Origin of the sequence: Paenibacillus sp. NPDC058177, from assembly GCF_042883835.1 — a bacterium.
GTDB lineage: Bacteria > Bacillota > Bacilli > Paenibacillales > Paenibacillaceae > Paenibacillus_AQ > Paenibacillus_AQ agri.
This window is the reverse complement of record NZ_JBHVVB010000001.1, coordinates 1,211,103-1,326,445: the sequence shown is the minus strand read 5'-3', so window position 1 is coordinate 1,326,445 and position 115,343 is coordinate 1,211,103. Positions and strand designations below refer to the sequence as shown.

Here is a 115,343-nt window from a genome sequence, read left to right as displayed (position 1 = left end):
AAACACTGCAATCACCAAGAAGCCACTGAAATTTTTAATGGAGACTTTTTCAGCGGCCTCATCACTAACAGTGTGGCTTTTTAGTTCTTTTGACGCGACTCGTTAAACCTTGCAAGTGCAAGCTGTTCCATATCTCTTACAAATCCTTTTTTAGCCGAGCTATATTCGCTTGTGTTTTCATATTTTGTAGCTAATTCTTCTTCCTGCAATGCCCCATTCTCCTGCAACATCATATCCGAGTGAGTTCATCTTATCGTTAAATAAATCGACTTTTTATTTCATCTCCAAATATTGCTTTTAAAAATTCGGCTTCATCTTGAAATTGTCTAACCCAGTTTTCATTATAATCAGCTAGTCTTACTTTCACAGAATGCCCTCCTAAACAGTCTTGAGGATTACGTCGCAGAACGCCGAGAGATAAATGGATTTCCGGCTTGAAAAAAGAGCAGCTCAGAAACTAGTAAATAGTTCTGGACTGCTCTTATGTGTTTGAAGTGTCGCCCCGGTTCACTTCTTCTTGGTGAGTAGTTGACGCTTCATTAAGACCGCTGCGGATGCGGAGGGTTCTTCCGATCCTCCGCTCTAATGGTTCCGTATTTTCAACCTCTGATTTTTAGATAGAGCCATAAAATCATTCCAAAAAAACTATTCCGCAGTAATAAATCTTCTGCCAAGCCACCACATTACACTGCTGATCGCCAGGAAATATAAAGGCATCGTCAGCAATGAACCATTATGGAGAAGACTCATTCCCCATGTAGTCAGACTTACCAGCAAGTAGTATCCCAAGCTGAATATCGCACCTGCGGTGCCAATCACGTCATGAAATTGAACCAGTGCGAGACTCAAGCTATTAGGCAAAGCCATACCGGCACCAATCAACATCACGAACATAGCCATTAACATGCAGATGACGACCAGGATGTCCGGCACCCCGGACAGGCTGCTTCCCACAGTTAAGAGTAACGCCCCACTGGCCATGACTAGACAGCCACGGTGAATGATTTTTTCAGGTGCATACAGGGGTAATAATCTTCTGGAGATCATAGCCCCGACAACGGAGGCCAGAGCTACGATAATGCCCATAAAACCATAGACTCCCGGGGACAGCTTAAAGTGTTCGATGAAAATGAAGGGCGCTTCGGCATAATAACTGAATAATACCCCGTTAATTCCACCGATTATACCTCCGAATACCAGCACACGTGGCATTGCAAGCATTCTTCGAACTACCGGCAGTATCCCTACCTTTGATCTCTGAGAGACGTTAGTTGTCTCTGGCAGTTTCAAAAAGGCATACACAAACAACAACACACTCATCACTACAAGGACAAAGAACACCGCCCTGAAGCCGTAGACCTGGTCAACCCAGCCGCCAATAAGCGGTCCAACTGCCGGGGTAAACGCAATAACCGCTGATATTTGGGCAAACATGACATGTCTTCGCTCTCCTGAGACACTTTCGCGGAGCATCGTTTGGGTGACGACCGAGCCTGTTGCAGCACCAAAAGCCTGGATGAAACGGCTCACCAGAAGCCAATCGATGGAATTCGCATACAAACACATTAAGCTTCCGATGCCATAGACGATGAGACCGCCCAGCATCGCAGGCCTGCGTCCGATCAGGTCAGACAACCAGCCCCAGCAGAAGACGCCCAGAGCAAATCCGATAAAATAGATACTTAATGTAAACTGTACGGAACTATTAGATACACCCAGTGCCGCTGCCAGATCCGGTAGAGATGGGGTATAGATGGTCTCACTGATTTGTGGAAAACCCACAAGAACAATCATTAATAGTAAAGATGGTACTGCATATTTCTTCATTATAGTTTAGCCCTCCTACAAGCTGAGACTCCGTTATGACAACAAGAATATGAGCCTAGCTAGGGAAAGGGGGGCATCATGATGGCGAGACGACTATAAATCATCATTTGTTGAATTACCTTTCATTGTTATAAGTGTAGGAGGGTTTGTAAATCATTGTTAATGCTCGGCCTAGGTTAACATGCTTGATATGGCAAGTCAACCATCCCAGGCCAATATTACTATGAGCCCATGCTGTCTACAATTTCTTTAGTCGTCCGTGTTCGGCCTATACGTGGGAAAATGTAATCGCAAACATGGTTATGTTCAGCTTCACTGAACCCCGTCATGGCGTCCTCTGCGAAAATGAGATTGTAGCCATGCATGAACGCTTCGCGCGCGGTCGTATCAACACCGAGTCCAGTAGCAATTCCGCATAGAACAATGGTATCAATTCCCCGTCGGCGTAATTGGAGATCAAGATCTGTTCCATAGAAAGCTCCCCATTGCTTCTTGGTCACAATATGATCGCTTTCCGTCACACCCAACTCTGGCAGAAGTTCATCCCACCCTGCAGATAAATTCATTGGAGGAGGGCTTTGGTCCAGTGTTGGACGAGGAAGATCCATCATATCTTTGCTGGATACATGTACAAGAACGACAAAGGATTCTTGCTGACGAAATGCCTGGGCTAACGAAGCGGCATTGGCTACAACCTGCTGGGAAGTATAGGGAGCATACTGGTTGCCCAGCCACTGTTGAAGATCAATGACAACCAATGCTGCTGTTGCGGGGTTAAATAAAGAATTCATATCTTATCCACTCCTCGATTAATTTATTGACTTGGTGTTCGTAATTATGTACGATGGGTCAAGAGAAGTCAAGAAGGGGTGTTATATATGGCGGTAACTAAGCAGGAGGTCTTGCGTTCGGCTTGCAGGTTATTTAAGGAACGAGGATTTCTGACTACGTCCATACAAGATATTGCCGACGATTGCCAAATCGCCAAAGGTTCTGTATACAAGTATTTCTCTTCCAAAGAGGACCTATTCAGTGAAGTGTTCGATGCATGCCAGAATGATTATTTTGATATGGTGGAGAATTTACAATCCATTCGAGAACTCTCGCCTAAAGAAAAGCTTCTTCAGCAAATCGTCTTGCGATTTAGATGCTTTATCGAATACAAACGTATCCTTGTAGATTTCACTGAGTTGCCCATCCAGCAAGACCCTACATTTGCTCCGCTTCGGGAACGGGTTCGGGGCCGGCTGATGATGCTGCATCGAGATTGTCTGCTGGCTGTTTACGGTGAGCCAATAACACCTTTCCTAACGGATCTGGTTTTTATCTATAAAGCGATTCTTAAAGAATATTTATACTGGCTGATTGATGGATTTGAAGTTGCATCTATCGAAGAGACAGCCCAGTTTATTGTGCAAAAAGTAGACGTGCTTGCGGATTCCATGCTGAATACCAAAGCAGCACCATTAATGCCGGCTTCTATGCTTCAATCCCATCCTCATTGGGGATTCCAGGGGAAAGAAGAAAATAGGCAAGAGGCCATCCAAGACCTGATTGCACAGATTGGGCTTCTTATTGAGAAGATCCCTGCAGGCAATACGACTCGAAAGGAACTGCAGGAATTGCTGCATTTATTTGGCGAGGAAATGAGCAAAGCCGAGCCTTCCGTAGCTTTAGGAGTGGCCATCTTAACCTATTTAGAGAAAGAGAATGAAATTAAGAGCCGGGCGGTGCAGCTGAAGAATATGATTCAGGGAGCATTTTATTCGTAATAGCCCTCAGTAGATTTACGAAGTTGCTTGAATTGATCCCCATCATGGCCAAACCACACTTGCGAATTCGTACGTGTAGCCAGGGTGCGGATCCTTTCTACTGTCTCCCGGTACCCAAGCAGATCATAAATAATGCCTGGCGGCCGGACGGGTGGTCCGTAGCTTTCTGCTGAATAGATCGCATCCGAAGCCAGAATAATTCCTCCTGTCTCCGGCAGTTCAATGTGCAAGCCAATCATGCCCCAAGCATGTCCGCTGCCAAAATTGAGGATCTTAATGCCCTCAGCAAGCTCCAGATTATCCTCTTGGCGTTTGATGGTTTTCCATTGCAGATGATTCTTGATCCAGGCATCAATGTCGCCCCAGACATAAGCACCGTCCTTGATATTACGGGCATAGCTCTGCAGCGCACCGTTCAACTCATCTTCATGTACGATAATAGTCGCGTTTGTGAACATCTCCAGGCATCCCGCATGATCCAAATGCAAATGGGAAGCAATGACGTACCGAATGTCTTCGGGTCGTACGTTCAGCTGTTCCAGCCGGTTATGCAGATAACATTCCTCACTGGCGACCCATGGAGAGGACAATTGGGTAGATTCAGCCCAACGTCCTTCAGGGCCCATTGAACTCGGATTACATGCAGTATCGAATAAAATCTTTCCCTCAGGGTGGTCAATCAACACGGTATAGATCGGAAATTCAACGAATTGCGTTGCCGCATTAGGGTTATTAATCGTAGCCGGATTATGCATGGCGATGATCCAGTTCTTGTCCATACTCATTACTCCGTTATCCATTACATACAGTTTGGGCCGTGGTTTAATTATATTTGACATACTCATTTCCTCCTGATAAAGAGTTATTTTCATTCCATTGCACACTCCACTCGTAACCGTTACGGTAGTGTGGCGGCAGCTATAGACATACCTTAATCTAAAATCTAAAATTACATAAGGAGGCACTTTAAAGTGCCCAGGTTACTTACAAGTTCATAAGGAGGAGAAGGTATGACATCTTCCAATAGAAAAAAACAACCCGACTTTACGCTGGCAGGCTGTGGCTATAGCAGGGTCCTTGATATTATTTCCAACAAATGGACGGGGCTCGTCATTTATGCATTAGAGAACGGCCAGATCAGGTATGGGGAAATTTCCAGAAAAGTCGATGGCATTTCCAAAAAAATGCTGACAGAAACGCTGCGAAAGCTGGAGCGAGATGGAATCGTAAAACGCCATATCACACCGGTGGTGCCACCAATCGTGGACTATTCGCTAACTGCATTAGGTGAAACCTTACTTGAACCGATGAAGGAGCTAAGGCAGTGGGGCAGAACGAATTATTCAGAAGTCGAAGAGGCAAGGGCCAACTATGATCGGACATTACCAGAACGAGGCTAAGCAAGTAATAGCCTCTTTTTTTGGCGATGCGAGAGTTATGTATGAATTAAGAATTCCTTAAGAATTGTTTCATAACCAGTTTATACTTGGACATTACATTGGTTTAGACGAATTCTTGAATTGAAACGGAGTGAATATTCGTGCACCAATTATTATCCTGGATATCTGAAACAGCCCTGCATCTGGTAAACACAATGGGAGTATGGGGGATATGGATAGGCATGATTCTGGAAAGCGCCTGCATTCCGATTCCAAGCGAGGTAATTATGCTCAGCGGTGGCTGGCTGGTTGCTCAAGGCTCACTTTCATTTGTGGACGTAGCTGTAGCCGGAATCATCGGGAATCTCTTGGGTTCGATCCTTGCATATTATGTAGGCCGGGCCGGGGGACGGCGCCTGCTCCAGAAGTATGGCAAATATATTTTGCTGAATGAGCATCATCTGGAGCAAGCGGAACGCTGGTTCGAGCGTTTTGGGGAGAGTACTGTATTTTTCACCCGTATGCTGCCCTTTGTCCGTACCTTTATCTCTTTACCGGCAGGGATTGCAGGCATGAAGACCTGGAAGTTTGCAGTATTTACCTTGCTCGGCAGTATTCCCTGGAATTTGGCCCTGCTGTATCTAGGGTATCGTTTAGGTGGAAACTGGAGTATTGTGGAACAGTATTTACGCCCGGTTAGTTATGCCATTTGTGGTGTGGTGCTACTGCTTTTGGTATGGTGGTTATTGCGCAGAAGAAAGGATCGAACAGTCTGACTTTACAACAACGGATGTTGTACTTTTAGTTCTCATGTGAAATGACGTATGATAAGTGCATCCTGAAACAAATAGAGGTAGGGTGATTGGCCGATATGTCCATTCGAATGAAATTTCTGCTGTCGTACGCGGCAATGCTTGTGGTACCGCTGCTTCTGATTCTGATAACAGCTATACTGCTAACTATCGTCTATCATGGGGATGTGCAAAGTCTTGAAAGTGCCTATGGGAGTAAATTTGATGGTATGGAAGAGAGAGATACCCGCGATCTGATCAAGCACACCTTTATGCAGAATAAAGAATTACTAACAGACCCTGTTTTTTTGAATGATTTATCCGCAGATATGCTCAAGAAGAACACTTATATTTATATTCGTGCTGACCATAAGGCTTTGTATGCATCAGACGATTTCCTCCTTAAGAAAGGGCTGATCGACAGCCTGCCGGATTTCAAACAAGCTGGAACTCATAATGAGCCCTATCGGGAGAAATATAACAATGACTCGTATCAGATTGCTCAGTTTGATCTATTATCCAAGGATGCAGAACCGGTAAGTATTTTTTTGGTGAGTAAAATCGACCCTTTAGTTCAATTCGTGCGAACGTTTTTTCCGATTTTATTCCTCTCCACCGTCGTAGTCCTCTTGCTGACACATACCTTGCTGACAACCTATATGTCGCGACGAATTATCCGTCCCTTGCTTGAACTGCGTAAAGCTGCGCGAATGGTGACCGACGGTGATCTTGATTTCAAGGTGGAGATCCGCGGCAAGGATGAGCTCGGACAGTTAGGCATGGCCTTTGAAGAGATGAGGTCACGGCTTCAGGAGTCTATTCAAGTCCAGCAGCAATATGAGAACAACCGCAAAGAATTGATTACGAATATTTCCCATGATTTAAAAACGCCGATAACTGCTATAAAAGGCTATGTGGACGGAATCTTGGAAGGTGTTGCAGACTCACCCGAAAAAACTGAAAAGTACATGCGCACCATCGCCGCCAAAGCCGGTGAAATGGATCATCTGATTGATGAATTATTTTTGTACTCCAAGCTGGATATGCAGAAGCTGCCGTTTTCCTTTGAATCCGTACCGATTCTTCCTTTTCTAAATGACTGGGCGGACGAGCTGAAGGTGGAACTGGAAAAACAAAAGGTAGATTTGCAAATTGATATGGGCGGCGGGGAAGCAGCCAAGGTTGCTGTAGACCGTGACTCGTTTAAGAGAGTGCTCGGCAACATCATTCAGAACAGTCTGAAATATATGGATAAGCCGAATAAGAAGATCACCGTTAGCACCCGGATAGAAAATCACGCCCTAACACTGGCTATTGGAGACAATGGTCCTGGTGTTCCTTCGGAAGCCGCTGAGCATATATTCGAACGGTTTTATCGTGCGGAGCAGTCCAGAAATACGAAAACAGGCGGGAGTGGTCTTGGTCTTGCCATCGCTAAGCAGATCATAGTAGAGCATGGGGGAGGCATTTATGCGGACAGCCAGGAAGGTGAGGGAATGGTGATTCGAATTGTATTACCGATAGAAGAGGAGGCGCTGGTCCATGCAGAGAACGATACTGATCGTAGAAGATGAGCCTTCCATTGCTGAGCTTCAGCGGGATTATTTGGAGATGAACGGATATCGAACGGAGATTGCTGTTGATGGAGAACAGGGGCTGGAGCTAAGTCTTAGCGGCAAATTTGAATTAATCGTGCTGGATGTGATGCTGCCCAAGCTGAGTGGCTTTGAGGTGTGCAAAAAAATCCGTGACGTGCTGGATATTCCTATCCTAATGGTCACTGCACGACGGGAGGATATAGATATTGTGCGCGGTCTTGGGCTTGGCGCGGATGACTATATGACCAAGCCCTTCAAGCCTGCTGAACTGGTCGCCAGAGTAAAAGCCCATTTGTCACGTTATGACCGTCTGAAGGGGAGCGGGAGTGGATTTTCCACGACAGAGCTTGAAATCAGGGGGCTGCGTTTGAACCCCGACTCTCGCCGTGCTTTTGTCAGAGATGAGGAGGTCACGCTGACGACCAAGGAATTTGATCTGCTCTATTTTCTTGCCCAGCACCCCAATCATGTATTCAGTAAAGACCAGCTCTTCGAGCGGTTATGGGGCATTGACTCGCTTGGCGATACCCAGACGGTGACCGTGCATATCCGTAAACTGCGGGAGAAAATCGAAGAGGACTCCGCCAATCCAGTGTATATTGAGACGTTATGGGGAGCGGGCTATCGATTCCGTCCTTAAAATGAATATGGCAAAGCCAAAGCTAATCTGCGGATGATGCTTTGGCTTTTTTTGTTGTCAGGGGAGTTAATAATTATTTAAGAGTCTGTTCACAGCCATTTTAGATTTACCCAGTAGTCTAATGTTGCGGGAAAGCTTACGGGAACTAGACATTATTGCTAAGGGGGAGTAGACATGGAGGATATAGCGAAGCTAACAGAAGTAAGCAAGGAATTCCGTAACGGCAGAGGCATTAGCGGTGTGAATCTGTCGCTGCAAAAAGGTGATATCTACGGATTGCTCGGACCTAATGGTGCCGGCAAAACGACCCTTCTAAAAATGCTGACAGGACTCATTTCTCCAAGCTTCGGAAGCATTTCATTGTTCGGACAAGATTTGGAGCATTCCTTCGCATCAGGGATGCGGAAGGTGGGTTGTATGATTGAATCCGCTGATTTTTATGATTATGTCACCGCGATTCAATATTTGAAGCTGAATGCCAGCTTTTATCCGAATATCCGAGTGCAGCGGATTGATGAAGTACTTGAGGCTGTGGGTTTAGCCGCTTTTGGCAAAGAAAAAATAAGACACTTCTCCACCGGCATGAAACAGAAGCTTGCTATGGCCTCGTCGATTCTGCACTCCCCCGAACTTGTCATCTGGGATGAGCCGACGAATGGACTGGATATTGAAGGGGTGATTCACTTCCGCGCGCTAGTACAACAACTATCTGCTGAACAGGGGATTACCTTCCTGATTTCCAGTCATATGATTCATGAATTGGAGCAGCTCTGCAACAGAGTAGGGATCTTGAATCAAGGCGTTCTGATCCGTGAAGGCAACGTTCAGGAGCTGCTGACGGATAATCATTCTCTGGAGCAGTATTATATCGCGGAACTTCAAAAAGGAAAGGAGCTGATGAACCATGGACGGCTTGACAGCAGGATTTAAAAACGAACTCCAGCTCATGATCTATCGTAAAAAGACAATCTTCTTCTTCGCAATATCCGTATTCATTCCGTTGCTGCTGATTGCACTATTTCATTCGCTGCAGCCTGTTCTGGGACTGTTTACAGTCAGTCCAACCTATCCAGTCCAGATGCTGGAGATCTATACAATCTTCTTGATTCCGCTGTTTCTGTTTCTGGAGATTGCTGATTTATTTCCACAGGAAGTCTCCTCTAGGACCTTGAAACTGGCCCTGCTGCGGCCCATTACGAGATTAGGTGCTTATATGGCTAAGTTTCTTGCGCTGGGGGTAGCGATCGGAGCATTGCTGCTTCTTCTTGGAACCGTGAGCACCTTGTGTAATCTAATGTTTGGAACCTCAGGCACCGGAAGTATCGACGCTTTCGGATTACTAAAAGCTTACGTAGCAGCGTTCCTGTCCATGTGGTCCCTTGCAGCCTTGTTTGTATGCATGGCCCAATTTTTCCGGAGTGCTGGCGGCTTTCTTGTGTTTTCAATTCTATTATACGCAGGGACCAAAGCCGCTCCTTACTTTCTGCAAGGCTTCTCCTCCTTCTCCATAACTTCATATACAGGCTGGTATTCCTTATGGCTAGGACATTCCATCTCCGTTACCAAGCTGGCAACGGGTTCGGTATTTGTGTTATCCAGCCTGGTTATGTTTTTGGCCCTAGGCTACATCTTCTTCGAGAGGAAGGAGGTCTAGCCTGGAATTTTGGTGGTAAGCAAATCATTCATGCTGTTATATGGAAGGGGAATGGGTCGATGAATAGCACAAGCACTTTAGTAGAGAGAGAACTCCAATTATGGAACAAGGTTCCGCAGGTCACGATCTTTTTCTGGATGATTAAAATCATGGCTACGACTGTGGGGGAAACGGCAGCAGATTATCTCAATTTCAATTTGAATTGGGGATTAACAATCACCACTCTCGCAATAACGGGTCTGCTGATTGTCGCGCTGTTTTTTCAAATGTCGGCCAATAGATATATTCCTTCGTTGTATTGGCTGGCAGTCGTACTGATTAGCGTTGTAGGGACGCTAATTACTGACAATCTCGTTGACAATCTCGGAGTTCCGCTGGAATCAACCACTCTTTATTTCTCTCTGGCCCTGCTGGTCACCTTTGTGGCTTGGTATGCAAGCGAGAAGACGTTGTCGATCCATTCCATTACCACAAGAAAGCGGGAAGCGTTCTACTGGCTGGCGATTCTCTTCACCTTTGCATTGGGAACAGCAGCCGGTGATCTTGTCGCCGAAAGTATGAACCTGGGGTACCTGGTCTCTGCAGTGATCTTTGCCGCTATTATTGGATTGATTACCTTGGCACACTTCCGCCTAAAGCTGAATGCTGTTGTGGCGTTTTGGCTAGCGTATATTCTGACCCGCCCTATGGGGGCGTCACTGGGAGATTACTTATCACAGCCCCGTAGTGAAGGCGGACTTGAGCTGGGGACGACTGGTACCAGCATTATTTTTATCGTTATTATTCTGGGACTGGTTCTGTATTTGACCAAAACCAAGAAAGATCAGGTTTCTCTGTAGTCTCTTTCATTCTCTGAAATCAATGCTGAACTAGAAGGCAAGCGAAACGAGGAGTTTTTCTATGAAACAGAATCCAGTAGTACTTATTGTAACCTCCAAATTCGGAGACGGTCATGTGAAAGTCGCTGAGGCCATCGAACTCGCTTTTAATAACAGAGGCTTTCGCCGTGTCCACACCATAGACATGCTTGCTGAAGTATACCCTCGTGTGAATGAGTTCTTCCGCAGATTCTATTTGAGTGGCTCCGTCCTTTCACAAGAAATCTACGGATTGGTGTATTCACTGACGAGCAAGATGAATCCGGGACACCCCTTGGGGAGCTGGGTTCATTCCATGGGCAAGCGGCAGGTGCAGGAGATCCTTGATAAGATACGACCGGATATCATTATTCATACCTTTCCGTATTTAGCTGCCGCTCAGCTTATCAAGGAGACGGGGCGTCCCGTCCCGTCATTCACAATCCTGAAGGATTATGTATTGCATGGAAGATGGCTGCATCCCCATACCACCAAGTATTTTCTCGCCGCCGAAAGTGTGAAGCCAGCCTTCCTGGAAGCGGGAATATCGGAAGAAGCACTCATGGTTAGCGGTATTCCCATTCGTTCAGATTTTGAACAGCTTCAGGATCGTGAGGACCTCTTCGATAAATATGGACTAAGCATTAACAGGCGTTATCTTCTTCTAGCGGCAGGTGCATACGGTGTGTTGTCTAATATTAGAGGTTTGATCCAGAGTGTGGTCGATAAATCCGATTTTGATGTCATCGTCGTGTGTGGGAATAATCACAAGCTTCGAACGGCGACTGAGGATTTATTTGGTCAGAACAATCGTGTCCATGTGCTGGGCTATACGGATAAAATGCACGAGTGGATGTCTATCGCATCTTGTCTGCTGACCAAGGCGGGCGGGATCACTTTGACGGAAGCGATTGCTCAATCCCTCCCGGTTCTAGTCTATCGCCCGCTTCCGGGACAGGAAGTAGGCAATGCAGAGTCGTTAGCAAGCCAAGGAATCATTGATGTTGTTAACAATGAAGATCAGTTCATCCGTAAGCTTCAGCAGTTGGAACAAAGAAGCTATAGAGAAGTGAAGCAACAATTAATGAAGAGTTTTTCGCGAAAATCCTCTTCGGAGCTTATTGTCTCGGAAGTGCTGCAAGTGATAGAGGCTCGGCAACCGGTGGCTCGGCACACTAAACCCAGAATCACCGAAGGGCAGGCGACCACCATCCAGGGTCTCTAAAAGAAAGAGTAAGCAGCAGATCTTTACCCGACTGGCCTTGGTTCTCTTCTTTAAAGAATGGATTGCACAATCATGATTTAAGATTTATTTAATAGTCTCTTCACGATGAGTTTAGGATTATCACTTAGGATTAGCATTGTGCAAGATAAAAACTAGCAATGAAGGGAAGGAAGAAACATGAAGAAGAAATGGCTTTTAACCGGAAGTGCAGTTGGAATTAGTGGTGCGCTGATGTTGGCCACTGGCTTTACGGCGTTTGCAGGAACCTCGGGGTATGAAGATTACAAGGCTGCGCTGAAGAATACGGTGCAGAATCTGCAAAGCGTGACTGTTCAGGCAGATGCAGTTCTTAAGGATAACGGTTCCCTGCTTAGTGGGGCACAAAGTACATTGAAGGCTAACCTGAAGAATGAAGCGGTGAGTGGAACCGTTAAGATTAGCGGAAAAGCAGGTTCTCAGAACCTCAATCTTTATAGTCAGCCTGATGGGCAAGTCTGGAAAAGTGATGCCTCCGACACCTACTATGTGAAGCAAGACAAAGCAGAGAAGGATGAGCAGAAACAAGGTAAAGAGCACAAGGATGGAGCTTGGTTCAACAGTCAGGAAGAGACGGTCATTGATGCACTGATCGGTAACTTGAAGAATGAAATCACCTCTACCACGGCAAACGACGGGTCCAAGAATATTTCCCTGCAGCTGGATAGTGCGCAAATTCCGGCGGTTGTTCAAGCGCTCGCACCGGTTGCTTTCAAGCATTTGTCGGATCAATCACAGCGTGAGGACCTGAAGGACAGCGGGGCGAAAGTGCAGCTGAACGATCCGGAGAATCTATTTAAGCACAGTCTGTTTAACGCCAAGGATATCGTGTTGACCGAGGGTGTGCAAATTCAAAGCATCCATCTGAACGCAGTGGTCAATCCTGCCAATGAAATTCAGCGCCAGCAATTCGACATTACATTTACCGGTAAGGATGCACAAGGTGTGTCCCATACATTAACTGCAAGTCTGGATGTTCAATTGTCGGCTTTGAACACTACAACTCCTGATACCATTGATTTGAATGGGAAAAAGGTGCAGCAAGTACAGGATCATCATGAGGGTAGACATCACGACTAAACGGAGCTAGAAATAGCAATTGTACGGAATTTAGAACGGATAAGAACCTTGAGTTCATATCCGTTCTTTTTTGAAGTCACGATAAGGATGAGGAGCGCACGATAATTGTGGAAGGCGTTAAGGCGGCTGAAGCTTTCACCCTTTGCCTATTAACGGTTTAGACGTGCAGCGGTATTTGCAATCTACCTGTGGGTTCGTTAATTCCGCAGAGGACAACTTTAGCTTGATTAAAATGCAAATGAATCCGTATCATAGAGAGGAGCTATACAATGAACGAGAAGTAAAAACAAGGATTTATTAGTCCTACCTTTGGAGGAATCGACGTGAGTGCAATTTTTCAAATTCATAACTTGGCTAAATTGAATTGGTCGACAGATGCCAACGCTCTGAACAAGTATTTATTCTCACAGATCTCTGCGGAGATCGCCGAGCCGACCAGGATTGCATTGATTGGGGCTTCTGGTCAAGGGAAAAGTACGCTGCTGCGAATCATGGCGCTGCTGGACACGCCGGATGAAGGGGAACTGCTGGTCAACGGTAAGTCTTTTCAACATATTCCTGCCCGGCAATGGCGAATGACTGTTACCTATGTGGCTCAGCAAGCGGTCATGCTTCCGGGGAGTATAGAGGATAATTTACGCACGGTAAGCAAGCTGCATGGCCAGCCGTACGATTTTTCCCTTGCCGCCGAGCTGCTAGAGCAGCTTGGACTTGATTATCTGGATCTTACTAAAGTGGCGGAAGATTGTTCAGGCGGAGAGAAGCAGCGGATTTCCCTGATTCGTTCGTTGCTGCTTCGGCCTGAGATTTTTTTGCTGGATGAAATCACAGCTTCGCTGGATATCAACAGCACGCAGAAGGTAGAAGCGTTGCTGCTGAAATGGCACGAGGAGAAAGGCACAACCTTCATCTGGGTCACTCATGATCTGGAGCAAGCTCGTAGAATCAGTAACCGGACATGGATGATGGACAAGGGCGGGTTACAGGAATACAGCAGTGACTCTTTCTTTAATGAACCTGTGGCGGACTTAGCTAGGAGATTTGGGCATACGGAAGGAACCTTACAGTCATGACATTAACCGCACTCAGCTTCACACTGCTCTTTGTGATGGGCACGATGATGGTCTCGATCTGGCAGAAGCTAGGCCTGGAAAAGGACATTGCTGTTGGAACTGTACGGTCCGCGGTTCAGCTTCTGGTCGTTGGTTATGTGCTACAGTTTATTTTTAATGCCGAGCATATCATATACATAATTCTGATTATTCTCTTTATGATTGCTGTTGCCTCTTGGAATGCCGCCAAGCGGGGAAAGGGCTTGCCTGGACTATTTTGGAGGATTGCTCTGGCAATTTCGGCTTCGGAGCTGCTGATGATGGGAATTCTTCTGGGTCTACATATTATCAAGGCTACCCCGCAATATATTATTCCGATCAGCGGAATGACGATTGGGAGTGCTATGATTGTCTCCGGACTGTTCATTAATCATATCAAGCAGGAGGTTCAGTCGAATAAGGGAGAGATCGAGACACTGCTATCTCTTGGCGCAACCGCTCAGCAGGCGATGCAGAAAGTTCGGGCAAGCTCCGTGAAATTCAGTATGATTCCAACGATTGATGGAATGAAGACGGTAGGCCTTGTACAGCTGCCCGGAATGATGACCGGAATGATTATTGCCGGAGCCGATCCTATCATAGCTGTCCGTTATCAGATTCTAATTGTATTTTCCTTTACTGCTTCTGCTGCGATTACGAGCATGCTGCTTAGTGTGCTGATTTATCGGCTCTTTTTTACGGCTGGTTTGCAATTGAAGCACCCGCAATGAATCTAGGTTTCTGATGACGCTAGACAGGCAAGTAGACATTGATTATAATTGATACTGATTATCATTATCTTTGTGAAATATCTATTACACAAACACTGCCCAATTGGGTAGTGTTTTTTTCTAGAGAGATGGGAGGAGGCTGTCCATGCTAACACCGGTCAAGGCAAATCATTTTCTTAAAGGTGTACTCTATGAAATCGTGGAGGCGCGCCAAGATTCTTCAGTACCGGCCTGGGCGAAAAGCGAACCTTTGGCTCATCATATGCTTTTATACATCGCACGCGGTAAAGGACAATTGTACGTTGATGGGCAGCAGCACCAGTTGGAACGGAACACTCTGCACATGCATCGGCCGGGAACCCGATTACAGCTTACGGCCAGCAACGCAGGGGATGAGCTGCAGTTCTACTGGATTGCTTTTGATATCTATCGATTGATGGAAAAGAACTTGAGCCGCAGAGAATATATGCGAGAGCTTGAATTCCCCCTCCAAGGCCAGATCGCAGTTGGTGGCAGCCAGTTCAAGAGACTCTTTTATCTCATGGTGGCCGAAGGTAAGACTGTAAACGACCGAAATCCGTTCATAAGTCAACAGTATCTGCACGATATGCTGGATGGAATATTACGTTATGCTGAGCCTCAAGCTCCCAATGATATGGATATTCGGCTGAAGCTGACGCTCGATTATTTGCAGAATCATTACCGTGAGGATATTCGGATTGATAAGCTGGCAGAGATGGCGGAGCTGCATCCGTCTTATTATTCCCAGGTATTCAAGCAGGCGATGGATAAATCCCCGGTAGTTTTCCTTACGCATCTGCGGATGAATAAAGCCAAAGAAATGCTGCTTCAATCTGACAAGGCGATTAGGGATATCGCTGCGGATGTCGGGTATAAGGATGAATTCTATTTCAGTAGACGATTCAAAGAGTCCAGCGGCTATTCTCCAAGGGTTTTCACGAAGAACAAGGACAAAAAAATCATTTCGCTCTCATCGCCTTATACAGATCATTTATTTACGCTCGGCTTAATTCCTAGTGCAGCTCAATTGCATCGTCACATTCCCTTGATTACGAAAGGTCTCACACTTCCTGAGCATGCCAGAGATCCATGGGGGATTAGCCGGGAAGTCTTTCTGTCTGAACAGCCGGATCTGATTTTGTGCAAGGATAATGTACTCTCCAAAGCCCGTGAGCACATCAATGATGTCGCCCCGATTATAGCCATTCCGTGGGTAAGCCAGGATATGTACGCTCATCTAATGACCATTGCGGAGTTGGTCAACAGGAAGGATGAGGCTGTACGGTGGCTGCATAATCATGAACAGAAGGCTGAAAAAATCCGCAAATCGCTTCGCTCTACTGTCGGTCAGGGCACTGTAGCCATATGCGTATGTCGTGAGTCTGAATTGCGTATGTACGGGGCAAGGAATATCGGACATGTCTTCTACCGCTCATTGCAGCTAGCTCCTCCTGAGAAAATGCAGAAAGAGATGGATAGACATCCGATCGGCACAGTACATAACTGGACGGCGATAACTCCAGATGAGCTGGGGGAGTATGAATCTGATTTTCTATTTTTTGCAGTGGAGACAGAAGGGGACAAGCGCCGGGTCCTTGATTTGCAGAAAAACAACCCTGTCTGGAGACGGCATGCCGCGGTCAGAAATAGACGGGTCTATTTTATCGACTGGGAGAAGTGGATGATCTATGCTCCTTTTGTCATTAACCAGCAGTTGGAGGAAGCCGCTTCATTACTTACCCAATCTGCAAGTCTTGCAGAAATCTAAAAAAAGTCCATGTTCCGATCTTGGATATTGGCATGTACCTATCCGGGAAGTCAGATATAATTAGAAAATGATAATGATTCTCATGATCATTAAGTGAGGGGGAGGCTTTCAAAGCGCAGTTCTATGAGATTAAATCGAAGAATCTGTACGTATCTATGGTTTATCACCGCGATAGCAGGATTATTGCTGACGATTTTCCTGGCGATTTCCTTTGGCGCCAAAGGAATGACGCTGGGCACCGTATGGTTGGCTGTCTTTCAATATGATCCTTCGCTAACCAACCACCAAATTGTGCATGAACTGCGGCTTCCCCGGGTCCTTGGAGCAGCCGTAACAGGAATGGCTTTTGCCGTGGCGGGCGCCATAATGCAGGGCGTGACGCGCAATCCGCTGGCAGACAGCGGCATCCTCGGAGTCAACGCAGGCTCTGCCTTTGCGGTATGTCTATGTTTTGCTTTTATGCCGGGGCTCTCCTATTGGGGACTCATTATCTTTTCATTCATGGGCGCAGCTTTAACGACTTCATTTATCGTGCTGCTCGGTTCCTCCACCCGGGGTGGACTGACTTCCATAAGATTAACTATTGCCGGGGCTGTCGTTGCAGCGATCCTTCATTCACTCAGCACAGGCGTTGCGATTTATTTCGAATTAAGCCAGGATTTAGCCTTTTGGTATGCGGGTGGCGTGGCGGGAGTGAATTGGGAGCATTTGCGGATTCTGACACCGATAGTCCTGATCACGATCCTATGGGCGATTAGTATGGGGCGGCCAATTACCTTTATGTCGCTTGGAGACGAAACCGCCGCTAATCTCGGAATACATACGAACAAAATCCGTATCCTGGGGCTGATTGCAGCAGTAATTCTTGCCGGTTCGTCCGTAGCTGTAGCAGGTTCTATAAGCTTCGTAGGCTTGGTTGTGCCGCATATCGCCCGGCGTGCACTCGGAGTGGATTATCGGCTATTGATTCCGTTCTCCGCCTTACTCGGAGGGACATTGCTTGTCTGGGCTGATTTTGCCTCACGAATGGTCAATCCGCCGCAAGAGTTTGCAATTGGTGCAATGGTAGCGATGGTTGGGGTCCCGTTCTTCCTTTACCTGGCCCGTAAAGAAAGGAGAGATCTCTAACATGAAACCCAATATGGCGTCAGTGGAGGCACAAAGGAACAGACGCGCGCTCATAGTGAGCAGCATCCTGATACTGCTTGCTGTAACCGTAATTATGATTAGTCTCAATACCGGAACTGTTTCTTTAACCCCGCTGACAGTGTGGAAGACGCTGCTAGGGTATGGCACCAGCGATGAACAGATGATTTTATTTGACTACCGCATGCCGCGGATTATCATAACGATGCTGGCCGGAATCGGACTGGGAATAGCGGGTGCGGTATTTCAGGGAACGACACGGAATACGCTTGCCGATCCAGGCATTCTCGGAATTAATACCGGGGCGGCGCTGGGACTTATCATCTTCGTCTCCTTTTTTCGGACAATGGAAGGTCCTGTTGCCCTTCTGATTCCGCTGTTTACCTTTGTTGGGGGGACGCTGAGCGCACTAATTATCTTCATGTTCGCGTATGACCGCCACAGGGGGTTAATGCCGATTCGTTTAATCTTGGTTGGGATTGCCGTTGCTGCCGGGATTAGTGCGGTTACCCTTTTACTATCCTTGAAGTTGGACGAGAAGACCTATGCCTTCACAGCGCGCTGGTTAGCAGGAAGTGTCTGGGGAAGGGATTGGATACATGTAGGTGCGCTTTTGCCATGGATTGTGGTACTTGTTCCATTGATCTATAGCCGCTCTAAAGCGCTGGATCTCTTTGTACTGGGCGATGAGACCGCCTACAGTGTGGGCAGTCATGTTACCCGGGAACGTCTATCTTTACTGGGCATGGCTGTTGCACTCTCTTGCGCCAGTGTGTCGGTTGCAGGCGGGATTGGATTTATTGGTCTGGTCGCACCCCATATCGCCAAACGTCTGGCCGGCCCGCAGCACCGTTATTTTCTACCGGTAGCTGCGCTTATCGGTCTGGTTATTCTGGTCACAGCGGATACAATCGGCCGATCGATCTTTCGCCCCAATGCCATTCCGGCAGGTGTGGTGGTTGCTGCAATTGGCGGTCCTTATTTTCTATATTTATTGTTTAAGACAAAATAAAAGATTGAACATTCTGGAGGAAATGAATCATCATGAAAAAAATCACCTTAGCTATAATCTCAATGATGCTGCTCGCAATATTGGCTGCCTGCGGGAAGTCTAACGAATCGACAAGCTCCACAACAGCAAATTCTGCAGCTGCTTCGGATTCAACGCAATCGGAATCGGCTTCACCGACCCATAGTGCGGACGCCAAAATCGCCTCTATGTCCATTCATATCACCAACAATCTGCTGGCGCTGGGCATTACTCCTGCTGGTTCTGTAATCGGCGGTGATCTGAAAGATTTCCTGCCTCATGTGGCTGACCGATTGGAAGGTGTGACCAAGCTCGGGGTGGTAACAGATCCGGATATGGAAGCGGTTCTAGGGTTAAAGCCGGATGTAATCTATATTGATAAGGTCTATTCCGGCGAGGATTTGCCCAAGTTCGAGAAAATCGCTCCAACCCTGACCATTGATATGGATAGCGGAACCTGGCGCGATCATCTCACACGGATTGCTGAGCATGTCGGACGCGAAAAGGAAGCCCAGGATTTCATTCAGGATTACGATACCAAGGCCGAGCGGGTCAGTGGCTTGATTAAGGAACAGTTGGGTGAGAATGCGAAGGTTATGGCCATCCGAATGACGGCGAAAGAACTTCGTGTAATGGGAACAAAACGCCCGCTGGGACCGATCATGTTCGAGGATTTGAAGCTGAACATGGCTGATGGAGTAGAGAAAATTCCAGCCAGTGATCCATACCAGGTGATTTCCAAGGAAGTACTGCCAGACTTTGATGCTGATGCGATCTTTGTGATCATTAGTAAAGGCAATGAGGCGAAGAGCAATTTTGAAGAGCTGGAGAAGAACCCGGTCTGGAAAAATTTAAAAGCAGTCAAAAACAATCATATCTATATGCTGGATGGGCAAAAGTGGCTGGATTATTCCTCCATCGGCCAAAGTATGGCACTAGATGATGCTGAGCAGCTGTTTCAAAAGTAATTTTTGAAAAAGAAAAGAAGAGACTGTCCTTTCAATTCATTGAAGGGGCAGTTTCTTTTGCATTGAGGAGAAAAGGTATAATTGAGAAAAAATAAATCGTTTTTCGACAGAACTGCGTCTTACTTTTAGAACGAGGGGGAGTGATGGTGGAAAATACAATAGATGAGATCAGACGAACAGATTTTGCACTGTCAGAAGAAGAAGCTTTTTTTAAACGTTTGTATGTTGAACATCGTAAACTTTATGCGATTGCCTACAGCTACCTTGGAAATGAAGCGGATGCGCTCGAAGTCGTACAGGAGGCCTCTTGCCGGGCCTGGATGAAGCGTAAGAAGCTGAAGGATGAGCAGGCTTTTACACCTTGGGTGATTCGGATTACCATCAATTGCTGTATGGACGAGCTCCGGCGTAAGAAACGCGTATTCCCAGCTGAGCAGCTGATAGAGAAGGCAGCGCAGGAAATGCAGAGCAACGAACGAATTGATCTGGAGCGAGCGATGAATCGGATGAAGCCCAAATACCGGCATGCCGTGATCCTGAAATACTACCAGGACATGACTACTGTAGAAATTGCCAAGGTGCTTAAAAAACCCGAAGGTACCATCAAGACCTGGGTACGCGAAGGCCTCAAGCAGCTTCGGAGATATCTTTAGAGATGCAGGAGGTGAATGATAATGATCGATAAAGAGAAAGACATTCTGCTCCGGAATGCTCATGAGGTGAACCAGCATGCCGAAGCGTTCGAGGAAAAGCATCTATACAATGCCATGCGAGGTGGAATCATGACAGGGAGAAAACGAGAGCGAAGACGCAAGTATTCATTGGGTATCGGGATGGCGGCTGCGGCCGTAGCGGTTATACTAATCCTTTCAATCGTGAAAGCCCCGGTGAAAGAGGTTGTTCAGGCTACGGTACGGAGTGAAGTGAACAAGCCCTGGAGCGATTCTGAATTGTTCAGATCATCCAGCGTAAGAGATCAATCCTTTGAAAGCTTGCTGGATCGGAATCTTATAGCCCCTGTATACCATAGCGTAGAAAAAAATGGTTTTCGGGCAGAGGTGATGGGAGCTGTTACGGATGGTCGGAAAGTGTACGTCTTGTACAATGTACAGAATGATTCCGTTCACCCGGTAGTTCATGCCGGTTTTACTCTGGATTATGGTACTGTTAAAGCGCCTTCCATAGGAACTTCACTGGACATAACTAAAGGTACGAGCGAAATTAAGCCGGGCCAAACTAAAAATTTTATATATTCAGCTAATCTATTACCATCAGTGTCCTATCCAAGAGAGGTGAAACTCAGTATTATTCTTACCGAGACTTCAGAGAAGGCCCTTCTATCCAGCAGCAAGAAATATCGAACCGAGCTTGATATCCCGTTCGAGCTTGACTCGGATATGCTCAAAGAGCAATCGCATACAGTCACTGCTAACCGCACTTTGATAGTGGATGGACAAAAAATTAATGTGCAGAAGGTACTCTATACGCCACTCGGGACCTATGTTGATATCGAATACGATAAGAATAATGAGAAGCAAATTTTTCAATTGATAAATCCTGTACTGATGGTTGAAAAAGGTGGAAAAACCGAAAAAACGTATTACCCCTCGCTGATTACATCTTACAACTCTGAAATTTACAAGGATAGTTCCAAGGCTACGCTGGTGTTCAAAAGCAGTGAGTATAATGATCCGGACTCCATCTCGTTGAAGGCTTTTGGGATTTCTGCTGTGGAGAAGGATCAGATGAAGATTGTCGTTGATCTTAATAAGAATCAGATTATTGAAGCCCCGGGAAGTAATCTTGAACTTGTCGAGCCTAAGCCAGAAGATTATGCAGAGCCCGGAGAGATCCTGTTGCGGCATAAGTTTGATAATGCGCATTACCTAAGCACAGATAACGCCTTGTCGGAAACGTTCACTGACGCGGAAGGTCAAGTGCATAAAAAAGTCAGTGTGAATAAAACCACTCCAGGAGGGAGTTGGGCTGGCTCTAGTGTGTCTAGGGATGGTACGGCAGAAGATCAGCTTCGTTATCGGTTCGGAGAGAACGCTAAGGATTATCCGCAACCGCTGACAATAACCATTGAGAGATATAAGAATCCGATTATGGATACACAGGCTGTAGAGTTGTACTCGAAAAAGTAAGAGAGGGCCTGCCTTTGAACGGCCTCTAAAATGCTAACAAGCTGCTACGGAACCAGCAGTTCCGAGCAGCTTTTTAATTTACGCTTATGCTGATCATAGCGGAGCGTAGCTACCTATGGAAGAACTGCAATCAAGCGATTTTACCCCAAGATTTGCCAGTTCTAGACTTGGTATTATGAAATTTAATGAAGCTAGCCATTCGCCAAATGGCAATATAGGTTAGGGTGAATACATTGTTCAGGAAACCAAGTGTCTTCGGATCAATGCCGGAAATGAACAAGAAGTCAAGTAAGCGGAGCGAGAAGATAACAATAATTAAAACATAAAGAGACACGTTTCTTTTATAATACATCTTGCCATCCGATTTCCGCTCAAATTGTGTCACCAGAATTAATGGGATCGACAGAATCGCACCTATAGCAATTGAGCTAATAATTCTGCCAGAAGTAAGCACTAACGTAGGGTCGAATAATTCAAACAAAGATGAAGAGATATAGAGAACCGGGATCAAAAGTCTCCGACCAGATTCGTGCAATGGCTTCTTACTGCCCTGGATAACGCCCCTCAAAATAAGTACGATAATTAGGAATGAGATTGTTAAAGATAATGGATTCATGGTAGCACCTCGTCTGTTTTTTGTGTAACCTAAGTATCGCGGATATTTAAAATTTTTATAAGTGTACAAAGTAATTCGTTAAGGTGACTTTTGTCATCTGTTGGCCTGTTGTATAATCGCATTGACCCGTATTAATTTCCAGGAGGATTGTAATGGAACAATACATAGCTGGTATTGATCTAGGTGGAACCAACATCAAGGCAGGAATATTTGATACTGATTATCATGTAATAAAAGAAATATCGATACCCACCGAAGCAGCTAAAGGCCCGCAGCATGTCTTGAGCCGTATTAGGGATACGCTTACAATTCTAACCAACGATAATGGAGAGAGGATCGATTCAATCCAATGCCTGGGAATAGGCATCCCCGGCCTTTTGGACCCGCAGGAGGGACTCTCGATTTTCTCACCGAATTTTCCGGATTGGGAACAGATTCACATTGTGAATGAACTAAAATCTTTTTATGATTTTCCTATTTATATTGACAACGATGTGCGCATGAATCTTTATGGAGAATGGCGACTAGGCAGTGGAAGAGGGTTTCATAATGTAGTCTTGCTTACACTGGGAACGGGACTTGGCTCGGGAATTGTAAACGACGGAAGGGTTGTGTACGGTACAAGCTATAGCGCAGGAGAGATCGGCCATATGAACATGTACCGGAATGGGCGTCCATGCAAATGCGGAAGCTCCGGTTGCCTAGGCAGATATGTGTCTGCAGTAGGCATGGTAAACACATTCAAAGAGAAGTTGGACAAAGGCGCAACTAGTATCCTTCAGAAATGGGTTCGAAATGAATACGGGAGTCTAACGGCGTTAATGATCTCGGAGGCATATGATCTTGGTGATCCTTTGGCAATAGAAGTGATGCATGAAACCGGAACCTTGCTCGGCTATGGGCTAGCGAATGTTGTGAATTTGTTGAATCCTGAGATTATTATCGTCGGCGGAGGCATGGCAGCTGCTGGAGACCGATTGTTAAATAGCGTTCGAGAGACTGTAAATTCACACGCTCTTAAACTTTCCGGAAGCAGATGCAGGATTGTGCAGGCCGAGCTAGGGGACAGGGCAGGTACGGTTGGTGCAGCGCTCTATGCTCAAGAGAAATTTGCTGCGAACAAGCCATAGGATTATGGAGCACCACGTTCTACCAAAGATAACACTATAATCTATCCGAAAAAGGGCAGATACGGAATAATCCGGATCTGCCCTTTTTAAATAAAATATCGATTACCACACAAAAATGAACAGCAGATTTGCCAGTGAAAAGGTAAAGACGGCATAATCACTGAGCCGGAATCGATAGATACGGATCGGTGTACGGCCTTCGTCACCCTGGTAACAGCGGGATTCCATCGCTACTGCCAGGTCTTTGGCACGGAGAATGGACATCACGAACAATGGCATCAGCATTGGCATTACGCCGCTGAAGCGGGAGGTGATCCCCTTTCGGTGGAAACCGCCTCCGCGAGCCAGCTGTGCCTTGCGAATTTTATCGAATTCCTCCATAAGGATGGGCAGGAAACGCAGAGCGATGGAGAACATCATCACGGCTTCATGTACGGGGAGCCGCCATTTTTTTAAAGGCTTCAGCAAGATCTCCAGCCCCTCTGCGAGCAGAATGGGGGAGGTCGTCCGCACCAGCAGAGAGAGCAGCAGCACGATTCCGGCAATCTGCTCACACATCATGATTCCTTTGATGGCCCCTGGCCTAGAGAAATGAAGCGGTCCCCAGGTGATCATTACATCCCCTGCGCTCGTCACCAGTAAAGCTTGATAAATCATTGTCGAAGCGAAGAAGAGTGACAACGACAAGAGGGTAAAGACCAATACCCGCCAGGATAACTTAGCAACTCCCCACAGTGCAATAAGAATCAGAAGCTGAGCCGTCTTCAGCTCCGGGCTATGGGTCAACAGAAGCGCAGCCCCGAACAACAGCACAGCTAATATTTTCATCCGCGGGTCCCAGCGCTCCAGCCAGGAATTGCGTTTCTGATAAAGTAAGAAGCTTTTTCCGGACATCCTATTCCCTCATTTTCATTAGACTGATATTTGCCGGCTGCTTAGCAGCTTGGTGATGGTATCTGCTGCTTCCTGCGGGGAGAGGATTTCATTGCTGGGAACGGATCCCAGCTCCCGCAGCAACCGCGTTACAGCTAAAGCGGGCGGTTCTTCCCATCCAAAGGCTTCTAGTAATAACGGATCTGACAAAAGGGCTGTGGGGTGCCCGTCGGCCAGGAATTGTCCTTCCTTCAGGGCGATGAGACGTGAGGCATGCTCCAGAATTTCCTCCAGCTGATGGCTGACCCACATCACAGTCATTCCCCGTTGCCGGTTCATGGAATGCAATAGATCGAAGAGGGCGGTCCGGGACTGAAGATCCAGTCCAGCTGTTGGCTCATCAAGGATCAACACTTCTGGCTCTAACACGACTACACCGGCGATGGCGACCCGACGTTTTTCACCACCGCTCAGCTCGAACGGACTGCGGTCCTTGAATTGCTTGTAATCTAGCTGCACGGCCTCCATGGCTGCGCGTACTTTGACTTCTTTCTCTTCCGCTGTGAGCTTAGCGCTCTGGAGGCCAAAGGCGATGTCCTCGAACACGGTGGTAGAGAAGAGTTGATGCTCTGGATATTGAAAAATAAATCCGACCCTGTCAAACACCTCAGGTCGGCGGCTAAGATGCGGATCTGTGGCGTCCAGTTCTACCGTACCCTCTGAAGGAGCCAGGAATCCTTTTAGAAGCTGGAGAAAGGTAGACTTGCCGGATCCGGATTTCCCGGCGATGGCAAGCATCTCGCCGCTTTCCACGCTCAGACCTAGATGCTGCAGTACGAACGGACCGGCCAGAGGTTTATTCCTACGGCGTTTGCTGTACGAAAAGGTAACGTCATTCAGCTTTATCTGCATAATAAATCCCTCAAATTCTGTTCATTCATATCTGCCGGAACAGAGATGCCTTGCTGACGAAGCAGCCCGGCAAGCCTGTGGTAATAAGGCAGCTCCAATCCGCAATTCTCCAGTAACACGGTATCCTGTTCCAGTTGGGCAGGGGTACCTTCGGCTACGATCTCGCCGCTGCGGAACAGCACCCAACGGTCCGCACCAGTAACCTCTTCCAGATGGTGTGTAATGTAAATAAGGGTGAAGGGCACCTGTTTCCTGACTTCGTGCAGAGTCTCAACGAACTGCCGGCGGGCTACAGGATCAAGCATAGAAGTGGCTTCATCCAGGATGAGGCAACATGGGGCCAGAGCGAGAACCGAGGCTAGAGCCAGTTTCTGCTTTTCGCCACCAGACAAGTTGCTGACAGGACGTTCTTCATCTGCTTCCAGCCCAACCAATTGAATGGCCCAGGCGATACGGCTTGCGATTTCCTCCTGTGGCCAGCCGATATTAGAGAGCCCAAAGGCGATGTCTTCTCCGACAGTGATGCCCACCTGCTGGTTCTCAGGATTCTGGAACACGATCTGGACGGCCCGGCGGATCGCTGGAAGGGAGGAACGCTCAGACGTATTATGTCCCTCTACCAGAACCGTTCCTTCGGTTGGTAACTCTATGCCATTTAACAGCCGGGACAAGGAAGATTTGCCGGAGCCATTGCGCCCCAGAAACGCAACAAATTCACCGAAGGGAATGTTAAGGGATACATGAGATAATGCCGGCTTGTGACCGGCATCCTCATCTTCTTCATCAGGTTCATTGTAATAGAAGGTGGCGTTCCGGATATCAATCATTGATGGTCGCCGCCTTCCCTTCGGGTTTGTCTTGATTTACTGGGCCGAAGACGCTTTTGGCATCATCAGGATTGAAGGTGCCGTCAGCCGTATTGGGGATTTGCCAGAAGAAATCAATATCCACACCGCCCTCGGCGGCTAGCTCCAGAAAGTCGCGCATGAACACGCCTTTTCCGGGATCGCAGGAAGGACTGCCTGAAATACCAAGGCCGCCTACAATCGTATATCCGTGATCCTGATAAGTCTTGAGCTGCTCGACCACAGGCAGCAGAATTTTGCGGTTGTGTGCGCGAAACTCCGGTGTATCATATTCTTCTACGGTCATTGGAGGCCGTTCAGGCCCCAGAAATGTGAATTCGGGACAAGGCAATTGGAACATCCCGTATCCTTGCTCGTAGGTCCAGTCGACTGCCGCTTTCATGACGCCTGGACTCCGGGCTTCGCCTTCCACAACGGCATTTTGGTTAATGACGCAGTGGGAGGCGACAACGATACGTTTACTACGCTGCACGGGAAGCCTTCTTTTTCAGGGATGGACGTTTGATCAGGGATTGCGGCAGATTTTTAACTACATAGTAGACAAGAAGTGCAGACAGAATTTTATCGATCAGATTCTCGCCAAGCCGTGGCAGGAAAGCAGCCGCGAAGAGACTAGAACCCGCTTGTTTCAACCAAAGTACAGCAACATCCTGCACGCCTCCGGTCAAACCGCCGAACAAACCAATGGCGATCACGGAGCCGACTGCAGGGCAGAGAACGCCAAGTAAGATACCGGAAATTAATGCGGAAGAGAAACGGAAGCCGTTCTTACGCGCCGCGTAACCAACGACAAGTCCCACAATTACGTTAACTAGTGCAAACGGGATAGCGGTGTAGCCGGAGGTTACACCGAGTACAAGGTTGGTCAGCAGACCGACCAGCGCACCCCATAATGGTCCGAATACAGCAGCAATAAAGATGGTACCAACAGTGTCGAGGAAAAGAAAAGGGATTTTCAGATTACTGACGACGGTGCCTGCGATGACGTTGATCGCAATCGCGAGCGCGCCCAGTGTGATTACAAGTGTCTTTTGATTCATGTACTTGTTCCTCCTAGGGATTCATAATTTGTCTTATGACTTTACAAATAGATGTGCAATGTAAATATGAACCCTACTCCCCCTTTGTACATAGCGAGCTGTTGAAGGAAAGACCTCTAAGCAGAAACAACAGCTACAGACGAATCAATAAATCCAAGTGTATATATAGGATTAATAAATTATATTCTAAGTCGAATTCCCTAGATGTCAATGGTATTTTTATTCATTTTTAAGAGAGAAATCGTTTTATTCGCATATAATCCGATAATAATACTAGTTGTTAATATTAGGGTGTCATGATATTATCGTGAAAAAATAAAGACTTCTCTAATAATGAGAACAAAGGAGATGAATCTTTTTAAACAGATCGAACTGTAATTTTTCCGGAAAATAGGCTAAAATCACAATATTACAAGTCTTCTATTGGATAAAAGAGGAGTCGTTGGCTAGTGCAAAAAATGAACGGAACGCAGACGTTAAGCCGTGCGCTGGATATCTTATTCGCTTTGTCGGAAGAGAGCGGGACGCTGACGGTGAGTGAAATCGCGCAGAAAGTGTCCATTCCGGAGAGTACGACCTATCGTTTTCTGCAGACCTTAGAACAGAATGGAATTATCGAAAGGAGGGGGAAGAACCAGATTGGCCTTGGCCTGCGCATTCTTGATTTGGCGCGTAGTCTGAACATGCAGTTCCAACGTGATTTACTGCCGCTGGCCCTCCCCATTATGGAAGAATTGACGGAGAAGGTACAGGAAACTTCAATTCTGTTTGTCCGAACGGGCAACAATGCGGTATGCATTCAGAATGTGAAGAGCCGTGGCCTGATTCAATTCTCCATCGACAATGGACGGATTCTGCCACTACATATGGGGGCTTCGGGCAAATGCATTCTTGCTTTCGAAAGCGCCAAGGTAACGGAGAGAATCTTGCAGCTGCTTAGCAGTGACAAGGAGAGGGAAGGGCTCATAGCTGAACTTGCGACCATTCGTGAGCAGAACTACAGCATTACCAAGGGTGAGGTTGACCCTGATGTGTATGCCATAGCGGCACCAATCACGGACGGTCAAGGTCCTGTAATTGCAAGCCTCGCCGTGGCTGGACCCAGCTTCCGCTGCAGCAACGAGCAGGACAAGACAAACATTGAAGCAGTAACCAAAGCGGCAGCGGAGCTGTCACGACGGATGGGTGGCGGGAATTAGTTTTTAATTCCGATTAGAATAGTTTAATTTATGATTGACAAAAGTGTATCTCACCAATATTATTGTCTTACGGTATCTAATTATCACATGACAATAATATGACTGACCATACCTATGGAGGTCTTGTTTTTCGCTCAGACGAAGAATAAGGCCTCTTTTGCTATTTGGAGGTAAGTTTTTGCACCAAAACCAAGTTTACAAATAAGAATAATACATTTTGAAGGGAGAGGGGCAGTATGGCTGAAGCAGTAGCGGTTGAGTTCAGGAATGTAAGCAAGGATTACGGTTCAGGTACAGTGCTGCGTGATTTTAACCTCACGGTACCAAAAGGGCAGATAGTAACGATTATCGGACCTTCCGGCTGCGGTAAGACTACACTGCTTAAAATGATCAACCGGCTAGAGGAGCCCAGTGAGGGACAGGTTCTTGTTGAAGGAAGGGATATCGGCTCTGTGGACGCTGTGAGTCTGAGACGGGATATTGGATATGTCATTCAGCAGATCGGTCTCTTTCCCCATATGACCATCGAAGAGAATATCGGGATTGTTCCGAGACTCAAAGGTGCAGGCAAGGGGGAGCGCAGAGAGCAGGTAACCAAGCTTCTTCAGTTGATTGGTCTTTCGCCGGAGCAGTACCGCAAACGTTATCCCCATGAGTTAAGCGGAGGACAGCAACAGCGAATAGGGGTGGCCCGTGCTCTGGCATCCGACCCTTCAATCATCCTGATGGATGAACCATTCAGTGCGCTTGATCCGATCAGCCGGGTCCAGCTCCAGAAAGAACTGATCAACCTCAACCAGCGCCTGCACAAGACGATTGTCTTCGTGACACATGACATTGATGAAGCGCTGAAAATCGCTGACCGGGTTATTCTGCTGAGCGAAGGTGAAGTGGTGCAGAGCAGTACGCCCGCTGAACTACTGGCTCACCCGGCCAATGAATTTGTGGTTGAATTTCTGGGCCCGGAACGTTTCCAGAACGACTTGTCGCCAGGGACGGCTCACCATATCATGATCGATGGTCTGTCTATTGATCATCAGGCTCCAATTGATGAAGCCCTTGAACTTCTGAGAGCAAACAGCGCAGAAGCTTTGGCTGTAACCGGGGCATGGGGTGAGCTACTGGGGATTGTCGGAATTGAAGAAATCAGCCAGCATCTTCTGCATGGCAGCACCCTAAAGGTTGGCGCTATCGTCCAAAGTGATACAAGCTCCCTTTTGGCACACACACCGTTGTCCGAGGTCTTCGAGCAGATTCGCAGTCACCGGATCCTGCCTGTTGTGGATGACAGCAACCGGCTGATTGGCACCGTCACCCGGTCCAGCGTTATAGAAGCACTGGGACGACATCTTCACAGGGAGGAGCATAGCGCATGAATCATGTATGGGATACGTTAGCCGCCGACTGGCCGATGATACTGAGCAAAACGGGAGAGCACATGTATCTATCTCTGATTTCCGTTCTCATTGCTGGATTTATCGCGGTTCCCCTCGGGATTTTTCTGACCAGCCACAAGCGGATGGCGAACACGATCATTACCGTTGTCTCAGCCATCCAGACCATTCCGAGCCTGGCGCTGTTCGGGTTCATGATTCCGCTGGTAGGTATCGGTACTACCCCAGCCATTATCGCGTTGACCTTATATGCTGTACTTCCAATGCTTCAGAACACCTACGTTGGCATCAATGGGGTTCAGCCTTCTCTCCTTGAGGCGGGTACCGGAATGGGCATGACCAAATGGCAGATGATGAGTATGGTTCAGCTCCCCATTGCACGCAGTGTCATCATGGCAGGTGTAAGGCTGGTCGCTGTACAGACCATCAGTCTTGCTACGATTGCTACTTACATTGCTGCCGGAGGGCTTGGAGACATCATCACCAGAGGAATTGCCATGATCAACACAGTTACCATTATGGAAGGAGCCATTCCGGTCTCACTATTGGTAATCTCCGTTAACTTCATATTGCTGCTGCTGAACCGGGCACTTACCCCTAAAGGCCTGCGGCACTTGAATAAATTTTAAGAATTTACCCAGGGAGAGTGGTATGGATCATGACAACTGTAAACCCAACAAGATGGACGGCAACAAAAGGAAGTAAGCTGCTTATCACCCTAGGGTTAGTACTCACCACTGTGTTTACTGCGGCGGGCTGCTCCGATTCCAAGGCTTCTGAGGGCAAGGATACGATTGTTCTGGCTACCAAAGGATTTGCTGAGTCGGATATTTTGGCAAATGCTTTGAAACTTCTGGTTGAGAATGACACGAAGCTGAAGACAGAGATCAAGAAGCTGGACAACACGTTGCTCTGGAATGCCATTGGCTCAGGAGATGTGGATGCATATGTGGAGTACAGCGGGACGGCACTGATCAATATTTTAAAGCTAGAGCCCGAATTTGATCCGGACAAAGCATTTAAGACCGTTGTCACCCAGCTAAAGGAAAAAAACAAGCTGATCGCGCTTGATCCGCTTGGCTTTAATAATACCTATGTCTTTGCTGTACGTAGGGAAACCGCTGAAAAGTATGACTTGAAGACAGCATCACAGCTTGCTGAGAAATCGGGCGAATTGGTCTTTGGGGCAAGTGAGGAGTTCCTGAACCGTGCGGATGCCTGGCCATACGTAGAAAGTATTTATAAGCCAAAGTTCAAGGAAACGAAGTCCATTCAAGACAGTTCCTTGCGGTACCAAGCGATCAAGCAGAAGCTGATTGATGTGATGCTTCCGTATTCGACAGACAGCCAAATCTTGGCGAACGATCTCGTGGCGCTCGAAGACGACAAGCATGTGTTTGTGCCTTATGACGCTTTCCCGGTTGTACGCGAGCAGACGCTGGATGAGCATCCTGAGTTGAAAGAAACGCTCAACAAACTGGCAGGCAAATTGGACGAAACCGCTATGCAGAAGCTGAATGCCGAGGTGGAGCAGGAACAGAAGCCCGCTATCGATGTCGCCCGTGAATGGCTGAAGTCACAAGGACTGATTAAGTAGGCTTTCTCATTACCGATTGAGGCCTGACAATGACATGACCCAACAATTAACGGATGAGAGGGGATAACACGTTATGAGCAACAGTACACGGCAGCTCGCCCTGGGAGCGATGATGTTTTTTCCGGCGGGTGAGCATATTTCAAGCTGGAGACATCCCAGGTCTGAGGCCGAGGGGCTTCTGAGTTTCGATTATTACAAAAGAATTGTACAAACGGCGGAGCGTGGGCGATTCGACATGTTCTTCTATGCGGATGAGCTCTATGTCTGGGACCGTTTTGAATCGGGGGTTAGCCATTCTAACCATATTCGGCCGGAGCCGTTCACCCTGCTGTCTGCACTGGCGGCGGTAACTAGCCATATTGGGCTGGCTGCAACCATCTCCACAACATATAACGATCCGTATCATATTGCGCGCAAGCTCGCAACGCTGGATCATTTCAGCGGCGGGCGGGCCGCGTGGAATATTGTGACCTCTCAAACGGACGAGGAGGCCCGGAATTTCGGAAAGGAAAGTCATTTGCAGCATGAGCTGCGATATGAGCGGGCCAAGGAGTTTGTCGATGTTACTCAGGGACTTTGGGATAGTTGGGATGAGGATGCGCTGCTGTTTGACAAGGAAACTGGCTTTTTCGCAGATAAAGATAAGCTTCATAATCTGGATCATGAGGGCAAGCACTTTAAAGTCAAAGGCCCGTTGAATGTTTCTCGTCCGCCGCAAGGCTATCCGGTATTGATTCAGGCTGGAGCTTCTGAGGCGGGAAAAGAAGTGGCTGCCGCTACAGCTGAAGTTGTGTTCGCTCCTGGCGGCACGCTGGCTGAAGGCCAGGCGTTGTACGCAGATATCAAGGGCAGATTGGCTAAATACGGCCGTTCTCCGGATGATCTCAAAATCATGCCGGCTCTGATGCCAATTCTTGGAGATACCGAAGAGGAGGCAGCGGAACGCCTCGCTGAAGTGGAGAACCAGACCCCTGACCGGCTAGCATTGGATCTGTTGTCCCATTACATTGGGGTGGACGTATCGGGTTATCCACTGGATGAACCACTGCCTTTTCTGCCGGAGGAAGAGGGGTTCAACCAGAGCAAATCTAGACTGCAAAGCATCCGCGAGCTTCTGATTAATGAGGATCTAACACTCATACAAGTCGCAAAAAGGGTCACTACGAAACGGGTTTTCGCCGGCACGCCGGAACAGGTTGCCGATTACATTGAAGCCTGGTTCACCGGTGGAGCTGCCGACGGCTTCAATATCGCTTTCCCGTATTTGCCGGGAGCGCTCGACGATTTCGTGGAGAAAGTCGTACCAATTCTTCAGCAGAGAGGTCTGCTACGCCAGGAATATGAAGGTACTACACTACGGGAACACCTAGGCTTCAGCAAGCCGGAAAGCCGGTATGTTAAAACGCCGGAAGCCGTTACACCACAATGACAGAACAGCGAACTGAAAGCGGGGGATGGCAGTGACAAGAATTACTGCGAAGAGAGGCGGAACACTGCGCTGCAAGGGCTGGAGGCAGGAAGCACTCTTGCGCATGTTAGAGAACGTGCTTGAGAACGGTGAGAACCAGAAGGAACTAATTGTGTATGCTTCACTGGGAAAAGCGGCGCGGAACTGGCCCTCGTACAGGGCAATCGTGGAGACACTGAAGCAGTTGGAAGAGGATGAGACACTCGTCATCCAGTCCGGCAAACCGATCGGTATCTTCAAAACGCACCGCCAGGCACCGCTGGTTGTTATGGCGAACTGCAATCTCGTGGGACGCTGGGCGACCAGTGAGAACTTCTACGAGCTGCAGGACAAAGGGCTGATCATTTGGGGCGGGCTCACCGCAGCCGCCTGGCAGTACATAGGTTCACAGGGGGTTATCCAGGGAACCTATGAGATCTTTCAAAGTATTGCCCGATTGCATTTTGGCGGCGATCTGCGTGGACGCTTCATTCTGACCGCTGGGCTCGGCGGCATGGGTGGTGCGCAGCCGTTGGCTGGCCATATGGCGAATGCCGCTATTCTTTGTGTGGAGGTGGCGGAGGAGCGGATCGACAAGCGGATCGCTGCCGGTTACCTGCAGCGGAAGACAGACAGCCTCGATGAGGCGCTGTCCTGGATTAAGGAGGCGGTAACGAATGGCACGAGTGTATCGGTCGGCCTGCTGGGCAATGCCGCCGATGTCTATCCGGAGCTGCTGCGACGGGGCGTACAGCCTGATGTTGTGACGGACCAGACGTCCGCACATGACCTGCTGTACGGATATATTCCGAGCGGCTATACACCAGCTTCAGCTGCCGCGGCCCGCAAGGACCGGCCGGCTGAGCTGCAAGCCGCTGCCGGAGCCTCCATCGCCAAGGAGGTCCAGGCGATGCTGGCGTTCAAGGAACGGGGGGCGGTTGTCTTCGACAATGGCAACAACATCCGTTCCCAGGCGGTGCAATACGGCGTAGATAACGCGTTTGATATTGATATTTTTACAGAGGCTTTTCTGCGTCCGCTGTTTGCAAGAGCAATTGGGCCTTTCCGCTGGGTAGCACTTAGCGGTGAAGCTGAGGATATTCGCATCATCGATGATTATATCTTGAAGGAATTCAGCGACAATGAGATCGTCTCTAATTGGATCAAGCTTGCCAATACGTACGTTCCATTCGAAGGCCTGCCAGCCCGGATCGGCTGGTTCGGCCACCAGGATCGCAGCAAGCTGGCGCTCGCGGTTAACCAGTTAGTACGCGAAGGTAAGCTTGCTGGTCCAGTAGCCTTCTCGCGTGACCATCTGGATGCCGGAGCTATGACGCATCCCAACATCATGACGGAGCGGATGAAGGATGGTAGCGATGCTATCTCTGATTGGCCGCTATTGAACGCGATGCTGAACTGTTCGTCGATGGCTGATCTGGTGGCCATTCATTCCGGTGGGGGAGGATACTCCGGCTATATGACCAGCGCAGGGGTTACGATTGTAGCTGACGGTACGGAGGCAAGCGATCTGCGTCTTCGTACTGCACTTGACAACGATACAGGGATTGGCGTTCTTCGCTATGCAGATGCCGGTTACGACGAATCACTGGAAGAAGTGCAAGACAAAGGCATCGCCCGGATTGATACGACGCGCTATGAGACCATTCCAGCGGAATAACGCAATGCGTAGTCTAATGTCCCAGCGCAGAAATTGCATAATTGACATAAGGGGGAAATACACATGCGTGAACTGACAAGAGATGATGTGGAAGCAGCGGTTAAAGGGGGCTCCGTATTCGCCAGCGGCGGCGGCGGTTGGGTCGATCATGGACTGGAGATCGGCCATGCCGCTCTTGGTCTTGGCCGGCCCAAGCTTTTGTCCATAGATGAACTGCCGGATGATGCGATCATTCTGACCTGTACGGCCATAGGTGCTCCGGCAGGCCGGGACTGGCAGATGCTCGGCAAAGATTACATCAAAGCGGTACAGCTTGTGATTGATAAATATGACGGTAAGATTGCCGGAGTCATGACACCGCAAAATGGTATGTCCAGTACGATTAACGGCTGGCTGCCTGCGGCTGCGCTTGGTTTAGCAGTCATTGATGCCACTGGAGACATCCGCGCGCATCCTACTGGCAAAATGGGCTCGCTCGGCCTTGCGTCTTCCATTGATTACGAGACTATACAGGCTGTGGCCGGGGGCAATCCGGAGAACGGCAGCTACATTGAACTGGTGGTCAAAGGGACGCCAGCTCGAACTTCTAATATTCTGCGGACGGCCTCGGACATGGCGGGTGGATTCATTGCCGCTGCACGTCATCCACTACCAGCCAAGTATATCAAGGAGCATGCCGCAATCGGGGGCATTTCCATTGCTCTGGAGCTAGGCAGAGCGATTTTGAAGGCTGAACCGGATGGACCGGAGGCTGTGCTGAAGGCGGTTGTTCGCAAGACGAAGGGCAAAATTCTTGGCAGAGGCACGGTGACTGCGAAGAACGTGCGCTATTCGGGCGCTTTTGACATCGGCACGATTGAAGTCGAAATTCCCAAGAAAACGCTGGTCCTTCATGTCATGAATGAATATATGGCTGTGGACGATCAGAAGGGCAAGCGTCTGACAACCTTCCCGGATGTTATTACTACGTTCGATTTGCAGACGGGATTGCCGGTCAGTGTAGGTGACATAAGAGAGGGGATGGAGGTTGCTGTATTCTCCATCGATAAATCCAAGATTCCACTTAGTTCCAGTGTAAAAGACCCTAGCGTGTATCCTGAGGTTGAAGAAGCACTCGGTATTGATCTACAAAGCTATGCCTTCGACAAAGAGAAAAAGGAAAGTAAAGTGAAGAAGGAGAGTAAGGAGATAGAGGTTTATGCCTGAGGACACAGCAGTCTTTGGAACAGTAGCTACGGGCGATCATGGAGTGGGCAGTCATTCAGTTAATGGGATTAATTACTTGATTCTTGATGGAGACAGCTTGAGTATTGAAGATGTTGACGGTGTAGCACGACAGCGTAGGCCTGTAGTGATTGCAGCAGAGGCCCGGGAGCGGCTGGAAGCAGCCCGTAAAGTGATTTTCGAGCTCGCAGCCGAAGGCGTGCCAGTCTATGGATTGAATCGGGGAGTGGGCTGGAACAAGGACAAGATCATTGACTCTGGTTATTTTGAAGCCTATAACCGCAACTTGCTGCTATCGCACAGTGCTGGCGTGCAGCCGGACGCGCCGGAGGAAGTGGTCCGGGCAGTCATGCTGGTCCGGCTCAACGGCCTGCTGGCGGGCGCGACAGGCGCTCAGCCGGAAATTGCCGAGCGTTATGCTGAATTTCTGAACCTGGGGATTCATCCGGTTCTGCCACTGCGTGGTTCTGTGGGCGCAGCCGATATCACGACCATTTCGCATATTGGCCTGGCCATGATTGGCGAAGGGGAAGTCGATGTCGCCGGCCGCCGGTTACCTGCTCTTGAAGCACTTGCAGCAGCAGGTCTGGCACCGCTAAGTCTCGGTCCAAAGGATGGGCTGGCCATTGTCAGCTCCAATGCACTCTCTGCAGGCAATGGAGCCTTGGCATTGGTCGAAATCCGTGATCTATTGGAGGCTGCAGATTACGTCTACGCGTTGTCTCTGGAAGCCATTCGCGGGAATATCAGTCCGCTGGATGAATCAGTGCACCGCAAGCGGCCGTTCCCAGGTCAGCTAGGCAGTCTGTCTCAGGTCCGGTCAGCGCTAAAGAACAGCGATCTGTGGAGCGGATTCAATCCGGAATCACTGCAAGACCCGCTGAGCTTCCGGGATGCCTGCCAGATTCACGGAGCCGCCAGGGATGCTTTGGGTTACACACGTCAGCAATTGGAGATTCATTTGAATAGCTCTGACGATAATCCTTGTGTCCTGACGGAAGAACGGCGCATCTTGTCTTGCGCCAACTATGATCCGGTGACATGGACGTTAGGGTTTGAGATGCTCGGCAGTGCCCTGCATCATGTGTCCAAAAGTTCCTGCTACCGGATGATCAAGCTTGGCGATCCTGGCTTTACTGGCTTGAGCCGGTTTCTGACTGCTGACCCAAGCCGCTCGATCGGCTTTTGCACAGTACAGAAAACTGCCGCCTCCCTGGATGCGGAGATTCGTCATCTCAGCAACCCGGTCTCTGCCGATTATATGTCGCTTGCAGGAGACATTGAAGATCACGCAGCTAACTCCCCTTATGTCGTCTCCAAGCTTCGGGAGATCGCTGACCGTTTAGCTTACATTCTGGCGATTGAAGCTCTTCATGCAGCTCAAGCTATTGACCTTCGTGGCAATCTGCGCTTGGGTGAGGGTACTGGAGCTGGATATGAACTGCTGCGTTCTGAAATACCTTTTCTGTCTGAGGACCGCAATCAGACTGTGGATATCGAACGGGCTTACCGTTTGTTTAAGGAAGGTAAATGGCTCAATGCAGTGAGATATAAGTTAGGTAATCATATTAATAATTAACTATATAAATAGATTGATTATGGTTTTGATCTATATTTTTCAAAATGATGATTCAAGGAGAATGGAGTCTTTCTAAATGAATGGCATCAAATGCTCACTTGAGGCAGGCCGGAGCGCCTGCTACACCATCAATCAGCGCTGAAGAATAGAACAACGCCATTTTTCAGGGAAAAAGAATTGTAGGACTGACAGCCGGGCTGCCCTTTTCGGGGAAGTTCCGGTTTTTTGTGTTTATTCTCGTAAACTTAAGAATTTCCCGAATGTTTTGATCGTAACTTTCTTATTTGCTTCTACTAAGATCACTCCGTAACTCTTTATGTCTGTGATATAATCTCAATTCAGAAAATTAGATTTGGAGTTAGAAGAGGCACGTCTCTCAAGCGTTTGGGCTGGGAAAGAAAAATCACTTGGAGTAAGTATCTTCAAACGGGAAGTTTGTCAAAACCGTATAAGCTTCTCGTCATAGGAGATAATAATAAAATTATACAGGGAGCAATCGCGTATAAATACGAAGAGGGATTTGTTTATGGCGAACTTCCTGGAAGCGCTCCTGTCAATCGTCACAACAATCCTTTGAGAGCGCGTTTACTAATATATTATTAGATAAAGCTTGCCGGAAAAGTTTCGAAGTTGGGTTTGATGGTTTTATTTGTTTTAGCTAAGAGGTCCCTCCCTAATTAACAGCATTTTTGCACCTTATTTTTCTTGAAAATAATCAAATAAGGTAAATAAGGGCATTTTTGTATCTTTCTTTTCGAAAAATCACGCCGGATGGGGTATTATGGAGGATTTAAGGTACAATATTGCACTTAATCTCCATTACCCCTTAGTTGCGGCGAATTTAAGGTACGAAAATGCCGTTAGTTACACTTCTATCCTTCTTGTATAAGCTCTCTTTTTTTCTGGCTATGTTTGGTTTTTAAATACGTTCTATGATAAACTTAACCTGAAGCGGATGTTTCCATGGATGAAGTTGGAAATGGCATCCACGCTTTTATCCAGAACTTCAACAATCAAATGCTGGTGAAGTAAATATATAGGGATGCGATAAACGCATTCCTTTTTGTTTGGAACAAGAATGATTCATACTTTCATATCTCCATAACTACAAGAAACAGGAGGTAAATGATGACAAGAAATATTGTTCACGTCCCTTACGGCTATGAGCCGCCCGTCGAGCAGCGTAAAGGCACTTTGATTTTCTATGATTCATTTGAGCATATCCAAAGTTCTGAGCTTGCGGCAGCAGCCAAGACCGCTACGGATCGCAAGTTCACTAAATTGGTGCTCTATCCGCTGCATGAAGAGACCGTGCGCCGTTTGTCCAAAGAACCAGTCCAAGCTTTTTACAAGCGGGAGGATCGTCTGCATGAATGGAAAAGAGAACAGGGTGTGTCCTTCATAACGGTTGAAGGCTGGGAAGGAAAGAGGAAGAAATATACGCCGCTAGATTCTGCGCTTCGTCATCTGACGGAGAGATATCCGGCTCCGCATTTTTTATATCTGACACCGGATATGGCGAACCAATTCGCTTCCTTTTCCTCTTTTGAAGAGTGGATTGTGAAAATTCGCTTGCTCTTGTCGGAAGCGCCGGCATTTCTCCATCCGCGACTGGAGAAGTATCGCCACCGCTGGGACGCAGCCGAATAATAATACTGAAGTTATATCAAATAAACCCCGGTCAGAATTATGGAATCGTGTCCATAACTCCGTCCGGGGTTTCTGTTATGACTTAATGCGTGCTGCTTTGCTTGCGACGGTAGGTATACATTCTCCATTGATAATGGATGAAGCAGCCGATGCAGAAGCCGAGAATGGCTACAGTTGCAGCAACGGCAACCAGTGCAGTGAATATGTAGGCGGCAACGGTCCAGCCTACTAAGAAGCTGAGCAATCCGGCAGCAAGGCAGCCCACAGCGATGCTTTGGTTGAACTGCTGCTGATCCCAATCCTCAAGGACATACGCAGAGCGTTCTTTTCTAAGAAAAGTGGCAGCCAGCTTGATGACAGGATTATATCCGAAGATCAGGCCCGATAATCCGGCTGCGAGCGGCAGTGCAAGAATCCAGTATTGCCCGGTAAACCAGGTTATCAGGACAGAAAGAACTATAAAGCTCTGGTTGGTTTTCACAAGTGGGCGCGGAATGCCTTTGGTACCATTGCTCACATTAATCACACCTAACATATTGGAATAATTATAGTATAACGGTGGCTTAGACGTTTGGGAAGACATCATTTGTTTTTATATAGGTTAAACAATCGTATTCAATGAGATTGCAAGCAGCATAGGGTTCGCCTGACCTGCCGAAAATTGAAAGTCTGTAAATCAAATTCATGTATTGCGCTTCAACCTAAACATAAGATAGGATAGAAATTAGAAAAAAAGAATATAACGTTATAATGTTTAAAATGCAAATTCGGCATAGCGTAGAGGGCACAGGGAAGGTTATTAGTGGGAATATTGAGGAGGATGAGAAGATGAAGTTGTGGTTTGAGGGTGACATATTGGCTCTGCTGCCTGGAATCGAGATTCTGGCTGATGAGTTAGGGATTCAGCTTGAGGAAGACGGAATGCCTGTCCGGGTAGAGAGTTCCAGTGAAGGCATAGAGGTCGGCTGTGAGGATGGCCAAGGGTATATTAGGTATGAACATATCCACCAGTTTTTCCGCGGACTTGGTCTACTGGTCCAACACGCTCGAAAGAGCGCGGTATTCCATATTACTGAACAGCAGCAATTTGATCTCGTCGGCCCGATGTTCGACCTATCCCGCAACGCGGTGCTGACCACGGAGAGCTTCAAAGATATGCTGAACAAGATGGCCTTGATGGGACTGAATACGGTCATGCTCTATATGGAGGATACATACGAAATCGAGGGCGAACCTTATTTCGGGTATATGCGGGGCCGTTATTCGCAGCAGGAACTTCGCGAGATCGACGATTATGCGGCTCAGTTCGGCATCGAGGCCTTCCCAAGCATTCAGACGTTGGCGCATCTGGAGGAATTTCTGAAGTGGGAGCCGGTGTCCCATTATAAGGATACAAAAGGTGCGCTGCTGGTAGGTGAGGATCGTACGCTGAGTTTGGTCGAACGCATGATTGAGTCGGCTAGTGCACCGTTCCGCAGCCGCAAAATCCATATCGGAATGGATGAGGCTGAGGAGCTGGGCCGGGGCAAATATCTCGACCGAAACGGATACAGTAGCCGATTCGACATCATGACTTCACATCTTGAAAAGGTGCTGGACATTGTACGCGGGCGCGGACTTGAACCGATGATGTGGAGCGACATGTTCCTGAAGCTCGCTTCCGGGAACGGCAGTGAATACTATGACGCGGAAACGTCGATACCAGAAGAGATGCAGCGCCGCATTCCTAAAGATGTAGACATGGTGTATTGGGATTACGTGCACACGGAAGCCGAGGAGTATGAGCAATTAGTCGCGAAGCACCGACCTCTCGGGTCAAAGCTGGCTTTTGCCGGAGCTGTGTGGATCTTTAATACATTCGGGGTTAACTACGGCTTGTCTCTCAAGGCGTCAGATACGGCACTGCAGGTGTGTAAAAGAGAAGGCATCAACGAGGTGTATGCTACAATGTGGGGGGATGACGGCAACGAAGGTAATCCGTTCGCTGCGCTGCTTGGCCTGCAGTTGTATGCAGAGCATGCTTACTCACCGGAACGTCCAGAGTGGGGGCATCTTGCGGAGCGTGTAAAATTCTGCACCGGGATTGAGGCAGATAGCTACCTTCTGATGAAGGATCTGGACGAGACGCCCGGGGCTGAACCGGACAACCGTGTGCAGAGCAACCCTTCGAAGTTTTTGCTGTATCAGGATGTATTGCTTGGACTGTTCGACCATCAGATTGAGGGTCTGGAGCTGACCGCCCATTACGAAGCACTTGAGCGGACCCTGGCGGAGCGCCGTGCTACCGATCCTGCCGCAGCCCAGATGCTGGAGGTTCCGGAAAAGTTGTGCGCAGTGCTGAAACGCAAAAGTCTAATCGGCATCGAATTAAAGCGGGCATATGACGCCGGCGATAAGGCTGCGCTGGTCCTGATTGCAGAGCGGGAGTTACCGGAGATTGCAAGAGCGGTTAAGGAGCTTCGGGCAGCGCACCGCACCGCATGGCACCACATGTTCAAGCCATTTGGCTGGGAGGTGCTGGACATCCGGTACGGAGGTCTTGTGAACCGTCTTGATTCCGCTGCCTTGCGGCTGCTGGATTACGCAGAGGGGCGAATCGCCAGAATCGAAGAGCTGGAGCAGGAACGGCTGCCGTACAGCTCGGCGAACCGGTTCAATAATAGAGGGGCTGGATGGTGCAGCTATTATTACCGCATGGCAACGCCAAATGTATTTTTTCACGTCTTAAATCCCTTTTAATCTTCTAATATAAGGCGGCATTTCAAGCTGTTCCGACCGGTTAGACCGGATAACCGGAGCAGCTTCTTTACTACTATTCGCAAGAAATTGGAGTATGACGAGAACTTTTTTTTGATAAATAGGAGACCCGGATGGCGCATGGTGTTGTACAATGATGAGCAATCGAAACAAGGAAAGGGGGAGAGGGAAATGTGGTTCAAGCGTTCTTTGAAAAGGAAGCTATCGCTGCTGCTCCTCATAGCGATCGTATTCCCGCTGCTTGGCGCCGGAGTCGTCACTTACCGGATCGCCTCTAATCTGACAGAAAAAATCGAAAAGCAGTCCGGGATGAATACGCTCCGGCAGCTTTCGGACAAATTGGATTTTATAATCAACGACATCGAGACCATGTCAGTGTTCATTATTGGACAGCGTAATATACAATCCTATCTCGGCAGCGATAGGGAGGACATTTCCCTATACTCGCAAAGTGTGGCCTTTTTGCTGAATCTGGCTTCTTCCAAACCTTACATTTCAAATATCACTATCACCTCTGGCAACGGATATCCGGCGCTATCTAACACGACAATACTGCACTCCGGGTTGCACAATTTATTGGAGAACTCAGCTGATTATAATCCCACTCAAAAGTGGTGGACTCCGCTCTATGAGAACCAGACGACTGACGACGGCATCAAGCGCGTATTCTCACTGGTTCGTCCGATTCGCAGTACAGATAAGTTCCAGCTGCTGGGAGAAATGTCGATCAGTGTGGATGTAGACGAAATACAAGAAATGCTGGGGGACGCAGCCTGGAATGAAACAGGTCGGCTGTGGCTCATTAATCAGGATAACCGGATCATGTCTTCCCAGACAGGTGAAGGGCTGAATCGGCCGCTTGCACAGTTGCTTCCGGGGATGGGCGATCTGAGAGGAACCGATGGTGTCCTTAAACTGGATCAGGGTGGGGAGAGTAATACGCTGCTCTATTACACATTGCCGAGTCTGAACTGGAAGCTGGTCGGCGTCATCCCGACCACAATGTATACTGCGCAGAATGAATACGTGCTTACACTTACAGCGGTCGCCATTGGCGTTGCGGCAGTGCTCGCAGGAGGACTGGTATTGTATTTTACCGCATGGGTTACACGGCCATTGACCAAGCTAGCCAGAAAGCTGAAATCTTTAAGTCCTGGTGATCCGGTCAAACAATTCGAGGTCCGCTCCACAGACGAAATCGGGATGGTTCTGCATAGTTATAATAAGCTCGGCCAGCGGATCGAGCGCCTGAAAAGTCAATTGCAGTTGGAAGAAGCGAAGAAGAAAGAGGTGGATATCCAGGCTCTCCAGGCTCAGATTCATCCGCATTTTCTATATAACACGCTGTCATCAATTCACTGGATTGCACTCATGAACAAGGACACGCAGGTAGCAGAGATGGTCGGGGCACTCGGCGACTTTCTGCGGTTCAGCCTTAACGACGGCAAGGAGTTCTGTTCCGTAGGACAGGAGGTATCGCATGCACAGAACTATGTCCATATTATGTCAAAGCGGTTCCAGGATAAATTCGATTGCACCTTCCTGATTGATCCGGAAATACAAGGGAGGACGATGCTGAAGCTACTGCTGCAGCCGCTGATCGAGAACAGCATCATGCACGGATTGAAGAAAAAACAGGGCAAGGGCACGATCTTCGTCCATGCCGAGCCGCGGGGAGAAGGCATGTCCTTTGTTGTTGAGGACACGGGGGTTGGCATGGATGAGGAGAAGCTGATACAGCTGCGCAGCATGCTGTTAATTGGGGAGACCAATGAACAGTCGCGATCCAACTCCTTGAACTCAGGATATGGTCTGAGCAGTGTACACCGCCGCCTGAAGCTGCATTACGGCAACGGAGCAGGTCTTCATATCGAGAGTACGCCGGGAGGCGGCACTCGAATCTCGTTTACTATACCTGTATTGGAGGGCTAGCTGTGAATATATTGATCGTTGATGACGAGGCCATCATTCGCATGGGACTCTGTACGGTTATTAATTGGGAGGCGCTTGGCATGACGCTGCTTCCACCGGCGGAATCGGCGGAGGAGGTATTGGAGCGTATTCCCGGTGAACGACCTGATGTCGTCTTAACTGACATAAGAATGTCAGGAATGAACGGGATTGAGCTTGCTAAAGAGATCAAGGAGCAGCTGCCGGATGTTGAGATTATTATCTTGACCGGCTACGATGATTTTCGTTACGCCCAGCAGGCGCTGCGTGAGGGAGTGACTGACTATCTGCTGAAGACCAGCGGTCCGGAGGAAGTCATCAAAGCGGTAATGAAGGCTCAGCAGAATTTGAGTATGAAGCGGGAAGCGGCAGAGCATGGAGCGGTTTCAGCAGCAGCGCTGCGAAGTCGTCTGCTTGAAGAATGGTTGACGGGCGGGGGCAGGCGATCCTCGGACACGGCAGGCTTTAAGCCGGTAACAGACTGGCTCCAGCAGAATGGTGTCCTCTCAAAGGATGAGGTCTGCGGCGCTCAGCCGATGCGGGTACTGCTGGTCGGCGCTTCTGGCTGGGGAGATGAACGGTTCAGTGAGCTGATTTTGGGAAGCGCGGAGAACCGTCTACAAGAGCTTTTGCCGTGCGTTACGTTGGTTCGTAACCATACAATCATCGTTGCACTCCGTGCTGAAGAAGGCTGGCCCTGTATGCGAATGTTAGAGAAAGCGCTATACCAGGTGCGGGAAATGCTCAAATGCGATCTCTTTGCCGCAGCGGGAGAAATCGTTCATTCGCTCAGCGAGCTGCCACAGTCCTACGAGGAAGCAACTAAGATTTATGCCTATCGGGTCTTGTTCGGAGATCAAGGTGTGTACAGAATGAAGGATATTGAGCGGCGCCGGGGAGGTCGAACAGTCTGTTCGGAGAAGGAGGAGCGAGAGCTTCTAGGGCTGCTGATTCAGAATTATGCGACTCAGCTGCATGCCTGGACTCACCGGATCATAGAGGAGCAACTTCAGGACCCTGATGCAACCCCGACAGCGCTGCAGGCTTATCTACAGTCGATCATTATCGTTGCGCACCGCTGGCTGGACCGGAACCGGGAGATTGGCGCTAGCGAGCCAACGGCGGTTCCGATCTTCACCTTTGAGGCCGGCGTACGGCTGGAAGATGAGCTTTTCCGTCAACTGCTGAATGTCATGAACGAGTTTCACCAGGGGGCTAGCGACAGCCGCTACGCTTACATCCAGCGTGCCATCGCATATATACGAAATCACCTCAACCAACAACTGAGCCTGCAGCAGGTCGCCGGAGTCGTCCATTTGACCCCCAACCACTTCAGTGAGGTCTTCAAGCGGGAGACCGGTCAGGGCTATATAGAATTCGTGACCAGAGAAAGGATGCTCCGGGCGGGCCGCTTGCTTCTCACGACACAGAAGAAAATCGGCGAGATCGCGGGTGAGGTCGGTTATGAGGATATGAAATATTTTAGCCAGCAGTTCAAAAAAATAATGGGCAGCACACCATCTGAATACCGATTGTCTAATGTTAACTAATATCACTCAATTGTGTTATGTATAAGGTTATTTTACAACGATTTCTGAAAATCATGTCCGTTTTCATGCCATAAACCGAATTTTGTCTACCCTGTTCCTGTAGAATGTCTCCTGTTGGCTCCGCCCTCGCACACCTATACTAAATGTATAAATAGAACTTAAGGAGGGCATGGCAATGAAAAAGAAAACACTCGCCATTACGGCCTGTACAACAGCAATGACGTTACTGCTTGCAGCATGCGGAGGAGGTAACACGGGAAACTCAGGTACAGCGGAGGAGGGTAATAAAGCCGGAACAGCCTCTCCAAAAATCAAGCTTTCCATCTGGCATAACTTCTCCGGCGACGACCTAAGAGCCAAGGCAGTACGCGCTCAGATCGACAAGTTCAAGGCCGAGCACCCTGAAATCCAGTTGGATGCCCAAGCCATTCCTCCTGACGGTTACCGCCAGCGTCTGAAGACTGTGGCTGCAGCCGATGAAATGCCGGATGTCTTCTTTACCCAATCAGGGACGTCTATCAAAGAGTTCTACGATGGCGGGTTGATCCAACCGATTACGTCCTTGCTTGATGAGCATCCTGAATGGAAGAATAATTTCATTCCAGGTTCGCTGGATACACTGTCCTTTAACGGAGAAGTGTATGCGACACCGCTAAGTGGCTCTGCAACGTCTTTCCTGTTCTATAACAAATCGCTTTTTGAAAAATACAATGTTAAGGTTCCAACCACTTGGGATGAGATGATGACGGCGGTTAAAACGTTTAACGACAATAAAATCACCCCGATTTCACTTGGTAATAAAGCATCATGGTTGGCACAGTCCAGTATCATTTCGTCCCTGGCGGATCGCGTAACTGGAACTGACTGGTTCAAGAAGGCGGTTAATCAGGACGGCGCTAAATTCACCGATCCGGAATTTGTGCAGGCCCTGACTTATTTTAAACAATTATCCGACGCTAAAGCGTTTCAGCCCGGCTTCAACAGCTTGGACAATACGCAGATGGAACAGTATTTCGTCGAAGGTAAAGCTGCAATGATGATCGATGGCGCATGGGCCCTGACAAATATGGCTGCATCCGGTACGGAAGAACAGCTGAACCAGGTGGACGTGACAATTCTGCCTTCTGTTCCTGGGGGCAAAGGTGATCCAAAATCCATGTCCGGCGGCTCGGGCGGTGGTCTTGCGCTCAGCAAGCGTGCAACAGGCGATCAGCTTAAAGCGGCGCTGGAGCTGATATATACCGTCAGCGGCCCGGATGCCATGAAAGCAATCGCAGGCAGCAACTCGATCGTGACGTACAATGTGGATCTGGATGAGTCGCAGGTTATGCCGCTGTTCTACAAAGCGTACAACCTGTACAAATCGGTGAAGCTGACGCCAGTCTATGATGCCTATCTAACCTCCTCGGCTACGGAAGCAGTGAATAACGGATTGCAGGAGCTCTCTATGGGCGGCAAACCGGAAGACATTGCGAAGAAGATTCAAGATGCCCAGGCTCGCGATCTCGGCAAATAAGTTCATCTCACGCCCTGTACCGCAACCTGAAACTTCTTGTATGAACAGTGTCCGTCTTCTGAGCGGAGACGGACGTCCGTTCACTTCTTTTATCTTACAACGACACGTAACCAAAGGAGGCCGCCTATGGCATTCACGAACCGACTCAGAAGCTTTATTATCATTGGGCTGCTGCCTGCCTTGACGATCTATTTACTCTTCGTTATTGTTCCTATTCTCTGGTCTGCGTACTACGGTTTTTTTGACTGGAAAGGCATTGGTGCCGCCCGCTTTATTGGTTTAGATAACTACGCCGAAGCGCTCAAGGACCCTATTTTCTGGCGGGCGCTCAAGAACAACCTGATCATCGTCGCCGCCTCGATTCTGGGGCAACTGCCGATCGCTCTTTTACTGTCTCTCATTCTCAGAAAAAGCACGCTGTTTCACCGGTTTGTCCGCTCCGCTGTTTTTATGCCCATGGTCGTATCGAGCATCGTGATCGGATTGATCTGGGGTTATATCTATCACCCGCAGATCGGGATACTGAATGTACTGTTGGAGCAGATTGGGCTTAGCTCCTGGATTCGCGATTGGCTCGGCGACCCGAGCATCAATATGTATTCGGTCAGTGCGCCGGTGATCTGGGCGAACATCGGACCTTACCTGATTATTTTTCTATCCGCGATTCAGAACATCTCTTCGGATGTGGAGGAGGCGGCCAAGATTGACGGGGCTATTAAGGGGAAGTGGCTGTATCTCATAGTCATTCCGATGATCTGGGATACGATTAAGGTAGCAATCGTGTTATGCATATCAGGAAGTCTTAAAGCGTTTGACCTGATTTTTGTCATGACGGGTGGGGGGCCTGCGCAGTCCACTGAACTTCTGGCCACGTACATGTACAACAATACCTTTGAAATCTACCGTTACGGCTACGGGTCGGCGGTTTCTACCTTAATTATTATTATCAGCATGATTCTGGTGCTCGGCAGCCAGGTACTGATGCGGAAGAGGGGGATGGAATGAAAACGATCGCTCCCGGCAGAGTGCCTAAAACCACGACGAACACTTCGTCCAGAGTCCTGAATTTCAGAGCTTCCTGGCTCCTTCATCTCTTTCTTCTTGCGTATGCGCTGGTTACGCTGTACCCGCTGCTGTGGCTATTTATTAGTTCCTTTAAATCAAATCAGGAATTTTTCGGCAGTCCATTCGCACTACCATCCGTCTGGCAGTTCGAAAACTATACCCGGGCATGGGAAATCGGTGGCATTGGTAAAGCATTCCTGAATTCGGTTATCGTCTCTGTCTTATCATTGGTACTGACTCTATTTCTGGGAACACTCACGGCCTTTATTGTATCCCGCCTGAATTTCCGCTTCAAAGGCTTCATTATGATGCTTTTCGTGCTCGGGATGCTGATTCCCATTCATAGCACATTGGTGCCGCTCTTTATTCTGATGAAGAATCTCGGTATCCTGGATACGTACGCTTCGCTGATTCTGCCGTATACCGCCTTTGAACTGCCGATCGCAGTCTTCGTCATTGCAGCCTATCTGACTTCCGTGCCGAAAGAGCTGGAGGAAGCCGCTATGATCGACGGCAACGGATACTGGGGGATTTTCTATCGGATTATCGTTCCACTGGCAGTTCCCGCCATGGCTACCGTGTCCATTCTCGGCTTTCTCAGATTCTGGAATGATTTTGCGTTCGCGCTCGTCTTTATCAATAAACAGGCGCTGAAGACACTGCCGCTCAGCCTGTCGATGTTCTCGGATGGCTACGGTACGGACTACAGCCTGACGATGGCCGCCATATCGATCGCCGTCATTCCGACTATCATCATTTATCTGCTATTTCAGAATCAAATTATGAAGGGGATGGTGGCAGGAGCCGTTAAAGGCTGATCCTCATCTATATCAATATCATAATAAAGCAAAGGCAAGGCCTTCAGTTCACTGAAGTGCCTTGCCTTTTTATGCCTTGGGATTCTCCCTAAATTAAGCTGTGCCAAGCTGAATCTTGCCTGAATATATCGATGATTATTTGCTAATCGCTAGTTGTGTAAAATGTCTTAATCTTAAGAAAATAAAAATTGACACATTTCCTGGGCTGTGGTTTTATTATATAGACCAATTGTTATAATGCAAAGGAAGTGTCGGGTTGTCTAATAAGCCGAATGCACGTGAAGCCATACTGGATACTGCTTCGCGGCTATTTTTCACGCAAGGCTATCATGCAACGGGTCTGAGCCAGATTATCAAAGACAGCGAATCCCCGAAGGGATCACTCTATTATTATTTTCCCCACGGTAAGGAGGAGCTGGCACTAACTTGTATCAACCGCACCAGTGAGATTGTAGCCTGCAAGCTTAGACATTGTATGGAGACTAGCGAATCCGCTGCGAAGGGGATACAGGATTTTATTCTGGACATGGCCAAGGAGGCTGTGGATTCTTCATTCGAAGGCGTAGTTCCGTTCAGCTTCTGGCTGGCCGTAGAAACGTCCTGTATCAGCGAAGAGCTGCGAGCCGCATGTCAATCTGTATTTAAAGACTGGCAGGAGGTGATCAAAGAACGTTTGCTGACAGAAGGTACTGAAGAAGAAATAGCGACGACTCAGGCGTCCGCAGCGGTATCTTTGCTAGAGGGATCACTGCTTCAGGCGCTGACTTACCGGGATGAGCAACCGCTGCTTGCGGCGGTGAAGATTGTTCCGGCTTTGCTTAGCATAACAGAGAGAGAATAATAGATTTTCAGGAGGATAAGAGAGTGGACACAACTTTACACAAACAGCAACAGTCAGAAGAAAAAAAATTCAGGACAATGCCGATCCTGATTTCCTTGTTGCTCAGCGGTTTTATCGGGATGTTCAGTGAGACGGCACTCAATGTCGCGTTAAGCGATCTGATGAATGTACTGCAAATCACACCGTCGACCGCACAATGGCTGACAACAGCGTACTTGCTAACACTAGGTATTCTCGTGCCGATTTCCGGTTTGCTGCTACAATGGTTCACAACAAGACAGTTGTTTGTGGCCGCGTTAATTTTTTCAATCTTAGGTACTTTCCTGGCGGCGATCTCGCCGAACTTTGAGTTTCTGTTGACAGCGAGAGTGGTACAGGCGATGGGTACGTCGCTGTTGCTGCCGCTAATGTTCAATACGATCCTTGTAATTATTCCAGCTGAAAAAAGAGGCGCGGCGATGGGGATGATCGGATTGGTCATCATGGTTGCCCCGGCGATTGGGCCTACGATTGCCGGTCTGTTGATCGAAAGCCTCAGCTGGCACTGGATTTTCTGGTTGTCATTGCCGTTCCTGGTGATTGCTCTGCTGTTCGGAATCGTGTACATGCAGAACGTTACCGAAGTTACTAAGCCAAAAATTGACGTGCTGTCCATCATCCTGTCTTCACTTGGTTTTGGCGGAATCGTCTTCGGGTTCAGCAGTGCTGGTGAAGCTGAAGGCTGGGGCAGTCCGAAAGTAATCTTTTCTATCGTTGTAGGTGTCGTTGCTTTGCTGCTCTTCGTTATTCGTCAAAACACAATGAAGAAGCCGATGATCAACCTGCGTGCCTTCAAATATCCGATGTTCGTAGTCGGTGTGGCGATGGTCTTCATCTGTATGATGGTTATTCTGTCGTCCATGTTGATTCTGCCAATGTATTTGCAGCAAGGTCAAGGTTATACGGCCTTCAAAGCAGGCTTGCTGTTGTTGCCGGGTGGTCTGATCAATGGTTTGATGTCTCCAATTATGGGTCGTCTGTTCGATAAGTATGGTCCAAAATGGCTGGTCATTCCGGGTCTAGTGATTGTCGCAGTTACACTGTGGTTCTTCTCCAGCATTAATGCCGCTTCGACGGTTGCTTTCATTATCGTACTGCACAGCGCGCTGATGATCGGGGTATCGATGATCTTCATGCCTGCACAGACGAATGGTATCAACCAGTTGCCGATGGAGCTGTATCCTGACGGTACGGCAATCATGAATACACTGCAGCAAGTAGCGGGTGCCATTGGTACAGCGCTTGCGGTCAGCATCATGACGGCAGGTTCGAAGAATTACCTGAAGGGTGTCGACAATCCTGCCGATCCCGCTAATCTGCTTCCTGCATTCACGCAAGGTGTGCAGAACGCCTTTATCTTTGGTCTGATTATGTCCGTAGTCGGATTGATACTGGCATTCTTCATCAGACGTGTTATTGTTCAGCATAAAGCGCAAGCTCCAATGCACTAATAGTTATTAAAAACAAAGCGCACTCGCTACGGCGGGTGTGTTTTTTCATTTTCACATAAATCCAAGCGTAACCTTCATAACCTTTATTAATCGAATCAAGAGGAGTGAAGTGGATGTCAGATATGTTCGTAGTTCGTTCTCTGGAAGAGGTTCGCTTTTGGTCGAGGATAATGAAGGAACATTCCTTTTTCTTGAGGCTCGGATTTCGTTGTGAGGATACCACACTGATTAATGAAGCCAATCACTTTTATCGAACCTTCGAAGGAATCGAGCGACGGGCGCTTGCATTCACAGATGACGCAGATCCTGCGACCATTCGTCAGTTCAATATTGAAGTTCATACCTCGGTGTGTCACATCTGGGCTTTTAAGCGTAAGGTGCTTGGGCTAATACTGACCTGCCAGCTTCCGGGAGGAACCAATTTCCCCCTTCTAGTAGATCACGTAAGCAGAGAAGCCAACTATTTTAGAAAACGTTTGGAAGAATTAAACCAGGGCCAATTAGAGCCATTACACGATGCCATTATTGATGAGAACGTGTTCTTCTTACGAATCATGGCAGACCATGCCAAATTTATAGGGCATCTTTTGGACCCCTCTGAACGAAAGCTTGTTGACCAAGCCCGTGATTTTAGTCATGATTTTGATCAATTGCTGTTCCAGGCCAGAGATATTGAATCTATGCGACCCCAATCCCAGACCGGTCCGATTTTAAGTCAATTTCTGGATCAGAACAGAGTATCCGTAAAATCATTGCGTGATTTCAAAAAGACAGCCAGGGATTTGATCGACCAGTGCAAAATAAAAAGCATTATTCATCCCTTGCTTGCAGATCATGTATTCCGTGAAGCTGAAAGATTTTTAGAGATTATAGACATGTTCGAAAAATCACTTACTGGAAAAAATAACACTTGGATTCATCACTAAATACTCCACCTTGGAAATTCTCGACCAAAAGCGGCACTGGTATGCGTTCAGTATAGTGAGAGGATTAGATTCAAAGCCTCTCACTATCGTCTAGACTGGACACTTCCAGTGGTTTACAGTATTATATACCTAGATTTACTAAGCATAGATATACAAGGTATACTATTTTCCCAATAACTGTGGAAGGAGTGCATCCCATTTGAAAGTGAGTAAAGAAATGCTGAAGGGCAGCACGACAACGTTGATTTTGACCCTGCTGCTGGACAAGCCTTTGTACGGATATGAATTGATCAAAGAGCTGGAGAACCGATCCCAGGGCGTTTTTTCACTTAAGGAAGGCACCCTGTATCCCATTCTGCACACGATGGAGAGCGAGCGCTGGGTGGAGGCTTACTGGCTGGAGGTAGAAGGGCGCAAGCGCAAGTATTATCGGATACTGGATGAGGGAAAAGCGAAGCTGAAGGAAAAAAGAGCGGAGTGGCTGCTGTTCCGGCGGGCGGTGGACGATGTGCTGGGAGAGGGCGGGGTATGATGAATGAACAGGGTCACCGTAAGCTGTTTCTCGATCAGGTGTGTCTGGAGGTGCGGGCCAAAGACATGCATGACGATATCCGGGAGGAGCTTTCCGGCCATCTGGAAGAGTTAATTCAGGACCGGCAAGCACAAGGCTATCCTCAGGCGGAGTCAGAGGCTTGGGCCGTTGCCCAGATGGGCGATCCTCGGTCGCTCGGCAAAACGCTGAACCGTGTACATAAACCGCGGATGAATTGGGGATTGCTAGGGGCCGTGCTGTTTTTTGCGGCATTAAGCCTTGTAATGATGCTGTCTGTAGATTCGAATCCTGCAAGTGCAATGCAGGGCTGGAGCTTTTTTAGAAATCAGACCTATTACATGATCATCGGACTAATTTTAATGCTCGGACTGTACTTTGTTGATTTTCGGAAATTGCAAAAGCTTGCCTGGCCGTTGTACATCGGCACCTTGATAGGCATAATAGTATTGTACTCGGGTGGGACAACTATCAACGGTGTAGCCTTCCTGATTTTGAGAGTGGTGCATTTCCCGATTACGCTGAGTTTCTTGACTCCTTTTCTGTGTATCGCGTTAGCTGGCATCTTGACGGGTTCAAAAGAATCTTTTTTCGCCTCGGTGCGATATCGCCGATGGATAGAATTGCTGATCGTTGCTTTTCCACTTCCACTACTTGCAATGTTCCATTCCTTACCCGAATTGATCAGTTATTCATTAATTGCATTGACTGTCTATGTTTGGTGTACTCGTCAATGGCAATGGGCGCTGGGGCTAGCTTCGGTTTTAGTAGCTATAACTGCCGTTAAAGCGTGGAATACACCCTCCTTTGTGGAACGGTTTCAAGGTGCATTCGATCCGAACGCACATGCGACAACTAGTGGATATATGTACATTCAGATTCGCGATGTGGTCAGATCCGCCGGATGGTGGGGTCATGGATTTGCCAATCTCCCGGAATATTTGCCTTATCCTCATACAGACATGCTTCCCGTTTACCTGGTCTATTGCTTTGGCTGGGCTGGCGGTCTGCTGCTATTAGGTATGGTGTTATGGTTTACAGCCAGATTGGTCAAGGCGTTGCACCTGATTCGAGACCCTTTTGGCAAAGCGCTGGTTTTGACACTCGGTAGTACGCTAGTCATTCGTTTGCTTTATGGATTGTCTATTATGAGTGGAAAGATGGTACTGAGTAGTATTGCTTTTCCATTTCTAAGTTATGGCGGTCATGTCATTATGGAATTCGCTGCGGTTGGGCTGCTTTTGGGTATCTATCGAAGAAAAGATATGATGCCAACAGCTCCGTTTCATCCAATAAAGTAAGTGTAACCTGCCCCTTAACGGAAGTTGGGGGTTATTTTATTGTATTTTTCTAGTAAAATAATCGACAGAGTAGATATACCTGATGATAGGAAAGAGGAGACTGTAACCATGAAGCAGCAGACAAAGGTGCTGAGGAGATTTTCATGCATAGGCGCCGCTCTTATGCTATTAATGACAGCTTTGGATTTGGGGGATTATGCCTCAGCTGCGAACACTGGAGTAAGTTCTGAAAGTGTTGACAATTTGGAGAATTCCGGTCAATCCAAGTCATTGTCGACGCCTGAGAAGGGGCATAAACTACCCCAAGGTTTTGTTTATCTGGACGAAATCATTCCTTCTGCACAATACGAGATTCGTTATTACAGCAGTAACAACTTTGTTGGAAAACGTATCGATGGCTATAAAGCGCCTTTAGCGATTATGTCAAAACCCGCAGCTAATGCGCTTAAGGCAGTCAGCGATAACCTGGCACGCCAAGGCTATATTCTGAGAATCTATGACACCTACCGTCCGCAAAAGGCGGTTAATCATTTTATCAGATGGTCGAAGGATGCTAGCGACATCAAGATGAAACAGCAGTATTATCCCGCGTTAGATAAAAAGAACTTGTTCAAGCTCGGCTTTATCTCCAGTAAATCCGGTCATTCGCGAGGTAGCACGGTGGACCTGACACTGGCTTACCTAAAAAACGGTGCGGCTGTGGACATGGGTAGCCCTTATGATTTTTTCGGTCCCATTTCATATTACGACACAAAGCTGATCAGTAAGACACAGATGGCCAACCGTAAAATCCTTAAGGATGCCATGATGAAGGAGGGTTTCCATCCCTACAGCAAAGAATGGTGGCATTTTACTTTAAAGAAGGAGCCTTATCCGGGGAAATATTTTGATTTTGACGTGGAGTAGCATTCATTATTGAAAATGAAGGGGAGAATGATTATGAGCTTACCCGTAATTAACAAGGAACTGGCCAAACAGCTGCAGCAGGCGGAAATTAGCTTCTTCACCTCCAGAATAGCTTCCATCGGCGAACGGTCTGGCAACCCCATGGGTGTGGAGATCCGGCATTTCGGAACGGCTACAGCTTATTACATACAGGAGATGCCATGGGCGCTTTTTAACTCAGTTAAAGGGATTACAGACGCTGAGAAAGATGAGCTTGGAGCGGTTGCAGATTTCTACCGGGCCAGGGACCGGCATTTTCAAATCGAGATTGACCCCTCTGAAAGCAGTCCGGCGTTGTTGGGAACATTAGCGTCACTCGGGTTGTACCAGCACAGTTTTCAATCCGTGTTATATGGACTACCTCTTGCGCAGCCAGCTCAGCTTCCCGTGAATATCACCGTTACCGAGGTGGTGGATGAGGTTCTCTTTGACACGTATGCGGAGGTGCATTGTCTGGCTTCAGGTATGTCATTGGATGCTAAAGGACACTTTATCAGCAACAATATCGGGCTTCTCCATCGTACAGGCTGGAAGCTATTCCTCGGCTTCTGGGAAGGGCAGGCAGCGGCCGTCGCCGCTATGCATATTCATGAAGGTGTTGCCTCCTGTGCACTCGCTGCGACCCTGCCAGCCTTCCGGGGACGCGGGCTCCAGAGCGCTTTGTTACAAAGACGTTTGCACGAAGCCTACAGGGCAGGCTGTGAACTGGTAGCCGGGCAGGCCGCATACGGCAGTGTCAGCCAAAATAATATGGAGCGTGCTGGACTACGGATTGCCTGGACCCGAGCGATATGGGGGCCGTTACCCTGAGATTGTGTTGTACTCATAACCCTCAGAATATATGAAAGCGGTGTTTTCCAATAAGGAGAGCACTGCTTTTTTTTACAGGTAGAAGTGTCTAATCTTAGCTATTGACAATGTCAGGTGTTCGGGTGTAAATTAATGTTCGGTTAAACAGTGTTTAAAACAGTGATTACATGAAGAGTGAAGATTGTACTAATGAATTATTTAGTATGTCTCCAGGGAAAGTATAACGTGTGATGACCAAACTGCCGGATAGAAGGAACAGAGTACACCCTTTACCTGATGTTGACTATTGACAAGAGCAGGCGTTCGGGAGTACATTAGTGTTCGATTAAACAGTGTTTAAAACAATGATTACATAAAGAAAGGAGGTTGTAACGGTAGCGATGAACACACTGGACCAGAGCGCAGACCATTCAGAGAAAGATACAAAACAAACGATTTTGGATGCTACGGTGATGTTGATCAAAGAGGAAGGGTTCCAATGCGCGACACTGCGTAAAATTGCCGCCAGAGCTGAAACTAATCTTGCGCTCGTGAATTATTATTACGGCTCCAAGGAAAGTCTAATGACTGATGCCGTTCGTGTATTGCTTTCAACGTTCGATGATGCCTTCCAGGCACTTGAAGATGTCTCCTTGCTGCCGCAGGAGCGGCTCAAGCAATTTTTAAGTCGGTATGTTGTGAATCTTCTCCGATATCCCGGGTTGGCCAGACAGGTACTGGAGCAGGGACCCCAGATCATGTGCTCACCTACAGAATATGATCGTTATGCCAAAATCCTGAGAGTCAAAAAAATGCACAATACATTGAAAGAGATCACTCATGTAGAGGACGATAACCGTCTGCAACTGATGATGCTTCAGCTGTATGGAGCCGTGGTGATTCCAGCGCTGATTACAAACATGCCTGGCAAGCGGGAACAGATCACGCCGGTGTTTAACCTTCCGGCTCTCGATGAGCAGATTGATACTCTGTTTGAGCATTATTTCAACAAATATAATTTATAGAGAAAAGAGTGGAGAAAAGCATGTCAAATAGTGTGAATGGAAATACAGCAGGAGGGCAGGCTTTCTCATTGAAAGCAATTATTCCTCCATTACTTGCGATTATCGTGGGTATGATTATGGTTATTCTGGATGGTACGGTCGTCAATGTCGCCGTTCCTAAACTTGTCGATTACTTCTCGACAGACCTCAAGACAGTGCAGTGGGCCATTACAGGTTACACACTAGCCCTGGCTGCGGTCATTCCGCTGGCTGGCTGGATGACAGACCGTTTTGGCTCTAAGCAGGTCTTTCTGGCTACGGTAATCATGTTCGTACTGGGTTCCGTACTGTGCTCCATAGCTCAAACTTCGGGCCAACTTGTTCTTTTCCGCGTAATTCAAGGTCTTGGCGGCGGGATGGTTGCCCCAATCGGGATGGCAATGGTCTTCAAACTGGCACCGCCAGAACGTAGAGGTTCCATTATGGGGATGCTCGGGATTCCGATGCTGCTTGCCCCAGCCCTTGGACCGATTCTCTCCGGTTGGCTGGTGGAGTACGTAAGCTGGCACTGGATCTTCCTGATCAACCTGCCAATTGGTATCGTAGCTGTTATTCTGGGCATTAAATACCTGCCGGCTTCCGAGAAAAAAGGCAGAACACATCTCGATCTGCTGGGCATGATCCTGGCACCGATCGCCTTCTCCATGCTGGCTTATGGCGTTAACGAAGGCGGTGGTGGCAGCTGGTCGTCCACATCGACAATCGTAGGGTTGTCCGTTGGTGGCGTAGCTCTGGTCTTGTTCGTTATCGTCGAGCTGCTGCATAAGCATCCGCTGCTGGAACTGCGCGTTTTCCGTTCTTCCGACTTTACCCGCGGTATTATCCTGACTTGGGTAACGCAAGCGGCACTATTCGGTACCATGTTGTTCGTTCCGCTCTACCTTCAGCAGATCCGCAATTTCTCACCACTTGAGACTGGCTTGATATTGTTGCCGCAGGCGCTGGCTGCCGGTTTCGGAATGCCGATTGGAGGTCGGCTGTTCGACAAGATCGGTGCACGTCCGCTTGCTTTTGTCGGCTTGACGATTATCTCTATTGCACTATTCATGTTGTCGGGTATCACAATGGACACCGCACTTCCGCAGATTATGGTGTACCTGTTCATGATGGGTCTGGGTATGGGCTTGACCATGATGCCGCTGAACACACATGTTCTCAATTCCGCACCGCGTGAATGGGTTGGCCGTGTAACGCCTCTTACTGCAGCTGCACAACAAGTTATTGTTTCCTTTGCTGTAGCAGGTATGACCGGATACCTAACCAGTCAAATCGCAACCCATATGGGTGAGATGGGCAAAGGCGGCAACCCGCTGGCAGCCTCTGTATTAGCTTTCAATGATGTCTTCTTCCTGGCTGGCTGTATCGCCGTGGCCGGTGTAGTCATCAGTATTATCCTGCGCAAGCCAAAGGTAGCATCGGCTAACCCTGAAGAGGGCAAGAAGGCGGATGCGGCTATGATGATGGGGCACTAAGCCACTGATCACAGGACTCCGTAATGCATAGTTATAGCACAAAAAACCGCAAGTCTCCCGTTCATGGAGGCTTGCGGTTTTTGCTCTGTAGGAGTATAAGGGGGCAGCACAGTTGCCACGCCCCCTTAAGACTGCGCCATTAACTGGCGCCGCGTTTCCTATGCATCCAAGCCGGGGCGAAGGATGCCTTACCCAGCAGCTCGGAAGCAACAATACCGAGCAGAACGAGCGCCGCTCCGGCATACCCCTGGTTCGTCAGCTTCTCTCCGACGAACCAGTAGCCGAACAAGGCGGCGAATACTGGTTCTAACGAGAAGATGAGTCCGGTGCGTGCAGGCGAGGTGTATTTCTGTGCCACCGGCTGCAGGATGAATCCGCAGGCGCTGCACAGAATGCCCAGTGCCAGAATGGCGGTCCAGCCAGGTAAGGTAGAGGGCAGATGTGGCGTCTCGAACATTAAGGACAGCACAAGTGCGTAGCCGCCGGCAAAGCCGAGCTGCAGGATACCGATGCTTAGTGTGTCGTGTTCTTTGACAGCTTTGCCGGTAACGATGATCTGTACGGCATAGAATATCGCGGACAACGTACAGAGCAGATCGCCTGGTTGTACGGTCAGCGAAGCGTTCAGTGTTAGCAGACCGATTCCGCCGATGGCCAGCAGGGACCCGAAGATTTGCGGGAATCCGACTTTATTTTTGAAGAACAACATCTGAAGCAATGGAACGAAAATAACGGTCAACGCGACCAGGAACCCTGCATTTGAAGTGGTGGTTGTCTTGAGTCCGAACGTAATACATGTGAACACGCCCAGCAGCAGGAATCCAAGCAAGGCCCCATATTTCAAGGTCTTAACATTGATCCTGCGCAGGCGCTTGTGAAAAATCGCGGCAGACAATATAAAAGCAAGTCCGAATCGGAGCGCAATCAGATTAAATTCGCCGAGGGTATCCAGTCCCATTTTCATAAACAGGTAGGAGGAGCCCCAAAATACAGTTACAACCAGCAGCAAGAGATCAGCCTTAAACGGCTTCATCAGTTCATCATCCTTTTAATCATCAAAGTTAGTATAGTATAATATGCCTGATTATATAAGTTAACTGAATGTTTATCATGTCATACATGAATAGAACTAATGTATATGAATGAGGAGGACACTCGCTTGAGTCTCAGTAAATATGAAGTGTTTTTAAAAGTAGTGGAGCTAGGCAGCCTCACCAAAGCAGCAGAGGTGCTGGGGTTCACTCAATCGGGCATCAGTCACACCATTAACAGTCTGGAGACGGAATTTGGCTTCTCACTGTTGATCCGCAATCGTTCGGGTGTCAGACTTACGGTTAACGGGGAACAGGTGCTAAAGCCGATCCGTGAGATTCTGAACTGGAATGAGCAATTGAAGCAGAAGGTAACGCATATTCATGGGCTGGAGACGGGAACGGTTACCATCGGCACATTCACCAGTGTATCCGTCCATTGGCTGCCCGGGATGATCAAGCAATTCCGCAGTCTGTATCCCTATATCGAGTTCAAGCTTATGGAGGGAGATTACCTGGAGATTGAACAATGGATCGAGGCCGGGGTGATTGACTGCGGCTTTATTTCGCTGCCCACGCGGGATAAGTTCGAAGTTTTTCCTTTGAAAAAAGACCGTATGCTCGCCATTGTCTCGCAGGAGCATCCCATCAGCGGGGCGCCTTATTTTCCCCTGCCACAAATAGCGCATGAGAATTTCATTATCCCCAAGGCCGGCTCGGACTATGATGTTCGGCGGGTGCTGGAGAAGGCTGGTATTGAGCCAAATGTCAAATTCTCGGCAGGGGATGATTACGCGATTATTGCCATGGTGGATAAAGGACTGGGTATGAGTATCCTCCCGGAGCTGGTGCTCAAGCGTCAGAATCATAACGTGGTGATGCTGGAACTTGAGGAGCCGAGCTTCAGATCGCTGGGAATCGCCGTCCATTCGATGAAACATGCTTCCCCTGCAACAAAAAAATTCGTCCGGCATGTGCAGGAATGGGTGGAGCTCCATGCAGAAAAGAATTGACGAAGCGGGCTTTGCATGAGAGAATGTACGCGTGTACATTTTGTAAAAGGAGTTGATTCCTATCGCCAGCCGAAAAGAGGTGGCCGAGCTGGCCGGCGTATCTGAAGCCACCGTATCCCGTGTGCTGAATGATGTCGGTCCGCTCAAGGAAGAGACGAAGCAGCGGGTGCTGGAAGCAGCCCACAAGCTGGGCTATACGCCAAGCTCGCTGGCCAGAAGTTTTGCCCGTAAACGCAGTGGCAATTTGGGTGTGGTTATGCCGTATTTGCCCAAAGCGCGTCTGTTCTCTGCTTATTATTTCTCTGAGATTCTAAGCGGTATCGGGAACAAAGCCCGGGATGAAGGATATGATCTGCTCATGCTCTTTCGCAACTCGGATGGGACCATGGATTACAGCGGGCTGTTTCGGATGCGCAAGGTGGACGCTTGTATTGTACTGGGTGCCAAGGAGGAGCAGGGAGAGCTTGAGGCGCTGCGTCGCTTGAAGAAGGAAGGATACCCTTTTTGTCTTATTAACCAGCATTTTGAAGGGGAGGACTTCCCCGAAGTGGATGCAGACCATGTTCAGGGCAGCAGACTGGCAGTGCAGCATCTGCTTCAGCAGGGCTTTACGCGGATTGCCTTTCTGAATGGACCTCATGTCTATTCGAACAGTCGTGATCGGATGGCAGGGTACTCCAGCGCAATTCGTGAAGCCGGGTTATCCGTGGACCCTTCTTTGCTATTTGAAGGGAACTTCAGCCGCAGAAGCGGTGTCCAGGCGGCTTCAGAAATTGCAGCCGTTCTAGGAGAGATTGATGCCGTGTTTGCCGCCAATGACCGAATGGCGATCGGTCTGCAGCAAGGCTTATACGAACTGGGGATTACACGGGAACGCATGCCTGCTATTCTCGGTTATGACGATTCCGATGCGGCCGAATTAACTACACCAGCCTTGAGCAGTGTGCGTGTCCCATTTTATCGGCTGGGCGAGCTGGCCGCAGCTCGTGTGCTGGATACGCCGGAAGACGGAGCGGCAGAAGATAGTCCGCTGCGGATCAAGCTTCCGACAGAGCTTGTTGTACGTGCTTCAACTCTCAACTGAAACCACTAGGAGGCATTACATGAAACAGCTGCGCATTGGAATGATCGGGTATAAATTTATGGGTAAGGCCCACAGTAATGCCTACAAGACGCTGCCGATGTTTTTTCCACAGGCGCTGAAACCGGAAATGTCCGTGCTTTGCGGACGTAATGCCGAAGATTTGCAGGAAGCGGCAACTCGGCTCGGATGGCAGGATACCGTGACAGACTGGCATGAACTGGTGACCCGCGACGATATCGACCTAGTGGATATCAATGCTCCAAGCAATGTGCATAAGGAGATTGCGCTGGCTGCAGCCAAAGCTGGCAAGCATCTGTTCTGCGAGAAGCCGCTGGCGTTGTCGCTTGCGGATTCAAGGGAAATGCTTCAGGCGGCGGAGGCTGCCGGTGTCATCCATATGGTAGGCTTCAATTACCGCTTTTCCCCTGCGGTACGACTGGCGAAGAAGCTGGTGGAGAGCGGACGCCTCGGTAAGATCCATCACTTCCGGGCCTGGTTCCTGCAGGACTGGATTCTCGATCCGGAATTTCCGCTGGTCTGGCGACTCCAGAAGGAAATTGCCGGTTCCGGTTCTCTCGGGGATCTGGGAGCGCATCTTATTGATTTGGCGCATTTCCTTGTAGGTGATGTGGAGGAAGTGATCGGTATGAGCGAGACCTTCATCAAGGAGCGTCCGCTAGCTGCCGAGATGACAGGCCTTACTGCTAAGGGAAGCGGAGGGGGACCAAGGGGTGAAGTCACCGTGGATGATGCCACGCTATTCATGGCTCGTTTTGCAAACGGTGCCATTGGCAGCTTCGAGGCTACACGCTTTGCTGCGGGTCACCGCTCCACCAATTCTTTTGAGATCAACGGAAGTCTTGGCAGTGTAAGGTTCGACTTTGAGCGCATGAATGAACTGGAAGTCTTCCTGACTTCGGATGATGAGGATATACAAGGCTTCCGCCGCGTGCTGGCCACGGATCCTGTTCATGAATATGCAGCAGCCTGGTGGCCGACCGGGCATACTATCGGCTTTGAGCATACGTTCATTCATGAAGTGTTGGAATTGTCTAATGCCATCGAAGAAGGCCGTCAGCCGGAACCCAATTTCCGGGACGGCGTGAAATGCCAGGCTGTGCTTGAAGCCGTGGAACGTTCGATTGAAGAGCGACGCTGGGTCAGCCTGTCCGAAATGTAGCTTACAGACCTGAGAGGAGATTTCTAATGAGCGCAAAAAAGGCATTGATCGTATGGGGTGGCTGGGATGGCCATGAACCGCAGCAAGTAAGCGAAGTATTCGCTGGTGTTCTGCGGCAGGAAGGCTTCGAGGTGGAAGTGTCGGATACTCTGGAGGCGTTTGCAGACCGCGAGAAATTGTTAGGACTGGATCTGATTGTTCCGGTGTGGACGATGGGTGAGATCTCGCAGGAGCATGTAGATAATGTGTCTGCGGCGGTGCAAAATGGCACTGGACTCGCGGGTTGTCACGGCGGCATGTGCGATTCCTTCCGTAACAATGTGGATTGGCAGTTCATGACCGGTGGTCAGTGGGTAGCCCATCCTGGAAATGACGGGGTGGAATATACGGTGAATATTCGTCAAAGCTCCAGCCCGCTGGTGCAGGATATCGCAGATTTCAGTGTTACTTCTGAGCAATATTATTTGCATGTCGATCCGGCTATCGAAGTTCTGGCGACCACCCGCTTCCCTGTGGCAGAAGGGCCTCACGCTGCCAACGGAGCCGTGGATATGCCAGTAGTATGGACGAAGCGCTGGGGAGCAGGACGTGTGTACTACAATTCGCTCGGTCATCATGCCGACATTGTGGAACTACCGCCAGTTAAGGAACTGATGAGAAGAGGGCTACTTTGGGCAGCTGAAGGAAAGCAGAACGGCGGACGAACCACGGCAGGTGCAGGGATCAGCTATAGCGGCATGGCAGACAGTCAACTATAATTCGGGAGAGAAGACCAATGGATAAAGTAAAAGTTGGCATCATCGGTTGCGGAAAAATCAGTGGCATCTATATGGAGAACTGCAACAAGTTCGAGATTCTGGAGTTAGTTGCCTGTGCAGATATGAATCTTGAGAGAGCGCGGGAACAGGCGCAGCAATATAATATCCCACGGGTATATACGACAGATGAGCTGCTTGCAGATCCTGAAATCGAGATTGTAATCAATCTCACTATCCCGGCTGCTCATGCCGAGATTTGCCTCCGGGCACTGGAAGCCGGAAAGCATGTCTATGTCGAGAAACCTCTCGCGGTTACAAGGGAAGAGGGACGCAAGGTGCTGGAAACAGCCAAAGCCAAGGGGCTGCTGGTGGGCAGTGCGCCGGAGACGTTCTTCGGCTCGGGCATCCAGACCTCGCTTAAGTTAATAGAGGATGGTGTAATAGGCCGGCCTATGGCAGCCACTTCGTTCATGATGTCGAGAGGCCATGAGAACTGGCATCCCGATCCGGAATTCTACTATGCCGCAGGTGGCGGACCGATGTTCGACATGGGGCCTTATTACCTCACTGCGTTAGTTCAGCTGCTAGGGCCAATCTCTGCCGTAGCCGGGATGACCGGCAAAGCACTCGCAGAACGAACCATCACCAGCGAGAAAAAAGCCGGGCAGAAGATTCCTGTGGATATTCCTACCCATGTGGCCGGAACCTTGCAATTCGCAGAGGGCGCCATTGCGACCCTCATCACCAGCTTCGATGTCTTCGGGGGCAGTGATCTGCCTCATATTGAAATATACGGGACAGAGGGAACAATTCAGGTTCCCGATCCTAATAACTTTGGCGGACCGGTTAAATTCCGGCGCATAGGTGAGAGTGAATGGAGCGAGCAGCCGCTGCTGCCTGGCTATGACCAGAATACGCGTGGTATCGGTCCAGCGGATATGGCGTATGCCATTCGCACCGGGCGACCTCACCGGGCTAGCGGAGAACTGGCCTATCACGTGCTGGAAGCGATGTGGGCGTTCCACGACTCCTCTGATTCCCGCAGTTTCTATACCATGGAGAGCACCTGCAGCCGTCCTGCAGCGCTTCCAGTTGGTTTGACGCCGTATACACTGGATTAAATGTTGATTCAGTCATACTAAAAGAAGCCCGCCCCTACGAATGGTTGTTTATGACTTTCATTCTTATGAGGGCGGGCTTTTTTGAGCAATCCAGGTAACAACATCGCTTTCTAGGCGTACTTTTCTTTCGTCCCTCATGATTTCCAGAACGTATCTGTTCACATTCTCACGCAGGATTGACCAATTTGCATATCTGTTCCGCAGAGTATAGAGTAGGGAATCTGTCTTAAATAGAATCTCGAACATGGGTGGCAGCGGTAATCCTGTATCGATCGCTGTCTCCTGAATGTTCGAGTTAATTATAAAGCAGTGGATGCCACTCGCCTTTGTACCAAGCTGTAAGCTCTCCAATACCCTTTGGAATGTTGCAAATGTGTCCAAATGTTCTAGAGCGGAAACGCTAAATATATAGTCATATTGATTTGTTCTGACATTGAACTCGCCGATGTCGGATTGAATCAGTTCAAGCTTCTCACTGACGCCGTATTCCCGACTATACTTATCAAGTCCACTAATGGCCGACTCCAGAAAATCCACACACACGACTTTACTTTTTCCGTCATCCTTAAGTCTTTGTGCAAGAGGGATACTATTCCTTCCCACCCCACACCCCAAGTCAAGCAACTGCAGATCATTCTGATTCGGCAATGAATCAAAGGTATCCATGACGGATTTTACTGGAGATTGCAGCCACGAACCCTCACTAAAGAGTTTTACATTTGTGTAATATTCATCGTGATAACGCTGTTCTGTCAAGCGAATCTGCTCTAGCCGGCTTAATGACATCAATATCTCTCCTTTTTATGGAAACAGATATGAAGATACTATCACACTTTTTATTCAAACCGCTTGATATCGTTCTCAAACAGGGTCGTCAATTATCAAACTTTACGTACCCCTGACGGGGTCATGCCCTTATACTGTTTGAACAGCTTTGTAAAATAATTGGGATTGTCACAGCCAACCCGCCCGGCGATCTCGGTAATGCTAAGATTACTCTCCAGCAACAGTCGCTCTGCTTCATTAACCCGGCACAGGTTCACATAATCAATAAAGGTACGTCCGGTCAGCTTCTTGAAGGTTTTGCAGAAATGGTAAGGATTCAGATTGACGGTTTTGGCTGCCTGCTCAATGGTAATTTTATCAGCGAAATGTTCCTCTACATGGGTCAGTAGCGGCTTAAAACGTTCCCGGTTGAACGAGTGATGTTCTTTTGGACTGCCAACAAGCTGTTGAGGTAAAAAATTCCGTGACAGCAGGGTAAACAGCAGGTGAAGGTAATTCTTGATCGCCAGCTGATAAGCCGGACCCTTGACCTGATCCTCTTCAATAATGGATTGAAGCAGTGCCGATTGTGCGGCAAAAGACGGCATATGCTCAGCAGGCCTCACCGGGAACTGATAACGGTTGCTCACATATGGTTCAACGAATTGCTCATGCTGCGGGTCCTGCTTCCAGTCTTCGAAGAGCGACCCGTGGAACACGATAGAGGTATAGCAAATAGGCCCATCCTTAAGGCAGTAGCCGACATGCAGCCCCCCCGATGGAACGAACAGGACTTCGCCCGCTTCAACTTCATAAGGATGACTGTCCACATGGAAAATAGCGCTGCCGCGCTGCATCACAATAATCTCGAAATGCTCATGCCAGTGTATAAAGAGAATATTCTGACCCGCCTTTTCCTCCTGGCGGTCGTTGATGAACAAACGGAACGGATACGTCTTTTGTTCCAGTTGCGGGTATTCTTTAAGCTCCTTCGGATATGTCAATGCACTCCAGCCTCCACCACAAGATTGAACTATAATAACACAATATAATCAGAGATTTAGGTATTAATGACGAATATACTTGAAGTGTTGAATTTAATATAAACCAATATTGGAGTGGTACACAAGATGCAAGATACACTTAGAATCGGTACTTTAGTAGGCGGCGGCGATGCCGTTCGTGTGATTCCGCAAATCGTAGGACATGGCTTCGAATCCTTTAGCTTGACCTTTTGGCAAACAACCGGAGAGACCGATCTGGTAGAGACGGCTAAGCGCGTGCGTGAATTAGCGGATCAACATAACTTTGTTATTTCTTCGGTTGGTATTTTCGGCAATCCGCTCACGAATGCTAACGGCAACGAAGATACATTGGCAAGCTGGGAGCGCCTGATCGACACAGCCCACTTGTTCGGAACGGATATGGTATCCGGCTTCACCGGACGTCTACCGGGTCAATCCATTGATGACTCCCTGCCGAAGTTCGCTGAAGTATTCGGTGAACTATCGAAGAAAGCGGCTGACCGTGGCCTGCGCATTGCCTTTGAGAACTGCTCCATGGGTGGCAATTGGCAATCTGGAGATTGGAACATTGCTCACAACCCGCAAGCTTGGGAGAAAATGTTCAACGCCGTGCCTGCCGACAACCTGGGACTGGAATGGGAACCCTGTCACCAAATGGTGGCTCTGATTGATCCAATCCCGCAGCTGCGCAAATGGACGGATAAAGTATTCCATGTGCACGGCAAGGACGCAACGATCGCTTGGGATATTGTTAAGGAATATGGTATTCACGGCTCCAAGGAGTATGTATGGCACCGTACGCCAGGCTTTGGGGATACGAATTGGGCTGATATTATCACCATCCTGCGCCAAGCGGGTTATAAAGGAACGATTGATATTGAAGGCTGGCATGATCCGGTCTACAAAGATGAGCTGGAGATGACCGGGCAAGTTCATGCTCTGAACTACCTTAAGCATTGCCGCGGCGGAAGCTTCGTGCCGAATCCGACCTAATCAAAGGAGGTGCACCATGACAGTATCATATCGTATTGCTTTAGCGGGCTGCGGGGGAATGGCGAATGCCTGGGTGGAATATGCACTCGGGCGGGAGGACGCGGAAATTGTTGCACTGGTTGATCTGTATCCCTCGGCTGCACAAGCGATGGCTGCGCGGTACAATCTAACTTGTCCGACATTTACGGATCTGAAGCAAGCCATTGCCGAGACCGGTGCAAACCTTGTATTTGACGTGACGATTCCGGAAAGCCATTTCACAATTGCCCGCACGGCACTGGAAATGGGTTGTCAGGTCTTCGGAGAGAAGCCACTGGCTGGCACAATGGCCGAGTGTAATGAGATTGTGGCCTTAACGGAGCGGACGGGGAAGACGCATGCTGTGATGCAGAACCGTCGCTTTGATCATCGGATTCGTTCACTACGGAGCTTGATGGAACAGGGAACTATCGGCAGAACCGGTTATATCGGCGCAAGCTTCTTCCTGGCTCCCCATTTCGGTGGCTTTCGTGATGCGATGGAGAGCCCATTGCTGCTGGACATGGCGGTACATACCTTTGATCAGGCCCGGTACATCAGCGGAGCCAATCCGGTGACGGTATACTGTCAGGAATTTAATCCTCCGGGATCATGGTATGCTGGGAATGCCGCGGCCATATGTATTTTTGAAATGTCCGACGGTTCTGTGTTTAGTTACCAAGGTTCCTGGTGTGCGGAAGGCGCGCCGACGTCATGGGAAGCTTCCTGGCGAATTACCGGAGAGAAGGGGACTGCGCTTTGGGATGGCAATGGTATGCCTTATGCCGAGGTGGTGTCATCCGGCGACCAGACCGGCAAATTCCTCTATGATTATGAAACCGTTCAAGGCCCGGAAGTGGAAATGAAGAATACATTCCATCCAGGTTGTCTGGATGAAATGTTCTTGTCACTGGAAGAGCAGCGTCCGGCAGAGACAGACTGCAGGGATAATCGTTACAGTATGGCCATGGTGTTCGGAGCACTGGAGAGTGCTCGAACCGGGCAAAAGGTTCAAATTGCAGATTTGATGAACATTTAAAGGAATAAAAAAGCGCCAGCAAAGCGGTTACAACCGTATTTGCTGGCTTTTTTGTATATATTGATAAAAAAGTTCTCCTGAGTAGCAATTTTATATTGACCTAAAAACCGTCCAGACGGTACACTAAATATAAAGAGGTGATGTTATTGACAGCTCATAATGTCAATTCCAAACGGGAAGCGATTCTGAATGCAGCCTCAACAATTGTACAGCGGGACGGAATGGGTCAGCTGACGCTGGATGCGGTTGCGAAGGAAGCGGGAGTCAGCAAGGGCGGGCTGTTGTATCATTTTGCAAGTAAAGACGCCCTGATCACCGGCATGGTGGATAAGAGCAATGAAGAATACGGACAGAATGTTCAGCTGAAGGCAGAGGCAGATCCTACTGTACAAGGGTCGTGGAGTCGTGCATATGTGGGAACCGCCTTTGAGGAGGTGGAGCAGGGCCTCGACAGGAGTTCAGCGTTGTTCGCTGCTGCTTTTGCAAATCCCAAGCTGCTGGACGGAATGAGGGAACAGTTCAAGAACTGGCAGAATAACATTATCCATGATGGTATCGATCCCGTACAAGCTACCATCATTAGGCTGGCCGCCGATGGGCTATGGTTTACGGAGCTGTTCGGAATGGCTCAACTGGACGAGAAGCTGCGGGATCAAGTGTTTGAACAATTAATTTCATGGTCTGGAGGAAATAAAGAATAATGGGTTACTTGTATCTAGCTGTATCTATCTTATTTGAGTTGTTCGGGACGTCGATGCTTAAGGCATCACAAGGATTCAGCAAGCCGCTGCCAGTTATCGGGGTTGTTGTTGGTTTTGTGGTGGCCTTTTTCTTCTTATCGCTTACATTGAAAACAATTCCACTGAATGCCGCTTATGCTATCTGGTCAGGAGTCGGGTCGGTGGCTACCGTCATCATTTCGGTACTGATCTGGAAGGAAAAAATATCGACCGGCAGTCTTGTCGGCATCGCTCTGATCGTAATTGGCGTAGTCGTCCTGAATCTATTTGGTCCGGGTCATGGGGATACATCGAGTTCTGCACAAACCGAAGTAGTCTCTGCTAAATAAAGAATGTGGGTGTCCTAATAGCCAATGGCTGATTGGGACACCCGCATTTGTTTTAAAGGCCCAGAGATTGAATGAGGGCAAGCATACCGAAAGATAACATAACCATTCCAGACAGCTTGTTAAACAAGTTCTGCTTCGAGCCACCTGCCTTCTTTTTGCTCCGGAACAAAGTAGTGCTGCCTACCAAACAGATCCACCATATAACGGAACCGAGAAAAACACCGCCGATCAAAAATGGCATGTTGGAGTTGTTATGCGACAACTGAACACCGGAAGCGCTGAAAACGCCGAGAAAGAAAACAATCGTCATAGGATTGGATAACGTCAATAGCAGCGTTACTATGTATGCATTTAGTAAGTTTTTTGGAGAATAGGATTCGGTGCTGCTTCTCATCCGGGGAGTAAATAGTAAAGATTTCATGCCAAGATAACAAATAAACAGTCCGCCTAGGGCTTGTAGTAACGTTTTGTAGTCAACCAGAAAAGTAGTGAGAGTGGATAAGCCTAACCCGGCGATACAACCGTAGATTGCGTCCGCTGTGGCTGCTCCCAAACCACAGGATAGTCCGTTTTTGAAACCTGAGGTCAGGGTCTCTTTGATACATAATATGCTGATAGGACCTACAGGAGCTGCGATAGAAACTCCTAATAGGATTCCTTTTGCGAGCCATTCCCAAGTCATAGGGATGCACTCCTTTTTCTCTATTCTTCTTTCAGCGTAGATAATATAAAAATCGTATTGGAACGCACAACGTCATGATTCGCCTTTAGCGTATGCGTTATAAAGCTCTCCATTTCGGATAAATCCGGTAATCCAACTTTTAGGAGATAGTCATACTCACCCGAAATATGGTGACATTCTAGTACTAACGGTGACTGAGTAATGTTCTTGCGGAATGTCTCAGTTTTGGCTGAGCCATTCAGTTGTACAAAAATAAAAACCACGAAGTTGTGCCCTATAGCTTTACGGTTCAATTTGACTGTGAATTGATCAATCACTCCGTTTTTCTCCAGTTTTCGTATTCTTTCCGTGACGGCAGGCACGGATAAGTGTATGGCTTTACTAATTTCGGAACTTGTGATGCGACCGTTGGCCTTGAGCATTTCCAAAATCTGAAGATCGATGTCGTCCATTGCTTTCACTCCTTTAGGCTAATTATACAAAAAACGAAATAAATGAAAATGTATGTACTAAAAATGAAAATTTATTTAAGTGTTTATCTAATTGGGTTTAAAATAATTAAATTGAGCTTGGCTGAAAGTGGATTGAACTTTAAAACTTTAACCGCAAAAATAGTGAGATCATAAGGGAGTTCTGCACAATCGGAATAGTTCTCCCCTAAATAAAGAATGCCCTGATCCTCTAAAGGAACAGGGCATTTCTTATTTAGAAGCCTTTATATTGAGGCTCTTCTTTTTCCAATTCTTGAACCCGGCTCTCTACTTGCTGTACGATTTGCTGTGTTTGTGCTGCAGCGTTGGTAAACAGTGTTTTGGCATCCTGATTTTGTGTTGAAAGAGCGAATTGTTCCAAGCTAGCCTGAGCGCCTTTTAGAGAAGAGAGACATGTTTTTACCTGCGAAGCTACCGTCATTTGTAAGTTCCTCCTTCGGGTGATTGATACTGATTAACGTTGAATATGATTCACTCCGGTTTGCGTCATTATTCAGGGGAAAAAATCCCTGTTTTCTTCCGGTTCAATTAACAAATAATGAATGTGTTAAGCAACATGGACACTTAAATCAAAGGAGGAGTTACAGTTGCCGTTATGGTTGGAGGTTATTGTGCGGACGCTATGCGCCGTCGTGGTTCTTTTCTTTTTAACCAGATTGCTCGGGAAGAGACAGGTGTCTCAGCTCTCGTTATTCGAATACATTACAGGCATTACCATCGGGAGCTTGGCGGCCTATATATCCATGGATACAGAGAAGAATTGGTTTCTTGGCCTCATTGCCCTTGCGGTCTGGGTTGCCGTCTCGCTTGGCACTGAATGGTTGCAGATCAAGAGTAAGAAAGCAAGAGATTTCATGGACTTCAAATCTGCGGTCCTTGTTAAGGATGGTAAAATTCTCGAAGAAAATCTGAAGAAGGAGCGTTTGTCTTCGGATGAATTGCTGGCTGAACTGCGTAAGAAGGATGTCTTCAGGCTCGCTGATGTTGAGTTTGCGATGATGGAATCCTCCGGTACAATTAACGTCCTGCTGAAAAAGGAGAACCAGCCGTTAACTGCCAAGGATCTTGGGATTATCGTTCCTCAACAGAAAGAGCCGCTGGCTGTCATTATGGACGGGAAGGTGCTGGATGAGCCGCTGGATAATCTGGGTCAGACCCGGGGCTGGCTGCAAGGCAAGCTCGAACTACTGGGATTGAATACCGAAGATGTGTTTCTGGGACAGGTGGATTCCTACGGTGATCTGACAGTGGATCTCTATGCGGACAAAATCAAAGTGCCGGAGTTACAGGAGAAGCCGCAGCTCTACGCCACCCTCAAAAAAGCCGAAGCAGACATGGAATTGTTCAGCCTTTCTACACAGAACAAGGAAGCTAAACAAATGTACGAGGACGCTTCTAAGCAGCTGCTGGAGATGGTGCAGACCTTAAAGCCTTATCTTCAGGGCTAGAGACGCGTCGCTCGTTAATTTTCGATATCTATTTGCGCTATTGAAACACCTCACGATCCCAACAGCGGATCTCGTCAATCGTAAAGGACTGGCCATTCTCCGCGGAGTTTGTCAGCCTGAGTGAGAGGCGATCGCTGGCAAGTTCCATAGTAAACAGCTCCTCTATATGAAAAATACCGGGAGGCAGTATTGCGTCATAGATCGCTCCCGCCACAGCGGCGGCAGTCCGGGCCGTGGTTCGGGCCTCATTGCTCCCTTGAAGTCCATATTCCGCTGTAAAGGGGAGACCGTTCTTCGTGCCATAAGCATCTACCTTAATAGCAAATTGATCACTTCCATAGCGGAGCTTGCCAAAAGACCATACTGCCGCTTTACGCATCCGCTCGCTGCGGAGCATTTTTTTTAGCCCGAATTTCTGCAGTAAAGCTACAGAACCGGTAGCGATTCGGGAATCAAAGCACAGACGTGTGGAGATGGAAGGGATACCAAGTGTCCGAGGCAGGGTCTGCTGATCTGAAAAAGGAAATCGGTAGGCAGTGCGACGCCCCAGTCCCTTCCCAAGATCACTTGTCTTGCCGCTTGTAAAGCTGGTCGCTGCCACAAGGCTTCCGTTCTCCACAATATCGAAGTCTACCCTTAGATTGTCTACGGTCCATTCAATGGCTGCCTTTCCATGACTATCACCAAGTCCGAGCATAATGGTGATGTCCGCGCGGTTCGTATGATCCATGGCTTCACTGGCTTGGCGAACCAGCATGTTGGTCAAGCCGGGGGCTAGTCCGACACTCAATACAGCCGTTCCAGGGAGTGTTCTGGAGGGGGATGCCAGTGCTTCAAGGCGGGTAAGAAAAGCACCGTTAGCTGAAACATCCACATAATACACTCCGTTTTGCGAACAAGCTTCTGCGAAAGCAGTATCTTTCTGATCCATGCACATCACTACAAGTTTCGCCCGTTTTAGCAGCTTTGGGTCTGCTTTTTTTGTGAGGTCCAGGCGCAGCGGTTTCACCTTGCCGCCTTTGGTCTTGCTGAACTGCTCAGCACGTTCCAGGCTGCGGCCTGCGGCATAGACATGCCCAGGATAGCGTTCGCTTAGCAGGGTGCAGATTTGTGAGCCGACATGGCCGTAACCGCCGATGACGATAATATCCTTGTTCATTGTGTGTTGCCTCTCCTGACTTGATGATATAATGTGCTGCTATATAATTAGTAATTATCATCGTGAAGTCAGAATGAGACCATCCCACATTTGTGGGATTCAGAAGGAGAAGGGCATGTCACTGAGTCTGGAAGCGTTCAAGAAAGAGCTGGAGCGACTGGAGCGAAGAACGTCATCATCGTATGAATACAGAGAGGCGATGATCAGCCGCTTGAAGGACTGGATTCCGTTCGAGGCTGCTTGCTGTACAACAGTTGATCCCTACACTCTGTTGTCTACGGGAGCCATTGCGGGGGAAGGAATTGACTCCATCCATGCCCGGCTGTTTGAATACGAATATTTGCATGAAGATTTCAACAAATACGACGCTTTGGTCCACCGGCCGGTCCCTGTGGCAACACTTAGTGGTGCCACAGAAGGAGAACTGGGGCGAAGCGGAAGATATCTTGCTGTGCTGGAGCCCGCGGGACTTGGGGATGAAATCCGTGTAGCCTTGCTGAGCGGAGGGGCCTGCTGGGGATACTTGACATTGTTCAGGGCAGCGGAAGACTCATTCTTCCAGGCAGAGGAGGAAGTCTTTCTGGCGGCTATCGCGCCATGGATCGCCCGATCCTTGCGGGGGTACACATTAAGCACGCCACCAGAGGATATCCAGGGGCTGCAGGAGGAAGTCGGCCTCCTGGTGTTGTCCCATGCGTTGAACCCGCTTGCTTCCAATGGGCAAGCCAGGAAATGGCTGGCCATGCTTGGGGAGTGGGAACAGCTTGAACCCGATATCCTGCCAAGTCCGGTGCGGGCAGTATGTTCGCGCGCGCTTGCGGAACTGACCGCTGCTGAGGAGCATCAGCCCTCAAAGGCCAAGATTTGTCTGCGATTGCCATCAGGCCATTATTTGGCCATTGCTGCCAGCAAGCTGGACGAGTCTTCTGGTCAGGTTCAGCTGGCTGTTACCTTTGAGCCAGCCCGAACCGCCGACATCTTGCCGCTCATTGCCGAGTCATATGGATTGTCATCACGGGAGAAAGAAATCGTGGAGCAAATCTCCAAGGGGCTATCGACCAAGGAACTAGCCCACAATCTACATATCTCTACGTACACCGTTCAGGATCATCTCAAGTCGATTTTTATCAAGACGGGTGTCACGAGTCGCAGAGAACTAATCTGGCGTTTGTTTTCTCGCTATAGTAGTGATAAGAAAGTGTGAGATCCTGATCCGGAAAAATCGGCTTTTCCCGGATTGGCTTTGTGTATAGGTTGATACTATTTGACTGCTAATTTCGCCAAGGCGAAGAACTCCCGCTGTACGGAATCTTGCTACATTTTTATTTCTCTACTGCGGGAGCTATACTAGTAACGTAAGCGTTCGTCATAACTTCTGGTTGAGAGGATGATGTTCAATGGATTATGCAAAGCTAGGTTCCACAGGACTTGAAGTTTCACGTATTTGCCTGGGCTGCATGAGCTATGGGATACCCGAGCGGGGGAGCCATGCCTGGACACTGGGAGAAGAAGAGAGCCGGCCGTTCATCCGCCGCGCGCTTGAGCTGGGTATTAACTTCTTTGATACGGCCAATGTATACTCCGATGGGACAAGCGAAGAGATTGTTGGGCGGGCACTGAAGGATTTTGCGGCCCGTGATGATGTGGTCATCGCAACGAAGGTCCATGGCCGGATGAGGCCGGGTCCCAACGGCGGCGGACTTTCGCGCAAAGTCATTATGAGTGAAATCGACCACAGCCTCAAGCGGCTGGGTACGGATTATGTTGACCTATACCAGATTCACCGCTGGGACAGTGAGACGCCGATTGAAGAGACCATGGAGGCACTCCATGATGTGGTCAAAGCTGGTAAAGCCCGCTATATCGGAGCTTCCTCCATGTATGCCTGGCAGTTTCTTAAAGCGCTGCATGTAGCGGAAAGCCATGGCTGGACGCGTTTTGTCTCCATGCAGAACTATCTCAACTTGTTGTACCGTGAAGAAGAACGGGAGATGCTGCCGCTCTGCCAAGCAGAGGGCATTGGTGTCATCCCGTGGAGTCCGCTGGCCCGCGGCCGGCTGACACGGGACTTCGAAGAGTCGAGTGCGCGTTCCCTGACCGATGAATTCGGGAAGCAATTATACGCCAAGACCGACGAAGCTGATCACCGTGTGACTACACAGGTGAAGGAGATTGCCGAAGAGCGCGGCATTCCGCGCGCGCAGGTGGCCCTGGCTTGGGTGCTGCAGAAGAAGCCGGTTACTGCGCCGATCATCGGCGCGACCAAGATGCAGCACCTGGAGGATGCGGTAGCAGCCGTCGACATCCGGCTGACCCCGGATGAAGTGCAGCGGCTGGAATCAGCCTATGTGCCGCACGAAGTCAGCGGTGGACTCGGCCGTACTTTTTAGCAGAGCTTATAGCGACAGCTACAGATTACACATATTCATAAAGTCAGTTCCGGGACAAGCGGGGCTGGCTTTTTTTGCATTCTGGCTTAATCAGCCGCCGTACCTCGTATCGCATAACTTATTGTTAAATTGGCAAACTAAAGCAGATTTCCATCAACTTATGACCGGAGGCGAAGACCGTGGATGCACAGATGCTCGAGACTATCAAGAAGCAGTTAGCTGGGAGCAGCGACATCGTCTATCAGGTCTTTCAGGTGCATGGGCATGCCTGTACGCTAATCTATATTCCTTCTATTGTAGACCCCCGGAGTCTTCAGGTAGGCATTAGCGAAATATTGAAAAAGGAGAGTAACTCCGGACTGGATTGGCCGAAATTTCTCGAACGGCTGGAACGAGGCTCGGCGTTCTCCATCCCCAGCCTGAAATGCTTTGATATTACTGCAGCAGCAGATCTGGTCGTCATGGGGAATGTGGTGCTGGGAATGGAGGGCTTTCCGTTCCTTTACTATTTCGATATCACCAAATATCAGAAGCGCGCAGTCAGCGAATCACAGAATGAGCTGGTGGTTATCGGCCCGCAGGAAGCTTTCATTGAGGATATAGAGACGAATTTATCGCTGCTGCGCCATAAAATCAAGCATCCTGACTTGAAAATGAAGCATTATAGCATCGGTAAATATACGAAGACCGACGTGTACGTACTGTACATAGAGGGACTCTATAAACCAGAAGTGCTGGAGGAGATTGACCGTAAGCTCCAGGACTTGTCCATCGATGGCATCCTCGGCATCAGCTATCTGGCGGAGCATATTACATATGATGTGCTAACGCCATTTCCGTTGTTCCAGTATACGGAACGCCCGGATTCCGTGGCAGCCTCCCTCATGGAGGGCCGCATCGGCCTGCTGCAGGATGGTACACCATCTGCGCTGCTAACCCCGGTAACTCTTTTTTCCTTGCTGCAATCTTCCGAGGATTATTATCAGAGCTATTTCGCGGGCAGCTGGATACGGATTGTAAGATTCGTATTCTCCATTATCGCCTTGCTTCTTCCTTCACTATATGTGGCCATAACTACCTTTCATGCCCAGATCATACCTTCCAATTTACTGCTCACCATTGCAGCAGCACGGGAGAACATTCCTTTCTCTGCGTTGACTGAGGCACTGATCATGGAGCTGACCTTTGAAGCGCTGCGTGAAGCGGGAACGCGTATTCCGAAGCCTGTCGGGCAGACAGTATCAATTATTGGGGCGATCGTCATTGGACAGGCGGCAGTAATGGCGGGCATTGTATCGGCTCCAATGGTCATTGTCGTATCCATAACAGGTATTGCTTCCTACATTATTCCGCATCTGGAGCTTGGATTAACGTTCAGGCTCCTGCGTTTTCCGCTGCTGATTCTCGGGGGGACCATGGGCTTAATCGGTGTGTTCACGGCAGCCTTTGTCCTTTATGGTCACCTGGCCAATCTTCTTTCCTTCGGAACGCCATATATGCAGCCGATTGCGCCCTTTGTCTTTCAGGATTGGAAGGATACGTTGCTGCGGGTACCCTCTACTTATATGAACAGGCGTAGCGATGCCTTTAGCAAGCGGAACCAAAGGAGGCAGCGAAAAAAATGAACCTGCTAAAGCTGGGGATCGCCCTAATGCTGATGCTGAATCTGACGGGCTGCTGGTCCAAGGTGGAACTGGATGAATTAAGCTTCGTCTACGCGGTTTACCTCGATACGGGCAAGAAGCCAGGTACAGTCGAGCTGTCGATCAGTTCCCCCCTGACCAACCGTTTGATGAATGGGCAGCAGTCGGGCGGCGGCGATGGCAGCGGCAGCAATAAGACTTATGCGAAAGTCACCAAAACGGCGGAGACTGTCACTGACGCACTGATGCTGATCCAGAAGGATTTAACGAGAAACATCAGCCTGGCAAAGATCAAAGCGGTGGTGGTTGGTAAAGAATATGCCAGCAGCCGGATGGCCGAACTCTTGGAATGGATGAAAAGAGAACCAAGCTTGCCGCTTGGCACCTACGTTTTCGCCGCTCCGGGAAGGGCGCAGATGATCTCAAAACTTACACCAACCTTCGAGACACTTCCGGGCGAGGTCCTGATGAAGTTTGGGCAAAACAACTACGTACTGGGAACAACCATCAAGCAGTGTCTGATTGCGGAGGCTAGCGGGATGGGCTATGCCATCAATTACTTATCCTTTGGTAATAATCCGAATGATACGGTTCCGGCTATGCCTGAATATTGGGTCGGGATGCAGGGCGCCATGCTTTTCCAAAAGGATAAAATGAGGGGCACAGTCGGCCTGCAGGACGCGAGGTCACTGGCATGGGCACTAGGGCATCCTCAGGATCCGGTGATGACGGTAACCTGGGATGAGGGGAAAAGCCGTGTGAGTGCCGTTTTCTTCACTTCCAAGGGGTCCAGAACTGTACGAATGACGGAGAAAGGGCCTGTGTTCTATGTCACACTCAAAGGGCGGGCTAGTCTCGTCTACAAGAAGGACATGGAAAGCCGGAGTAAGACTGTATTCAGTCGTATTGTAACAGAGGCATTGGAAAAGAAGGCTGTTCAAGATTTGAACGAAGCGATCAAAAAGACGAAGACAGCTGGAGCGGATGTGCTGGAACTAGGCCTGCTCATGGAATGGAACTATCCAAAGGAATGGCGGAAGATACGTGACCGTTGGGAAGATTACTATAAGAATCATGCCGAAATCCGAGTAAAGGCGAACTTCCAGATTGCCGATTATGGCACCGAGGTGTGATTCAATGTGAAGGGAGTACCGCATGCGCACAACAAAATGGCAGCTTACCCGGTTCGCGTTTATTTATCTGAATTCACAAGCGTCCATTTTTCTCGTGCCCACTCTGATTTCAAGTCCTACCTATCAATCCTGGATGGCAGTGATGGGTGGCACGTTGCTTAGCATCGGGATGATGTTCTGTGCGGTTTATGTAGGGCGGCTGAAACCGGGACAGGCTTGGGTGGATTTTGGCAGCAGTATTGTCGGCAAATGGGTTCATAAGGTTGTCATTGTGTTGCTGTTGTGCTGGTGTATATATTATGTGTCTTTGGATCTGGAGAATTTCGTGTTGTTCTTCGGCTCCAATTACTTGCGGGGAACCCCTCCATGGTTTATTCAGCTGCTCATAGGGCTGGTCATTATGTATACGGCGAAGCTTCGGTTCTCAAGTTTGATTTATATGACGGATGGGTTGTTTCTGCTGATTGTTTCGGCATCGCTCTTCACTGTTTTTTTATTTGTGCAGGAAGTGGATCTTAATATGCTGCCCGCGTTGCTGCACTATCATGACCCGATCATAGCCGTTAAGGATTCCTGGATTGTGACTTCCTGGGTCTCGGAATGGATCGTTTTTCTATTCATTGTCCCGGAACTCAAACTCGATAAACATGTCTATAAAAAGCTGACAGTGGCCTCTCTGTTGGTTATGATCTCGATCCTTACAGGGTGGCTGCTCACTCTGCTCAGTCTGGGTGCCTATCTTGGCCCCCAAATTCAGTATCCTTTTCTGGAAATGATCCGAAGTTCTACACACGACAATATTATAGGAAATATAGATCCGCTTCTAATCGGGATATGGTCTTCCTCGCTGTTTATCCACAGTGCATTTCTCATTTATGTCGCTGTCCGGTGCTTGTCAAATCTGACCAACAACAAAGGGAAGAAGTACATGGTGCAGTCGCTGACGCTGATTGCCTTAGTGATTGCCTTCCTCTATTCGCAAAATGTAGCGGTGTACGACCGGGACTATAACTCCGCGGTTGCTATTTGGATTTGGTTCGGAGTGGACTGCCTTCCTGTGTTTTATTTTATCGTTGCCCTTATCCGTTTTCGAAAAAGACCGTTGGAATAGACATTATCCGGACATTTATAATGTATACGCTTTCTGGTATGATTATCCTATAGTAGATACCTTTAATCAGATAGGAAGTGTTATCCATGATAGATATCCTTGAAGGTAAGAGACTTATCGAAGATATTCGCCAGAATCTGGCCAAAGTTATTGTTGGGAAAATAGACGGAGTGGATCTGCTGCTGACCGCATTGCTGGCTAATGGTCACGTGCTGCTGGAGGATGTGCCTGGAACGGGCAAGACCTTGCTTGCCAAGGCTCTGGCAAAGTCACTGGACTGTCATTTCAAACGAATTCAGTTCACACCGGACCTTCTACCCTCTGATTTGAGCGGCATTAATTACTATAATCAGAAGACCGGAGAATTTCAGTTCCGTCCGGGCCCTGTATTCGCTAGCATCTTGCTGGCTGACGAAATAAACCGCGCTACACCGCGGACACAATCCAGTTTGCTGGAATGTATGGAGGAGCGCCAAATCACCATTGACGGGGTTACGCATGGGCTGGAGTCACCGTTTCTTGTAATTGCGACCCAGAATCCTGTGGACAATCAGGGTACGTTTCCGCTGCCGGAGGCGCAGCTCGACCGCTTCCTGATGCGGATCAAGACCGGTTATCCATCCCTGGAAGAAGGGGTACATATTCTCCAAAGGTTCCGGCTCGGCAATCCGCTTGAGAACCTGACAGCGGTAGCATCGGGGGAGGAGATCCGTGCAGTACAGCAGCTGGCAGCAGAGATTAGCGTCAGTGATGATCTTCTGACTTATATCGTCCGCATCACTGAAGCTACCCGCAGGTCTACGGCGGTAAGGCTGGGTGCGAGTCCGCGGGCCAGCGGTGCACTGTTGAGATCTGCCCAAGGGTATGCGCTCATTCAAGGGCGTTCATTCGTGACACCGGATGATATCAAGGCCGTGGCTGTGCCGGTTCTGGCACACCGTCTGCTACTGCATCAGGGCATGAAGGCTCGGGAGGGGCAGGCTGCAGAAGTTGTAGAACAGGTTCTGCGCGAAGTGGAAGTGCCTGCTGAACCGCTTCTGGCTGCCAAAGGCGGAAGGGCGGACTAAGCCATGGCTTTAGTGTGGTTCATCCTCTTCGCTGCAGCGTTGCTGCTAATCATATCCTTCATTTATCAGAAGAATGCCCTTAAGGCGTTAAGCTACGACCGTTATTTCTCCAGAAAGGCCGTCTATGCAGGCGAAGAGCTGGAGATGGTTGAGGAGATTGTGAATGACAAGCTGCTGCCGCTTCCTTGGTTGCGGATGGAATCCAGTATCGCAACAGGGCTGGAATTCGGCAGACAGGATAATCTGGGGATCAGCTCCGGTGACATCTATCAGAATCATGTCAGCTTGTTCTATTTGCGCTCCTACCGTCACATCAAACGTCGCCATACCTTGGTAGGTGAACGGAGGGGCTTCTATACATTGGAATCGGTGACCATGACTACTGGAGACCTGTTCGGCTTTAGTCGGGTCGTTAAGACCTTTCCTCTTCAGCTGGAACTGCTGGTTTATCCCGAACTTATCAGCTTTGATGAGATACCCCTGCCCGTGCACAGCTGGCTGGGGGAATTGGCCATCAAGCGCTGGATTGTAGAAGACCCATTTCTGACTGCAGGCATCCGTGAGTACAGCACGGGAGATTCCATGGGTATGGTCAACTGGAAGGCTACGGCACGTACCGGAGTGATGCAGGTTCACAAGAATGATTATTCAGCTGATTCCCGGCTGATGATTTGTCTCAATGTAGAGGTTAGCGAATCCATGTGGAGGAACATAACGGATGTGGAACGAATAGAACTTGGCATTCGTTATGCAGCAGCTGTTGCCGGCTATGCACTGGATCATGGCATTGAGACTGGGTTCATCTGCAACGGGAGACTAGTAGATGGCGATGCCCGTGAGCCAGTCCTATCCGGCCCGATAGCTCAGCAAGAGGAGATGCTGGAGCTTCTCGCGCGATTGACGCTTGACCGGACACTGCCAATGAACCGTCTGTTGGAGCTGCAGGCCGAAAACGGAATCAGAGATACAGACTATCTGATCATAACCTGTCACCAGGGTGCGGATCTGCTGGAAGCGGCCGGCCAGCTTATGCAGGAAGGCAATGGTGTGGAGTGGCTGACCATTCCGGAACAAGGGAGGGAGAGCGCATGAAGCACCCTTCCCGGAGATTTTTGCAAGATTCGTTGATGTTTTGGACGCATGTGCTGATGGAACTGCTGTTATTTTTGCCTCTTCTGATGCTGTATGCCACATACCTTCTTCGTGAGAATATGACGCCGCTATGGATGATCTTATTTGCACTGTTGTCATTGGCTGGCGTGCTGCTGCGAACTCTTTGCAATATCAGGTGGAAACAGCTAGGAGTGTCCTTACTGCTGGGAGCGGCGGTCGGACTTCTGTTTTCCGGAGTATCATTATCAGGCATTTCTTTGGCCATTGCTTGCCTTGTCTGTACCTATCTCGGCCTGACTACAGAGTCTAGAATTGGCCGGAATACAACGTATTACAGCGGAATCGGTCTCTATTTTTTAGCCGCTATAGTGTTTCCAAAAGTTTCACAGCTTGAACCATGGACGACACTCCTTACCTGGTGTGGAAGTCTGAGTGTCATAATTGTTCTCCTAGCATCGAACAGCGATCATTTGCGCTATACCTCTCTTTCCGGCCAGACTTCATCCTTGCCGACAGGCTTGCGGCTCCATAACCGCATTTCTGTACTCCTCATCGTGGTTGCAGCGGTAGCATTGGCGGCAGGAGCGGGGCGAATGATCGGTGGTCTGCTCTTCGGCGGACTTCGTCAGCTGTTGTCCTGGATCGCCCGATGGTTATCCGGCTCGGAAGAAACTCCGCTGCAGCCGAATGAACCGGCACCTGCTACATCAGAAATGCCACCGGCAGAAGCCAATGACCCTGGTCTTATCGCACAGATCTTCAATGTGCTGTCTTATGTTATCGTAGCAGCTGTAATTGCAATAGTTGCCTTTTATATCTTACGTTGGTTCTATCGAAACACCAGCGGTCTGCTGCACAAAGCCATTGCCGCTGTTCTAGCCTTATTGATGCGTAAGCAGCCGAGCCGTGACAATGAGACTTATCAGGATGAAGAGAGTAGTGTTTTTGCCTGGGAGAAAACGTTGCAGAATTTCAAACAATTCTGGACCACGGCTGTTAGCGGGGGAAGGCGGGATCGCTGGGAGCATATGCAGGGCAACAGGGATCGGGTGAGATGGCTGTACCGCCAGTGGCTGCGTTCCAAGCAGGAGAACGGCTATGAGATCAAGAAGCATCTGACCCCGCAAGAAACAGGAGCCGACGCGGCGTTGTGGAGCGCCGGCAGAAACCGGAAACGCAAGGAAAGCAGTGACACTGCCACCATGTCGGAAGAGAGGTTGCTTGATCTTTATGATCAGGCCAGGTACGGTCAGGAAGAACCTACCGATGCAGATGTGGCACAGATCACGGTGTTTCATAAATCGAAATCCTGAATTTCCTATAGATAGTCCCAAAAAAGCAGCAGCCTGTTTACGGCTGCTGCTTTTTTCTCGAATATTAATTTCCAATTGAAACCCAATTAGAACAAGAAGCGTAAAATCATAAGTGAGACTATTCCAGCAATGACGGTGCCCAGCAGACTGCGTGTTTTGATGGCAATCCAGAAGGTCGGCAGGGCCGCAATCCACTCTGCGCTGTGCGAGAAGCCGGCAAGCTTGTCGTCTTGAATGAATAATTCCTGGGCGATCAGCGCCGCCATCACGGCGATAGGGATATTGTTCAGCCAGCGCATGCCCCACTCGGGAATAGTGATCCGGCTTAGAAGCATCAATGGCAGGACCCTTGGAATAAATGTCACCAGCGCTGCACCGACTATGATCAGGAAGATATCCAGCCTTATTTCCATTTTTCCATCACCATCCCTAATGTTGATGCAACGATTGTAGCAGCGATTACACCAAGGCTTGGCGACCATAGTAAGGATACAAGCACGGCAATCAGACCTGCTGCTAGTCCGACCAGAATATCCTGTACATATTTTTTTCTGCTCATGAGGGTAAGTACCAGCAGTCCGATAAACATAGCAGGCAGGGCAAAGTCAAGACCCCAGCGCTCGGGGTTCGCAATCCATTGTCCAAAGAACGCGCCCAGGAGGTTGGCCAGAAACCAATTCAGATAAGCAGCGATATTCAGTCCATGCATCCATTTCTCACTGAGCCGCCCTTTGGTTGTACCTGTGTTAATGGCTACACCAAAGGTCTCATCGGTTAGTAAAGAACCCACCAGCATATTGCGGAGTGGCTTCAAATGTCGGAAATAGGGGGACAGGGCAGCGCTTAACAGCACATGCCGCAGATTAACGAATAGAATCGTGAACACAATGCTGGACGCTGTACTGCCGGCTGCGATCATCCCAGCCGCAATGAACTGACCTGAGCCTGCATAGAGAATAAGAGACATTAAGGCAATCTCGGGAATGGACAAGCCCGCAGTCTTCTCCACAACTCCGGCCGCAAAGCCTATACTGAGATATCCGAGCAAGGTGGGCAGACAATCCCTGACTCCTTGCATAAAGCTATCTTCGGGTTCTTGACCCGTTCTTGATTCTGGTGAGGCCGTCTCCGGCATCATAGAAATGACCTCCTTGTCTATGCTTCATAGAACAATTTCTAATAGTCTTCGCACAAATATCATCACTATAAAATCTATCCAGTATTCTGTCAATTCATGTTCCCAGAGTTTTACAAGGCGTTCAGACACATGACGGTAAATAACAGAGAAATTACAACTCTATTATAAGGGTTACAACTTGGACACAATTCCCATAGGGTTAGCCTCTATAATAATCTTTGTAAATACGTTTGGAGGGAAATCAATGAGAAAACATAGACGTACATATGTAGCCATGCTGCTCAGCACTTTTATCATAAGTCAACTATCGGCTTACTCAGCGTCTGCAGCTCCGGTCAAAACTACTAATAATGTCAATTCACCGACCAAAGTAGCGGCCCTGGAACCAAGTCCAACAACGAAATTAGGCAGTGTACAGCTGGGAGCTGGGGTCAATGCTACCCTTGAGGATATCAGGCTGTGGCCTCAAGCGGGGGGGAATATCCTCACGTATACCCTGAATTATGCCAACGGGGGCAGTAGCAATGCTGGTCTGATCCACTATTTTTCACGGGTGGTCACTTCTGGAGGTACGGTAATCCCTGGCAATCCGATAACGGCAGATGCACTGAAGAAAAGTATCGATTCCAAGCAAAATCTGCGTGTAACCTATTATGTTAACGTTGGCCAGACCAACTCCCTGAACGGCATCAAGATCGCTATGTATGTCTGGGACGCCAAAGCCAAGGGCTATCTGCGACAAGCAGGATCCATCGGCGTTCCTGCAAGCTATTCCCAGTCGACACTTCATGGGAAAATCCTGAACACCACTATGAGCGACATTCCCGTTGCTGCGTCTTCAGAATCTTTCCAAATCTATAAATATAGCAGCAAAGTCTACGCCAAGATTGGCCTGAATGTAACCAATAAAGGGAACAAAGTACTCAGCGATCCCGGTTATAAGGCTTACTTAGTAACGGCAAGCGGAACCGCCTTTGAGCTGGCATTAGACAGTTCGCAGGCTGGGTACAAAATACAACCGCAAGAGAAGAAAACCATCTATTATTTGACCGAAATTCCATCCTACCTCAAGACCGATAATATGAGACTGCAATTCGTACAGAGGGACGAGACACTGAAGGTGGACCTTCCACAGTCCGCTTACAAGCTTCCGGCTGCTACAACACCTGATTTGACGGTCGCCAAGGGCGTTACTAAAAAAATCATTATTAACAATAACTCTGTCGAGACTCAATTGAGCAATGCAGCAGTCTATGCAGAGAACGAAACCGGGATGTGGACCTTCCAACTCCGTTTCAAGAACACCGGGAACAAGGCCGTCACCTTGCCGAATTATGAGCTGGCCGTGAAGTCTGCCAAAGGAACTTCATTCCCGGTAAACGCAAATGGAGTTAACGGGCTTCTCTTGAAGCCGCTTGAGGAGAAAGTGATCTCGCTTAAGGCCCAGGTTCCGCTGTCAGTTGAACAGAACACGTTACAGCTGCAAATGATTGAATCCGTTGGCTCTACGCCAGATAAGTCCATCTCACCGGACAATACCGGAAGTGGCGGCAGCGATGCGGGAACAGGTTCGGGAACTGGCAGTAATACGGCTAAGCTGACCATTCCTGTGGCATATTTCACCATTCCTTATACGTTAAGACCGGATACACAGAAGGGGCAGGATTATAGAACAACGAATGATTACGGGACTTTCAATTACCGTCTGCTTTCTGTGCAGCGTTTTCCGTGGAAAGACGACGATATCATCGTTGCGAAGCTGAACATTAATAACACTCAGTCTGTAAACCTGTCTCTGCCTGATCTAAAAGGCGCCGTCAAACTGGACAATAACGATCTTACCGGTTCGACTGAGTTGTTCATGGACAAGGAGTTCCAATCGCTCGCACCGGGTAAATCGGCCGACATCTATGTGATGGCCAAAGTTCCGTATACACAGAAGTTCGATAAACTAAGCATTAACCTGTATACAACCGTCAAAGAAGAACCCGTCTCTTTTCTGTCGTTCACTACAGACAGTATGATCAATGCTGTGGCGCAGATTGAGCGTGGAGGAAGCTACGATGTCATTGCTAAAGGCAAGAATGCCAAGGTTCAGGAGAACAAGACCACGATCTATGAAGGCGTTAACTCCAACATTGTGTACTCCGAATTGCTGATTAGCAGCGAAGAGAAGAGACAGAGTAAGATGGCTCGTCTCCAAGGTTATTTTGCGACGCCTAACGGTGAGCTGTTTGAAGCGGTATCCAATCAGCCTGACAATTCTGCAACACCTGGAGGTAAGCAGTTAGTCACGTTCTGGGCAAAGGTTCCAAAATCCGTGAACACTGCTGACATAGCGTTGTATCTGGGGCCAGGCATAACGGGCAACAAGCTCAGTGAACCGGGACAGGAACCAACCGGATTCATCAACATTGCCTCACTGGATCTCAATCCAGTGGAGACTCCGCCGGAGAACAATCTGTTGAAAGTCACGCTGTACCCTTACACCTTGTCCATGCTCAGTTCCGAGGGTCGGAACCTGCAGGGCACAGATACGATCAATATCGTGATGAGCTATAATCTGTTGCGTGATGTCAGCTATGACATGGGGACCTTTAACCACAAGCTGGTTCTCAAAATGACAGATCCTTATGGCCAATCCCAGGAAAAGAATCTGGTTATCGGCACAGATCTTAATGAGGGCAGTAACAATATAATCAATCTCTCCTTCAGTAACCCGGTTTACAAGAAACTGGCCGGAGGAGCTTACCGGATCACGCTCTATGACGAGTTCCAGGGCGAACGGATTGAGCTGGCCAGCCAGGCGTACTCGTTGTTTATTGACAGAGCGCCGACACCAGACAAATAAGACCCTCTATTAAAGTACAGAAGGAGCAGCTTGTATGTTGCGAGTGGAAAAAGTAACCCATTCTTTCAAGAACGGCAATGAAACAACAGCCGTGCTGCATGATATCAACTTCTCGGTTCAGAAGGGCGAGATGGTCGCGCTGCTTGGCAGCTCAGGCTCCGGGAAGTCGACCATGCTCAACCTGATGGCAGGGCTGATGAAGCCTACGGAAGGACATATTTACATTGCCGACCATGATATTGTGAAAATGAGCGAGAACAAACTGTCTGAATTCAGACGAAAGAACATCGGATTCATTTTTCAGGCGTATGAGCTAATTACTAGCCTGACGGTACGTGAGAACGTGGAGCTGCCGCTGGTCTTCCAGTCTGTGGCTCCATCCGTGCGCAAGAAGAAGGCGCTGGAGCTGTTGGAAGCGGTAGGCATTCCAGATAAAGCCAATCTATTCCCTGCACAGTTATCCGGTGGTCAGCAGCAGCGTGTAAGTATCGCGCGGTCCCTGATCACGGAGCCATCCGTTATATTCGCAGATGAACCGACCGGGAACCTGGATTCCAAAACAGAGGAAGAGATCATCACGATTCTGCTTGATTTGAACAAGAAAATGAACACAACCTTTATAGTTGTTACGCATGAGATTGAGGTCGCAGAACAGATGCAGCGCATCTTCACACTGCGGGACGGATTTATGATCACCGGAGAACAGCCTCCTGCCGAAGTGGAGTCCAAAGGAGGAGAGCAGGATGAGAGTTAGAGATATTTCGCGTCTGGCCTGGGATCAGATCAAACGACGTAAGGTAGTTACGGGGTTATGTATGGCGGGGATTTCTATCGGATGTGCTGCCATTATCGTTGCACTCAGTCTCGGAGATTCGGCGCAGGCATACACAGAGAAAGAGATCAACAGCCGATTCAAAATGGATGAGATCACTGTAACCCCCAACAGTGGCGTACCCAACCAAGGGAAGAATGGGAGCCAGGGGGAAGGGGAAAACGAGAAGCTCGATCCCGGTAAGCTGACCCGCCAGAAGCTGGAGATCATCTCTGGACTGAAGCATGTGAATGCGGCAGCCCCTTTCCAGGAAATTGGCTGGCTTCAGATGCTCACTATTGATAACAAAATATCTGATATTCAGGTCATAGGTACCAATCTTAGCCTGCTAACAAAGTACGATAATACCTTCAAGCAGGGAGGACCTTCTGAGCTAGCAGGAATGGCCGTGCTGAATTACGGGGCGACACTGGGTCTGATTGATAATGAGACAAGGCAAAGTCTGTACGAGGCGATGGGGAATGATCCTTATAACAATGATCTCAGACAACAGTACGATAACCTTAGCCGCCTGCCAGCGGATCTATACCAGCAGCAGATTCAGTTCCAGTCAACTGACTTTAGCAACGGCAAGACCATTGTCAGCTCCTCCATTCGAGTAATGGGGATTCTCGCCAAGCCCAAAGGAATGGATGACAATATGGCGATGTATGACAAGAAGATCTACGTGTCTCTGGAAACGGCTGAGCGACTGCGGGATGAACTCAATCTGAACAATGATTCCAATGGACAAGCAGGTGTCTATAACAATGCGATTATCAAGGTTGATAGTATCGATAACATTGTAGCGTTGGAGAAGCTCATTCAGAAGCTTACCCTGAACACCAGCACGAATCTGTACCAGAAGGAAATGCTTGCAGAGCAGTTCAGTATGGTCAAAAAAGTAGCACTCGGCGTCGGAATATTCATTCTGATTATTGCCTCCATCTCCATTATTGTTGCCATGACCATGTCTTCCCATCAACGGCGTCGACAAATTGGAATCATGAAGGTACTGGGAGCTAATATGCGGCAAATACGCAATATGTTTATTACGGAAGCTGCATTGCTTGGTTTTCTGGGCGGACTGCTGGGCGTGGTATTTTCATATTTGATCGTTACCGGCATGAACAAAATAATCGGCTCTGCTGGCGGTATGGGTGGAAGTGAGGGAGGTCTTGTCATCGCCATTCCGCTGATGACGATTCCGATCGGCATCGCATTCGCCATTATGACAGGTGTTTTATCAGGGATTTATCCGGCCATCAGCGCATCGAGAACCAATGCGCTCACGGCTATCAAACGGGATTAGTATTTTTGTGGCAGAAAGGAAGCCGAGGGAATGAAAAGGATTATAAAGTGGGTCATCATCCTAGCGATTGTAGCCGTAGCCGGTTATTTCGCGTATGACAAAATGTTCAAGCCGCAGGAAGCACCGCCGATGGAGGAGCCTGTGCAAAGTATCACCTTCCCGGTTACCCAAGAGACGATTAACAAGACGATTCAGGTTAAAGGGAAATCTCAGTATGAACATGAAACGCTTGTCTATGCGCCGTTTGCTTCTAAAGTAACTTCCTGGAAGGTAGAGAATGGCGGACAGGTTAAGAAAGGCGATATCCTGTATACTCTGGATCAGGAGACGCTGAAGAACGATATTGCGACAACGGAAGCAACCATCCGTAAAGGCAAGCTGGAAGCGGAGCTGAATGCTTTCGTGAGTCAGCAGGATGAGGAGAGCGCCGCGCTGGGCGCCACCGAGGCAGATCGATTGAAGGTGCTGGCTTCCCAGGAAGCGAAGCGGATCGGCGATGAACTGAACGAGGTGACTGCGGAGATTCAGGCCCGGGAGCTTGCCAGCAAGAAGGAAAGGCTGAATACAGCGATTTACCGTGCTCCGGCAGGTGGGATTTTCCTCTTCGACAGTACTAGTGAACGTCCACAGACGGTGTCTGACAACCAGTACATCGGCAAAATTGTCGATCTTAGCAAGGTTGAATTTGTCGCTCTGGTGGGAGAGCAGGATGTGTTCCGGATCAAAACCGGTATGAAGGTAGACGTGAAAATGACTGCACTCAAAGAAGAGAAGCTGTCTGGCGAAGTGACCAAGGTGGCTAAATTTGCCACTACCACCTCGGGACAGACGAATAACACCAGTCAAGTGCCGCAGTTTGAAGTCATTATTAAGCTTGATGCCAATGAGCATCTCATCGGCGGTCTAAGTTTGAATGGCGAGATTGAAGCTATCCGAAAAGAAAAAGCAACAGTAGTCTCGAGCATGGCTGTAATCCATGATGGCGATGCTGCTTATGTCAATCTGGACAAAGGTAATGGAGAAATCGAGCGAAGAGATATCAAGATTGGACTGGAGACAACCGACAAGACAGAGATTCTGTCCGGTCTTAAGCCTGGTGATACGGTTGTTCTCCAGTAGCAGCATAGTTATTTAGCAATCGATGAACGCCAAGCTTTAATATCTTTATTGAGGACGGTAAGATCAGGAACGGGGACAGGGTTGTCAGTCAATCCGTATTTCTGCTTCAACGCTAAAATACGGTAGACACTCTCGTCAATTCGCGATTCCTTGAGCTTACCGTTCTTTACGCTCTGTAGAATCGCTTCGCGGACCCGCTTCTCATTATTATACTCATGGGCGACCAGCAGGATATCGCTGCCGGCATTGACACTGTCAAGCGCAGCTTGGCCCAGGTCGAAATGCTTCATGATTGCGCCCATTGTCAGGTCATCGGTGATAACGACACCCTTGTAGCCCATCTCTTCCCGAAGCAGATCGCCAATGATCATACGGGATAAGGAGGCGGGTTTGTCGGGGTCCAGCTTGGGAAACAGAATGTGGGCCACCATGACCGCATCGGCATTCTCCTTAATGGCAGCCTGGAAGGGGAGCCATTCTAGCCCGGCGAGCTGATCCCTTGTTTTATTCACAACAGGCAGCTCCAGATGAGAGTCTACGGAGGTATCGCCATGCCCGGGGAAATGCTTCACTACCGGAACAACGCTTTCGCTCTCGATGCCTTTCATCTCAGCAATGCCCAGTTTCACAACGGTGTCCGCCGAATTGCCGAAAGAACGGTCGCCTATGACAGGGTTCTTGGGATTGCTGTTAATGTCCAGTACTGGAGCGAAGTTCATATTAAATCCTGCGGACCGCACCTCCCGGGCAAGCAGCGTGCCCATGGTTCGTGCTGCATTCGCATCATTGCGGAGCCCCACCTTGGCGTTAGAAGGGATGGTAGCGTACTCCGCAGGCATACGGCTGACTTTGCCGCCTTCCTGATCGACACTCATGAACAGGGGAGCAGGATTGGCTGCGTTACTTTTCTTCATGGCATTAACCAATTTGACCATCCCTTGCAAATTATCGATGTTGTTACTATAGAGGATAATACCGCCTACCTTATCCTCTGTGATCATCCGTTTGGCCCCTGCATCCAGGGTTGTACCGTTAATACCGACCAGCAGCATTTGTCCGATCTTCTCCTCAAGGGTCAGGGACTGAAGCTGAAGGGTTACAGGATCAGGCTCTGCCGTAGGCGTTGCGGGAGTAGGCGTTGAGGTGTTAGCTTCTGTTGTGGACGGCCCTGCTGCTGACACGGTTGGTGCTGCGGCAGGCGCCCGTGTGGATGCTGTGGATGAGGAAGTGCTGCTGCCACAGCCGCTGATAAGCGGAATCAGGAGCAGAACAGAAACAATGGGAGCAAAGCGTTTTTTATATAAGGGAAATATCGTTAGGCGATCTATTACTTTCATCAGTTAGAGTCTTCCTTTCCTCTACGGAATGTAATGTCGGGTGGTATCATTCAGACCTGCTTTAGTGTAACCACCTTTAAATTCCATAATACCATTATCCGTCTACTTCTCCCAAGGAGAAGCGTTGCGGGAAGTAGCTCTGAGAAGTGATATTGAGAAGTAAGGGGAGGGCGGACTTGCCCCATTATCAGTCTGAATGATAAGATATACAGGAATCGATACATATTTTGAAATTTAAAAATTGAGGTGACGTGTCCATGAAAGACGAATTATTTAATGCACTTAATGAACAGATGAACTTTGAGTTCTATTCCGCTCACGTTTACCTTGCTATGGCAGCTTATTGTTCCGGTGAGAGTCTCGACGGATTTGCTAATTTCTTCTTGGTTCAAGCCGAAGAGGAAAGATTTCATGCAATGAAAATATACAGATTCCTCAATGACCGCGACAAACGGGCAACACTGGCTGCGCTCAAAGAGCCAAAAAATGAATACAGTTCGATGCTGGATGCGTTTGAACATGCCTATGCTCATGAGCAACAAAACACCAAGAAGTTCTACCATCTTGCAGACATTGCCTTGGACGAGCGCGAGCATGCGACCATCTACTTCCTGAAATGGTTCATTGACGAGCAAGTAGAAGAAGAAGCGTTGTTCAGCAACATTATTTCCAAGCTGAAACGTATCGAAAAAGACAGCAACGCTTTCTACATGCTGGATGCTGAGTTTGCTACCCGTAGCTTTACTGCTCCGGCTGAGTAACAGCAGTTAACACATATTAATCCCTGCAGCCCTTTGGCTGTGGGGATTTTTCATGTTTGTTATCGCCCGTTTAGCCTAAAAAGTTGAACGGAGTCAAATAATGTTGCATACGACAACAAAATTCATGTATTCCAACTCTATTTGGCAGGGGTAACTCTTGCGCCACTCGGCAACACTGTTTCTCTAGACCCACCCGATTAGCTGCGTGTAATATAGAACAATACTATTGCTTGGGGGTTACTGGTTTTGGATAATTACAAAGACATCAAACAGGGTGAAAGAGGTGCCTGGCTAAGCATAGCAACGTATATTTTGTTATCCGCCGTCAAGCTGTTCATAGGAACGATCTCGGGTTCCCAGGCGCTGCTTGCCGACGGATTGAACAATACTACGGATATTATAGCGTCTATAGCTGTCCTGACGGGGTTGAAAATATCGCGCAGACCTCCGGATTCCAATCACCGGTACGGACATTTCCGTGCAGAGACGATTGCGGCAATGATAGCCTCTTTTATTATGATCGCGGTCGGACTTCAAGTCTTGTACCAGGGTGTGAACAAATTCATGGAGCCGTCACTTGCGACACCGGATCTGATCGCTGCCTGGACAGCAGCGGGAAGTGCAGTCATTATGATGGCAGTCTACATGTATAACATAAAGCTGGCGCGGCGCATCAACAGCAATGCTATCGAGGCTGTAGCGCAGGACAACCGCTCGGATGCGCTGGTCAGCATTGGGGCTTTTATCGGGATTATCGGCTCCCAGTTCGGGATTCCTTGGCTGGACCCGCTTACAGCGACCATCGTCGGCCTGATGATCTGCAAAACCGCATTCGATATCTTCCGTAAGGCTACTCATGACCTCACAGACGGGTTTGATGCGGCAGAACTTGAACGGATGAAGAATACGGTGGCCGAAATTGATGGCGTGCAGTCGATCAAGGATATTAAAGCCCGTGTGCACGGCAATAACGTCCTGGTGGATACAACCGTGCTGGTGGATGCCAAGCTGAATGTGGTTCAGAGTCACGACATTACCGAAGAAATTGAAGATCAGTTGAAAGACCGTCACCAGGTTTCTTACGTGCTTGTCCATATTGAGCCTGTTTAATAGAACCAGGGATATTCCTCTTATGAGGATGTTCCTGGTTTTTCTGCGTTATTGACTGGGCACAGGGAGATGTGTGTATAATTACAATATGATATTAACAACTGGATAATATTAATGTTTTTATAGAAAAGGAGCACTGTAACCTATGTCTGATCACCCTCTTACTAATGCCAGTGGTTTAACTGAAGCACAATTTCTGGCGACTTATGATGCTGATGCGTATGAACATCCTTCGGTGACAGTGGATATGCTGATTTTTACCGTGATGGACCTGGAACAAAACAATTACCGCAAGCTTCCCCAGAAATCTCTCCAACTATTGTTGATCAAACGGGGCGAGCATCCGTACCTGGGCCAGTGGGCACTGCCGGGCGGCTTCGTATCTGTAGATGAAAGTATTGAGGATGCGGCACGACGAGAGCTATACAGCGAAACGAATATAGAGGATCTGTATATGGAGCAGTTGTTTACATGGGGAGCTGTGCACCGTGACCCGCGTACACGGGTTATTAGCTGTTCGTACATGGCGCTCGTTGACCGAACCACGCTGGATGTGCGGGCCGGGGACGATGCTACGGATGCAGCCTGGTTCGATGTCTCTTATACAATTGAGGCTGAACACACAACAACCACTGAACAGGGAACGGAGACAGAGAAGCGGGTTCGCATCAAACTTCAGAATGAGCAAGAGACTCTATCTGCAGTTGTGAGGATTGTAGAGTCCGTACAGGGACGTGTCAGAAAGCTGTCACGTGAGATTGTAGAGAGTGAGGGAATAGCGTTTGACCATTCCATCATGATTGAGTATGCGATCGAGCGTCTGAGAGGCAAGGCTGAATATACCGATATCGTGTTCAACCTGATGCCGCCATTGTTCACATTGTCTGAATTACAGCGGGTGTATGAGATTATTCTCGGAAAAGAGCTGCTGGCCGCGGCTTTCCGCCGTAAAATGGCCGATGCCGTTACCGAAACCGACGAGTACACCAAGGATGCTGGACATCGTCCATCGAAGTTGTACCGATATAACCCGGAGTGGAGCCATAGATAGCCCTCATCGATAATATTTCATGTAGAATATTGTCGTGTGATGTTGTTAACTGAACTTTCATGCAAAATGGTAGAGAATATACCTTATTTCCCATTCGAATGGTTTGGGATAACGAAGGGATGAGGCCATGATTGCCTGGAAAGATTCTTACGATATTGGGGTAGAAAAAATTGACTGTCAGCACCGGCAGCTGCTGGCGAAGCTCAATGAGTTTTTCGAAGCTTGCTCGAATCAGCAGGGCCGGGACAAGATTATGGAAACACTGAAATTCCTGAAAGAATACACACTCGAGCATTTCGGCGACGAAGAAGAGCTGATGGGAGAGATTGATTTTCCGGAGCTGACGGAGCACCGCAAGACCCATGCGGATTTTGTGAAAACAGTGCTTGAGCTTGAAGAAATGATCAACGCCAAGGGCGTGTCCGTTCTGTCTACGATCAAATTGAACCGTACTTTGACGGATTGGCTTGTTAACCACATTAACAAATGTGACAAGCTCATTGGTGAATACATGGCTAGCCGCGGCAAAGCCGTATAACATGACTTAAAGCCAGCAAGCTTCCTAGCCGGAGTTTGCTGGCTTTTTGCATACAGAAATTATATTTCAATAGTTGATATGAATGGATCAGTATTTGATCTACTGCTGCCTTTGATTTATTATGGCTACACCACAGACAAGAGGTGAGTAACTTGAAGCAATATGAATCGGCCACTTTAAAAAAAGGGCTTCTGATCCTGGATACGCTGCAGCAGACAGAGTCTATGAAACTAAGCGAGATCATCCAGATCGTTAATCTGAATAAATCTACCGTATATCGCTTGCTGTATACCCTGGAGCTTGCAGGCTATGTGAAAAAGACGGATTTTGCTTATAGTGTGACGGAGAAAATAGGCGGAGCCGTGAGTCACCCTTCCCCTAGACTGGAGTGGGTGGCTGTCCCGCCGTTGTATCATTTGAGCCGTGAGGTCGGTGAGACCCTGTACATTGGGATTCTTAACGGTATCCATGTCGTGACAACCCAAGTGATAGAAGGAACACATACGATGCGGATTCATTCCAAGGTGGGCGACCAGGCTTACGCACATCTGAGCGCCTTCGGCAAAGCCATTCTTGCTCATCTGGATGAACGCAAGCTGGAAGCTATACTGAAGAACGTTATCCAGCACAAAAATACCCCAAATACCTTTGACGATTTCCACTTGCTGAGAGAGCATCTTAAAGTGATTCGCCAGCAAGGGTATGCCATTGATGACGAAGAGACGGAAATCGGCCTCCGCTGTATTGCGGCTCCTGTGTTTTATAAAGAGACTGCTATAGCTGCTGTTGCCATCTCAGGTCCTTCTGCGCGGATGACCAAAAAGAAAGACCGAGCGCTGAGCAGACAATTGCAGGAATGCAGCATGCAGATATCGAAACTGCTGGAGAATGAATAACAATGCCGGCCGGGATGGCCCCGCTTTGTATCATTGAAGATTAATCTTAATAGCGGGGCGCACGCCGTAACAAGCTAAGTTGACACGACCATAACTGCGGATACTGCTTCGAGGACCAACAAAATACGCGCGGGCAGAAATACCAAGTTGAGTTCTCAGCCACCACCATGAGCAGCCAAGCGCTTCATCATTCTCGAGGATATAGTCAGCTCTGACTGTTTTATCATACACATACAAGCGGCATCCATCGTTCTTTTGTATTCTGGACAATTCCGTTCCTACTGCACGACGTCTGACACCTAAAGAATCTTCGTCAAGTTTATAGGTCAGCTTTTTCACTTCTGCAACGCTGAGCAGAAATACCTTGTCCTCCGTATCTGAACTTCCGTCCCCGTTGTCAGCGCAAAGTGTTGGCTTGATGAACTTCATCTCAGCATCATTGAACGCGGCATGATAAAACTCTTCGTTCAGCCACCTTCGCAGATTAGAGTCACGCCAAGTAATATCGACATTTTCATGATGATATCGTTTGCAGTCCAAAATGTACTGGCTCAAAACGAACAGCTCTCCACCTGAATTTTGCAGCACCCGCCACTTGATCGGCGTTTTGTCCGCGCCGTGTACAGTTTGCGGGTAAGTGCCAAAAGTTATGATGTCGCCGGGCGCTGCGCTACGGTTCTGTGTGAAGGCAAGACTGTTATTTTCCAATCAGATTCACTCCTTATCGTGTCTAGTTCAATTGTACAACATTCATGCAAGTGCTAAAGATGAAGCCGTCAAATCCTTGATTTAGCGCAATAGTAATCATAAAAAGCTTCTCACTGTTCTTGAATGTTCTTGTTTAAGATGTCACTAATACCAGCAAGTTGGAAAAACAGGGGGGAAACGTCCTGGAAATTGGCTTGGCATTGTGCAGCCGCATTTTCCAGACGTTTCCCCTGAATTAATTACTATCTATAAATCGTTTAAGGCCCTCTACCGCATAATCATGGTCAAGTTGACCTGTTAGTCCGGCTACTGTAACGGAGCCTATTACACCTACGTTTTTGATGCGAAGCGGAAAAGTGCCGCCTACCGCCTGATATTCAGCGGGTGATAGAAGAGAGCTCTCTGTATGCGTAGTTCCACTCTGGGCGAAACGTTCGGCAATGTAAGCGGAGCTACGGTTGTAGTGGTCGGTTACCCGCTTTTTACGGAAGAGCCAGTGGTAATTCTCATCAGAGGTGCCTTCCATCAGATGGGTGAACAATGGGACACGGTTCCGCTCAATATGAACGGCAATTGAGGTGCCTTGTTCTTTGGCATAGTTGATAATGGTAAATCCGAGCTCCAGGGCATCCTCGTTAGTAAAATGATCTAATTGGAGTTGGTTCTCCAGTTGTTCCAGCGATTGAAGATTCATCATAATTTCACTCCTCAAAAAGTTGTTGTTGTCTGTCTAGACGATAGTTCAGCATGGCCAAAAGCATAGCTCCGCACACCATGATGGCTCCAAGCCAAGCAGTGTCCAAGTAACCCAGATGGTCCACGGCATAGCCTCCTATGGTAGAGCCAGCCGCAATGCCGATATTAAAGGCGGAAATATTCAGTGCTGATGCCAGATTTTTAGCTGACGGGGCGAACTCTTCAGCGAGTGTCAGGATGTAGGCCTGTACTCCCGGAGACATCATGAAGGCGAAGAAGCCCATTAAGATAAGCCCCAGAATGGTCAGTTGCTTGCTCGGCAGCAGTACGATTTGCAGCAGTAATACAATGCTTTGGCACAAAAATACAAGCCGCAGCGATTTTACAGGGTGCGCATTGGCGAGTTTTCCGCCGACTAGGTTGCCTATCGCAACAGCAACTCCATAGACTAGCAGCAGAAGCGTAATGGAGCCGGGCGAATAGCCGCTGATATTTTCCAGAATAGGCGTAAGGTAGGTGAATAAAGTAAACGTTCCACCGAAGCCGAGTATGGTCATCAGTAAAGCCAGCAGGATGCGGTTGTTAAAGACCAGCTTTCTGATATCGCTTAAGCGAAGCTTGCTCGAATCCTGATTAACCTTACCGATCGCCAGACCATTGGAGGCCAAAGCTATGAAGCCAAGTGCGGCTACAACGCCAAAGGTAGCCCGCCAGCCGAAATGCTGGCCGATATACGTTCCCATGGGAACGCCGGCAATGGTGGCTACGGTTAGTCCGGTGAACATGATCGAGACAGCGGTACCTTTATGACTGGCGGGAACCATGTCCACAGCAACGGTAGCTGCTACTGCAAAATACACACCGTGGGCGATGGCTGTAATGACCCGTGACAACATTAGCAGACCATACGAATGCGAGAATGCTGCCAGCAAGTTGCCTAAGGTAAATATGGTCATCAAAAGGAGAAGAAGCTGCTTTTTGGGAAAACGCCCTGAAAAAGTCGCGATGAGCGGAGTTCCTACGGCAATTGCGACGGCATAGCCGGAAATAAGTGTTCCTGCTCGTGTGATACTGATGGAAAGATCATCTGCTACCGTTTGCAGCAGCCCTACCAGGACAAACTCCGTTGTTCCGATAGCAAACGCGCTGATGGCAAGGGAGAGTAGAGCGATATAAATCTTCGCTGACATTAGGGATGAAGTCACTTCCTCTCTTGAAGCTCTGTTGCTCAAGTTCCTTCTCCGGAGAAGTCTTGCAGTAAAAGCTGTCTTTATAATAACGGAAGTTAAAAACAACCCTCAAAAAATGCGTAAAAGTTTCAAAAATAGAAACGAGCGAGGGCCATTACAGCACGAATAAATCTGCGGTCTTTGACGATTCCCTGCGTGGATTTTATACTGTGTTAACGGTTTGTGTTATGATTTGAGTTAGATACAGAAGAACGCGGTGAAGGGGAGAAACATAATGAAGACTTTGCAAAGAATAGCCTCGGGAGTATTGATGCTGCTTGGGTTGGTTCTAGTGAATTATTACATCGGCTATCACCTGTGGTTGTTGGTACAGGAATGGCTGCCAGGATCGTCTCCGGCCTTGTTCTGGAGTCTCTTTACAGTTGTAGCGCTGGCATACGTCATCGGAATGATTCCATGGCCGCAGGTGCTTAAACCAGCTGGAAGACTGTTTAAGGTCGTAGGTTCATACTACTTGGCTTGTATGGAATTTGCTATTCTCCTGCTGCCTTTGACAGATTTGGTTTACCTGCTGCTCTACTGGAGCGGTAAGGTACCTGATTCCTTTGTCACTGATGCTGGCGGGGTGCTGTTGGTGCTGTTGGCTCTGTTCCTGATTTGGGGCTCCAGAAATGCTTGGAGTACGGTTGTGCGGAATCATTCGCTGCCCATCGCCAAATCGCGTGGAACCCGGAAGCCGCTGACCGTCGCCGTAGCGTCTGATCTGCATTTGGGGAACATCGTCGGCAATCGTCATCTGAAAAAAATGGTGGCAGAGATCAATCACATGCAGCCGGATATTGTCCTGCTGGCCGGGGATGTGCTGGATGATAGCATCGAGCCGTTCGTTCGTAATAAGATGAGCGACCAGTTAAAACTGCTTAAAGCCCGTTATGGCGTATATGCTGTGCTGGGTAACCATGAATACTACGGTGGCTCCATCGAGGAATATACTCAAGTGATGAAGAGCATCGGGATCAGGGTGCTACAGGACGAAGTTGTGGAGACAGCCGGTGTTTACATCGTAGGTCGTAAGGACAAAACTGCGGAAACGATGGAGGCCGGCGGCAGATTGAGCGTACCTGCGCTGCTTGAGGGAATTGACCATTCCAAGCCTGTCATCATGATGGACCACCAGCCGACCGGCTTTGGAGCTGCAGCTCAGGCAGGTGTGGACGTTCTCCTCTCGGGTCATACGCACCGCGGCCAGATCGCACCCAACCACTGGATAACCAAACGATTATTTGAGCTTGATTGGGGATATCTGCAAAAAGAAAACCTCCATGTAGTAGTCTCTTCTGGCTACGGAACGTGGGGGCCGCCAATCCGCTTGGCCAGCCGTTCCGAGCTAATTAAGCTGGAGGTTTTGCCGGAAGGTAGAACGAGATACAGTGAAGAGCCGGTAACTGCGAAGACTGTGCTGGTTTAACCAGCGAAAACTATCACCGAAATCAAATGATCTGGAGTCATGATTGAAGCGATGATTGTGTGCCCTGAAGCTATGGCTTCGGGGCTTTTTTGTGTAATAGTTGGAGGAGCAGACAAAATTCAGTTTTGACAAGTCTGAGGTGGTAGTGTATTTTGAATATAGTTAAGTTATTAACTGATTGGAGCTGAAAACGAAGTTATGGATGATTTGCAGAAATATGTACTGAACCAGCCGCTGCCTACAGAGGCGTTCTTTACCCTGGTGGAGACGACTGCTAAGCTGGTGGCTGTTTCCGAGAAATACTGGCAATCCAAGGGCCTGAATGGAGCGAGAATTCGCATCCTGGTAGAGATCGCCAAACAGGGTGGTAGCATCCTGCCCTCCGAGCTGGCGTCGATCATAGGCGTTACCAAGGCAAATATTAGCCTGCTGCTGACCCCAATCGAAAAGGACGGCTATATCAGCCGGGCCAGTGATGCAGCCGATGGCAGGAAGACGGTGATTTCTTTGACTGGTAAAGGTGAAGCGTTGCTGGAGGAGCATTTACCAGAGAACCGGCAAGCGGTGGGCGAGCGGATGCAGCAGCTGGAGCCGCAGGAAATCCATCAGCTGATGGGATTGTTGCGGAAGTTGACCAGAGAGTAGCTGATTGGATCAGCGTACTCTTTTTAATTATATAGTTAATAACTTAACTAAACTCAGGAGATGGAAAGGACGTTATTCATGTCGATACTTATTACCGGAGCAACCGGACAGCTTGGCACTAAAATTATCGAAAAACTCGCAGAGATTATTCCCCCGGAACAGTTGATTGCAGGTGTCCGGGACCCGCAGAAGGCAGAGTATTTGCAGCCCCTTGGAGTACAGATCCGAATTGTGGATTATGATCAGCCGGAGACCCTTGAGGAAGCTTTCACCGGGGTTTCCAGGCTACTGCTCATCTCCAGCTCAAATACGGATGATGGTATCCGCTATGTTCAGCATAGTCATGTTATCGAGGCAGCTAAGAAAGCGAAGGTAGAACATTTCTTGTACACAAGCTTTGCCTTTCCAAAACCCGGTGCCGATCCGCAGCATAATGTGCATCTGCGCACCGAGCAGGCGATTCTCGATTCCGGCCTAAATTATACTTTTCTCCGCAATGCCCTATATACGGATTTTGCCGGTGTACTTGGATTGAATGAAGCACTTGCGAGTGGGGAACTAATTACCGCCCCGGGAGACTGGGTGTTCAACACCGTTACACGCCGCGATCTCGCCCTTGGAACGGCCAGCATATTGGCTTCATCCGATCATAAGAATGCCATTTATGAATTGACTGCCTCGGAGACGTGGGATTTCCGTCAGCTGGCAGTGGTACTGTCGGAGATAGCCGGTCAGCCAGTGGTTCATAAGCAGGACGCAGGGGTGCAGCACTGGATCTACCCGTTTCTGTCCAGACTCGATACCGCATCCACTTCACAGGATCTGGAGCGTTTTGTTGGAGGGCCGTTGCTTTCTCTAAAAGAGAGCATAATTCCCTTCATCCGTTCCACAGCTGACTGAGCGAACGTATTGCAGATTAGATAAAGTTGTTGAATCGCTCTAATGTTGATACTATGGGAGCATTATATGATGTCCAGGTATGGCAGAGAGTGAGTGAGAAGCAATGAAGAAGATTCTAGTGACCGATGATGATATGAACATCCGCACCTTATTGAAGCATGTGCTGACAAGAGAAGGGTATCAGGTGCTTGAGGCAGGGGATGGCCGGGAAGGGATTACGGTGTTAAAAGAACACACAGTGGACATGGCGATTGTCGATGTGATGATGCCACATGTCGATGGGCTGGAGCTGTGCCAATATATCCGTGAGACGTACGATATCCCGGTCATTCTCCTGACGGCACGGCAGCAGCTCAGTGACAAAGAGCAGGGGTACTTGCGGGGAACTGACGATTATTTGACCAAGCCTTTTGAGCCGGAGGAGCTGATCTTTCGAATGAAGGCGTTGTTCCGGCGTTATTCGGTGGCTTCCAACGATAAGATTCGCCTGAATTCCCTTGTCATTGACCGCAAAAATTATGAGATCAACGATGGGGATGATGTCCTGCTGCTTCCTGTAAAGGAATTCGAGCTGCTGGCGCAGCTGGCTCAATATCCGGGTCGGCTGTTCTCTCGCTCTGAACTGATTGAGCTGGTCTGGGGAGCCGGGTACGAGGGGGATGAGCGGACGGTCGATGTACATATTAAGCGGCTGCGGCAGCGGTTTGCCGGGTATCAAGATGATTTTGTAATCCGGACGGTGCGCGGCATCGGCTACAAGGTGGAGATGATCAACGCATGAAGTCCTTGTATGTTCGGATGTGCCTTGTTTTTTGCTCTGTCATTATTGTGAGCAGTCTGCTCGGCTTCCTGATCTCTAATCTCTATTATCAGTCGCAGGTAAAGCCGGAGAACGATGCCAAGCTGACCGGGATGGCTGTACAAATCCAGCAGTTTATTGCCACGCACCCGGAGTCGCAGGAGGATTATCTGCAAAGCACGGCAGCTCTTGGTTATCGACTCTACCTGACGAACGGGAAAGGCGACGAGCGAACCTATGGCGAGCCATTCCGGGTCATGGATCTGGAGAAAGAGCAGATTGACACGGTGCTGGGAGGACAGGTATACCACGGAATTGCCGAGTTTCCAAGCAAGCCGTTTATCACCGGTTTTTTTGACAACCAGCTGCGGAATTCGATAGGCGTGCCGATCAACACGGCGGCAGACACTTATGCACTGTTCCTGCGGCCGGATGCTCAGGTTCAGTTCGGAGAGCTGCGGATCTTTTTTGCGATGATTATCGGGTTCACGATACTAATCAGTCTGGGCTTTGTGATGATCAGTGTATTTCATATTGTCCGGCCGATCACCCGGCTGACTACAGCCACGAAGCGGATCTCCAAGGGCCGGTACGATATCAGGCTGAATACGTGGCGGAAGGACGAGATCGGTCAGCTGGCTTCTCATTTTATGGTGATGAGCCGGGAGCTGGAACGGACGAACCGTGCACGGCAGGATTTTGTCGCTAATGTCTCGCATGAGATTGAATCCCCGCTTACGTCGATTCAGGGCTTTGCACATGCGCTGAGAGAAACCTCGCTGCCGGAAGAGCAGCGGCTGGAGTATCTCACCATTATTGACGGAGAGAGCCGCCGTCTGTCGCTGCTTAGCAAGCAATTGCTTACGTTGTCTTCGCTGGATTATGATGCCGAGGCGCTAACCAAGAAAGACTTCGATCTCAAGGCCCAATTGCGTCAGGTTGTGCAGATTATGGAGTGGAGACTGACGGAGAAGCAGCTCGCTGTGCGTCTGAATCTGGCGGACATCAGTATCCATGCTGATTCTAATTTGCTCTATCAGGTGTGGATGAATCTGGTGTCCAATGCCATAAAATACACGCCTGTCGGCGGTTCCATCGCCATAACCTCCAAAACAGCCGGAGGAAATTGTATCGTATCGGTCACAGATACTGGCGAAGGCATCGCCGAAGAAGAATTGCCGATGATCTTCGACCGTTTCTATAAAGTCGACCGGGCGCGTACCCATGAGACGCATAGCAGCGGCCTCGGACTTGCCATTGTGCAAAAAATTATTGAAGCACATGCCGGAACCGTGGAGGTCTCCAGCAGTGTAGGTGAAGGGACCATCTTCACCGTGACCCTCCCACTATTGTAAATAGTGGGTTTTTGTAATTCTTTATTCATACTCCGTTCATTTTCACTTTCTACACTGTAGCTATACAGAGTAGAAGGAGTGGTACTATGTTTTTAGCCCTGAGAGAGATGAGGCATTCCAAAGCCAGATATTCGTTGATCATGGTGATTATGCTCTTGGTCTCATTTCTGGTCTTGTTTGTTACGGGACTAGCAAGAGGCTTGGCTTATGCCAATATTTCCGCTGTGGAGAACATGCCTGCGAATTATTTCGCGGTTCAAAGCGACGCGGAGCATACCTTCAGACGTTCCGTTCTGGGCGGTACAGAGCTTGAAGCGGTTCGGGCAGTCAGCGGAGAGGCTAATGCAACCCCGCTTGCGGTGCAAATGAGCACGATTACCGCAGGGACTGGTAACGCCGATGACGTGAAGGCTGACATTACTTATTTTGCAGTGGATATGAACGGAATGTTGGCACCCAAAGTGGTTGAGGGGGATAAGCTCACCAATGACACCACAGGCAGTGTGCTCGTAGATAAGAAGCTGGAGCAGTCAGGTATCACAATCGGGAGTACGCTCCGTGATCAGGCCACTGGCAAAAGTTTTACCGTAGCCGGATTCGTGAAGGATAACTCCTATAGCCATACCCCAGTGGTCTATATCAATCAACAAGAATGGCAAGAGATGAAGCAAGGTTCCAGCCAAGGAGGGGGCTCTCCGCAAGAGGCATCCTTTAATGTTATTGCACTGAACATCACCGCTGATCAGGCCGCCGAGATTAATGGCAAGCTCGATCATGTGGAGATCATTACCCAGAAGCAGGCTATTGAGAGCATTCCGGGATATTCCGCGGAGCAAGGCTCTCTGCTCATGATGATCGTTTTCCTATTTGTTATTGCCGCTTTCGTGCTGGCCGTCTTCTTCTATGTCATTACCATTCAGAAAACAAGCCAGTTCGGCATTCTCAAAGCCATGGGCACCAAGATGTCTTATCTCGCTTGGAGTGTCGTAGGCCAAGTCATGATTCTGTCCATAGTGAGCCTGATTGTCAGTCTGGCACTGACCTTTGGGATGAACATGGCGCTGCCGGATTCGATGCCGTTCCAGCTTGAACCGATGACGATTCTGTGGACCAGCTTATTATTCGTAGGTATGTCCTTGTGCGGATCGCTCATATCAGTGGTACGAGTAGCGAAAGTCGATGCACTGGAAGCGATAGGGAGGGCTTACGCATGAGTGCGAAACTAACAATGAAGCAAGTGACCAAAACTTACGGTGACGGGGATACGACCATCTCGGTGCTGCACAACCTGAACCTGGAAGTTCAGGCGGGCGAATTCGTAGCGGTGCTGGGACCCTCGGGTTCCGGGAAAAGTACCTTTTTGTCTACAGCAGGTGCGCTGCTCTCGCCAACCAGCGGAGAAGTTCTGATTGACGGGGAATCGTTAAAAGACAAGGATAAAAGCGCGCTGACCCAGCTACGGCTGGAGAAAATCGGCTTTATGTTCCAAAGCGCTCAGCTGCTCCCATACCTGAAGGTAGAGGAGCAGCTACTATACGTAGCCAAGCTGGCGAAGCTTGGAACGAAGGAGTCCAAACAGCGGGCGGACTACTTGCTGAAGCGCCTGGGGATCTGGGAACGGCGGAATCAATACCCGGAAGCACTCTCCGGCGGGGAAAAGCAGCGGGTCGCTATCGCCAGAGCGTGGATGAACAAGCCGGCGATTCTGTTCGCGGATGAGCCGACGGCAAGCCTCGACTTTAAGCGAGGCAAAGAGGTCGTCAGCATGATCGCCGACGAGGTGAAACGGGAAGGCAAAGCGGCGGTAATGGTCACGCATGACGAACGAATGCTGGAATGGTGTGACCGTGTGCTGCATTTGGAAGAAGGTATACTGGTTGAAGGCGTTTAGCCTTCAGCCTTCTTTTTTGCCAAAAAGCAGCTTTTGCAGGAACACATCCACCGCCATGGAGCGGGAATGCTCCTTATGACGGATGATCGAGAAATTTCGTTCTAATTGCAGCTGCCGGATGCGGAGTTCGGTAATTTCACCCGCAGCCAGTTCTTTTCGTACCACCCATCTTGATAAAAGAGCGATCCCAAGACCGGCGGCGACGGCTTCCTTCACACCCTGGCTGCTGGTGAAGACATGGGACCGCTTTGCTTCAATCCCCGTATCCTGTATAAAATGATCACTAAAGGCACGGGTGCCGGAGCCTGGTTCACGGAGCACCCAGACCTGATTCTGTAGCATGTCCTGCTCCACAACGACGGATTCCGACAGCGGATGATCAGAGGAGGCCACAACAATCATCTCATCCTTCATATAAGGGATAATCTCTAGGTCAGCTGAGGCTTGAACCTCACCCTCGACAAAACCGATATCCAACTGATTTCCCCGAATGGCCCCGATAATCTCCTGTGTATTGCCGATCGTGACCTGAATATTGACCTGCGGATACTGCCCGGCGAACGCCGCAAGCTTCCCAGGTAAAATATACTCACCAATTGTAAAGCTTGCCCCGATCAAAATACTACCGGTCACCTCATTCTGAAGCAACTGGATCTCTTGGCGCGCGTCCTCATAGTGGGACAAGATTCGCTTGGCATGTTTATAGAGAATGGACCCGGCTTCTGTCAGGGATACTTGCTTCGGCGAACGATGCAGCAGCTTGGCTCCAAGCTCATTCTCCAGATTTTTGATATGCAGACTAACGCCCGGCTGAGACAGGTTCAGCAGCTCTGCAGCTTTGGAGAAATGGCGTTGCTCCGCAACAGTTACAAACACACGAATTGCATCAGTGATCATTATAATCCCTCATTTTTAAAATAGTTTCTGCGGCTATATGGGCTTGTTAGAGCCATTTTAGCACAGGATAGACTTTCAATCATAAGTTTTTATAATGATAAGCATCGCAAAGTCGTATTTCACTTTCGGCTTCGCTCCTTCTATAGTGAGAATATAATTTATCACATTAAGGAAGTGCAACGAAGATGATGGGACTTATACACCGAATGCCTTTAAGGGGCATGAAGAACGGCGGATTTTTGCAGGGGATAGGCTTGACGATACTGCTATCTATCATAGCTAAGCTGCTGGCGTACTTGCCATTTTTGAGTATTATGGGCCAATTGGTCATTGCGATTCTGTTAGGTATTCTGTACAGGGCGGTCAGGGGTGTACCTGTGCAGGCTCAGACCGGAATAGCCTTTTCCAGTAAAAGACTCTTAAGATTCGGTATCATACTGCTTGGATTGAAGCTGAATGTACTGGATATCGCTCATGCGGGCTATAAAGTGGTGGCGATTGCCGCCATCAATATTGTGTTCACGATTGTGGTTGTCTATGGATTAGCGAAATGGCTCAAGGTCGACAAGCGGCTGGGGCTGCTTACCGCATGTGGAACGGCCATCTGTGGCGCTGCGGCAGTGGTTGCCATTGCACCGCAAATCAAGGCGAAGGACGAAGAGACGGCAGTGGGCGCAGCTACGGTAGCCATTCTTGGCACTATTTTCACACTTGCATATACACTGCTGTACCCGCTGCTGGGCCTAACTGTGACTGGCTACGGGATATTCACAGGGGCAACGTTGCACGAGGTGGCACATGTTATCGCGGCGGCAGCACCGGGAGGTCAGGGAGCGCTGGATATGGCGGTGATTGTGAAGCTCACACGTGTGGCGATGCTGGTACCGATTGCTTTGGTGATTGGCCTTTGGGATGCGCGGCAAGCGCGTAAGGAACAATCGCAGGAACAGCAAGGGCAGAAACGGCAAGGACAGAAACAGCAAGGGCAAGATCATAAAATAAAGTGGCGTGAGTTGCCGGTGCCATGGTTTATTTTTGGCTTCCTGCTCATGAGTGGGGTGAACACGCTGGGAATTATCCCAGGCAAGGTGATATCGGCACTTCTCATGTTGTCCTATATGCTGCTGGCGATGGCCATGGCTGGACTCGGACTGGGTGTAGATGTCGCGACCTTCCGCCGGCTGGGCAAGAAACCGTTCTATGCCGGGCTGATCGGGTCCGTCTTACTGTCCATCCTCGGATTCCTGCTTATTCATGCCTTTGGGCTGAATTAAGCTCCTGCATAGCAGCACACAGCGTCCCCCCGGAATTAGCGGAGGGCGCTGTTTTTTTATAAACATAGGAAGGCATGTAAGGCGGCTTGTTGTAACTATCCAAGGATACACCGGATTGAAATAACACTTCATGTACACCTGATGTACACATTCGGGTACTATACTAGGTTTATCAAATGACCGCTGGAGGTAATAAACAATGAAAAAAATCGCATTCTTGCTAGGACTCACAGTAGCTACAACCGCGTTGACAGGGCCGGTATGGGCCGATCAAAAGGCCGGTTCCACTAAGGCTTTTTCCACCACAGTAGCAGCAGCTTCTGCCGCTCAGCAAAGTGCCAATAATCCGTATTACAATGCCGGGTTTGATGATCCCAAGGAATTCACAACGTTCCTGGCCAAACTACAGAAAGCAGTCTCTGAAGGCAAAAGCAAAGATGTGGCCGAGCTGATGTCCTACCCGCTTAATCTGAACAAGGGCGGCAAAACCTTTCCGATCTACACCAAAGAAGAATTCGTACAAAAATATGACCGGATTATGACCGCCAATGTGCGTGCCAAGCTGCTGGCCCAGAAGCCGGATCAAGCCTTTTCCAATGCCAATGGTATTATGATCGGAGATGGGGAGCTGTGGATCAGCAAAATCAATAATCGTGTGGTTGTGTATGCGGTCAATGTGGTAGAGAACCCGTATGAAGTTGCCGGTATAGATAATCCTGTAGCATTCGCACACTTTTTTAACAAGCTGCAAAAGGATGTAGCCGCCAATAACAAAGCAGCAGTAGCAGACAGCATATCCTATCCGCTGCGCGTGAACACTAAAGGGAAAAGTGTACAAATTAAAACGAAAAAAGAGTTTATTGCCAAATATAATAACATCATGACTGCCAAAGTGAAGAAGAAGCTCCTGGCACAGAAGGAAGACAAACTATTCGTGAACTGGAAGGGCGTTATGGTGGGCGACGGCGAGCTGTGGATCGGACAAGTTGACAAGAAGATCGGCGTGATCGCAGTGAATTTGTAAAGCAAGTCTTTTTGACAGGCATTCACGTCTCCTGTTAAATGGACTAATGAATTTCTGGTGGATGTGGAGTGTTCAAGAAATGAAGAGAAGTATTTTGCTGGTGGAAGACGATGTGCTGATGCGGGAGTTTATCACGGACTATTTCAAGAAGGAACAATGGGAAGTCTATGAAGCAGAGAACGGACGGCAGGCGCTGGAGATTTTTGCACAGTCGATGGTTGATCTGGTGGTGCTCGATATTATGATGCCGGAAATGGATGGCTGGTCGGTGTGCAGACGTATCCGCCAGAAGTCGGATGTCCCGATCATTATCATCACGGCGAGAACAGAGGATGACGATCAATTGATGGGCTTTGAGCTGGGTGCGGATGAATATGTGACCAAGCCGTTTAGCCCGAAGGTGCTGGTGGCCCGCGCCACGGCCTTGATGAAGCGAACAGAAGGGACGATTGGCCGGGAAGGCGACACGCTGGTTTACGGAGAATTGTCGGTGAATCAGAAAGCCCATACGGTAACGGTAAGCGGTGAACTGCTCAACCTGTCGCCCAAAGAATATGATCTGCTGCTGGTGATGATCAAAAATTATGGCATCGTCCTGTCCCGTGACCATATTCTGAATGCGGTGTGGGGCTTGGATTACTTTGGTGATCACCGGGCTGTGGATACCCATATCAAAAAGCTGCGGGCCAAGCTGGGAAGTGAGGGCTCCTTGATTCGGACGGTCATCCGTTCAGGCTATAAATTCGAGCTGGAGCCATGAAGAAGAACGGGGTAGTTCTGAAGCTGTTTGTCGTAACCTCCGTAATGATTGTGATTGTTTTTTCCATTGCGATGCTGGTGGAAGGACTGTTCTTTGAGCGCTTTTACCGCACGACCAAGATCAGCAAGCTGGAACAGAATGTGCAGGATTTTGGACGGCAGTATGCGGCAGTGCATTCCGGCGGGGATCAAGCCGCGCATCTTCTTGGTGACTTTATGAACCAGCATGATGTCAGTATCGCGATATTTAATCATCAGTTTGAGCGTATAAGTGTAGAACCGTATTATATTCAGATAGAATCACCTGCCAAAAGCATTACGATCCGTATCTCGTCAGACGGAACCATGCTGAGCGATATTCCTGTCGGTCTGCACATCGGTGATCAACTGGTCGTAGACGGGCTGTATATGGATGAAAAGGATACGATTATGCAGCCTGCAAAGCTGCAGCCGTCAGCCTCCCAGCCAGAGGAAGGATTGACCCGTGTCACGGGCGCAATCACAGATTTGTTACTGCCGGAGGACCGGTCATTTAACCCTTATTATCAAGACACACTAATTCAGAACGCGCTTGGCGATTGGATGAACAAGATGGACACTGACAGAGACCGTCTGACAAAAGGGCTTCCCGTTCAGATGGAGTGGACCGATAAATGGAGCGGCATTGTGTACGCAGTGGTGGTTCTTTCACTTCCTGAAGCTGGAGAGGGGGGCCGTTATGTGTTTGCGATGACATCGCTTCAGCCCGTCGGGGAAGCGGTTAGCATCCTGACACAATATTTTCTTTATTTGGCTCCGGTGATTCTGATTCTGGTGACGCTGCTATCCTTGATCTATTCCAGGATCGTTTCGTTTCCGCTAGTGAAGCTCAGCAAGGCGGCTACGCGCATGGCGGAGCTGGATTTTAGCCAGCAGCCGGCCATTAATTCGAAGGACGAGTTCGGCGATCTGTCACGGAGTATGAACAAGTTATCTCAGAACCTCGACGCTACCTTGAAGCAGCTCACTGAAGCCAACCAGGAGCTGCAGGAGGAAGTGGCCAAGAAGGAGCGCTCCGAGCAGCTGCGCAAAGAATTAATCGCCAATATCTCTCATGAGTTGAAGACCCCGCTGGGGATTGTCAAAGGCTTCGCAGAGGGACTGCAAGACGATGTAGCCATCGATAAAAGAGAGCGTTACCTCAATCTGATTGTGAACGAGACAGACCGGATGAACGCATTGATTATGGACATGCTGGAGCTTTCCAAATTTGAAGCGAAGGCCGTTCGTCTGCATCCCAAGGAGATTTATCTGGGTCGTCTTGTACGAAATGTGGCCTCATCGTTTGATCATCAGCTAGTAAGTAAGAATCTTCATATCGACATCCTGGAGACAGAAGAATGGGGTGTGCAGGCTGACCCTAGACGACTGGAGCAGGTTGTTCTGAACCTGTTGAGTAATGCTGTTAGATATGCGGAGGAGCATAGCACGATCCGAATTCAGATACAGCAGGCTTCACCTGGCATTATTATGACCCGCATCGACAATGTAGGTCCGTCTATCCCTGAGGACGATCTGGAGCGGATTTGGGATCAGTTCTACCGCGCTGAGCGCTCTCGGGATAGGAAGTTCGGAGGGACGGGCCTCGGCCTGGCCATTGTGAAGAATATACTGGACCTGCACGGAAGCCGGTATGGTGCCGAGAACACGAAGCAGGGCGTGGCCTTTTATTTTACGTTGGAACAAGCAGAGCCAATGATAATAACGGAAGAAAGTTGAGGATGTATCACATGAATAAAATGGCAACGATTAATGTGCTCGCGGTACTTGCAGCAACGCTGCTGCTTAGTGCTTGCGGGGCAAAACCGGAGTCCGCAGCCAATGGTGGTACGCCTTCCGCGTCACCAAGTGCTACGGCACAGGCCGAGCCTACAGTGGCACCTACAGCAGTGTCAACAGAGCAGCCTTTCGGAGCAACTACAGAAGAGCCTACAAAATCGCCTACAGCAGTACCGACAGACCAAGCGTCAACTCCTGACGGCAGCGGCGCAAAGGCAGAAGATGCAGAGCCTAACGACGGCCCACAGACAGATCAACAGATACTGATCGTAATTGATCAGACACCTAAGCCCATCGAGGGGAACAGTTTTGATTTTGCCATCAAACAGCGTCCTGAAGGGTATGCATTGTCGCAGATCGAGTGGAAGTCGGGTAAGAACGATATCGTGAATACACTGCAAGAAGCTGTGGAGCATGGTCAGAGCGGAGGCGATGGCTTCTACATTAGCGGTGACGGCCAGTTTATGGGCTTCATTTACCCGGATAGCATGAAGGGAGAGCAAGGCGAGGTGAAGTTCACCTTCAAGAACGATCAAGGCCAGAAATTGACGTGGAAAAAGACGATTGCGCTAAAGTAACGGGTATGATTGTTTAGCTGTATCGAGAGATAAGTATAGAGATATAAGTATAGAGATATGAGGTTAGTGAGGTACGTATAGAGATATAAGATTAGAAGGAAAGCCGCGTAAGCGGCTTTTTGTCTGTGCTATATGTAGGCTATTTTGTCTGTCCTATGTGGGCTACATAGCTGAATTTTAATTTTGGCTATATGTAAAACTTAAATCGAACTGAATGCAAACATAATTTCTGCTTCACAAACTAACTCATCGTTAACCTTAGCGACACCTTTTCCTTTGACAATCTTCCCTTTGATCCGTGTTACATCGAATTCGAGAAGGAGCTGGTCTCCTGGCTTCACTTGCCGTTTGAAACGACAATTATCAATACCCGTTAATAAGCCTATTGTTTGATCACTGCTTGCTCCATCCGACATAACGATCCCACCGACTTGTGCTAAGGCCTCTACGATTAAGACTCCAGGCATAACGGGATACTCGGGAAAATGACCCGAAAAATATGGTTCATTGATGGACACATTTTTAATCCCAACAGCTCGCTTTCCTTCATCAACTTCCAAGATTCTATCAACCAAAAGAAATGGATAGCGATGAGGAATCACCTTTTTTATAGCTTCAATATCAAGCATCAATTGCCTCCTCTGATCAGTTTGTTACCATTTTACCGCCATATGGAAAAATTGACCATAACCAAATCGGCAGCCAGTTTGTTGAGCTCGTAAACGACGTTATCTTTATTAATGTACGGAACTGTAAGAGTGCAAACACTGCAGCGGGGCGGAGGATTCTGAAGAATCTTTTTACAACCAGGAAATCTGGCTTTAGGAGCGATGGCAAGAACCAGTGAACCCCGCAGTGGCTTACCTGTAAGTGCTGAGCATTAACTGTTGCTATCAAACAGTCGATGTCAGCTATTTTGATAAAGGATTTAGCTCTAAATGTAACTCTAAATATAACTCTAAATATAACTCTAAATATAACTCTAAATTCAACTCTAAAACTGCTTTGAATCGCGTACTTACTGTGTGCTTTGTTCTGTGTGCTTTGTTCTTCATCTCCGTCACGCTAACGGACTCCAGAGCCTTTATTTGCTATAGAGTCAAGCATTACAGATTGTAACGGACTCCAGAGGCCTTATGAGGAGAAATCCGGTTCAAAATCCGTTGGTTAGGCGGAAATAACGTCTCCTGAGTCCATTACATCTTCTAGAAGCAGCTATTTCCTTGAATAAGGGCGATATGGTCCGTTAGCTAAACATGTGAGCTGCAATCTTATGAACGGGTTATTCAGCTAAGCTTTGTTTTGATGAGCTTGTTTTGATGAAGTTATTTGGACGAGGCTATTTAGGAAAATGGTGTTTTGCAAGCGTTGTTTATGCGAATGTTATTTATAACCTGAGATTTTTTCAAAAAAAATTTGTTTTATAAATACAGTACATTATGCAAATCCTATCCTGGAGAATACTTGCGCCCAAATTCTAACAGGAGCTGATAACCGTTATGGCGAAGAAGCAATGCTTATTCTGTGATGAAATCGTGCCACTGGAAACCAGTGGGGATTATGATAAATTTATCGACTGCCATTGTGCTCCGGGTGATTCCTACCGACTGCTTCGTGGGAGCTATGAAACCGTTAATGCGTTAAGCCATCAGGACAAACGGCAGCTTTTTCCTATTCTGTCCGCATATATCCGGGAACAGCTAGACCGGGGAAATCAGGTGGTTCTCGCTGCGAGCGAACTGGAGTCCATCGCCAACTCACCGGATATTCCGGCCACCATTGAGGAAAAGGGTGCGCGTTTCCTGCAATATCTGTACCGGCATTCAGAGGTGGCAGGTGAAGCGGTGGTTATTCAGCCGCTGGCCAACAGCTATAATATAACCTACTCACCGAATCTACAGGAATTAGTCTATATCATAGATAAACTCGCTGGCGACGAACTGCTCGTACGCGAAGGGATGAGTTTCAGGCTGACTGACAAAGGCTGGGCGGAAGCTGCTGCAAGGGCCGGGGGAAGAAAGCTTAAGTCTTGCTGTGTGCTGTTATCGGCCGATCAGGAGCTGCTCGAAGAGTGGTCAACCCATGTACTGCCCCGAATTGAACAATGCGGGTACAGTCCTCAAGTATTTAATGCTGCGGAGTCTGACCGTCAAGCAAGTTATGCATTGGACACTATCGCGGCAAGCAAGCTGCTAATTGCGGATGTGACCACTCATGCGCCAGAGGTCTATTTTGGAGCAGGATATGCTCTTGGACAGGACATACCTGTTCTCTGGACGATGAAGAGTGTTCATCACGATCATGGGCCTATTTTGCCAAGCGAGATCCGTCCATTGCTCTGGGACACAGCAGAGGAACTGGCAGTCATTCTGCTGCAGCGATTGAGCCACTAATTATTCCAGCCATTTCCTCCTGCTTACCAGTTTGAACGATTCTATAAAGCCGCCGGCTCACGGACGCTCCAGCAGATCTAACAGCAGATTCAACAGTATATCCAGCAGATCCAACAACAGATCCAGCAGGTCCGGAACATCGTCTGTCCCTTATCGAGCTACATGCCGGACTGCTGGGATATGAACATATGAGCTGGCACCTTTATTGAAAATTAACCTATCCTTAATGATACTCCCTTAGGAGGTTAGACACCCGAATACGCCATAAATCCGCCGTCGACAGGAACCGTAATCCCCGTAATAAAGCCCGAGGTCTCTTCATCGGCGAGCCAGAGTAGTGTGCCCAGAAGGTCTTCCGGTTGGCCGAAGCGGCGCATTGGGGTATGGGCAATAATCTTCTGAGAACGCTCTGTCAGCTCCCCGTCTTCCCGGATTAGCAGTTTCTCATTCTGTTTGGTCAGGAAAAAGCCCGGGGCGATTGCGTTCACGCGAATACCCGCGTCTGCCAGATGGACAGCCAGCCAGTTCGTGAAATTGTTGATGCCCGCCTTGGCGGCGCTATATGCAGGTACTTTGGTCAACGAGGATTCGGCGCTCATCGAAGAGATATTGATGACAGCCGCACCTTGTCGTCCAAGCATCTGAGCGGCAAAAATCTGGGTAGGAATCAGGGTGCCGATCAGATTGAGATCAAGTACCTGCCTAAAGCCTGGAACGCTGAGATCGAAGAAGGAATGAATGTCGGGATTGTCCAGATCCCCCGGCTCATAGCTTTCTTTCGTTGTATTGGCCGAAGCATCATTGCCACCGGCACCGTTGATCAGCAGATCGCAAGGGCCCCAGCGCTGTTCTACCTCATTAGCGGCTTTTGCAACGCTGTTCTTGTCCGTTACATCACAGGCAATTGCACAAGCCTGCCCGCCCGCACCTTCAATCTCGGCCTGCAAAGCCTCGCCTTTCTCCAAAGTACGGTTAAGAATAGCCACCTTCGCGCCTTGGCATGCCAGTTCAAGTGCCATTGCACGACACAAGACGCCCGCCCCGCCTGTAATGACCACCACTTTTCCTGCCAGTGTAGGATGTATTGCCAGATTGCCCATAATAATCGCTCCTTGTCATGTCATAGGATTTATAAATTATTTCGTACTGATCCGGTAAGCGGAGGGAGAGACTCCCGTGTTTTTCTTGAAGGTTTTAGAGAAGTGCGCCAGCTCCATCCCGACCTGCTCGGCGACGCTGGAGATGCTGGAATCTGAATAGGAGAGGAGCCGCTTGGCATACTCCATCCGTTTGAGCTGGACATACTGCATGGGAGGGACCCCCACGAATTTTTTGAAATAAGGAATAAAGTAATTCGGATGCAAATGCACAATCTCGG

Annotated in this window: 111 protein-coding genes (1 of these 111 only partly in view); 83 read left to right on the top strand and 28 right to left on the bottom strand. The window is 48.8% G+C overall.

Features of this window, described 5'->3' with window-relative positions; genetic code table 11:
• Positions 1-80: 80 nt before the first annotated feature.
• From ACFVU8_RS06320 to ACFVU8_RS06310, 3 genes are all read right to left on the bottom strand, one after another.
• On the bottom strand, positions 81-209 hold the full coding sequence (locus ACFVU8_RS06320) for a hypothetical protein (protein ID WP_387426336.1): 129 nt from the start codon (positions 207-209) through the stop codon (positions 81-83).
• 436 nt (positions 210-645) lie between these two features.
• On the bottom strand, positions 646-1,827 hold the full coding sequence (locus ACFVU8_RS06315; protein WP_387426335.1) for a multidrug effflux MFS transporter: 1,182 nt from the start codon (positions 1,825-1,827) through the stop codon (positions 646-648).
• A gap of 221 nt (positions 1,828-2,048) precedes the next feature.
• Positions 2,049-2,618, bottom strand: coding sequence for a hydrolase (locus ACFVU8_RS06310; protein ID WP_387426333.1), 570 nt, complete (start codon positions 2,616-2,618; stop codon positions 2,049-2,051).
• An 87-nt stretch (positions 2,619-2,705) separates the two neighbouring features.
• On the opposite strand from ACFVU8_RS06310, the gene ACFVU8_RS06305 reads away from it, so the two are divergent.
• Positions 2,706-3,599 (top strand): TetR/AcrR family transcriptional regulator, encoded by an 894-nt coding sequence (locus ACFVU8_RS06305; RefSeq protein WP_387426330.1) that lies wholly within the window; start codon positions 2,706-2,708, stop codon positions 3,597-3,599.
• Here the strand turns inward: ACFVU8_RS06305 and ahlS are convergent.
• Complete coding sequence (gene ahlS, locus ACFVU8_RS06300; RefSeq protein ID WP_387426328.1) at positions 3,590-4,438, bottom strand: AhlS family quorum-quenching N-acyl homoserine lactonase; 849 nt, start codon at positions 4,436-4,438, stop codon at positions 3,590-3,592. The genes ACFVU8_RS06305 and ahlS overlap by 10 nt on opposite strands.
• Before the next feature lie 171 nt (positions 4,439-4,609).
• On the opposite strand from ahlS, the gene ACFVU8_RS06295 reads away from it, so the two are divergent.
• The 17 genes from ACFVU8_RS06295 to ACFVU8_RS06215 all read left to right on the top strand — a co-directional run bounded on the left by ACFVU8_RS06295 (position 4,610) and on the right by ACFVU8_RS06215 (position 21,761).
• Positions 4,610-4,999 (top strand): winged helix-turn-helix transcriptional regulator, encoded by a 390-nt coding sequence (locus tag ACFVU8_RS06295; protein WP_175372688.1) that lies wholly within the window; start codon positions 4,610-4,612, stop codon positions 4,997-4,999.
• A gap of 194 nt (positions 5,000-5,193) precedes the next feature.
• On the top strand, positions 5,194-5,754 hold the full coding sequence (locus tag ACFVU8_RS06290; protein ID WP_387427217.1) for a DedA family protein: 561 nt from the start codon (positions 5,194-5,196) through the stop codon (positions 5,752-5,754).
• A 95-nt stretch (positions 5,755-5,849) separates the two neighbouring features.
• Complete coding sequence (locus tag ACFVU8_RS06285; protein WP_387426327.1) at positions 5,850-7,343, top strand: sensor histidine kinase; 1,494 nt, start codon at positions 5,850-5,852, stop codon at positions 7,341-7,343.
• On the top strand, positions 7,312-8,007 hold the full coding sequence (locus ACFVU8_RS06280; RefSeq protein ID WP_175372690.1) for a response regulator transcription factor: 696 nt from the start codon (positions 7,312-7,314) through the stop codon (positions 8,005-8,007). Before ACFVU8_RS06285 ends, ACFVU8_RS06280 begins: the two co-directional genes overlap by 32 nt.
• Before the next feature lie 174 nt (positions 8,008-8,181).
• Positions 8,182-8,937, top strand: coding sequence for an ABC transporter ATP-binding protein (locus ACFVU8_RS06275; protein ID WP_387426324.1), 756 nt, complete (start codon positions 8,182-8,184; stop codon positions 8,935-8,937).
• Complete coding sequence (locus tag ACFVU8_RS06270; protein WP_387426322.1) at positions 8,912-9,661, top strand: ABC transporter permease; 750 nt, start codon at positions 8,912-8,914, stop codon at positions 9,659-9,661. Before ACFVU8_RS06275 ends, ACFVU8_RS06270 begins: the two co-directional genes overlap by 26 nt.
• A 59-nt stretch (positions 9,662-9,720) precedes the next feature.
• Positions 9,721-10,500, top strand: a complete 780-nt coding sequence (locus ACFVU8_RS06265; RefSeq protein ID WP_387426319.1) for a COG4705 family protein — start codon at positions 9,721-9,723, stop codon at positions 10,498-10,500.
• 61 nt (positions 10,501-10,561) lie between these two features.
• Positions 10,562-11,743, top strand: coding sequence for an MGDG synthase family glycosyltransferase (locus tag ACFVU8_RS06260; protein WP_387426318.1), 1,182 nt, complete (start codon positions 10,562-10,564; stop codon positions 11,741-11,743).
• A 177-nt stretch (positions 11,744-11,920) separates the two neighbouring features.
• Complete coding sequence (locus ACFVU8_RS06255) at positions 11,921-12,859, top strand: hypothetical protein (protein ID WP_387426316.1); 939 nt, start codon at positions 11,921-11,923, stop codon at positions 12,857-12,859.
• Positions 12,860-13,182: 323 nt separating this feature from the next.
• Positions 13,183-13,932 carry an ABC transporter ATP-binding protein gene (locus tag ACFVU8_RS06250; RefSeq protein ID WP_387426313.1) on the top strand — a complete coding sequence of 250 codons (750 nt, stop codon included), beginning with the start codon at positions 13,183-13,185 and terminating at the stop codon, positions 13,930-13,932.
• Positions 13,929-14,681, top strand: coding sequence for an ABC transporter permease (locus ACFVU8_RS06245; protein WP_379466759.1), 753 nt, complete (start codon positions 13,929-13,931; stop codon positions 14,679-14,681). The genes ACFVU8_RS06250 and ACFVU8_RS06245 overlap by 4 nt, the downstream gene beginning before the upstream one ends.
• Positions 14,682-14,826: 145 nt before the next feature.
• Positions 14,827-16,470: an AraC family transcriptional regulator gene (locus ACFVU8_RS06240; protein WP_387426310.1), complete on the top strand. Its 1,644-nt coding sequence runs from the start codon at positions 14,827-14,829 to the stop codon at positions 16,468-16,470.
• 123 nt (positions 16,471-16,593) lie between these two features.
• Positions 16,594-17,598 (top strand): FecCD family ABC transporter permease, encoded by a 1,005-nt coding sequence (locus ACFVU8_RS06235; protein ID WP_387426308.1) that lies wholly within the window; start codon positions 16,594-16,596, stop codon positions 17,596-17,598.
• Position 17,599: 1 nt separating this feature from the next.
• Positions 17,600-18,628 (top strand): FecCD family ABC transporter permease, encoded by a 1,029-nt coding sequence (locus ACFVU8_RS06230; RefSeq protein WP_387426307.1) that lies wholly within the window; start codon positions 17,600-17,602, stop codon positions 18,626-18,628.
• A 32-nt stretch (positions 18,629-18,660) separates the two neighbouring features.
• Positions 18,661-19,614 carry an ABC transporter substrate-binding protein gene (locus ACFVU8_RS06225; protein ID WP_387426305.1) on the top strand — a complete coding sequence of 318 codons (954 nt, stop codon included), beginning with the start codon at positions 18,661-18,663 and terminating at the stop codon, positions 19,612-19,614.
• A 143-nt stretch (positions 19,615-19,757) separates the two neighbouring features.
• Positions 19,758-20,267: a sigma-70 family RNA polymerase sigma factor gene (locus tag ACFVU8_RS06220; RefSeq protein ID WP_379466764.1), complete on the top strand. Its 510-nt coding sequence runs from the start codon at positions 19,758-19,760 to the stop codon at positions 20,265-20,267.
• 21 nt (positions 20,268-20,288) lie between these two features.
• Positions 20,289-21,761 (top strand): hypothetical protein, encoded by a 1,473-nt coding sequence (locus ACFVU8_RS06215; protein ID WP_387426303.1) that lies wholly within the window; start codon positions 20,289-20,291, stop codon positions 21,759-21,761.
• A 130-nt stretch (positions 21,762-21,891) separates the two neighbouring features.
• On the opposite strand, the gene ACFVU8_RS06210 is transcribed toward ACFVU8_RS06215, so the two are convergent.
• On the bottom strand, positions 21,892-22,377 hold the full coding sequence (locus tag ACFVU8_RS06210) for a CcdC protein domain-containing protein (RefSeq protein WP_387426300.1): 486 nt from the start codon (positions 22,375-22,377) through the stop codon (positions 21,892-21,894).
• A 152-nt stretch (positions 22,378-22,529) separates the two neighbouring features.
• Between ACFVU8_RS06210 and ACFVU8_RS06205 the strand changes: the two genes are divergently transcribed.
• The gene (locus ACFVU8_RS06205) at positions 22,530-23,507 is read left to right on the top strand and encodes an ROK family protein (protein ID WP_387426299.1); all 978 of its coding nucleotides are present in this window, start codon (positions 22,530-22,532) and stop codon (positions 23,505-23,507) included.
• A 102-nt stretch (positions 23,508-23,609) separates the two neighbouring features.
• Here the strand turns inward: ACFVU8_RS06205 and ACFVU8_RS06200 are convergent, their stop codons facing one another.
• Genes ACFVU8_RS06200 through ACFVU8_RS06180 form a run of 5 tightly spaced genes read right to left on the bottom strand, consistent with a single transcriptional unit; the run spans position 23,610 to position 27,198 of the window.
• Positions 23,610-24,401, bottom strand: coding sequence for an energy-coupling factor transporter transmembrane component T family protein (locus ACFVU8_RS06200; RefSeq protein ID WP_387426297.1), 792 nt, complete (start codon positions 24,399-24,401; stop codon positions 23,610-23,612).
• Positions 24,402-24,419: 18 nt separating this feature from the next.
• Complete coding sequence (locus ACFVU8_RS06195) at positions 24,420-25,292, bottom strand: ATP-binding cassette domain-containing protein (RefSeq protein ID WP_387426295.1); 873 nt, start codon at positions 25,290-25,292, stop codon at positions 24,420-24,422.
• Positions 25,283-26,119, bottom strand: coding sequence for an ATP-binding cassette domain-containing protein (locus tag ACFVU8_RS06190; RefSeq protein WP_387426293.1), 837 nt, complete (start codon positions 26,117-26,119; stop codon positions 25,283-25,285). Before ACFVU8_RS06190 ends, ACFVU8_RS06195 begins: the two co-directional genes overlap by 10 nt.
• Positions 26,112-26,630, bottom strand: a complete 519-nt coding sequence (locus ACFVU8_RS06185; RefSeq protein ID WP_387426292.1) for a CD3072 family TudS-related putative desulfidase — start codon at positions 26,628-26,630, stop codon at positions 26,112-26,114. Before ACFVU8_RS06185 ends, ACFVU8_RS06190 begins: the two co-directional genes overlap by 8 nt.
• Positions 26,620-27,198, bottom strand: coding sequence for a CD3073 family putative ECF transporter S component (locus tag ACFVU8_RS06180; RefSeq protein ID WP_379466771.1), 579 nt, complete (start codon positions 27,196-27,198; stop codon positions 26,620-26,622). Before ACFVU8_RS06180 ends, ACFVU8_RS06185 begins: the two co-directional genes overlap by 11 nt.
• A 458-nt stretch (positions 27,199-27,656) precedes the next feature.
• Between ACFVU8_RS06180 and ACFVU8_RS06175 the strand changes: the two genes are divergently transcribed.
• The 9 genes from ACFVU8_RS06175 to ACFVU8_RS06135 all read left to right on the top strand — a co-directional run bounded on the left by ACFVU8_RS06175 (position 27,657) and on the right by ACFVU8_RS06135 (position 38,966).
• A complete protein-coding gene (locus ACFVU8_RS06175) occupies positions 27,657-28,397 on the top strand; it encodes an IclR family transcriptional regulator (RefSeq protein WP_175372773.1) in 741 nt (246 codons plus the stop codon).
• A gap of 236 nt (positions 28,398-28,633) precedes the next feature.
• Positions 28,634-29,773: a betaine/proline/choline family ABC transporter ATP-binding protein gene (locus ACFVU8_RS06170; protein ID WP_387426291.1), complete on the top strand. Its 1,140-nt coding sequence runs from the start codon at positions 28,634-28,636 to the stop codon at positions 29,771-29,773.
• Positions 29,770-30,420 carry an ABC transporter permease gene (locus ACFVU8_RS06165; protein ID WP_175372710.1) on the top strand — a complete coding sequence of 217 codons (651 nt, stop codon included), beginning with the start codon at positions 29,770-29,772 and terminating at the stop codon, positions 30,418-30,420. The genes ACFVU8_RS06170 and ACFVU8_RS06165 overlap by 4 nt, the downstream gene beginning before the upstream one ends.
• Positions 30,421-30,449: 29 nt before the next feature.
• Entirely contained in the window at positions 30,450-31,388 is a 939-nt protein-coding gene (locus tag ACFVU8_RS06160; RefSeq protein WP_387426289.1) for an ABC transporter substrate-binding protein, read from the top strand.
• Between the two features lie 73 nt (positions 31,389-31,461).
• Positions 31,462-32,817: an LLM class flavin-dependent oxidoreductase gene (locus ACFVU8_RS06155; protein ID WP_387426287.1), complete on the top strand. Its 1,356-nt coding sequence runs from the start codon at positions 31,462-31,464 to the stop codon at positions 32,815-32,817.
• Between the two features lie 25 nt (positions 32,818-32,842).
• Positions 32,843-34,513 carry a thiourocanate hydratase gene (locus ACFVU8_RS06150; RefSeq protein ID WP_387426285.1) on the top strand — a complete coding sequence of 557 codons (1,671 nt, stop codon included), beginning with the start codon at positions 32,843-32,845 and terminating at the stop codon, positions 34,511-34,513.
• 63 nt (positions 34,514-34,576) lie between these two features.
• Positions 34,577-35,719, top strand: a complete 1,143-nt coding sequence (locus tag ACFVU8_RS06145; protein ID WP_387426283.1) for a thiohydantoin desulfurase — start codon at positions 34,577-34,579, stop codon at positions 35,717-35,719.
• Positions 35,712-37,316 carry an HAL/PAL/TAL family ammonia-lyase gene (locus ACFVU8_RS06140; RefSeq protein ID WP_387426281.1) on the top strand — a complete coding sequence of 535 codons (1,605 nt, stop codon included), beginning with the start codon at positions 35,712-35,714 and terminating at the stop codon, positions 37,314-37,316. The genes ACFVU8_RS06145 and ACFVU8_RS06140 overlap by 8 nt, the downstream gene beginning before the upstream one ends.
• 1,128 nt (positions 37,317-38,444) lie before the next feature.
• On the top strand, positions 38,445-38,966 hold the full coding sequence (locus tag ACFVU8_RS06135; protein WP_387427215.1) for a hypothetical protein: 522 nt from the start codon (positions 38,445-38,447) through the stop codon (positions 38,964-38,966).
• Positions 38,967-39,048: 82 nt separating this feature from the next.
• Here the strand turns inward: ACFVU8_RS06135 and ACFVU8_RS06130 are convergent, their stop codons facing one another.
• The gene (locus tag ACFVU8_RS06130; RefSeq protein WP_379466778.1) at positions 39,049-39,483 is read right to left on the bottom strand and encodes a DUF4395 domain-containing protein; all 435 of its coding nucleotides are present in this window, start codon (positions 39,481-39,483) and stop codon (positions 39,049-39,051) included.
• A gap of 311 nt (positions 39,484-39,794) precedes the next feature.
• On the opposite strand from ACFVU8_RS06130, the gene ACFVU8_RS06125 reads away from it, so the two are divergent.
• The 15 genes from ACFVU8_RS06125 to ACFVU8_RS06055 all read left to right on the top strand — a co-directional run bounded on the left by ACFVU8_RS06125 (position 39,795) and on the right by ACFVU8_RS06055 (position 58,000).
• Positions 39,795-41,705: a beta-N-acetylhexosaminidase gene (locus tag ACFVU8_RS06125; protein ID WP_387426280.1), complete on the top strand. Its 1,911-nt coding sequence runs from the start codon at positions 39,795-39,797 to the stop codon at positions 41,703-41,705.
• 189 nt (positions 41,706-41,894) lie between these two features.
• Positions 41,895-43,655, top strand: coding sequence for a cache domain-containing sensor histidine kinase (locus tag ACFVU8_RS06120; protein WP_387426278.1), 1,761 nt, complete (start codon positions 41,895-41,897; stop codon positions 43,653-43,655).
• Between the two features lie 2 nt (positions 43,656-43,657).
• Positions 43,658-45,223 carry a response regulator gene (locus ACFVU8_RS06115; protein ID WP_387426277.1) on the top strand — a complete coding sequence of 522 codons (1,566 nt, stop codon included), beginning with the start codon at positions 43,658-43,660 and terminating at the stop codon, positions 45,221-45,223.
• Between the two features lie 175 nt (positions 45,224-45,398).
• Positions 45,399-46,739 (top strand): extracellular solute-binding protein, encoded by a 1,341-nt coding sequence (locus ACFVU8_RS06110; protein WP_175372720.1) that lies wholly within the window; start codon positions 45,399-45,401, stop codon positions 46,737-46,739.
• Between the two features lie 126 nt (positions 46,740-46,865).
• Entirely contained in the window at positions 46,866-47,744 is an 879-nt protein-coding gene (locus ACFVU8_RS06105) for a carbohydrate ABC transporter permease (RefSeq protein ID WP_175372721.1), read from the top strand.
• Entirely contained in the window at positions 47,741-48,622 is an 882-nt protein-coding gene (locus ACFVU8_RS06100) for a carbohydrate ABC transporter permease (RefSeq protein ID WP_387426276.1), read from the top strand. Before ACFVU8_RS06105 ends, ACFVU8_RS06100 begins: the two co-directional genes overlap by 4 nt.
• Before the next feature lie 256 nt (positions 48,623-48,878).
• On the top strand, positions 48,879-49,463 hold the full coding sequence (locus tag ACFVU8_RS06095) for a TetR/AcrR family transcriptional regulator (RefSeq protein ID WP_066368921.1): 585 nt from the start codon (positions 48,879-48,881) through the stop codon (positions 49,461-49,463).
• A gap of 77 nt (positions 49,464-49,540) precedes the next feature.
• Complete coding sequence (locus tag ACFVU8_RS06090; RefSeq protein ID WP_379466987.1) at positions 49,541-50,953, top strand: DHA2 family efflux MFS transporter permease subunit; 1,413 nt, start codon at positions 49,541-49,543, stop codon at positions 50,951-50,953.
• A gap of 113 nt (positions 50,954-51,066) precedes the next feature.
• Positions 51,067-51,879, top strand: a complete 813-nt coding sequence (locus ACFVU8_RS06085) for a DUF2935 domain-containing protein (protein ID WP_379466786.1) — start codon at positions 51,067-51,069, stop codon at positions 51,877-51,879.
• 199 nt (positions 51,880-52,078) lie between these two features.
• Positions 52,079-52,411 (top strand): PadR family transcriptional regulator, encoded by a 333-nt coding sequence (locus tag ACFVU8_RS06080; protein ID WP_175372725.1) that lies wholly within the window; start codon positions 52,079-52,081, stop codon positions 52,409-52,411.
• Positions 52,408-53,730 carry an FtsW/RodA/SpoVE family cell cycle protein gene (locus ACFVU8_RS06075; RefSeq protein ID WP_387426274.1) on the top strand — a complete coding sequence of 441 codons (1,323 nt, stop codon included), beginning with the start codon at positions 52,408-52,410 and terminating at the stop codon, positions 53,728-53,730. Before ACFVU8_RS06080 ends, ACFVU8_RS06075 begins: the two co-directional genes overlap by 4 nt.
• Before the next feature lie 108 nt (positions 53,731-53,838).
• Positions 53,839-54,636 (top strand): M15 family metallopeptidase, encoded by a 798-nt coding sequence (locus ACFVU8_RS06070; RefSeq protein ID WP_387426272.1) that lies wholly within the window; start codon positions 53,839-53,841, stop codon positions 54,634-54,636.
• Between the two features lie 33 nt (positions 54,637-54,669).
• The gene (locus tag ACFVU8_RS06065) at positions 54,670-55,485 is read left to right on the top strand and encodes a GNAT family N-acetyltransferase (protein WP_387426270.1); all 816 of its coding nucleotides are present in this window, start codon (positions 54,670-54,672) and stop codon (positions 55,483-55,485) included.
• Between the two features lie 380 nt (positions 55,486-55,865).
• Positions 55,866-56,489, top strand: coding sequence for a TetR/AcrR family transcriptional regulator (locus ACFVU8_RS06060; protein WP_387426268.1), 624 nt, complete (start codon positions 55,866-55,868; stop codon positions 56,487-56,489).
• A gap of 20 nt (positions 56,490-56,509) precedes the next feature.
• The gene (locus tag ACFVU8_RS06055; RefSeq protein ID WP_379466791.1) at positions 56,510-58,000 is read left to right on the top strand and encodes an MDR family MFS transporter; all 1,491 of its coding nucleotides are present in this window, start codon (positions 56,510-56,512) and stop codon (positions 57,998-58,000) included.
• A 139-nt stretch (positions 58,001-58,139) separates the two neighbouring features.
• Here the strand turns inward: ACFVU8_RS06055 and ACFVU8_RS06050 are convergent, their stop codons facing one another.
• Complete coding sequence (locus ACFVU8_RS06050) at positions 58,140-59,033, bottom strand: DMT family transporter (protein ID WP_387426266.1); 894 nt, start codon at positions 59,031-59,033, stop codon at positions 58,140-58,142.
• Positions 59,034-59,159: 126 nt separating this feature from the next.
• On the opposite strand from ACFVU8_RS06050, the gene ACFVU8_RS06045 reads away from it, so the two are divergent.
• Genes ACFVU8_RS06045 through ACFVU8_RS06025 form a run of 5 tightly spaced genes read left to right on the top strand, consistent with a single transcriptional unit; the run spans position 59,160 to position 64,187 of the window.
• Positions 59,160-60,044: a LysR family transcriptional regulator gene (locus ACFVU8_RS06045; protein WP_387426264.1), complete on the top strand. Its 885-nt coding sequence runs from the start codon at positions 59,160-59,162 to the stop codon at positions 60,042-60,044.
• A gap of 52 nt (positions 60,045-60,096) precedes the next feature.
• Positions 60,097-61,128 (top strand): LacI family DNA-binding transcriptional regulator, encoded by a 1,032-nt coding sequence (locus ACFVU8_RS06040; RefSeq protein ID WP_387426263.1) that lies wholly within the window; start codon positions 60,097-60,099, stop codon positions 61,126-61,128.
• Positions 61,129-61,147: 19 nt separating this feature from the next.
• On the top strand, positions 61,148-62,308 hold the full coding sequence (locus ACFVU8_RS06035; RefSeq protein ID WP_387426261.1) for a Gfo/Idh/MocA family protein: 1,161 nt from the start codon (positions 61,148-61,150) through the stop codon (positions 62,306-62,308).
• A gap of 26 nt (positions 62,309-62,334) precedes the next feature.
• A complete protein-coding gene (locus ACFVU8_RS06030; RefSeq protein WP_387426260.1) occupies positions 62,335-63,066 on the top strand; it encodes a ThuA domain-containing protein in 732 nt (243 codons plus the stop codon).
• 17 nt (positions 63,067-63,083) lie between these two features.
• The gene (locus ACFVU8_RS06025; RefSeq protein WP_387426259.1) at positions 63,084-64,187 is read left to right on the top strand and encodes a Gfo/Idh/MocA family protein; all 1,104 of its coding nucleotides are present in this window, start codon (positions 63,084-63,086) and stop codon (positions 64,185-64,187) included.
• 63 nt (positions 64,188-64,250) lie between these two features.
• On the opposite strand, the gene ACFVU8_RS06020 is transcribed toward ACFVU8_RS06025, so the two are convergent.
• Together ACFVU8_RS06020 and ACFVU8_RS06015 are read right to left on the bottom strand one after the other, a co-directional pair.
• Positions 64,251-64,973 (bottom strand): class I SAM-dependent methyltransferase, encoded by a 723-nt coding sequence (locus ACFVU8_RS06020; RefSeq protein ID WP_387426258.1) that lies wholly within the window; start codon positions 64,971-64,973, stop codon positions 64,251-64,253.
• A 95-nt stretch (positions 64,974-65,068) separates the two neighbouring features.
• Positions 65,069-65,956: a helix-turn-helix transcriptional regulator gene (locus ACFVU8_RS06015; RefSeq protein WP_379466799.1), complete on the bottom strand. Its 888-nt coding sequence runs from the start codon at positions 65,954-65,956 to the stop codon at positions 65,069-65,071.
• 126 nt (positions 65,957-66,082) lie between these two features.
• Here ACFVU8_RS06015 and ACFVU8_RS06010 point away from each other — a divergent pair, with 126 nt between their 5' ends.
• From ACFVU8_RS06010 to ACFVU8_RS05995, 4 genes are all read left to right on the top strand, one after another.
• The gene (locus ACFVU8_RS06010; protein ID WP_379466800.1) at positions 66,083-66,970 is read left to right on the top strand and encodes a sugar phosphate isomerase/epimerase family protein; all 888 of its coding nucleotides are present in this window, start codon (positions 66,083-66,085) and stop codon (positions 66,968-66,970) included.
• A 16-nt stretch (positions 66,971-66,986) separates the two neighbouring features.
• On the top strand, positions 66,987-68,027 hold the full coding sequence (locus ACFVU8_RS06005; protein ID WP_379466801.1) for a Gfo/Idh/MocA family protein: 1,041 nt from the start codon (positions 66,987-66,989) through the stop codon (positions 68,025-68,027).
• Positions 68,028-68,173: 146 nt separating this feature from the next.
• Positions 68,174-68,728 carry a TetR/AcrR family transcriptional regulator gene (locus ACFVU8_RS06000; protein ID WP_387426256.1) on the top strand — a complete coding sequence of 185 codons (555 nt, stop codon included), beginning with the start codon at positions 68,174-68,176 and terminating at the stop codon, positions 68,726-68,728.
• Positions 68,728-69,096, top strand: a complete 369-nt coding sequence (locus ACFVU8_RS05995) for a DMT family transporter (RefSeq protein WP_379466803.1) — start codon at positions 68,728-68,730, stop codon at positions 69,094-69,096. The genes ACFVU8_RS06000 and ACFVU8_RS05995 overlap by 1 nt, the downstream gene beginning before the upstream one ends.
• 52 nt (positions 69,097-69,148) lie before the next feature.
• On the opposite strand, the gene ACFVU8_RS05990 is transcribed toward ACFVU8_RS05995, so the two are convergent.
• The 3 genes from ACFVU8_RS05990 to ACFVU8_RS05980 all read right to left on the bottom strand — a co-directional run bounded on the left by ACFVU8_RS05990 (position 69,149) and on the right by ACFVU8_RS05980 (position 70,690).
• Positions 69,149-69,778 (bottom strand): LysE family translocator, encoded by a 630-nt coding sequence (locus tag ACFVU8_RS05990; RefSeq protein WP_379466804.1) that lies wholly within the window; start codon positions 69,776-69,778, stop codon positions 69,149-69,151.
• A 20-nt stretch (positions 69,779-69,798) separates the two neighbouring features.
• A complete protein-coding gene (locus ACFVU8_RS05985; protein WP_387426255.1) occupies positions 69,799-70,230 on the bottom strand; it encodes an Lrp/AsnC family transcriptional regulator in 432 nt (143 codons plus the stop codon).
• 253 nt (positions 70,231-70,483) lie between these two features.
• Positions 70,484-70,690, bottom strand: coding sequence for a DUF1657 domain-containing protein (locus ACFVU8_RS05980; RefSeq protein ID WP_066368813.1), 207 nt, complete (start codon positions 70,688-70,690; stop codon positions 70,484-70,486).
• A 166-nt stretch (positions 70,691-70,856) separates the two neighbouring features.
• On the opposite strand from ACFVU8_RS05980, the gene ACFVU8_RS05975 reads away from it, so the two are divergent.
• On the top strand, positions 70,857-71,717 hold the full coding sequence (locus ACFVU8_RS05975) for a DUF421 domain-containing protein (RefSeq protein WP_379466806.1): 861 nt from the start codon (positions 70,857-70,859) through the stop codon (positions 71,715-71,717).
• A 37-nt stretch (positions 71,718-71,754) separates the two neighbouring features.
• Here the strand turns inward: ACFVU8_RS05975 and ACFVU8_RS05970 are convergent, their stop codons facing one another.
• Positions 71,755-72,876: a saccharopine dehydrogenase family protein gene (locus ACFVU8_RS05970; RefSeq protein WP_387426253.1), complete on the bottom strand. Its 1,122-nt coding sequence runs from the start codon at positions 72,874-72,876 to the stop codon at positions 71,755-71,757.
• A 115-nt stretch (positions 72,877-72,991) separates the two neighbouring features.
• Here ACFVU8_RS05970 and ACFVU8_RS05965 point away from each other — a divergent pair, with 115 nt between their 5' ends.
• The 8 genes from ACFVU8_RS05965 to ACFVU8_RS05930 all read left to right on the top strand — a co-directional run bounded on the left by ACFVU8_RS05965 (position 72,992) and on the right by ACFVU8_RS05930 (position 82,646).
• Positions 72,992-74,080, top strand: coding sequence for a LuxR C-terminal-related transcriptional regulator (locus tag ACFVU8_RS05965; protein ID WP_387426251.1), 1,089 nt, complete (start codon positions 72,992-72,994; stop codon positions 74,078-74,080).
• A 193-nt stretch (positions 74,081-74,273) separates the two neighbouring features.
• A complete protein-coding gene (locus ACFVU8_RS05960) occupies positions 74,274-75,266 on the top strand; it encodes an aldo/keto reductase (protein ID WP_379466809.1) in 993 nt (330 codons plus the stop codon).
• Positions 75,267-75,457: 191 nt separating this feature from the next.
• Positions 75,458-76,891: a spore germination protein gene (locus ACFVU8_RS05955; protein WP_387427213.1), complete on the top strand. Its 1,434-nt coding sequence runs from the start codon at positions 75,458-75,460 to the stop codon at positions 76,889-76,891.
• Entirely contained in the window at positions 76,888-78,042 is a 1,155-nt protein-coding gene (locus ACFVU8_RS05950; RefSeq protein WP_387426249.1) for a Ger(x)C family spore germination protein, read from the top strand. Before ACFVU8_RS05955 ends, ACFVU8_RS05950 begins: the two co-directional genes overlap by 4 nt.
• A 22-nt stretch (positions 78,043-78,064) precedes the next feature.
• Positions 78,065-79,153 carry a GerAB/ArcD/ProY family transporter gene (locus ACFVU8_RS05945; RefSeq protein WP_387426248.1) on the top strand — a complete coding sequence of 363 codons (1,089 nt, stop codon included), beginning with the start codon at positions 78,065-78,067 and terminating at the stop codon, positions 79,151-79,153.
• A gap of 86 nt (positions 79,154-79,239) precedes the next feature.
• Positions 79,240-80,220 (top strand): AAA family ATPase, encoded by a 981-nt coding sequence (locus ACFVU8_RS05940; protein ID WP_387426247.1) that lies wholly within the window; start codon positions 79,240-79,242, stop codon positions 80,218-80,220.
• Positions 80,221-80,223: 3 nt separating this feature from the next.
• The gene (locus tag ACFVU8_RS05935; RefSeq protein WP_387426245.1) at positions 80,224-81,312 is read left to right on the top strand and encodes a DUF58 domain-containing protein; all 1,089 of its coding nucleotides are present in this window, start codon (positions 80,224-80,226) and stop codon (positions 81,310-81,312) included.
• Entirely contained in the window at positions 81,309-82,646 is a 1,338-nt protein-coding gene (locus ACFVU8_RS05930; protein ID WP_387426244.1) for a DUF4129 domain-containing protein, read from the top strand. The genes ACFVU8_RS05935 and ACFVU8_RS05930 overlap by 4 nt, the downstream gene beginning before the upstream one ends.
• Before the next feature lie 86 nt (positions 82,647-82,732).
• Here ACFVU8_RS05930 and ACFVU8_RS05925 read toward each other — a convergent pair whose 3' ends face one another.
• Together ACFVU8_RS05925 and ACFVU8_RS05920 are read right to left on the bottom strand one after the other, a co-directional pair.
• Positions 82,733-83,059 (bottom strand): AzlD domain-containing protein, encoded by a 327-nt coding sequence (locus tag ACFVU8_RS05925; protein WP_387426242.1) that lies wholly within the window; start codon positions 83,057-83,059, stop codon positions 82,733-82,735.
• Positions 83,050-83,784, bottom strand: a complete 735-nt coding sequence (locus ACFVU8_RS05920; RefSeq protein WP_387426241.1) for an AzlC family ABC transporter permease — start codon at positions 83,782-83,784, stop codon at positions 83,050-83,052. The genes ACFVU8_RS05925 and ACFVU8_RS05920 overlap by 10 nt, the downstream gene beginning before the upstream one ends.
• Positions 83,785-84,028: 244 nt before the next feature.
• Between ACFVU8_RS05920 and ACFVU8_RS05915 the strand changes: the two genes are divergently transcribed.
• Genes ACFVU8_RS05915 through ACFVU8_RS05900 form a run of 4 tightly spaced genes read left to right on the top strand, consistent with a single transcriptional unit; the run spans position 84,029 to position 89,877 of the window.
• Positions 84,029-86,635 (top strand): hypothetical protein, encoded by a 2,607-nt coding sequence (locus ACFVU8_RS05915; RefSeq protein ID WP_387426239.1) that lies wholly within the window; start codon positions 84,029-84,031, stop codon positions 86,633-86,635.
• Between the two features lie 34 nt (positions 86,636-86,669).
• Positions 86,670-87,389, top strand: coding sequence for an ABC transporter ATP-binding protein (locus tag ACFVU8_RS05910; RefSeq protein ID WP_066368738.1), 720 nt, complete (start codon positions 86,670-86,672; stop codon positions 87,387-87,389).
• Complete coding sequence (locus ACFVU8_RS05905) at positions 87,379-88,758, top strand: ABC transporter permease (RefSeq protein ID WP_387426237.1); 1,380 nt, start codon at positions 87,379-87,381, stop codon at positions 88,756-88,758. The genes ACFVU8_RS05910 and ACFVU8_RS05905 overlap by 11 nt, the downstream gene beginning before the upstream one ends.
• A gap of 30 nt (positions 88,759-88,788) precedes the next feature.
• Positions 88,789-89,877: an efflux RND transporter periplasmic adaptor subunit gene (locus ACFVU8_RS05900; protein WP_387426236.1), complete on the top strand. Its 1,089-nt coding sequence runs from the start codon at positions 88,789-88,791 to the stop codon at positions 89,875-89,877.
• Between the two features lie 8 nt (positions 89,878-89,885).
• Here ACFVU8_RS05900 and nagZ read toward each other — a convergent pair whose 3' ends face one another.
• Positions 89,886-91,214, bottom strand: coding sequence for a beta-N-acetylhexosaminidase (gene nagZ, locus ACFVU8_RS05895; RefSeq protein WP_387426234.1), 1,329 nt, complete (start codon positions 91,212-91,214; stop codon positions 89,886-89,888).
• A gap of 257 nt (positions 91,215-91,471) precedes the next feature.
• On the opposite strand from nagZ, the gene ACFVU8_RS05890 reads away from it, so the two are divergent.
• The 5 genes from ACFVU8_RS05890 to ACFVU8_RS05870 all read left to right on the top strand — a co-directional run bounded on the left by ACFVU8_RS05890 (position 91,472) and on the right by ACFVU8_RS05870 (position 95,570).
• A complete protein-coding gene (locus tag ACFVU8_RS05890; protein ID WP_379466822.1) occupies positions 91,472-91,975 on the top strand; it encodes a ferritin in 504 nt (167 codons plus the stop codon).
• Between the two features lie 246 nt (positions 91,976-92,221).
• Positions 92,222-93,085: a cation diffusion facilitator family transporter gene (locus ACFVU8_RS05885; protein WP_387426232.1), complete on the top strand. Its 864-nt coding sequence runs from the start codon at positions 92,222-92,224 to the stop codon at positions 93,083-93,085.
• A 145-nt stretch (positions 93,086-93,230) separates the two neighbouring features.
• Positions 93,231-94,136, top strand: a complete 906-nt coding sequence (locus tag ACFVU8_RS05880) for an NUDIX hydrolase (protein WP_387426231.1) — start codon at positions 93,231-93,233, stop codon at positions 94,134-94,136.
• A 127-nt stretch (positions 94,137-94,263) separates the two neighbouring features.
• Positions 94,264-94,674: a bacteriohemerythrin gene (locus ACFVU8_RS05875; protein ID WP_083205157.1), complete on the top strand. Its 411-nt coding sequence runs from the start codon at positions 94,264-94,266 to the stop codon at positions 94,672-94,674.
• Between the two features lie 152 nt (positions 94,675-94,826).
• Positions 94,827-95,570 (top strand): IclR family transcriptional regulator, encoded by a 744-nt coding sequence (locus ACFVU8_RS05870; RefSeq protein ID WP_387426229.1) that lies wholly within the window; start codon positions 94,827-94,829, stop codon positions 95,568-95,570.
• Between the two features lie 30 nt (positions 95,571-95,600).
• On the opposite strand, the gene ACFVU8_RS05865 is transcribed toward ACFVU8_RS05870, so the two are convergent.
• The 3 genes from ACFVU8_RS05865 to ACFVU8_RS05855 form a co-directional block, all read right to left on the bottom strand.
• Positions 95,601-96,278: a DUF6273 domain-containing protein gene (locus ACFVU8_RS05865; RefSeq protein ID WP_387426227.1), complete on the bottom strand. Its 678-nt coding sequence runs from the start codon at positions 96,276-96,278 to the stop codon at positions 95,601-95,603.
• A gap of 235 nt (positions 96,279-96,513) precedes the next feature.
• Entirely contained in the window at positions 96,514-96,975 is a 462-nt protein-coding gene (locus ACFVU8_RS05860) for a heme-degrading domain-containing protein (protein ID WP_387426225.1), read from the bottom strand.
• A gap of 4 nt (positions 96,976-96,979) precedes the next feature.
• The gene (locus ACFVU8_RS05855) at positions 96,980-98,206 is read right to left on the bottom strand and encodes an MFS transporter (protein WP_387426224.1); all 1,227 of its coding nucleotides are present in this window, start codon (positions 98,204-98,206) and stop codon (positions 96,980-96,982) included.
• Positions 98,207-98,438: 232 nt separating this feature from the next.
• On the opposite strand from ACFVU8_RS05855, the gene ACFVU8_RS05850 reads away from it, so the two are divergent.
• The 7 genes from ACFVU8_RS05850 to ACFVU8_RS05820 all read left to right on the top strand — a co-directional run bounded on the left by ACFVU8_RS05850 (position 98,439) and on the right by ACFVU8_RS05820 (position 105,222).
• Positions 98,439-99,632 (top strand): metallophosphoesterase, encoded by a 1,194-nt coding sequence (locus ACFVU8_RS05850; protein WP_379466829.1) that lies wholly within the window; start codon positions 98,439-98,441, stop codon positions 99,630-99,632.
• A gap of 198 nt (positions 99,633-99,830) precedes the next feature.
• Positions 99,831-100,277 (top strand): MarR family winged helix-turn-helix transcriptional regulator, encoded by a 447-nt coding sequence (locus tag ACFVU8_RS05845; protein WP_379466830.1) that lies wholly within the window; start codon positions 99,831-99,833, stop codon positions 100,275-100,277.
• A 78-nt stretch (positions 100,278-100,355) separates the two neighbouring features.
• Complete coding sequence (locus ACFVU8_RS05840) at positions 100,356-101,177, top strand: SDR family oxidoreductase (protein WP_387426223.1); 822 nt, start codon at positions 100,356-100,358, stop codon at positions 101,175-101,177.
• Between the two features lie 103 nt (positions 101,178-101,280).
• Positions 101,281-101,958 (top strand): response regulator transcription factor, encoded by a 678-nt coding sequence (locus tag ACFVU8_RS05835; protein ID WP_379466832.1) that lies wholly within the window; start codon positions 101,281-101,283, stop codon positions 101,956-101,958.
• Positions 101,955-103,331 carry a sensor histidine kinase gene (locus ACFVU8_RS05830; protein WP_387426222.1) on the top strand — a complete coding sequence of 459 codons (1,377 nt, stop codon included), beginning with the start codon at positions 101,955-101,957 and terminating at the stop codon, positions 103,329-103,331. Before ACFVU8_RS05835 ends, ACFVU8_RS05830 begins: the two co-directional genes overlap by 4 nt.
• Positions 103,332-103,417: 86 nt before the next feature.
• Positions 103,418-104,545: an ABC transporter permease gene (locus tag ACFVU8_RS05825; protein ID WP_387426219.1), complete on the top strand. Its 1,128-nt coding sequence runs from the start codon at positions 103,418-103,420 to the stop codon at positions 104,543-104,545.
• Positions 104,542-105,222, top strand: coding sequence for an ABC transporter ATP-binding protein (locus tag ACFVU8_RS05820; RefSeq protein ID WP_387426218.1), 681 nt, complete (start codon positions 104,542-104,544; stop codon positions 105,220-105,222). The genes ACFVU8_RS05825 and ACFVU8_RS05820 overlap by 4 nt, the downstream gene beginning before the upstream one ends.
• Before the next feature lie 3 nt (positions 105,223-105,225).
• Here ACFVU8_RS05820 and ACFVU8_RS05815 read toward each other — a convergent pair whose 3' ends face one another.
• Positions 105,226-106,119 carry a LysR family transcriptional regulator gene (locus tag ACFVU8_RS05815; RefSeq protein WP_387426217.1) on the bottom strand — a complete coding sequence of 298 codons (894 nt, stop codon included), beginning with the start codon at positions 106,117-106,119 and terminating at the stop codon, positions 105,226-105,228.
• A gap of 206 nt (positions 106,120-106,325) precedes the next feature.
• On the opposite strand from ACFVU8_RS05815, the gene ACFVU8_RS05810 reads away from it, so the two are divergent.
• From ACFVU8_RS05810 to ACFVU8_RS05790, 5 genes are all read left to right on the top strand, one after another.
• Positions 106,326-107,393, top strand: coding sequence for a YeiH family protein (locus ACFVU8_RS05810; RefSeq protein WP_387427211.1), 1,068 nt, complete (start codon positions 106,326-106,328; stop codon positions 107,391-107,393).
• 199 nt (positions 107,394-107,592) lie between these two features.
• Positions 107,593-108,417 (top strand): hypothetical protein, encoded by an 825-nt coding sequence (locus tag ACFVU8_RS05805; protein ID WP_387426215.1) that lies wholly within the window; start codon positions 107,593-107,595, stop codon positions 108,415-108,417.
• Between the two features lie 79 nt (positions 108,418-108,496).
• Positions 108,497-109,177: a response regulator transcription factor gene (locus ACFVU8_RS05800; protein ID WP_387426213.1), complete on the top strand. Its 681-nt coding sequence runs from the start codon at positions 108,497-108,499 to the stop codon at positions 109,175-109,177.
• A complete protein-coding gene (locus ACFVU8_RS05795; RefSeq protein ID WP_387426212.1) occupies positions 109,174-110,934 on the top strand; it encodes a sensor histidine kinase in 1,761 nt (586 codons plus the stop codon). Before ACFVU8_RS05800 ends, ACFVU8_RS05795 begins: the two co-directional genes overlap by 4 nt.
• Positions 110,935-110,945: 11 nt before the next feature.
• Positions 110,946-111,572: a hypothetical protein gene (locus tag ACFVU8_RS05790; RefSeq protein ID WP_387426210.1), complete on the top strand. Its 627-nt coding sequence runs from the start codon at positions 110,946-110,948 to the stop codon at positions 111,570-111,572.
• A gap of 200 nt (positions 111,573-111,772) precedes the next feature.
• On the opposite strand, the gene fabZ is transcribed toward ACFVU8_RS05790, so the two are convergent.
• Positions 111,773-112,201 (bottom strand): 3-hydroxyacyl-ACP dehydratase FabZ, encoded by a 429-nt coding sequence (fabZ, locus tag ACFVU8_RS05785; protein WP_387426207.1) that lies wholly within the window; start codon positions 112,199-112,201, stop codon positions 111,773-111,775.
• Between the two features lie 870 nt (positions 112,202-113,071).
• Between fabZ and ACFVU8_RS05780 the strand changes: the two genes are divergently transcribed.
• Complete coding sequence (locus ACFVU8_RS05780; protein WP_387426205.1) at positions 113,072-113,965, top strand: hypothetical protein; 894 nt, start codon at positions 113,072-113,074, stop codon at positions 113,963-113,965.
• A 245-nt stretch (positions 113,966-114,210) separates the two neighbouring features.
• Here ACFVU8_RS05780 and ACFVU8_RS05775 read toward each other — a convergent pair whose 3' ends face one another.
• Both ACFVU8_RS05775 and ACFVU8_RS05770 read right to left on the bottom strand, forming a co-directional pair.
• The gene (locus ACFVU8_RS05775; RefSeq protein WP_387426203.1) at positions 114,211-115,065 is read right to left on the bottom strand and encodes an SDR family oxidoreductase; all 855 of its coding nucleotides are present in this window, start codon (positions 115,063-115,065) and stop codon (positions 114,211-114,213) included.
• 36 nt (positions 115,066-115,101) lie between these two features.
• On the bottom strand, positions 115,102-115,343 hold the final stretch of the coding sequence (locus tag ACFVU8_RS05770) for an AraC family transcriptional regulator (RefSeq protein ID WP_387426202.1). The gene runs 589 nt beyond the window's last position; the window shows 242 of its 831 coding nt (coding positions 590-831); its start codon lies off the right edge, out of view; it ends in the stop codon at positions 115,102-115,104.

What these genes read in the sequence shown, in the direction of transcription:
- ACFVU8_RS06285 (WP_387426327.1), top strand. Translation starts at nt 5,850, where the DNA reads ATGTCCATTCGAATGAAATTTCTGCTGTCGTACGCGGCAATGCTTGTG.
- ACFVU8_RS06070 (WP_387426272.1), top strand. Translation starts at nt 53,839, where the DNA reads ATGAAGCAGCAGACAAAGGTGCTGAGGAGATTTTCATGCATAGGCGCC.
- ACFVU8_RS06290 (WP_387427217.1), top strand. Translation starts at nt 5,194, where the DNA reads ATGGGAGTATGGGGGATATGGATAGGCATGATTCTGGAAAGCGCCTGC.
- ACFVU8_RS05780 (WP_387426205.1), top strand. Translation starts at nt 113,072, where the DNA reads ATGGCGAAGAAGCAATGCTTATTCTGTGATGAAATCGTGCCACTGGAA.
- ACFVU8_RS06020 (WP_387426258.1), bottom strand. Translation starts at nt 64,973, where the DNA reads ATGTCATTAAGCCGGCTAGAGCAGATTCGCTTGACAGAACAGCGTTAT.
- ACFVU8_RS06165 (WP_175372710.1), top strand. Translation starts at nt 29,770, where the DNA reads ATGAATCATGTATGGGATACGTTAGCCGCCGACTGGCCGATGATACTG.
- ACFVU8_RS06120 (WP_387426278.1), top strand. Translation starts at nt 41,895, where the DNA reads ATGTGGTTCAAGCGTTCTTTGAAAAGGAAGCTATCGCTGCTGCTCCTC.
- ACFVU8_RS05935 (WP_387426245.1), top strand. Translation starts at nt 80,224, where the DNA reads ATGGCTTTAGTGTGGTTCATCCTCTTCGCTGCAGCGTTGCTGCTAATC.
- ACFVU8_RS05890 (WP_379466822.1), top strand. Translation starts at nt 91,472, where the DNA reads ATGAAAGACGAATTATTTAATGCACTTAATGAACAGATGAACTTTGAG.
- ACFVU8_RS06220 (WP_379466764.1), top strand. Translation starts at nt 19,758, where the DNA reads ATGGTGGAAAATACAATAGATGAGATCAGACGAACAGATTTTGCACTG.
- ACFVU8_RS06190 (WP_387426293.1), bottom strand. Translation starts at nt 26,119, where the DNA reads ATGATTGATATCCGGAACGCCACCTTCTATTACAATGAACCTGATGAA.
- ACFVU8_RS06055 (WP_379466791.1), top strand. Translation starts at nt 56,510, where the DNA reads ATGTCAAATAGTGTGAATGGAAATACAGCAGGAGGGCAGGCTTTCTCA.
- ACFVU8_RS06100 (WP_387426276.1), top strand. Translation starts at nt 47,741, where the DNA reads ATGAAAACGATCGCTCCCGGCAGAGTGCCTAAAACCACGACGAACACT.
- ACFVU8_RS05905 (WP_387426237.1), top strand. Translation starts at nt 87,379, where the DNA reads ATGAGAGTTAGAGATATTTCGCGTCTGGCCTGGGATCAGATCAAACGA.
- ACFVU8_RS06270 (WP_387426322.1), top strand. Translation starts at nt 8,912, where the DNA reads ATGGACGGCTTGACAGCAGGATTTAAAAACGAACTCCAGCTCATGATC.
- ACFVU8_RS05820 (WP_387426218.1), top strand. Translation starts at nt 104,542, where the DNA reads ATGAGTGCGAAACTAACAATGAAGCAAGTGACCAAAACTTACGGTGAC.
- ACFVU8_RS06035 (WP_387426261.1), top strand. Translation starts at nt 61,148, where the DNA reads ATGAAACAGCTGCGCATTGGAATGATCGGGTATAAATTTATGGGTAAG.
- ACFVU8_RS05835 (WP_379466832.1), top strand. Translation starts at nt 101,281, where the DNA reads ATGAAGAAGATTCTAGTGACCGATGATGATATGAACATCCGCACCTTA.
- ACFVU8_RS05830 (WP_387426222.1), top strand. Translation starts at nt 101,955, where the DNA reads ATGAAGTCCTTGTATGTTCGGATGTGCCTTGTTTTTTGCTCTGTCATT.
- ACFVU8_RS06085 (WP_379466786.1), top strand. Translation starts at nt 51,067, where the DNA reads ATGTCAGATATGTTCGTAGTTCGTTCTCTGGAAGAGGTTCGCTTTTGG.
- ACFVU8_RS06280 (WP_175372690.1), top strand. Translation starts at nt 7,312, where the DNA reads ATGCAGAGAACGATACTGATCGTAGAAGATGAGCCTTCCATTGCTGAG.
- ACFVU8_RS05805 (WP_387426215.1), top strand. Translation starts at nt 107,593, where the DNA reads ATGAAAAAAATCGCATTCTTGCTAGGACTCACAGTAGCTACAACCGCG.
- ACFVU8_RS06090 (WP_379466987.1), top strand. Translation starts at nt 49,541, where the DNA reads ATGCCGATCCTGATTTCCTTGTTGCTCAGCGGTTTTATCGGGATGTTC.
- ACFVU8_RS05815 (WP_387426217.1), bottom strand. Translation starts at nt 106,119, where the DNA reads ATGATCACTGATGCAATTCGTGTGTTTGTAACTGTTGCGGAGCAACGC.
- ACFVU8_RS06310 (WP_387426333.1), bottom strand. Translation starts at nt 2,618, where the DNA reads ATGAATTCTTTATTTAACCCCGCAACAGCAGCATTGGTTGTCATTGAT.
- ACFVU8_RS05825 (WP_387426219.1), top strand. Translation starts at nt 103,418, where the DNA reads ATGTTTTTAGCCCTGAGAGAGATGAGGCATTCCAAAGCCAGATATTCG.
- ACFVU8_RS05840 (WP_387426223.1), top strand. Translation starts at nt 100,356, where the DNA reads ATGTCGATACTTATTACCGGAGCAACCGGACAGCTTGGCACTAAAATT.
- ACFVU8_RS06240 (WP_387426310.1), top strand. Translation starts at nt 14,827, where the DNA reads ATGCTAACACCGGTCAAGGCAAATCATTTTCTTAAAGGTGTACTCTAT.
- ACFVU8_RS06175 (WP_175372773.1), top strand. Translation starts at nt 27,657, where the DNA reads ATGAACGGAACGCAGACGTTAAGCCGTGCGCTGGATATCTTATTCGCT.
- ACFVU8_RS06150 (WP_387426285.1), top strand. Translation starts at nt 32,843, where the DNA reads ATGGCAGTGACAAGAATTACTGCGAAGAGAGGCGGAACACTGCGCTGC.
- ACFVU8_RS05940 (WP_387426247.1), top strand. Translation starts at nt 79,240, where the DNA reads ATGATAGATATCCTTGAAGGTAAGAGACTTATCGAAGATATTCGCCAG.
- ACFVU8_RS05795 (WP_387426212.1), top strand. Translation starts at nt 109,174, where the DNA reads ATGAAGAAGAACGGGGTAGTTCTGAAGCTGTTTGTCGTAACCTCCGTA.
- ACFVU8_RS05915 (WP_387426239.1), top strand. Translation starts at nt 84,029, where the DNA reads ATGAGAAAACATAGACGTACATATGTAGCCATGCTGCTCAGCACTTTT.
- ACFVU8_RS06160 (WP_387426289.1), top strand. Translation starts at nt 30,450, where the DNA reads ATGACAACTGTAAACCCAACAAGATGGACGGCAACAAAAGGAAGTAAG.
- ACFVU8_RS06200 (WP_387426297.1), bottom strand. Translation starts at nt 24,401, where the DNA reads ATGTCCGGAAAAAGCTTCTTACTTTATCAGAAACGCAATTCCTGGCTG.
- ACFVU8_RS06105 (WP_175372721.1), top strand. Translation starts at nt 46,866, where the DNA reads ATGGCATTCACGAACCGACTCAGAAGCTTTATTATCATTGGGCTGCTG.
- ACFVU8_RS05960 (WP_379466809.1), top strand. Translation starts at nt 74,274, where the DNA reads ATGGATTATGCAAAGCTAGGTTCCACAGGACTTGAAGTTTCACGTATT.
- ACFVU8_RS06155 (WP_387426287.1), top strand. Translation starts at nt 31,462, where the DNA reads ATGAGCAACAGTACACGGCAGCTCGCCCTGGGAGCGATGATGTTTTTT.
- ACFVU8_RS06255 (WP_387426316.1), top strand. Translation starts at nt 11,921, where the DNA reads ATGAAGAAGAAATGGCTTTTAACCGGAAGTGCAGTTGGAATTAGTGGT.
- ACFVU8_RS06110 (WP_175372720.1), top strand. Translation starts at nt 45,399, where the DNA reads ATGAAAAAGAAAACACTCGCCATTACGGCCTGTACAACAGCAATGACG.
- ACFVU8_RS06005 (WP_379466801.1), top strand. Translation starts at nt 66,987, where the DNA reads ATGACAGTATCATATCGTATTGCTTTAGCGGGCTGCGGGGGAATGGCG.
- ACFVU8_RS05990 (WP_379466804.1), bottom strand. Translation starts at nt 69,778, where the DNA reads ATGACTTGGGAATGGCTCGCAAAAGGAATCCTATTAGGAGTTTCTATC.
- ACFVU8_RS06235 (WP_387426308.1), top strand. Translation starts at nt 16,594, where the DNA reads ATGAGATTAAATCGAAGAATCTGTACGTATCTATGGTTTATCACCGCG.
- ACFVU8_RS05970 (WP_387426253.1), bottom strand. Translation starts at nt 72,876, where the DNA reads ATGAACAAGGATATTATCGTCATCGGCGGTTACGGCCATGTCGGCTCA.
- ACFVU8_RS06010 (WP_379466800.1), top strand. Translation starts at nt 66,083, where the DNA reads ATGCAAGATACACTTAGAATCGGTACTTTAGTAGGCGGCGGCGATGCC.
- ACFVU8_RS06210 (WP_387426300.1), bottom strand. Translation starts at nt 22,377, where the DNA reads ATGAATCCATTATCTTTAACAATCTCATTCCTAATTATCGTACTTATT.
- fabZ (WP_387426207.1), bottom strand. Translation starts at nt 112,201, where the DNA reads ATGCTTGATATTGAAGCTATAAAAAAGGTGATTCCTCATCGCTATCCA.
- ACFVU8_RS06275 (WP_387426324.1), top strand. Translation starts at nt 8,182, where the DNA reads ATGGAGGATATAGCGAAGCTAACAGAAGTAAGCAAGGAATTCCGTAAC.
- ACFVU8_RS06180 (WP_379466771.1), bottom strand. Translation starts at nt 27,198, where the DNA reads ATGAATCAAAAGACACTTGTAATCACACTGGGCGCGCTCGCGATTGCG.
- nagZ (WP_387426234.1), bottom strand. Translation starts at nt 91,214, where the DNA reads ATGAAAGTAATAGATCGCCTAACGATATTTCCCTTATATAAAAAACGC.
- ACFVU8_RS06215 (WP_387426303.1), top strand. Translation starts at nt 20,289, where the DNA reads ATGATCGATAAAGAGAAAGACATTCTGCTCCGGAATGCTCATGAGGTG.
- ACFVU8_RS05845 (WP_379466830.1), top strand. Translation starts at nt 99,831, where the DNA reads ATGGATGATTTGCAGAAATATGTACTGAACCAGCCGCTGCCTACAGAG.
- ACFVU8_RS05860 (WP_387426225.1), bottom strand. Translation starts at nt 96,975, where the DNA reads ATGATGAATCTTCAATCGCTGGAACAACTGGAGAACCAACTCCAATTA.
- ACFVU8_RS05985 (WP_387426255.1), bottom strand. Translation starts at nt 70,230, where the DNA reads ATGGACGACATCGATCTTCAGATTTTGGAAATGCTCAAGGCCAACGGT.
- ACFVU8_RS05880 (WP_387426231.1), top strand. Translation starts at nt 93,231, where the DNA reads ATGTCTGATCACCCTCTTACTAATGCCAGTGGTTTAACTGAAGCACAA.
- ACFVU8_RS05925 (WP_387426242.1), bottom strand. Translation starts at nt 83,059, where the DNA reads ATGGAAATAAGGCTGGATATCTTCCTGATCATAGTCGGTGCAGCGCTG.
- ACFVU8_RS06225 (WP_387426305.1), top strand. Translation starts at nt 18,661, where the DNA reads ATGAAAAAAATCACCTTAGCTATAATCTCAATGATGCTGCTCGCAATA.
- ACFVU8_RS06205 (WP_387426299.1), top strand. Translation starts at nt 22,530, where the DNA reads ATGGAACAATACATAGCTGGTATTGATCTAGGTGGAACCAACATCAAG.
- ACFVU8_RS06135 (WP_387427215.1), top strand. Translation starts at nt 38,445, where the DNA reads ATGACAAGAAATATTGTTCACGTCCCTTACGGCTATGAGCCGCCCGTC.
- ACFVU8_RS06025 (WP_387426259.1), top strand. Translation starts at nt 63,084, where the DNA reads ATGGATAAAGTAAAAGTTGGCATCATCGGTTGCGGAAAAATCAGTGGC.
- ACFVU8_RS05995 (WP_379466803.1), top strand. Translation starts at nt 68,728, where the DNA reads ATGGGTTACTTGTATCTAGCTGTATCTATCTTATTTGAGTTGTTCGGG.
- ACFVU8_RS06030 (WP_387426260.1), top strand. Translation starts at nt 62,335, where the DNA reads ATGAGCGCAAAAAAGGCATTGATCGTATGGGGTGGCTGGGATGGCCAT.
- ACFVU8_RS05800 (WP_387426213.1), top strand. Translation starts at nt 108,497, where the DNA reads ATGAAGAGAAGTATTTTGCTGGTGGAAGACGATGTGCTGATGCGGGAG.
- ACFVU8_RS06065 (WP_387426270.1), top strand. Translation starts at nt 54,670, where the DNA reads ATGAGCTTACCCGTAATTAACAAGGAACTGGCCAAACAGCTGCAGCAG.
- ACFVU8_RS06050 (WP_387426266.1), bottom strand. Translation starts at nt 59,033, where the DNA reads ATGAAGCCGTTTAAGGCTGATCTCTTGCTGCTGGTTGTAACTGTATTT.
- ACFVU8_RS05950 (WP_387426249.1), top strand. Translation starts at nt 76,888, where the DNA reads ATGAACCTGCTAAAGCTGGGGATCGCCCTAATGCTGATGCTGAATCTG.
- ACFVU8_RS06315 (WP_387426335.1), bottom strand. Translation starts at nt 1,827, where the DNA reads ATGAAGAAATATGCAGTACCATCTTTACTATTAATGATTGTTCTTGTG.
- ACFVU8_RS05790 (WP_387426210.1), top strand. Translation starts at nt 110,946, where the DNA reads ATGAATAAAATGGCAACGATTAATGTGCTCGCGGTACTTGCAGCAACG.
- ACFVU8_RS06305 (WP_387426330.1), top strand. Translation starts at nt 2,706, where the DNA reads ATGGCGGTAACTAAGCAGGAGGTCTTGCGTTCGGCTTGCAGGTTATTT.
- ACFVU8_RS06295 (WP_175372688.1), top strand. Translation starts at nt 4,610, where the DNA reads ATGACATCTTCCAATAGAAAAAAACAACCCGACTTTACGCTGGCAGGC.
- ACFVU8_RS05875 (WP_083205157.1), top strand. Translation starts at nt 94,264, where the DNA reads ATGATTGCCTGGAAAGATTCTTACGATATTGGGGTAGAAAAAATTGAC.
- ACFVU8_RS06245 (WP_379466759.1), top strand. Translation starts at nt 13,929, where the DNA reads ATGACATTAACCGCACTCAGCTTCACACTGCTCTTTGTGATGGGCACG.
- ACFVU8_RS06195 (WP_387426295.1), bottom strand. Translation starts at nt 25,292, where the DNA reads ATGCAGATAAAGCTGAATGACGTTACCTTTTCGTACAGCAAACGCCGT.
- ACFVU8_RS05850 (WP_379466829.1), top strand. Translation starts at nt 98,439, where the DNA reads ATGAAGACTTTGCAAAGAATAGCCTCGGGAGTATTGATGCTGCTTGGG.
- ACFVU8_RS05775 (WP_387426203.1), bottom strand. Translation starts at nt 115,065, where the DNA reads ATGGGCAATCTGGCAATACATCCTACACTGGCAGGAAAAGTGGTGGTC.
- ACFVU8_RS06140 (WP_387426281.1), top strand. Translation starts at nt 35,712, where the DNA reads ATGCCTGAGGACACAGCAGTCTTTGGAACAGTAGCTACGGGCGATCAT.
- ACFVU8_RS06170 (WP_387426291.1), top strand. Translation starts at nt 28,634, where the DNA reads ATGGCTGAAGCAGTAGCGGTTGAGTTCAGGAATGTAAGCAAGGATTAC.
- ACFVU8_RS05945 (WP_387426248.1), top strand. Translation starts at nt 78,065, where the DNA reads ATGCGCACAACAAAATGGCAGCTTACCCGGTTCGCGTTTATTTATCTG.
- ACFVU8_RS06060 (WP_387426268.1), top strand. Translation starts at nt 55,866, where the DNA reads ATGAACACACTGGACCAGAGCGCAGACCATTCAGAGAAAGATACAAAA.
- ACFVU8_RS05920 (WP_387426241.1), bottom strand. Translation starts at nt 83,784, where the DNA reads ATGATGCCGGAGACGGCCTCACCAGAATCAAGAACGGGTCAAGAACCC.
- ACFVU8_RS05810 (WP_387427211.1), top strand. Translation starts at nt 106,326, where the DNA reads ATGCCTTTAAGGGGCATGAAGAACGGCGGATTTTTGCAGGGGATAGGC.
- ACFVU8_RS05965 (WP_387426251.1), top strand. Translation starts at nt 72,992, where the DNA reads ATGTCACTGAGTCTGGAAGCGTTCAAGAAAGAGCTGGAGCGACTGGAG.
- ACFVU8_RS05980 (WP_066368813.1), bottom strand. Translation starts at nt 70,690, where the DNA reads ATGACGGTAGCTTCGCAGGTAAAAACATGTCTCTCTTCTCTAAAAGGC.
- ACFVU8_RS05900 (WP_387426236.1), top strand. Translation starts at nt 88,789, where the DNA reads ATGAAAAGGATTATAAAGTGGGTCATCATCCTAGCGATTGTAGCCGTA.
- ACFVU8_RS06075 (WP_387426274.1), top strand. Translation starts at nt 52,408, where the DNA reads ATGATGAATGAACAGGGTCACCGTAAGCTGTTTCTCGATCAGGTGTGT.
- ACFVU8_RS06125 (WP_387426280.1), top strand. Translation starts at nt 39,795, where the DNA reads ATGAAGTTGTGGTTTGAGGGTGACATATTGGCTCTGCTGCCTGGAATC.
- ACFVU8_RS05910 (WP_066368738.1), top strand. Translation starts at nt 86,670, where the DNA reads ATGTTGCGAGTGGAAAAAGTAACCCATTCTTTCAAGAACGGCAATGAA.
- ACFVU8_RS06265 (WP_387426319.1), top strand. Translation starts at nt 9,721, where the DNA reads ATGAATAGCACAAGCACTTTAGTAGAGAGAGAACTCCAATTATGGAAC.
- ahlS (WP_387426328.1), bottom strand. Translation starts at nt 4,438, where the DNA reads ATGTCAAATATAATTAAACCACGGCCCAAACTGTATGTAATGGATAAC.
- ACFVU8_RS06260 (WP_387426318.1), top strand. Translation starts at nt 10,562, where the DNA reads ATGAAACAGAATCCAGTAGTACTTATTGTAACCTCCAAATTCGGAGAC.
- ACFVU8_RS05955 (WP_387427213.1), top strand. Translation starts at nt 75,458, where the DNA reads ATGCTCGAGACTATCAAGAAGCAGTTAGCTGGGAGCAGCGACATCGTC.
- ACFVU8_RS05930 (WP_387426244.1), top strand. Translation starts at nt 81,309, where the DNA reads ATGAAGCACCCTTCCCGGAGATTTTTGCAAGATTCGTTGATGTTTTGG.
- ACFVU8_RS06230 (WP_387426307.1), top strand. Translation starts at nt 17,600, where the DNA reads ATGAAACCCAATATGGCGTCAGTGGAGGCACAAAGGAACAGACGCGCG.
- ACFVU8_RS06145 (WP_387426283.1), top strand. Translation starts at nt 34,577, where the DNA reads ATGCGTGAACTGACAAGAGATGATGTGGAAGCAGCGGTTAAAGGGGGC.